Raw genomic sequence first — 115,343 nt, 5'->3', positions numbered from 1 at the left:
AAAAATAAACATTGTTTTCGTCTTTTTGATCTAAATATCTAAGTACAAATCCTGTCCAACCCTATCTTATTAAGGTCTTTTTTTAAGTATAGTCTATCTTAAAAAGTGCATTTAAATTTATTAAATTGTGTTTTTCTCTACTAATTATATGATATAACAGTAATATATTATTAATATAAAATTGGTTTTTTTGTGGATTTTCTTTTATTTTTCATGATGTAGTAGCAATACTAACAAGAAATCCGATAAATAGCTCATTAACTATCATTATTAACTATATGTTATTATATATTTTTATCACTTATCATTTTTGAAATTGAAATCAATAAAAATATTTATTTCAAATATACTTGACAGTACAAGTTAATTTTTATATCTTGACTGCTCATAAAACGATATAAGGTAATTATTTATATATTATTACTCGTTCTTTAACATAAGGAATCGCTCACTAATCAGATAAAAAAAGATTAAAGCGGAAAGTTTTTTTACAAACATAAACAGGAGAAAATATTTTGTTTAAATCCGTTAGTGCGATGTTGTTAATCGCATTAAATCTAGTTTTTCTTTTTAGCGGACGAGAATCTGTTGTCTATGCACAGACCTCTGGCAGTTACTCTGAATTCATGGAAGAAGGTACAGCTTCCTGGTATGGTCCCGGTTTTCACGGCAGAAAAACCGCAAATGGAGAAAGATTCGACACTCAAGAGCTGACTTGCGCTCATAAATCACTGCCTTTCAATACAATATTGAAGGTTACGAATCTGGAAAATGGACGTTATACCATTGTCAGGGTTAATGACAGGGGCCCGTATATAAGAGGTAGAATAATAGACCTCTCAAACGCGGCCAAGAATGAAATCGGTATGGGTGGACTGGCTAAAGTTAGGATTGAAACCTATGAACCAGTTAATTCTACTGATTTAGTCGAAAATGAAGAAATAGATGCTGTCCCTTTAAACCTCTTCGAAGATGCTATCAGCAAAAACTCAAAAGTTTTTGTTGAACTAAAGGATAAAAAACTTAACATCACGAATGAAGATTCTAAAGATGAACTGAGGAGAATCCTCAGCACTTTCAAAAAGGTTAAGGTATTAATTGACAAAGATAACAGTTTACTCGATAATTTAGCTCAAACTGATTACGGTATTAACTTGATGAATTTCATTGATTTAACTGATAAAGTTTCAACTTTTACGGGGTACTCAATAGAAGTGAGTCAGTTTAGTGCTGAAAATGAAGCTAACGCTTTAATTGAAAATCTAGAAACCTTAAAATACAAGGATGTTATATTAGTTGAACTTGTTAATGAGGGTACAATCAGCTTTAAAGTATATTTAGGATATTACGAAACTATTGATGATGCAAGTATTGATTTGAAGGATATAAGAGAAATGAATTCGGAAGCTAAACTCATAAAAATACTAAGTTGATGAATTTAAAAGCTGAAACAGAAATGTTTCGGCTTTTTTTATTTCATCACCTTTTATAATTCTGTTTTCCTTGATTTTTGAACTTCATTATAGTAATAATAATCACTATTTTCGTAAAACTGAAAATATAAAAAGTATAACATGTTAAACACAGAACTATTTGATTCATCTCTTATTGCTCTAAAAGATTATCTGGATCTTAAGAAAAATGAAACTTTACTAATTATAACGGACGAAACGAAAAGAGAAATCGGACAGACACTACTCGAGGCTGGAAAGCAGTTAAGCAGAGAAGCCTTTCTTGTTGAGATGAAACAACGCGAAATAAATGGCGAAGAACCGCCTGCTCAGATTTCAGAATTAATGAAAATGGTAGATGTTGTTGTTTGCCCTACAGCAAAGTCTTTAACACACACTGATGCACGCAGAAATGCAGTAAAAGAAGGTGTCAGAATTGCTACTATGCCTGGTATCGGACTGGAAACAATGGTAAGATGTCTTAGTGCTGATGCCCGGAAAGTTGTTGAACTTTCTTTGAAAGTCAAAGCCCTCCTCGAACCTGCTTCAGAAATAAGGGTTGTTACGGATAAAGGGACAGACATAACTATGCCTATGAAAGGAAGAAAAGTAATTGAAAGTACAGGTGTTATCGTTAATAAAGGCAGCAGTGGTAATCTACCGTCTGGTGAAGTATATCTTGCACCCTGGGAAGATAAATCTTTCGGCGTTGTAGTTATTGACGGTTCTCTGGCAGGTATCGGTATGCTTGACGAACCTGTAACAGTAACTGTAAAGAATGGATATGCCGAAGAAATTACTGGGGGTCATCAGGCTGCAAAATTTAAAGAAATGATAGATAAAGTTGGACGAGAAGCAAGAGCAATAGCAGAATTTGGTATTGGTACGAATTATAAAGCCAAACTTTGCGGATTGATTCTTGAGGATGAAAAAGTTTACGGAACAATTCATATAGCTTTCGGTAACAATGTTTCTATGGGTGGAAATATTAACGTGAAAAGTCATATTGATGGATTGGTGATTTCTCCTGATGTTTTCGTCGATGGCAGGTTAATAATGCAAAAAGGTAAATTAGTATAATAATATTTAGCAATTGCTTAAGTTTGGTCTTGGAGATTATCTTCTTATAGTTCTGTACTTCATTGTTGCTGTATGGATAGGTTTTCGCTCAGGCAGAAACGATAAATCGGAAGTGGATTATCTGGTTATGGGAAGAAAATTGACCCTTCCTGCTTTTGTTGCAACTCTCGTTTCTTCTTTTTATGGTGGTATACTCGGGGTCGGCGAATTCACATACAGGTACGGAATTTCTAGCTGGTTTCTGAATGCATTTCCGTACTATATTTTTATTACTCTCTTTGCAGTCTTTTTGGCAAAAAAAATCAGACGTACAAATTTATTTACAATTGCAGATAAATTGGACTCCGTTTACGGGAAAAATGTAAGCATACTTGGTGCTATTTTGGTTTTTCTTCTAGTAACCCCTGCACCTTATGTATTTATGCTGGGTATTATCACGTCAATGATATTTGGTTTTCCTCTTTGGATTTCTATGTTAGCTACACTTTGCTTTTCTATTGTTTTCCTAATCAGAGGCGGATTAAACGCAGACGTTCGTGTAAATACTTTTGAATTTATCATTATGTTTGTTGGATTTGGAATAATTATACCATTTTGCTTTACACAACTCGGTAACTTTGATTATTTAACTTCTAATCTTCCATCAAATCATCTTAATTTAACAGGTGGTAACTCAGTTTCATATATTTTAGTTTGGTTTTTTATTGGTGCCTGGGCTGTAGTTGATCCTGCTTTTCATCAAAGATGTTATTCAGCTAACTCTGAAAGAACAGCAATCAGAGGTGTTTTTATATCACTATTCTTTTGGTTTGTTTTTGATGCAATGACAACTTTAACAGGACTGTATGCTTTTGCAAGCATAAGAAATATTAAAGACCCTGTTATGGCTTATCCTCTTCTTGCACAGAATATTCTTCCTGACTTTGCTAAAGGTTTCTTTTTTATTGGGTTGATAGCAACAATTATGTCAACACTACACTCTAACCTTTTTATATCTGCGACAACACTTGGAAGAGATATAATTGTAAAACTAACAGGAAGCAAAGACAAAAGTAACTTATACTCTAAAATTGGGATTCTTATATCATCTGCTTTATCGGTTCTAATTGCTCTTTTAGTACCTTCAGTCGTTCAGATTTGGTACCTTATCGGAAGTCTGACAATACCTGCTTTAATAATCGGAATTGTTTCTTCTTATTTCGAAAAATTACAAATAAATAGATACTGGATTTTTAGTGCAATGATTGTTTCATTTCTATTTTCATTTATTTGGATAATCTTTAATATTGGATATATTGAACCAATGTATCCCGGACTTGTTCTCGGATTATTGGTTTACTCAATCGGAAGAATTTTTAAAGATTAAATATTTGCAAAATTATAATAAAATATTTCTGTTTCTTATTGTTAGTTTGTTCTGTGCAAACACTAATACTCCATTATTAGCACAGGAGTATTCTGATACTTTAGTAAGCAGACTTGAACTTTACAAAAATCCCGAAAAACGATTTGATTCATCAAAGTTTAACATATTTCCGATAAAAACAACCAAGAAGAAAATTGCGCTCGTTTTAAGCGGTGGAGGAGCAAGAGGTCTCGCTCAAATTGGAGTTATTGATGTACTCGAAAAATATGGTGTAAAGTTCGATATGATAGTTGGTACGAGTGTAGGTGCAATTACGGGAGGACTTTACTCTTCCGGGTATTCACCTGATGAAATTGTTGAATTTACGAAAAGCGTTGACTGGAAATCTAAACTTGCTTTAACTAATAAATACGAAAGAGAATTCCTTTTTGTTGACCAGAAGAAATCACAAGATAAGGGCTTTATTACAATTTCACTTGACGGATTTGAACCGATGCTTCCGAATTCATTGTCGAGTGGTCAACAACTATCTGAACTTATTAATATTACTTTTCTTAATGCAAGATTTAAACCTAAGAAAAATTTTGCTGATCTAAAAGTCCCGTTTTATGCAGTAGCAACAGACTTAGATAAAGGTCAAAGAGTTGTTCTGGATGACGGAAACATCAGTGAATCTATAAAAGCTTCTTTTACTTATCCTCTTTTATATTCACCTACTCGGGTTAACGGAAGAAATCTTGTTGATGGAGGACTTACGGCAAATATTCCGGTCGATGTTGCTAAAGAAAAGGGAGCCGATCTTACAATTACAGTCAATTCTACAAGTCCTTTGAAAAGCACGGAGGAACTAAAAGATCCAATCAATACTGCAGATCAGATTCTGTCAATCACTTTGGCTCAGCTAAACGATGAACAAATTCAGAAATCAGACATTGTCATTCAACCTGATCTCGGAAATATGAAAGCTACAGATTTCGATCGGATTAATTATGTTGTTGAAAAAGGAAAGCATGCTGCTGAAAAGATGATTAACGGTATATTGCTTAAATTGGATTCCTTAGAAGAGAAGGCATCTTTAAATTACAATAACTTTGTTTTTAATGGAGGTGTTGAGTTTAATTCCGAATTAATACCTGACTCACTCAAGAATATTATTATCCTCGAACAGGAGAATTCTTTTGTAAGATACGTAACAATAGAGAAGAGAATTAGAGATATTTACAAAACAGGATTATTTAGAGATGTCTATGCAAATATTTATAAATCAGGATTAAAAACTGAAATTGAATATGTTTCTATAAGTAATCCTGTGCTTAATAAAATTATTTCATCATTCAATATTAACAGTTCTGATAGTATAAAAATGGATCTAACTGCTGATACTGCGATTATTTCATCAATAAATGATATCTTATTTGATTACGGAAATAGTAATAAAGGGAAAATTATAAGCAGAAATGATATGTACACTCTGTTCGAAAAATTGACCGGTATTATTAGGAGTCGTGATTATTCTTTAATAGATATTGATAAGTTTTATCTTAACTTTGAAACTGGAATCCTTGAAATAAATTTTACTGATGGGATTGTTAGAGATATTGGAATAAATGGAAATAAGAAGACAAGTAATAGCTTAATATTAAGTGAAACATATATACCTAATGACAGACCTGTAATGGGCAAAGATCTTCTAGAATCCCTCGGTGGTGTTGCTGGGACAAATCTTTTTCAACAGGTAAGCATGTATTTTAATTACGAAAATAAACTTGAGTCACCAAACCTAATATTAAATGTTGTTGAAAAAAGTACTAGAAATATTCGTTTTTCATTTAGGGCAGATAATGAAAGAAAACTGCAATTGTATTTTGATTTCAGGAATCTGAATCTTTTTGATACAGGTAATGAACTAGGAATTATTGCCCAAGGAGGGCTTCGTGACAGAAATTACCAGCTTGAATTAAAATCTTACAGGTTCTTTGGTACGATTTTTACTTATAATTGGTCCTTTTACTACAGATACAGAGACATCTTTGATTACACTCAGACTAAATCTAATGATGAGCTGATAATAACAAATAATGGGGAATACAGAGATATTCGTTTTGGTACAGCTTTTCTGCTCGGCACACAGGTGGAGAAATTTGGGACTGTGTTTGGTCAGCTTATTTACGAAAAACTTAACAGAGATATTATTCAGGGTGTAACCCCATCCGAAAATGAATTGAATCTTTTTAGACTTCGAATTGGGGGACGAATTGACACAGAAGATAAATATCCGTTTGCAACTAAAGGAACAAATTTTAATTATATTTATGAAACATCTACAAATCAACTAAACGATGGAATTACCTTTACAAAACTTTCAATGGATATTTCCCACATTATTTCACTCGGTAAGTTGAGTATTCTAAGACCGAAATTTGTTTTTGGGATAACAGATAAAACGACTCCGAATTATGATTTTTTCTCACTGGGAGGCGAAGACTCATTTTACGGAATGCGTGAAGATGAAATGAGGGGAAGGCAGATACTTGTTGCATCCTTGGAGTACAGATATAAACTTCCAATTCAATTATTTTTTGATACTTATTTATCTGTTCGCTATGATCTTGGTAAAACATGGGAAAACACTGAAGACATCAGATTTAAAGACCTGCAGCATGGATTAGGATTTTCAACGCAGTTTGATACTCCAATTGGAAAAGCGAGTTTTTCTGTTGGAAGAATGTTCATAATTAATAAAGGATTTACAAGTGAAAGTCTTGTATTTGGTCCCTATACTTTCTATTTTTCTATTGGATATAATCTATAAAGTAATTCCATGAAGAATTTTTTTGAAGGTTTTATTTATCCGTTTAAGAGCATAGGACTTTTCTTTAAATATCCAAAAACAATAATTCACTCAATAATCCCTGTAACAATAAATATGTTTTTATACGTTTCAACCTTTTTGCTAATCTACACTTGGATTATGGATAAAAGTGCTAAACTTACAGGTGCAGATACGAGCAATGCGGGTTTCTGGTCAGAATTCATTAATGTGTTAATACTTGTTATATCATTCATTCTTGTACTTGTAATTTGCTATTTTATTCTTCTGATTATTGGAGGAATTATCTCCGCTCCTTTTAATGAGAATATATCATTAATAATAGAAGAGAATCTAACTGGGGTGAAAACTAATTACAATCCTGGATTTTGGAAAGATACATGGCTAAATATACTCTCGGAAATCAAAAAACTATCATTTTATCTCATTTTTATTTTTATTTTCTTTTTAATCGGATTTATCCCTTTAATCGGTAGTATTATTTCCGTAGTTTTAAGTTCTTTATTTTCATTTTTCTTTAATGCATTAGACTTTTTTGATTATCCTATGACAAGGCGCTACTATTCACTTAGAAAGAAAATAAGAATTACATCTTCAAAACCTTTTTATTCAATGGGATTTGGATGTGCTGCATTCCTGATTAATTTTTTGCCCGTTGTTAACGTAATATTAAAACCGCTTTGTGTTATAAGCGGAACAGCTTTTTATTTTGAAAAACAATACAGCAACTTACAATATAATTAAACATAAATTGAAATAATGATATCTGAACCAATTGTCGATCTTACCCTTGCCCTTGAACTTGGACTTACAAATGATGAGTATAAAAGAATACTCGAGATATTAAAGAGAGTTCCTACTTACACTGAACTTGGAATATTCTCTGTTATGTGGAGTGAACATTGTTCATATAAAAATTCTATATTACAGATAAAAACTCTGCCTAGAAGCGGTGGAAATCTGCTTGTCTCTGCAGGTGAGGAAAATGCAGGACTAGTTGATATCGGTGATGGGCTCGCAGTTGCTTTCAAAATTGAATCACATAATCATCCCTCAGCTGTGGAACCTTATCAGGGTGCCGCAACAGGAGTTGGAGGAATTCTCAGAGATATATTCACTATGGGGGCTCGTCCGGTGGCTGCTCTTAATTCATTAAGATTCGGTAAAATTGAAGATGAAACAGATGATTCAATTACAACTCGAAGCAAATTCCTCTTCAAGAATGTTGTTAAAGGTATTGGAGATTATGGTAATTGTTTCGGTGTTCCAACTGTAAGCGGAGAAATTTATTTTGAAGAATGCTATCAGGATAATCCTCTTGTAAATGCAATGGCAGTTGGAATAGTTAAGCATAATCAAACAGCTTCAGCAACTGCTGCGGGTATTGGAAATCCTGTATTCATAGTAGGCTCTTCAACAGGAAAAGATGGAATTCACGGTGCAACATTTGCATCAGTAGAAATTTCTGAAGAATCGGAATCAAAAAGACCAAGTGTTCAGGTCGGAGATCCATTCACCGAGAAACTGCTTCTTGAGGCCACTCTTGAAGTGATTCGTTCAGGTGCAGTTGTTGGTATTCAGGATATGGGTGCTGCAGGTTTAACCTGTTCATCAAGTGAAATGAGTGCAAAAGGTTGTTGCGGGATGGAAATTATTCTTGATAAAGTTCCACTCCGTGATGAAAATATGTCCGCTTACGAAATTATGCTTTCTGAATCACAGGAAAGAATGCTTCTCGTTGCACACAAAGGAAAAGAGGAAATTGTTAAAGATGTTTTTAATAAATGGGATTTAAATTGCGTCGAAATCGGGAAAGTTATTTCAGATGATCGAATTAAAATTTTTTACAAAGATAAACTTGAAGCTGACATTCCAGCAAATGTTTTGGTACTGGGTGGTGGTGCGCCTGTATACAATCGAGAAACTAAGAGACCCGAATATTTAGAAGAAACTTCTTCATTTGATCAGAGCAAAATATATGAACCTGATGACTGTAATGATGTTTTACTGAAACTTTTATCATCCCCTAATATAACGAATAAACAATGGGTTTACGAACAGTATGATTCTCAGGTACGTACAAATACTTCTTTAATGCCCGGTGGTGATGCATCTGTGATTAGAATAAAAGGTACTAAAAAAAGTCTTGCAATGAAAACCGACTGCAACGGAAGATACTCATATCTCAATCCATATTTAGGAGGTATGATTGCCGTATGCGAAAGTGCAAGAAATGTCGTATGTACCGGTGCGGTTCCTCTAGCAATTACGAACTGCCTGAATTTCGGTGATCCTTATAATCCTGAAATGTACTACCAGTTTGCTGAATGTGTTAAGGGTATAGGGGATGCATGCAGATTTCTTGGAACTCCTGTAACAGGTGGTAACGTGAGTTTTTATAATCTTTCAAAAGATTATGCGGTCTTTCCTACTCCAACTATTGGTATGGTGGGATTAATAGATGATAATAACAAAATGATGACAAGTTACTTTAAGAACGAAAATGACGATATTTACGTAATTGGAAGAGATTTATACGAAATAGGAGGTACTGAATATCTTAGCAGAATTCACAAAATTGTCAAAGGTGACGCTCCGCAATTATCGTTGATAAACGAAAAAAACCTTCACGAATTTGTTCTTAAGGCTATAAATAAAGGACTCATCAAATCAGCGCACGATGTATCTGATGGAGGCCTTGCTGTAGCTTTAGCTGAATGCTGTATCATGGGTTATCATCAATCCTTCGGTTGTGAGATTTTTATTCCAACCGTTTCAAGAAAAGATTTTGTTCTATTTAGTGAATCTCAATCAAGAATTATTATATCTGCCGAGAAAGAAAACAAGAATAAAATTTTTGACCTTGCGGAGAAGAACAGTGTGTATATTGAATTAATTGGAAAAACAGGTGGTTCTGTTCTTAAAATTAATGATTTTATTGAATTGGAACTTGAAAAGATAAAAGATTCATATTTCAATAGTATTCACAAATTAATGGAGTAAACTTGAGAGCTCTATCGAATTATTTTATTGGTCTTTCAATCGTAATTATAACTGTTATTGTTACCGGATGTACTTCTTCTAATAAAGATTCTGATATTGATAATTCCGATACTGTATCTATTTTAAAAAAAGCAAACGTTGTCGAAAAATATGATATAATTTCAACTGCATTAAACGAAAGAGAAAACAAAATGTACTCACCATTTGAAGATACAACGTATTTGTATTGGCTAAATAATTATCAACTTATTATTAAAAATACTTCTAAATGCAATATTTTTGCTCTTAATACTCTTCATAAAGCGGGGTATAAAACACCAAAAGAAAACGCTCTTTCCCGGGACCTGTTTAATGACGATCTTTTTCAGGACATTATTCCATTAGTTACTATTACAGGTTTAAATGATATTATTACTGGCGATCTCGTCATTTGGAAAACACATGTGATTATATTCGAATCACTCGTCTATGTGAAAAATAAACCCTATGCATTTGGTATCTGGGCTGGTACATCTCAGAAAGATAATGGAAAAACAGTAATAAATAACGTAAATTACAGCAAATATCCCCTAAAAGGTGATTTTAAAGTACGAAGGCCGCAGAAAGATATATGATGAATTTGCGTATCTTCCCAATTGAAAATAACGGTATAAAATATTTTTGCATTTAAAAAATTATACTTTTCGAAACATTTTATACTTTAAAAATATGTAATATATAACTATATTAATCAATTATTTAATAAATTAAAGGAGTAATTTAAAATGACAAAAGCAGAAGTCGAAGCAAAAGTAAAGCAAGCAATCATTGATAAACTTGGTGTTGAAGAATCTAAAATCACCTCCGAAGCACATTTTATAAACGACTTAGGTGCAGATTCTCTTGATACAGTTGAATTAATCATGAAATTTGAGGAAGAATTCGATATTAAAATCCCCGATGAAGATGCAGAAAAAATCGCAAAAGTTGATGATGCCGTTAATTATATTCTTGCAAAAAAAGGTTAATATACAATAAATGAAAAAAAGAGTAGTAGTTACAGGCGTGGGTGCCATTACACCTATTGGGTTAACAGTAGTTGATTTTTGGAATTCACTTGTCGAAGGCAAAAGTGGTATTGGTCCGATTACTTATTTCGATACTACAGAATTCGTTACAAAATTCGCTGCAGAGTTAAAAGGTTTCGATCCATTGAATTACATGGATAGAAAACTCTCACAGAGAATTGATCCATTTACCCAATATGCCATGGTTGCTTCTGATATGGCAATTACTGACAGTGGATTAAATCTCGATACAGTAAATAAAGAAAGAATTGGAGTCGTTTACGGTTCAGGTATTGGAGGTATGTGGACTTACCATAAACAACAAAATATTCTTTACGATCGTGGTGGGAATCCTGACAGAATTAGTCCATTCTTCATTCCTATGTTAATTGCTGATATTGCAGCGGGAAGAATATCTATGAAATATGCACTGAAAGGACCAAATTATGCAACTACATCAGCCTGCGCTACATCATCTAATGCTATCATTGATTCATTCATGCTTATTCAAAGAGGTGATGCTGATGTGATGATTACAGGTGGGTCTGAAGCTGTTATCTGTCCGATGGGTATTGGCGGCTTCAACGCAATGAAAGCACTTTCAACCAGGAACGATACACCCGAAACCGCATCACGTCCATTTGACAAAACTCGCGATGGATTTGTTATGGGAGAGGGTGGAGCTACAATAGTTATTGAAAGTCTTGAACATGCTCTTTCAAGAAGTGCTAATATTTACGGTGAAATTGCCGGTGTTGGTTTAACTGCCGATGCACATCACATAACTGACCCAGCACCAAATGGCGAGGGTGTTGCAAGAGCGATGAAAATAGCTATTGTCGATTCAGGTATGAAACCTGAAGAAATCGATGTCGTTAATGCTCATGGCACTTCGACACCTCCTAATGATAGGAATGAAACTGCTGCAATTAAAACCGTATTTGGCGATCATGCATACAATTTGAATATACATTCGATTAAATCTATGGTTGGACATTTATTAGGTGCTGCAGGAGCAATCGAATCTATTGCTGCTTTGTTAACTATTAAATACGGTATAGTCCCCCCAACAATAAATTATAATGAAAAAGATCCGGATTGTGACTTGAATTACACTCCAAATGTAGCTGTTAAGCGTAATATTAATGCAGTACTATCAGATAATTCAGGATTTGGTGGACATAATACTGCTATTGTATTCAGAAAATTTGAAAATTAATATACGCGTTGATTTTCGTTTTTTATGTTCAAATTATTAAATAAACTTAAAATATTTATACCGTTTTTAAAAAAGGAATCTCCGTCTGGAGATTCTTTTTCTAAAGCAACAAAAAAAATAGACTTTGAAAAATTTCAATCAGCTATACACTATAAGATAATTGATAAAAATTATTTTATAAACGCGCTTACCCACCGTTCCTTCCTGAAAATCAAAAAAGATTCTTCAAAAGTTAATCTTATTTCAAACGAGCGGCTTGAGTTTCTTGGTGATGCTGTTCTTGATTTAATCGTAGCAGAATTTCTTTACAGGAATTTTCCTTTAAACGAGGAAGGTGACCTTACTAAGTTTCGTTCAATTCTGGTTAATAAAAGATTTCTTGCAGAAAGGGCAAAAAATATAAAGATTCAGGAATTCCTCCTCGCTTCTAATACGGCTTTGAAATCAATAGACCAGGGTTACGATGCTATACTGGCAGATGCTTATGAAGCTTTGATAGGAGCAATTTTTCTAGACTCAGGTTATGAAAATGCAAAGAAATTCCTGAACATAGAAATATTCTCTAAACTTGACGTTAAATGGCTAAATCAGTTTGATGAGAACTTTAAAAGTCGTTTCCTTGAATATGCTCAGGCGCATACAGATTTTATTCCGGATTACAGAATTATTAAAGAGGAAGGCCCTGAACATCATAAACTTTTTACTGTTGAAGTTCATCTTGCAAATCACTGTCTCGGTATCGGTAAGGGAAAATCAAAGAAACAGGCTGAACAAGAAGCTGCGAAGAATGCGTTACAGAACCTGGATTCTATTGATAAAATGGGTATAAAGAGAAAAAAGTAAAATTTTATGTTAAGGGCTTGACAATTTTTGAAATCAAGTATATCTTTGTAAAAATAAAAGGAGACAATATACAAGTATTTCGATACTATTTTTAAATTAAAAATTCAATTATTAAAATAACGTACCATTTATTAAAGACTAACAATTCGGCATTAGGATAATCTTTAATGAATGGTTTTTTTATACTATATATTTAATATGTTACTAAAATCAAGTTTATGAATTTTACTAAATTCTTATATTTAATATTTTTCTTTCTTATTGTATCTCCGTTGTTTTCACAACCGGATACAAGAAATGAGGTAATTAAACATTATTCCTCACCGGTGGATTTTACTGTCATCTACTCTGGAAACTCATATGTTGAAATTGAATTCACTCCAAAATATACTTCTAATACTGAATTTATAAATTCAGTTCATAATACAAATCGGGTCGGTCACCCTGATATCGGCAGTAGATTTTTTCCCGTTATTACGCCTGGATATTCTAACAATAGAATTGAAATTTTGGATGTTAAATATGAAGAAATAAATAATATTGAAGTAAAACCTGTTCCTGAACAGAAACGCTCTAAAGATAAATTGGAAGTTATTTTTGATTATAAATATAACGATTCATTATATTCTTTGAATTCCCCATACCCAATATTAAACGCTGAATTTATTCAGGATGGAATTTTCAGAAATAAATATTTTGGAATTGCTCAGATTAATCCTGTTCAGTTTAATCCCCTCTCAAAAAGTATTCGTAGAATTACTAGTTTGCGATTTAGAATTGTCTTCTCAGCTAATCCGATATTCTCTTCAAAACCCAACACAAGAGCTGAGGATGATTTCATGAAAGATATTGCTGTAAATTGGTCAAATTCAAAAATGTGGGTTACTCAAGAATATAACACAATAAAAAAATCTATTGTTCCAAGTGTTCTCGCTTCAGGTGATTACTACAAAATTGAAGTTAAAGAAACAGGGATGTATAAGCTAGACAAGAATTTTCTTAGCCAGGCCGGTATAAATATTTCAGGAATAGACCCAAGAACGATTAAGATCTATGGGAATGGCGGTGCTGAACTTCCCTATTTAAATTCCGCTGCAGTACCTGAAGATCTGGTACAGAATCCCGTTTATGTCTCCGGAGAACAAGACGGTGTATTTGATGATAATGACTTTATTCTTTTTTACGGTCAGTCACCGCACCAATGGTTTCTCCAAGGCCAGTCATTTTTCCATAAATTAAACACATATTCAAATTCTAATTTTTATTTTATAACCTTTGGAGGCGTTAACGGATTAAGGATGTCTGAAACTTCGTCACAAAATATCCCAAATCTAGAACCATTACATTTTTTCAGGGATAAATTTTTCGAAGAACCTGAAGTTAATAATCTTGGTACAACAGGTAACCTCTGGGTTAGTCAGAGAATAGGTTACAATGAATTTTTTGCCTTTAACAAACCTTTACCCGGTTATGTCCCGGGTTCCTTAATTAAATGTAAACTTGTTCTTGGTAACGGTGGTTCACAAGACGCAACATACTTAATCAAAGATGATAATTCTGGATTTTCAACTTACCAGTCTATATATGGTGTTAATGGTGTTTTTTCTCATATTACTTTGTCAACAACATCATTTGAATACATATTAAATAGCGGTAATTCAAATATGAATTTAATCGCTTCATTGCCAAACCAGTTGAATTATCCCTCCGTTTCGGGATATTATGATTATCTTGAAGTCTTTTACAATAGATCAACAGGCTCTGCATCAAATAATTTATTAAAAATAACATCACCCGACACAATCGGAACGATTGAATATCAGGCATCACCATTTAACTCTTCTTCCGTAAAGGTATTTAAAGTCTCCGCATTTAATGAAATTTCTATTATTATTCCAATTTCATACTCAAACAGGGTAGTAAGATTTCAGGATAATACAAATTATGGTTCGATCAAAGATTACTATGTTGTCGGAGATAATGGTTACAAAACTCCGAGTTCTATTTCTTCAAAAATCCCCAATCAGAATATTAGAGGTATTTCTGATGGTGCTGATTTTATCATATTTACCGCAAGCGAGTTTCTTTCTGCCGCAAACAGGCTCAAAGCTCAGCGGGAAGCACCCGGCGAAGGCCACCCGAATTATCTTAAAACACTCGTCCTGGAATTAAATCAAGTTTATAATGAGTTTTCAGGCGGTTTACTTGATCCTGTTGCAATGAGAAACCTGCTTAAGTATGCATACAATAACTGGACTAAAAGACCTGTATATGTCCTTTTCTTAGGAGATGGCAGTTTCGATTATAAGAATATATATAACCTTAACTTCAAGAATTATGTTCCTCCAATCGAAAGATCAGATCCTACTATGAATGAAATATCCAGCTACAATAGCGATGATTTTATTTGTGATATAAATGAGAATTTTACATCTCCTGAAGCTGTTCGGACTGATTTTTCCACCGGACGTTTCTGTGTAAATTCTCTTGCTGAAGCGAATACGGTCGTAGATAAAGTAATCGAATATGAATCAAACTCAAATATTGGAAGCTGGAAGAAAGAAATTATGTACGTCGCAGATGATGGATGGACTACTGAAAATAATCAGGGGCAAGAAGGATCGTTACACACAGATCAGTGTGAAAGGCTTGCTGAATCACATACACCCAAAGATTTTGAGAAGGAAAAAATTTATATCGTCACTTATCCTGCAATTATTACTCCACAAGGTAGAAGAAAACCTGGTGCAAATGTTGATATAATTAAAGGTTGGAACGAAGGTCGGTTGTTGATAAATTATACTGGACACGGAAGCACAGACCTTTGGGCTCATGAACATGTTTTCGTGAGAGAAGAATCCGTTCCTCAATTAGATAATAAAAATAAATATCCTTTGGTTACTATTGCAAGCTGCGACCTTGCTCGCTGGGATGACCCGTTCTTAATAAGTGCTGGCGAGCAACTTGTTTATTTGAGCAATGCAGGTGCAATTGGAGTTATTGCAGCTACCCGACCTGTTTATGCGACATATAATGAGACCTTTAATAATGCATTATGGGATAATTTGATGTTTGTTAAAGATACTTTAAATTTACCCATCAGAGTAGGTAAGGCAATGTTCAATGTTAAGAATCAGCTTCCAACAATACTTGAAAATGACATGAAGTTTTGCCTTATTGGAGACCCATCATTAAGGTTGGGGATTCCGCAATATTTTACAAGAATTGATAGCATTAACGGAAAATCTGTTACTTTTGATACTGTTATCGTTCAAGCACTTCAGAAAATGAAAATTTCAGGAAGTATTCTAAAATCTGACTCAACTTTCTGGGATAATTTTAATGGTGATATTGAACTTAAAGTGCTTGATGTTAATAAAAATGTTTCATTCATTGATTTTGGCAGATACTTCAATTTTCGTTTGGATGGAGGAACAATTTTTAAAGGTAAAGCTAAAGTTATTAATGGTAGATGGAATATAGAGTTTATTGTGCCAAAAGATATTTCCTACAATAATGGAAATGGTCAGATTTTGGGTTACTTTAGTAATTCTTCCTTCGAAGGTTCCGGATATTCTGGAAATTTTGTATTAAACGGTATAGATACTTCAGGAGTGAAAGACACAATCAGCCCCGATATTAGTCTGTTTATGGAAAGCAAAAGCTTTAGGAACGGCGATATTGTAAACCAAAATCCAAAACTCATTGCTGATTTCTTCGATGAGAGCGGTATGAACTTAACCGGTACAATAGGTCATAAAATTGAAGCAACCTTGAATGATGACGAAAATAATAAAATTGACCTTACACAATTTTATAATACAACTAATGGATATCAATATGGCACTGTTGAATATAAGTTTGATAACCTTCCTGATGGAAATTATACTATTAAAATAATTGGTTGGGATACTTATAATAACTTTAAAGAAACATTCGCTAATTTTGTAGTCAAGAGTACTTCGAATCTTGTTGTTTCTAATGTATATAATTTCCCGAATCCAATGAAAGATAATACGCAATTCACATTCCAGCACAATTTTGATGTACCGCTTAATGCTGACTTGTACATATACACAGTTGCAGGAAGGAAGATTCAGAATATTAAAAGAACTAATATAAGTGATAAGAATGTTTCAATAGAGTGGGACGGTAAGGATGCCGACGGTGATTATATAGCTAATGGTACTTACATATACAAACTTATTGTCAAATCGGACGATGGTTCGTACTCTAACGTTCAAACAGGTAAGCTGGTAAAATTAAAATAATATAAATATAATATTTAACGGAGGTAAAATGTTAAGTAATTTGAAAGTTAAGTCATTGATCGGATTAGTATTAGCAATTGTTGCTTTTTTCTATTTTGATACGACTTATGCACAAAACACTATTTCAACTGGTGTCCCTTTTCTATTAATCGGACCAAACTCAAGAATGTCGGGTATGGGTGAAACAGGTACGGCTTTTGCCGATGATGCTACCGCTATGCACTGGAATGCTTCTGGCCTGGCTTTTCAGCAAACAGGTACCGAAATCAACTTCACACATTCACCATGGCTGCCCGGATTAGGACTTTCTGACTTGTTCTATGACTACCTTGCTGCACGCCAGTATGTAAAATCAATCAATGGTACTGTAGGCGCTAGTTTGACGTACCTTAATATCGGTGATGTTATTACGACTGATGAATTCGGAAATCTCACAGGTAAAGATTATAAAGCCTACGAATTTGCATTCGCACTCGGTTATGCTACTAAAATTAGCAAACCTATTGGACTTGGCGTAGTTGCAAGACTTATTTATAGTAGATTGTCACCAAACGATGTTACTGTCGGAAATGAAAAGGGTACAGGTACTGCTTTCACAACGAGTTTTGACCTTTCTATGCTTTACAAAATGGATAGAGGTCCAAAATTCCTCAAAGATAAGTTTTCATTCGGTGTTAATCTTTCTAACATGGGACCGAAAATATCTTACGTTGATGCTTCTCAGGCAGACCCGTTACCTACTCAGTTGAGGTTTGGTGTGGCTTACACACTTCTTAAAAATGAAGGTAACGAGCTGTATATTACTGCCGATTTTGCCAAACTTCTTGTTAACAGAAATGCTGATGGGACAGTTGATCCATTCTATAAAGCTTTTTTTACTTCATGGAAAGGTGGAATAGAAGGGATTGCTTCTTCATTCCAGACATCTGTAGGAGCTGAGTACTGGTATGGAAACCCAAAACTCATCGCTCTTAGAGCTGGTTATTTCTACGAAGATCCTTCAAACGGTAACAGAAGGTTTATGACCCTCGGTGCAGGACTAAGATACTCTCTATATGGATTTGACTTCAGTTATATTACAGGTACTGAAGATAATCATCCGCTTGCAAACACCCTTAGATTCGGATTGATTGTAGCATTTTAATAATGCTTAATCCCTTTTTAAAAGCTTATGAAAGGCATATATTTAAAAGATATATGCCTTTTAAATTTATTAATATTTTATAATTCAAATGAAAAAAATCTCTTTCGCATTAGTATTTACTATAATTTTTACATGCTCATTATATGCACAGAAAAACATTCCTAAAAGCAATTTAAGACTGGCTCATACATTAACCAATAATAATGGATATTCTCCCAAACCCTATATTAAATTCTCTGATTCGCTAAAGATTGTTGCTATTCTTGTTGATTTTCAAACTGATTCCGACCCTTTATCAACAGGAAATGGCAAATTTGATTTATCTAATAAATATTATGATCCTTCATTTCAAAGAGATACTGTTATTGATTCACCTCCTTACGATAGCGCATATTTTGCCGATCATCTCCTTTTTGTTAAGAATTACTTTGCAAAATCTTCAAAAGGAAAATTGAATATTACATATGAAATTTATGGTAACGTAATTACTTTGCCTAAAGTTATGAAAGAATATTCACCTCAAAAGAATGAATCAAATCTGAAACTCGGTGAATTATTCAAGGATGCATGGATAATTGCTGATAATTATATAGACTTTTCTGTTTATGACCCGAATAAAACTGCATTCGTACTCTTTCATGCAGGCGTGGGGAGAGATATTGATTTATCATCAATTTTCGGTTTCGATCCCACACCTTACGACATCCCTTCAGTTTATCTGGGACTTAAAACATTGAAAGATATTTACGGTCAGAGTTATAACGGTTTTGTAACTCAGGAAGGATTTGTCATAAATAATTCAATGATTATTCCTTCTACGGAGCTGAGAATGTTGAATTTAACAAGCGGCGATTTCCTTCTTCAACTCGGTATAAACGGCATTCTCGTCGGTAGTGTCGGTAGCTATCTCGGGCTTCCGGACCTTTTCAATACGAAAACTGGAAAGACTGGTATCGGCCGTTTTGGTCTAATGGACGGTCAGTCACTTTTTAGTTTCAACGGTATTTTCCCTCCCGAACCGTCAGCATGGGAAAAAATATACCTTGGTTGGATACAACCAGTAGTAATATCTTCTGGTGATAATTTTTATAATCTAAAAACATCCTCAATCCCTGTGCAGCAGGACTCTACAATTTTTAAAATTTTAATTAACAGTAAGGAATATTTTCTCCTTGAAAATCGGAATAGAAATCCGTACAACACAGGACAAACAGTTTACACAAGAAATAGAGCGTTTAAAGACTCATTACTTTTCATTAAAGATGTTGATGGTTTCATCAATTATGATATTTATAAAATCAATGGAAACCTGACTGATGTATCTTACCTTGACTGGAGTCTTCCTGGGGATATTTCTGATACTTCCAATTTTAGTGGCGGTATTCTTATCTGGCAAATTGACGAGAGTGTCATTGAATCGAATTTTGCATCAAACACTATAAATAACAATATTGAGCATAAAGGTGTAGACCTCGAAGAAGCTAAAGGATCGCAGGATATCGGTGTTACTTTCAATACACCTTTTGGTGCTGTAACAGGAGATGGCTCGTTTGTTGATTTCTGGTATAATGGTAAACACTACGTTCCTTCAACAATATACAAAAATGAATTTACTCCAACTTCTATACCAAATTCACTAAGTTACACACTTGCTAATAATAACATTTATATTACTGATTTTGACACGATTTCTAACGTTATGAAATTCAAAGTGAAAGTAGGTAGTACTCAGCTTTCACCGGTTCCCGGATTTCCAAAATATATCGGTGGCAGCATTAATAATGAGTTTTCACAGGTCATTCCTATTGACATAAACAATGATGGTAAAGAGGAATTGTTCGTTAATAATGGAATAAATATTTACGCGTATAAAAATAACGGTGATGGACTTGCTAATTCAAGTGGTCTCCTGTTCAATGGTTTTGGATCTTTCCCCGTAACATCAGGCTTTTTTGGTTATACTAATGATTATAGGTTAATTGCTCTTCAAAGTAATACTACTAATTCCGGAATTGGATTTTTTAAAGTCAACTCTTCAGGTATTACTGATACTTCTATCATCAGCTTAAACTACATAGTTTCTGCACCTCCCCTTGTCTTAGATTCATCTAAAGTTGTTCTCGGCTTCAACAATGGTTTCGTTTATGAAAAGCTTCTTAACATTAATCAGCTTATTCCGAAGGATACAGTTATTAGAGAACAGGTTAATAAATTTTCGCGCGATAATTCTATTAACTACAGAACTAGTATAAATCCCCAACTGAACACTATATCGGGCAATTTCATTTCATCAAACTCCTCGGATTATATTACGCTCTACAGTAACAATGAACTCTGGATAAATGGTAATAAAATAAATTTGGAATACAGTTCTGTTATAAAGAATATCATAAGTGCTGATGTTAATAAGGACGGCAAACAGGAAATTTTATTTACAAGTAATAATTTGCTTTATGCAGTAAACTCAAACGGTGTTCTCCTTGATAATTTTCCACTGAAAGTTGAATCTGCAATACTTTCCGGAATATCCGTTGCTGATGTGAATGATGACGGTATTTTTGATGTTCTGCTTTCAACACAGTCTGGTGATTTAAACTGTATCGGAATTAATGGAAAATCAGTTAGTGGTTTTCCTGTAAAAGCTGGTCCTAATAACTACTCTACTCCTGCAATCTTTAATTATAATGATACTCTTGCAATCGGACTCGTAGCAGGAGATGGTTACGTGTATTTATTCCGGACTGATAAGAGATATAAAGCGGAAAATGTACTTTGGAAAAATTACCTGAGAGATAATCATTTCTCAAACAATAATTTCAAGGGAGTTCAATCAGCAGTTACCTATTCCGATAAACTTCCTTCGGATAGAGTTTATAACTGGCCTAATCCGGTTTATGTATCTAAAACGTTTGTAAGATATTATATAAATGGAAATGCTTCTTCTGTTAACATTAAGATTCTGGACCTTGCTGGTGAGCTTGTCACAACTCTGACAGGAACTACTTTTTCGAATAACGATAATGAAGTAATTTGGGATGTTTCAAAAGTACAAAGCGGTATCTATTACGGCGTTGTAGAAGCAGTTATTGATGGTAGTAAAGAGACAAAAGTCATTAAGATTGCTGTCGTAAAATAGTACCGGATGGATATTGCAGTACTCATAATTATTGCTGTATATTTCTCATTACACTTATTATTATATTTCGGTTTAAAGCGGTCTGATGGAATTAAACAAAATTCCTCAGACCGTTTTCCTTTTATTTCAGTAATTGTTGCTGCACGAAACGAAGAAAATAATATTGAAGTCTGTATTAATTCCTTGAAAAATATCGTCTATCCTGAAGATAAATATGAAGTAATACTCGTCAATGATAAATCATCGGATTCCACAAAAAATATTATGCATCAATGTACCGAATATCGTAAAGAATTTATTATACTTGATACTATCGATGCACCCGATTCGATACTCACAGGTAAAGTAAAAGCATTGTCATACGGTATTTCGAAATCCAAAGGCGAAATTTTAATGATGACCGATGCTGACTGTACAGTAAATAAAAACTGGCTCATAGAATCTGCAAGATATTATCACGATAATATAGGTTTGCTCTGCGGATTTACTAAGATTGATTACTCAAAAGGTTTGTTCTCCAAGCTTCAGTCACTCGATTGGATTTACCTTCAATCCCTCGCTTCTGCAAGTTCTGGTATTAGTGCGGAATTAAGCTGCATCGGAAATAATCTTTCTGTATCCGCTGAGGCGTATAATTCTATCGGTGGTTACGAAAAACTTAAATTCTCTGTTACTGAAGACCTTGCCTTGCTAAGAAAGATTATATCAGATAAAAGATTTAAGGTTTTTTACCCGATTAATCCCAACTGTTTGGTCAATACATTGCCCTGCGCTGATTTTAAAGAACTTTATAGACAGAAAAAAAGATGGTTTAGAGGTGGGATTGGTATTAACTCACTCGGTTATTTGCTCGGATTTATGCTTTATGCTTCAAATATTGTTCTTGTTTTTGGTCTTCTGTTTATCTCCCCTCTGACCTATCTTGTGTTTATAGTGATAAAGATGATATCTGAATTGTTAATTATGATTCCTGTTTACAGAAAATTTAATTATGAAAACTTAATTTTATATTTTCCATTATTTCAAATTTACTTTGCAATTTATGGACTGCTGCTTCCTTTTACTTTTCTGTTCGGATATAAAATTATCTGGAAGGAGAGGAAACATTAAAATTTTATCACTGGTATTCTGAATTGTGTTTTCACTGACAATGAAGAGTATTCTTGGGCAAAGTTATACGCTGTTATTATATCGAAAATATAAAGTGTAAAACCTAATCCTGCCGAAAATACCACTTTTGAATCAGTCCACTTTATACCTTCAATTTCTTTTTCAGGTGAAATTATTCTTTTAACGTTATAAAGTTTTACGTCAGCTACAAGAAATGGCATTGTAAAATTTGATTTAAGGTACTTATTAAGAAGCACATAAACTCCCCCTCCAAATGATGTTATCTTTGTTTCTGAGGAGTTTAATAGATTCTCCGTCTTAAATGCATCACTGCCAGGATGGTTCTGAAACTGGAATTGCCCGAATACAACAATAGGATAAATTGACAGTGATGCGAATTCAAGTTTCGCCCCGTATGAGATCGAATACTTTGAATTGCTAGCAAATTCATCAAGTGGAAAATCAAATCCCAATGTAGGAGCTATAAAAATACCCGACGGTTTTGCATTTGACGATACATAAACTTTTTTCTTATTTGTTGTGTCTATCTGCTGCTCTCCTCGTTCATCCTGTGAATAAAGAGCAGAACTCATAAAAAATATTATATATATTAAAATTAACTTTTTCATTCATTAAGTATTTCTGATAACAACTTCTTATTGAAATTTTTGTTTTGCCTCGTTGACACTTCAGCTAATATTTTGCTCGCTGTCCTGTAATATTCCACAAATTTCGGATATTTTCTATGCAATAATTTTAAATGCGCCTTAATCGTAATGACGTCTTCCCTTACTATAGGTCCGGTCAAACTTCCTAATACCCCCTGCTCATGAAGGTTTTGCGCTGTTCGTAAATATAACGGTTTCAATACATTAAAAAATCTTTTCTCGCTAATCCCTAATGCACTCGAAAATTCTTTTAGTATATAAAAATTAGCTATCAAAAAATTTGATGAGATTACGCATCCAAGATGGTACATGGATTTATTGTTTTTCTTCAATATGATATTATTCGAGCCGAGCTTCTTTGTTAAATTTTTTAATATACTTAATGCTCTATCACCTCCTTCTATCCCAAAATATATTCCTTTAAGATAATGATTATTCTTGATGGATACTTTTGGAAATGTTTGAGCAGGATGTAACGATGCGCAATCTCTTTTGTAAGCATTGTATTTTTTAAATAACTCAGATGTTAACACTCCGCTTGAATGTACTAAAACTCTTTTCCTGAAATCAATATGCTTTACTTCTCTGTAGTACGTCAATAAATCGTCATCCTTAATAGCGAGTAGTATTATATCCGAATTCTCCGCTATTTCCTGTGTTAACTCATCTGTAGATGTCTTGCAATAAACAAATTTTGCTAACCTGCTCGCTTTTGCTTTTGACTTATCTATTACCGCTTGTATTTTGTAACCTCTATTAAATAACTCAATCGCGAATGCAGACCCGACTCTCCCCGCACCTATTATTGTTATTTTCATCTTTCCAGAATTATTGTTACAGGACCGTCATTCGTTAATCTTACTTTCATATCAGCACCGAATATACCACCCTTAACCCTTTCTGAATAATATTGCCCGCTTATATATTTTAAGAATTTATCGTACATCGGTTTTGACTTTTCAGGATCCTCCGCCATTGTATAACTCGGTCTGTTTCCGCTTTTATTATTGTCTGCACAAAGTGTAAATTGTGATATTATAAGAAGTTCACCACCGGTATCCTTAATGCTTAAATTCATTACACCTTTCTCATCATCAAATATCCTTAAATCAAGTATTTTCTGTGAAAGCTTTTGTATATTTACATCCGTATCACCTTTTTTGATTCCAAGCAGGACCATCAGACCTTTTCCTATTCTGTTATACTCTTTGCCTTCTATTTCGACTGAAGACTCTATGCATCTTTGTACTACTGCAATCATTCCCGTATTATTAAAACTCTGTTATTATTACTGTAATCCTTTTCAAAATTGTAATAACTAATTCCTTCCTCTGATAATATTTTTTCAAGTTTATCCGTTGCATCAAAAGCAATTTCCAGAAAGTAATTTAACCTTCTTACCTTATACATTTTGAAAAGCTTTCGGTAGAATTTTGTCCCGTCTCCAAAATCTGTCACCGCATAAGCAGGCTCATACTTGTTCACTTCGGACATTAGTTTCTTATAATCATCAATCGGTACATAAGGTGGATTTGACACAACATAATCGTATTCCTCTTTAATTTCATAACCCTCATCTAAAAAATCTTCTATCTCTAATCTGTTATTCTTACAATTATTTATATCAAGATTCTTCTTAGCCATAGATATTCCCTCTTCTGAAATGTCTATTCCATGGTAAATGCACTCTATTCCTCGCTTTCCAAGTTCCGAGATTATTGCAACTGCTATGCAGCCCGATCCAACCCCCAATTCGAATATTTTCACATTTTTCTTGCCCGATGCATATACATCATTAAGTATTTTTTCAACAAGCACTTCTGTCTCCTGCCTCGGAATAAGTACGTGTTCATTTAATAGTATTTCATACCCAAAGAAATTTGTTCTTCCTAATATATATTGTAGCGGTTCTCTGCTCACTCTACGTCTTAAATATCCTTTAAGTTTTTCCTTTTCGTCCGTCGTTAATGGTTTCTCATAATCAAGATATAGTTGCAGCCTTTTGCATTTCATTATATCTGCAATCATCAGTTCCACATTCAGCCTCGGATTTTCTATATTCTTTTCCTTTAAATAACTTGTTGAATAATTAAGTATCTCAAGCAAAGATTTTAGCTTTGGCTCGGACATTTTATTTGTTGAAAACTGTTTTTCCGTTAATAACAGTTCTTAGTACTTGTATGTCTTTTATCTTCTTCGGGTCTATCGTAAATATATCTTCTGAAAGCACTACAAAATCCGCGTATTTTTCCTTCTGTAATGAGCCTTTTGTCTTTTCTTCAAAACCTGCATACGCCGCATAAACAGTGAAAGACTTTATAGCTTCAAGTACGGAAAGTTTCTGATTCATATTTGGAATGCTGCTTAATGTAGTATCAAGTGGTTGCCTGTTCACAAGTAAGTGTATAAGCGCAATCGGGCTTATATAAGCGCTGTAAGGGAAATTCGTGCCCGCTGTTATGTATTTAGAACTTTGCAGTAACGAATTCCACATCCCGAGATTGTATCCATTAGATTCTGGCAGGTATTCTCCTATCGTTACAAGGTTATCAATAGTTACTTCCGGTCTTATTGATGGTATTACATCAAGCGTACCAAACCTGCTTATATCTGACGGCTGTACAAATTCCGTATATTCAAGTATAGTCCTCGTACCTTTTGGCTTTTTCTCATTCAGGACTTTTTCAATAATATTAAGGTTATTGTGAACTGCCTTATCTCCGACAGTCTTGATACAAAACTGAAACTCCTTCTCAATTGCTTTACGGAAATTGCTCTCAACTTCTTCGTCTGTGGCATATTGGAAAGTGCTTCTGATTTGCTCTTTGTAAGAATCTTTCATTGACGCTGCCTGTAGGTTTAGAGCACCGTCATAATCAATAGAAACAGAACGTACAGTTAACATATCCTTATAATCAACGAGTATTCCCCTCTTTAAATATTCCTCAAATGTATCATCTCCTACACTTAATACACCATAAACTTTTACATAAAATTTGTTGCTGTCAATTAGCTGTCTGAATATGTCTATCGAACTGCTGTTTATTGTCCTGTCGTGTATTTCTGTTATCCCGTATTTTGTGACTTCCTTCGTCGCAGTCTGAAGTAAATTGCTCAGGTCATCTTTTGATATTTCCGGAGATTTTTCCTTAACTATATTTACCGCAGAATCAAAAAGTAATCCTGTAATCTCGCCCTTTTCATTCTTCTCTATCTCACCGTCCCTCGGATTTGGTGTTAAATTTGTTATCTGTAGAAATTGCAAAAGTTTGCTGTTCGCCCATACCATATCACCCGTTATATTAACTATGTAAACATGATGATTAGGTGCGGCTTTGTCAAGTATGCTTTTATTAATAGATACTAAATCCTCTTCAGAAAAATTTAATTCGTTCAAACCATATCCTACTATCCAGCTTCCGTCGTTTCTTTTCTTCGCATTTTCTTCTACTATCTTTTGTACTTCTGCTATAGATTTTGCATTAGAAAAGTTTATGAATCCGAGATTCTTCGCAAACTCGACTATTGAACCCTCCATATCAATAAAACCCGGTAAAACCGTCTTACCAGCAAGGTCAATAGCTTCGTCAGATTTATACTTGTCTTTAATATTAGCACTCGTTCCCGTTTCAACTATCTTTCCCTCTCTTACTGCCATTGCTTCAAACTGGGAATTATTGTCATCAAGTGAGTATATTTTCCCGTTATAATAGACAGTTGTTGGTGATTGTGAACAGGAAGTAAACAATACTACTGCTAATAATATTAATATAGATTTTATGTATCTCATAATAATTTGATTTATTTACATTCTTTGTTTATCCTATTAACATAATAAATACTGCTTTCTTTTAAAATGCAATTTAAATCTTTTCTATATTTTACTGTTTATATGGTAAATAGCCCTTATTTCGGAAGTAATACTTAAAGTGGTATTGCTTTATTTATAATTTGTTAATATCTTACATATATGAAGCAAAGTAATCTGTCAATGAAAGATAAGTTCACTATGAAAAAACTTTACTATTCCATCAGTGAAGTTGGAAAAATTACTGACCTGGAACAGTACGTTTTGAGGTATTGGGAAACCGAATTTGAGCTTTTAAAACCGGCAAAGAATCTTGCGGGGAATCGAATTTATACTAATAAAGATATTAAGCTCATTCTTTACATTAAAAGACTCTTAAAAGAAGAAAAATATACTATAGAAGGTGCGAAGAAACTGTTAAAGAACTATAACTTTAAGGAAGAATCAGCCCTTGCAAAGGGTTCTCCTAAACTCTCTGATTCTCATCCGAAAAGTAAACCTCAACCCTTCGTGAATAATCAGTCCAGAGAGTTGAGTCTGTTCAGTAATGAATCCGTTGATAACGATGATTTTGATTCCATTTCAGGTAAAGCACTTAAAAAAGACCTATACGAACTTAGAAACTTCTTGAAAGGACTTTTAGACGATTTAGATTAAGTTCTTTTTCAGTCCGCCTTATTTCTTTAGTTAATATTATTTATATTTCTCTTCTTTGTAATCATTAAGTCTTATTCAAACTTAATACAATATATGTCCGATAATAAAATAATTTTCTCAATGGTGGGAGTTTCAAAAACTTTCCCGCCTCATAAAACTGTCCTTAAGAATATCTATCTTTCTTTTTTCTACGGTGCCAAAATTGGCGTCATTGGTCTTAACGGCTCTGGTAAATCAACCCTCCTTAAAATCATCGCTGGTATCGAACAAAGCTTCGAAGGTGAGGTACATTTCACAAAAGAATACTCTGTCGGTCTTCTTCCTCAGGAGCCCGAACTCGATAATACAAAAACAGTCAAGGAAATCGTTCAGGAAGGTGTTCAGGAAATAGTTGATATTCTGAAAGAATACGAAGAGGTGAATAATAAATTTGCCGAACCAATGTCAGATGATGAGATGACAAAACTCATTGAACGGCAGGGTGAACTAACGGAACTTATCGAACATAAAAACGGATGGGAACTTGATGTAAAACTTGCACGTGCAATGGATGCTCTTCAATGCCCTGATGAAGATGCTCTCGTTGAAAATCTCAGCGGAGGCGAAAGAAGACGGGTTGCCCTGTGCAGACTTCTTCTTATGGAACCCGATATTCTTCTGCTTGATGAGCCGACTAACCACCTTGACGCTGAGTCAGTGCAGTGGCTCGAACTTCATCTCCAGAAATATAAAGGTACCGTTATTGCCGTTACTCACGATAGGTATTTCCTCGATAATGTTGCCGGCTGGATTCTTGAACTCGACCGCGGTGAGGGTATTCCGTGGGAAGGGAATTACTCTTCCTGGCTCGACCAGAAAGCAAAACGGCTCGAGATGGAACAAAAGTCCGAAAGTAAAAGACGTAAAACTCTTGAACGCGAACTTGAATGGGTGCGTATGTCCCCTAAAGCGCGGCATGCAAAGTCAAAAGCTCGTTTGCAGTCTTACGATAAACTCCTGAATGAAGATACTAAACAAAAAGAGGAAAAACTTGAAATATACATTCCAAACGGTCCGCGTCTGAGTAATAAAGTAATTGACGCAGTTAACGTAAAAAAAGCTTATGGCGATAAACTCCTTTACGAAAACCTGAATTTTTCTCTGCCCCCGGCTGGTATTGTCGGCGTTATCGGTCCTAACGGTGCTGGTAAAACCACTCTGTTTAGGATGATTCTCGGTACCGAAAAACCTGATGCAGGTAATTTTGAAGTCGGCGATACTGTTACTGTGGGTTATGTTGACCAAAGCCACGTTAACCTCAACCCCGAAGATACTGTCTGGAAAGCCATTTCCGAAGGTGCGGAAACAATTGAACTTGGAGGTAAACAGTATAACTCACGGGCTTATGTCGGAAGATTTAATTTCAACGGTGCTGATCAGGAAAAGCTTGTTAAAAACCTTTCAGGTGGCGAACGAAACAGACTTCATCTTGCTCTTACTCTTAAATCGCAAGCTAATGTTCTCCTTCTTGACGAGCCCTCTAACGATATAGATGTCAATACCCTCCGTGCTCTCGAAGAAGGTCTTGAAGACTTCGCTGGATGTGCAGTTGTTATCTCGCACGATAGATGGTTCCTCGATAGGATTTCTACTCATATACTCGCATTCGAGGGTGATTCGCAGGTGTATTTCTTTGAAGGCAGTTATTCTGAATATGAAGAAAACAAAAAGAAAAGACTCGGTGAAGTTACTCCTAAGAAATTTAAATATAAAAAACTTGTCGAATAGCATTAAAGATATTCTTTTTAATAAATCCACAACACTATTTAATGATGTTGTGGATTTTTTATATCCGAAAATCTGCATCGTTTCGGATTCAAGAATACCTGATGATAACTCTAACGATTTCGTAATTGACAGCATTCTTCAATCTTTTGAATTAATAAATGAAGATGAATTCTCATTTATGCGTTCCAAAATAAATGCTGATTTTTTCTTCTCAAAATATGCATTCAGACATGAAAGCGGTATCCAGTCATTAATCCATTACCTTAAATACAGAGGATTCACCAAAATTGGCACATTTCTCGGAAATATTATCGGTACGGAATTGAAGCTTCACTACACTGAAAAACTTAAAGAATACACTTACCTTCTGCCCGTACCTTTATATTCCGGCAAACTCCGTGAACGAGGTTTCAATCAAAGCATGTTCATCTGCAAGGGAATCGTTGAAGTTCTCCCGATGGAAATTCTGAATGAAAATATTATCCGCGTAAAAAATACAAAATCCCAGACAGGACTCTCATTCGAGGAAAGAATTGAAAATGTTAAGGATGCATTCGCCTTAAACCCAAAACTAAAAAACTCTGAACTCAATAACGGAATCCTCGTCGTCGATGATGTCATAACAACCGGCTCAACAATAAAAGAAGTAATCCGCCTCCTGAAACAAGAAACATCTGTATCAGTCGGTGCAGTTTCTATAGGTTTAGCTAAATAATCTCTATTTCTATCGCATTAATACATTTTGAAAAACTCTATAAAATCCAATTTAATACTTCTCCAAACTCTCCAACAGTCTATCAATATCATCTTCATTATTAAATAAATGCGGTGAAACTCTGAGATATCCCTCTCTTAGTGCAATATAGACTTTCTTTTCTTCAAGCTCTTTTTGTATCTCTGCATTCCTGCTTCTGTCTTTATGCGAAAAGATAAGTATATTCGACCTGTGCTGTTCTCTCATGTCAGACTCTACATAAAAATTCTTGCAACTGCCAATTCCATCAATGAACCTGTCAAGTATTTTTGTTATTTGCTTGAAAATATTCTCCGTACCAAGACTCAGGAATAAATCCATAGACGACTCCAGACCTATCATTCCAAGCGTATTCGGAGTTGAGTTTTCATAAGCGATTCCATCCTCTTTCAATTTGAATTTGTAATCCAGAAAGTTTGTGAAATCGAAATCAATACTCATTGTGCTTACGTATGTCGGGCTTACATGTTTCTTAATTGTTTTCTTTATGTATGCAAACCCTGTTCCCGCCGGCGACATCATCCACTTCTGCGACCCCGCTGCAAGAAAGTCTATGTCATGCTTCTTCACGTCCATAGGCACTGCACCGATACTCTGTATTGCATCAACAACAAACATTGTATTGTATTTATTCGTTATTTCTCTCAATGCATCAAGGTCATTCTTAAATCCCAGAAACTCTACCGTACTTATTGTAAGTACATCAATCTTATTTTCCGATAAAACTTTTTCAACATCGCTAAGTTTTATCTTTCCGTTTTTCGATGGTATTAAAAAGTTCTTTATTCCCCTTAACTTTTCTTGGTTCATCCACGCATATACAACCGCAGGGAACTCGGAATCAGCATACGCAGTATTTTTGCAGTCTTCTGTATTGATTCCGTTCGCAAATATATTAAGACCATGCGTCGTTGAAGATGTTAATATTATATCTTCAGGACCTGAATTAATCAATCTCGATATCTTCTCTTTTAATCTTATTGATATTTCATTGTGGAAAATGCTTAGATTGTAGTTCGTCTCCGTAAACTTATTTATAAAATCAAGAAGCCTTCTTCGTGTCTCTGTCGAATACGGTGCATAATGCGCCGAATCAAGATATACACAGCTTTTCGCCATCGGGAATAATTCTCTCGCTTCTTCAAAACTGTTTACAATCATTTCTTTTTCCTCTTCCCTTTCTTAACCTTTGGTTCTTCTAAATTGCTCGGATAATAATTTTTGTAGTTCTCATAATAAAATATTATATACTCAACATACTTGTACGGCTCCTGCCAGTTGTTTAGCGTTCCTCCCGGAGGCCTGCCTGTTTTTGGCCATACAAGTCTGTGTATTGAATCCTGATTAGATGCAAGATATGGATAAAAATCTTTTACATCAGACCATTTAGTGTAATCCTTCCCAAAATAATTTGCAATAGTCATCGCATCAACTACCCTACTGAGCCCCGCATTATAAGCCGCAAGAGCAAACTTATACTTGTCTTCTCCCGTAAATTCAAACGACCCGACAAGCGTTGCGTAGTAATACATTCCCGCAGTAAGATTATTAGTCGGAGTTTTTGTATCCTCAAGGTTCAACTCGTTCTGTAATCCCTGACCAGTCCTCGGCATTATTTGCATAAATCCGTATGCACCCGCCCGCGAAACCGCCTCAGGATTGAAGTACGACTCCTGCCTTATCATCGCTAATATCAATCTCCAGTCAAGTTTATAATGATTGCAGTGCTGCTTTATCAAATCACCGTATTGTTCAACAAGCGACGCCACGTTCCCCGGCGAAAAATACATGTTCTTCTTATCTATCGATTTTATTATCTTCTCATACTGATCAAGATTCCATGCCGTATCATTCATGATAAACGATTTGTTGTATGCAACTATATCAAGTATATATGACCAGTTAATCAAATAATTTTCTAGCTTTACTAATATATAACCAGAATTTAGTGAACTGCTTTTCTTCTGTGATGTGTCCTGCGTCGATGGGAAAAATGCATCATTGCTCTCTGTTGTAACCTTCTGCTTCTTCGGCTCAAATACATTCATTAATGCAATTCCAAGAATCGTCAGTAATAGAATTATTCCTAACCAAACTATATAATTTCTCTTTATATATTGATTTACCTTGTTGATATTATATGTACTTATACTTCTCCTTAAAATTAAATTAATTATTTCCCTCTTCATTATCAGTATAAAAACTATTCATAGTTTAAACTATTCCGCCGTTCATATTGTCTTACTCATGAACGATTTAAAACAGTTGATTATTAAATTTATTCTGTTTAATCTTGGATAATTAATAGATGACAATCTGGATAAAAGTGAACTAAATATTCAAAGTAGCGATAAGTTAATTATCGAAGAATTTTTAAACGGTAATTCGAACGCATTCAATCTAATCGTTCTTAAATATCAGAAACGTATTTACTGGACGGTTCGGAGAATGGTCATTGATCATGACGATGCAGACGACATAACGCAGAATGTTTTTATTAAACTGCATTCTGCTTTGAAAGACTTTCGGGGTGAATCGGCTTTGTTCACGTACTTGTACAAAATGGCTGTTAATTTTTCCCTGAATCATATTAAAAAAGTTAAAAACAAACATTTGAAAGAAACAGTGATAAATAACGATATGATTAATAACATCTCCGATGACGGAAATAATCCAACTGATTTCGACTCAGAAAGCAGGTCGAAACTTATTGCTGAAGCCGTTGCGGTTCTCCCTGACAGGCAAAGAGCCGTGTTTAACATGAGATTCTACGATGAACTTTCCTATGAAGAAATTAGCAAGATTCTAAATAAATCTGTCGGTGGTCTTAAAGCAAATTATTTTCATGCTTTTAAAAAGATTCAGTCGTTTCTTAATAATAAAAAAGTGAAAGGAGAAATTGACTAACAATGAGTAATGGTATTTCAAATAATGAAGAGCTTTTGTTTCATCTTCCCGACTATGTTACAGGTAAAATTACTGACGATAATCTTTTGCTCAGAATTCAGTCTGAAATAAACTCTAATCCTGAATTCAAAAAGGAGTATGAATCATTCACCGAAACATACTCAACAATAAAAGATTTGAAATTCAGTAGTCCTCCTGATCATTACTTTACTAACATGGTTCCGAAGATAAATGAAAAGATTGCAAACCAAAAGGAAAGCATGGGCATCTCAGGTTTCTTTAAGCTGTCATACCTTTACAAATACGCTCTTCCGGCAGTCTCGGTCATTCTCTTGATTGTAATCATTACGTTCTCAAACAAAAACAATAAAGATGAATCCATGTTTTCGAGGTACGGCGATACTATTAGCGATATCATGAAATTTGATTCTGAATCATCATATGAATCTATTGATGATGAAAACGATATCGCTCTGGAATCAGCCGAAGACGATGAGTTTTCAGAATCCGGAGACGCTTCTGAATTAATTGCTATCGAAAATGCTAACATCTTGGAATTATACGATGAGAATGGTGATTCGGATGAGGAGTTGTTTTACTATTCGGATTTTGAAACACTTTCACACATTGAACAAATTGAATTAATAAATACACTTTCGGAAACTAAATTCTAAAAACTTAAAATAATCATGGAAAAAACAAAAATCTTAATTCTCACAATCGTCCTGACTCTTTTTGTAGGTTCAAGTTTATTCGCTCAAAAAGATACAACAGGTGCGAGAGAAAAACTCAACAAAGTTCTTAAAGAAAAACTAATCGAAAAAGTCGGTCTTTCAGAATCAACAGCAGATAAGGTAATGGAAATATCCGCTGAACATCGTAAAGAAATAAAAGATTTGAAAAAGCAGATTAAAACCCTTAAAAAGGAAATCTCTGATAATCCTGAAAGCTCTGACGTAAGTTCCAAACTCGATGAACTCTCAGCTCTTCAGGATAAAGTTCATAAGAGCCGTCAGGATATGCAAACTAAAATGAAAGCTCTGCTTACACCTACTCAAATCGCTGAAACTATGGCATTCCAAAAAGAAGTCAAAAAGTTCATGAAGAAAGAAATCAAGAAAACAAAGAAATCTAAAAAAGACAAAGAAAATCGTAAATACGATAATCGTTAAAATCTCAGCATAATTTAATAAAAAATCAGAGCATTGCTGCCCTCCGCAATGCTCTGATTTTATTTTCTGTCTTCCCTGCTGCACCAGTAATCCGGAATCTAAATTCAAAATCTGAAATTCTTCTCTTCAACCTTCTTATAGCAAATCTCTTTTACCTCCTTTTATCTTATCCAAAATTCTTTTAACAAATATTTTATTTACAAGAATTGAAAAATTTATCTTGACATTTATAAAAAATATCACTATATTAAAAATGTAACATATATTAATAATATGGTCTATATTTGGTACAGTAATTAGCCCTAATCCTTATATCAATAGACTTAAATATATGTTAATACAGCATTCCTAATAAATCTCCAATAAAAGTACGATTAAAGTCCGATAATAGTACAATTATAGTACTTATACTTTCCGTATTAGTCTCGTATTAAGCTCGAATTTCAGCCGTATTAGTTTATACCAAACATATTCCACATAACCAATATGTAACTTCAGCCAATCAATGACATTGTTCATTATGTAACTTCAGCCAATCAATGACATTATTCATTTTGAATGAGTTCTTATCCTATTATGAAATATCCTCAGTACTGACGTATTACATAATCTGAGTCGAAGACTCTCCGCTTGTTTGTATATTGCTCATTTTTACATAGAAAGCCCTTTTTGTCCAAACGTAAATTTTGGTTCTCCAAAATCTCCATATCATCATTGAATTTACCTCATTTTTTGAGTATTTTTAATGTTTATTAATTTTTAATGGTATAATGTATAAGAATTTGCCCGATAATTTTTCGTTGCCTGATTTAGCTGATGAAATGCTTAATTTCTGGGCTGAAGATAAGACTTTTGAAAAAAGTGTCAGCTCTAAAAATCCGGAAAAGCATTTTACTTTTTACGAGGGTCCTCCAACAGCAAACGGACTACCTGGTATTCACCATGTTATTGCCAGAACTGTAAAAGACATTATCTGCAGATATAAAACCATGCAGGGTTATCGAGTAAATCGTAAAGCTGGCTGGGATACTCACGGTCTGCCCGTCGAAGTTGAGGTTGAAAAGGAACTTGGTCTTAAGTCTCGTCACGATATTTATGAATTCGGTGCTATTAATTTTAATGCGGAATGTAAAAAGTCTATATTCAAATATCTCTCCCAATGGGAAATCCTAACAAAGCAAATGGCTTACTGGATTAACCTCGACGATGCTTACGTAACGTTTCACAACGAATATATTGAATCCGTCTGGTGGGCTCTTAAAAAATTCTTCGATGCAGGTCTTATGGTTAAGGGTTTTAAGATCCTCCCATTCTGCCCTATTTGCGAATCACCTCTTTCTTCGCATGAAGTCGCACAGGGTTATGTTGACCTGAAAGACCCGTCCGTTTATATTAAGTTTAAAATTAAATCTGAAGAATATAAAGATGCCGAGTTCCTCGTCTGGACGACTACTCCATGGACTCTGCCGTCTAACGTTGCTCTTTGCGTTAACCCTGAATCAGATTATGTATTAATAAAAACTGTTAAGGATGAGAATCTCATTCTTTCCGAATCGCGTTTATCAGCTGTAAAAGACGAATATGAAATAATTAAAAAACTTAAAGGCAAAGAACTCGAACACATCGAATACGAACCCTTGTTCAACTTCTTTAAGCTTGAAAAGAAAGCTTATTATGTTACTCTCGGTGACTTCGTAACACTCGATGATGGTACCGGTATAGTTCATATCGCTCCGGCTTATGGTGAGGACGATTATACTATAGGTCAGAAGTATGACCTTCCTGTCCTTCAGGCAGTTCATCGCGACGGTCTATTTAGGAAAGAAGCAGGTAAATATGCAGGCAGAAACTTCAAAGAGTCCGACCCTGACTTAATACTCGACCTGAAAGCCGATGGAAGACTTTACAAGAAGGAAATGTTCACTCACTCATACCCTCACTGCTGGAGACACAAAGTGCCGCTTATGTATTATGCTACGGATTCTTGGTTTATTCGCACTACTACTTATAAAGATAAAATGATTGAGTTAAACAAGCAGATAAACTGGAATCCGACTGAGTTTGGCACCGGACGTTTCGGTAACTGGCTTGAAGAAAACAAAGATTGGGCAATATCACGAAATAGATTCTGGGGAACTCCCCTGCCCGTCTGGTATTACATAGATGATAATGGCAAAGAAGTTTATGAATGTATAGGCAGCATTAAAGAACTCAAAAAGAAAGCATCGAATTTTGATGAGGTCTATAAAGATATTCCCTTCGACCTCCATAAACCATACATTGACAGTATAAAACTTATTTCAGATACTGGCAAGGAAATGAAACGCGTAACGGAAGTAATAGACTGCTGGTTCGATAGCGGCTCTATGCCTTTTGCTCAGATCCATTATCCTTTTGAAAACAAAGAATGGTTCGAACAAAACTATCCTGCTGATTTTATCGCGGAAGGTGTTGACCAGACTCGCGGTTGGTTTTACTCACTGCATGCAATTGGCACATTCCTTTTCGATAAACCCGCTTACAAGAACCTGATAGTTAACGGTCTCATTCTCGATAAGTTCGGTAAGAAAATGAGTAAGTCTCTTGGCAATGCTGTTAACCCGTTTGACATGATGGAAAAGCACGGTGCTGACGTTCTTCGTTGGTATCTTGTCGGGAATACTCCAATCTGGAAATCAAAGAACTTCAACGAAGATGAAATGACTGATACGAAGAATAAGTTCTTTGATACTCTAACAAACACTTATAAGTTTTTTGTTCTTTATTCAAACATGAGTGGTTTTGATTATGCAAAATCCGAAAAGGTAGAAATAAACAATCGTCAGGAAATTGACAAATGGATTATATCGAAACTCAATTCTCTCAAAAAGAAATATTTCGAGAATCTCGAAGGTTATGAAATTACTAAAGCCGCAAGATATATTTATGATTTCACCATTGATGAGCTTTCGAATTGGTACGTAAGAAGAAACCGCAAAAGGTTTAGATACCCTGAAAATGAAAACGATAAGAACTCAGCTTATCAGACTTTGTTTGAATGTCTTGTTGAAATCATTAAAATGATAGCTCCAATTTCTCCGTTTATTTCTGAGAAGCTTTACACAAATCTAATGCCTGAAGCAGGCTCTGTACATCTAAGCGAATTTACTGACTTTGATGCCAAAGCTATAAATACAGAACTTGAACAGCAGATGTCTCTCGCTCAGAACATAGTATATCTCGTTAGAGCTGTAAGAGTGAAGAATAATCTCAAAGTGCGTCAGCCGTTAAAGCAGCTTCTCGTTCCTGTTCTCAGCACTGATGAAAAGAAAAGACTCAATAACGTTAAAGATATTATCCTCGAGGAAATTAACGTTAAGGAACTTGTTATTCTCGAAGGCGATTCTGATATTATAGTCAAGAAGGCAAAACCGAACTTTAAGTCTATCGGACCTAAATTCGGAAAAGACGTTAAAAAAGTTCAGCAATTAATTTTATCGCTTAATAAGTCGGAAATCTCTGAACTTGAAAAAACAGGTCAGGTTTCAAAGGAAGGTTTTACTTTCACTAATGAAGATATTGACCTGTTCACCCAAAATATTGAAGGTTGGATTGTTGAATCCAGCGGTGGTATAACAATCGCCCTTGATACAAAGCTCGACTCAGCGCTACGCGAAGAAGGTCTCGTTAGAGAATTTATAAGCCGGGTTCAGAACTATAGAAAGAATAATAATTTTGACGTTAACGATAAAATTAGGATTTTTATTAAAGCAGACGATAACTTTTCTTCATTATTTAAAAAGAACATTGAATTTATCTCCAAAGAAGTCGGTTGTATTGATATTACAGATAAAATTATGTCTGAAAAAGAGTATATCAAAACAGATATAAATGATGTATATTGCGACTTTTACATCGAAAAAGTATAATTATAATTTATTTACATAAAGGGGTATTAATATGGCAAAGAAAACTAAGAAAATATCAGCCAAAAAACCTGCAGCAAAGAAGAAGGCTGTAGCTAAAAAACCTGCGGCAAAGAAGAAAGTTGTAGTTAAAAAACCTGCGGCTAAAAAGATAATTGCAGCTAAAAAACCTGTTGCAAAGAAAATTGTAAAGAAAGTAGTATCAAAAGTACCTGCTGCAAAAACAAAGACTAAAAAGGTTGTTTCTAAAAAAGTATCCGGTAAAGTAGATGTTATTAAAACCAAAAGAATTAAAGTTTTTAATAATAAAAACAACAAGAAGAGATACTCGGGAAGAGACCTTTTACACTTTAAAAACATTCTTCTTGAAGAAAAAGCTAAAATTATAGCCAGTGCTCGCGCTAACATGAAAACTCTTGTTGATAGTGAATCGGGTGAATACGTCGGCGACGATTTATCCTATGCATCACACATGGCAGAACAGGGTACAGACGAAATGGAAAGAGAAAAGAACTATATGTTTGTTCAGAGAGACGAAAAATATCTCGGTCACATAGAAGAGGCTCTTACAAGAATTGATCAAGGTACTTACGGTGTTTGTGCTGATTGTATAGATGAGCCAAAAAACTTGTGCAAGACCTGTCCCTTGATACCAAAGGAAAGGCTTGAGATTGTCCCGATTACTCAACACTGTATCGAATGTAAAAATTATAGGAGCTGATTTTTAATTGAGAGTCCTTTACATTTCTCTGATTGTCGTTATTATTGACCAGCTTTCAAAACTGAAAGTTAAAGGTATTAAAATACCCTCACTCGGTATTAATGTTGAAGGTATGACACTCGGTTCAAGCATCAATCTTATTGGAGATTTCTTTAAATTGACTTTCATTGAAAACCCCGGTATGGCTTTCGGGATAGAATTCGGAGGTAAGCTGACTCTGTCAATTTTTACTCTTATTGCCACATTTTTGATAATTTATTTTATTTATAAGAATAAGAATGAAGGTTTCTACTTCAGAGCTTCATTGGCTTTCATTCTCGGTGGAGCTGTCGGTAACCTTATAGACAGACTCTTCTACGGAGTAATTTTCGGTTATGCACCTATATTTTACGGTAAGGTAGTTGATTTTTTCCATTTTAATATCCCTGATTTTAATCTCCTTGGTAAAACTTTCTATTCATGGCCAATATTTAATGTAGCAGATATTTCTGTTACAATCGGATTCTTGATGGTCCTTTTTGGATATTCTAAAATTTTCGATAAAAAAAGTGCCGATGAATCTACCGGCACTCTAAGTTCTGAAGATAATCCTGTTATTAATACAGATAATCAAATCGATTCATCATCAGTGAATCAGCTTACTATCGAATCCGCACACAATAGTGAGAAGCAAATAAACTGATTCTTTTATAAACATCTCTGTCTTTACTCATGATGATTTAAATTTCAAAAGAATAACTATCTTCCTAAACCGTCAAGATATTCCTTCTTCTTAAGTAATTCTTCTTCAGTCTCAATATGATTCGGGTCAGGTACGCAGCAATCAACCGGACATACTGCAGCACACTGCGGTTCATCATGAAATCCTTTGCATTCTGTACATTTATCTGGTACTATGTAGAAGAAATCAGTAGAGAAAAATCCTTTTGCTCCCGATGGTGCATCATGTCCGTCTCCGAATTCTTTTCCTGCTAAAGCCCAGCTCGCACCTCCTTCGTAAATCGCAGTATTAGGGCATTCCGGCTCGCAAGCTCCGCAATTTATGCATTCTGATGTTATTACTATTGCCATTTTAAATCTCCTTAATTATTTAAATTAATTTTAATTTTCACATTAAATCTGCAATTGTAAATTACAGTATTTTTAGTTCATATTCCATTAATAAAATAAAGAACATTTTTGTCCGATTTTACCATATTTCGTTAAAACCACTTAAATCAGCACAAAATCAAAGGAATTGAATCGCTTTATGAATATTATTTGTTCATAGAATATGTTAAATTATTGATTACATTAAAAATAAACGTATTATGTTAAAGATATTATCAAAATTTTTTCCAAGTAAACACGAAAAAGATATTAAATTAGTGATGCCGTTGGTTGATGAAATTAATAGGTATTACGCTGAATATAATTCCCTCTCTGATGATGAACTCCGGGCAAAAACTCAGGAACTTAAAGATAGAATTAAAGCCGAAGTTAAAGAACTTGAAGAAAGAATTAATGAATTAAAGGAAAAACTTAAGACAGACCTCGAGCATGAAGAAAGATATGGGATTTACGATGAACTCGATCAACTGAATAAAGATTATTATGAAACAATTAAGGCAACGCTTGACGAAATACTCCCCGAAGCGTTCGCCGTAGTTAAAGATACATGCCGCAGACTTGTTGACAAAGAATGGGAAGCTGCTGGCACTAAAGTGAAATGGAACATGATTCCATTCGATGTACAGCTTATTGGCGGTATTGTACTTCATCAGGGAAAAATTTCGGAAATGGCAACTGGCGAAGGTAAAACACTAGTGGCTACTCTGCCTCTTTTTCTTAACGCACTCGCAGGCAAAGGTGTTCACCTCGTTACTGTTAACGATTACCTTGCAAAACGAGATAGCGAGTGGATGGGTGAGATTTTCAAGTTTCATGGATTGACAGTAGGTGTTATTCTTAACGACCTTAGTTCCGAAACGAGAAGAAAAATGTACAATTGCGATATCACGTATGGAACAAATAATGAGTTTGGATTCGACTACCTGAGAGATAATATGGTTGTGGATGTAAACCATCTCGTTCAGCGTGAGCATTTCTATGCAATTGTTGACGAAGTTGACTCAGTGCTTATTGATGAAGCAAGAACTCCACTGATTATTTCTGGACCAGTTGATGCTCCTACACATAAGTTTGATGAGATGAATGTTCGAATCAAACGTCTCGTCGATGCACAGAAGAACCTAGTTACCTCACTGACCGGTGAGTGTGAAAGAATTCTATCTGAAGGTAATCCTACCCCGGAACAACTTGAACGTGTTGGACTTTTACTTTTAAGGTCTAACCATGGTTTCCCAAAACACAAGAAACTGCAAAAACTCCTATCAGACCCGAGCAATAAAAAGTTGATGATTGAAACAGATAACTTCTATAACAGGGATAAAGCGCGGGATATGCACCTTGTTGACGATGAACTCTTCTTTGTTATTGAGGAAAAATCCCATGTTACAGACTTAACAGAAAAAGGTCGTGAGTATCTTGCCCCGTCAACTCAGGAGAAAGACTTCTTTACTCTTCCTGACCTCGGCTCTGAGATTGCTCTACTTGAAAATGATGAATCGTTATCCTTAGAAGATAGAGAAGCAAAGCGTGAATTACTTTATAAAGTTTATGCCGAAAGAAGTGACAGGCTGCATACGGTTCAGCAGCTTTTAAAAGCCTACGGTCTTTATGAAAAAGATGTTGAATACGTTATTCAGGACGGAAAGATAATGATTGTTGATGAGTTTACAGGTCGTATTCTATCCGGTAGAAGATATTCAGAAGGATTGCATCAGGCTATTGAGGCTAAAGAAGGCGTTAAAGTTGAAAAGGATACGCAAACTCTCGCTACTGTTACCCTGCAAAACTATTTCAGACTTTACAAAAAACTTGCTGGTATGACGGGTACTGCTGAAACAGAAGCTACTGAGTTCTTTGAAATATATAAGCTTGACGTTGTTGTCGTCCCGACTAATGTTGAATGTATCAGAGACGACCAAAATGATTATATTTATAGAACAAAACGTGAAAAATATAACGCTGTCATTGATGAGATTGATGAAATGAGAAAGAATAAAAGACCTGTGCTCGTTGGTACTACTAGCGTAGAAGTTTCTGAAACAATTTCAAGACTTTTAAAAAGAAGAAGTATTCCCCATGAAGTACTTAATGCAAAACAGCACCAACGTGAAGCACAAATTGTTGCAAATGCTGGCTTACCGGGAGCTGTTACTATAGCCACTAACATGGCAGGTAGAGGTACGGATATTAAACTTGGTCCTGGTGTCGCTGAAGCTGGGGGACTACATATTATGGGTACTGAACGCCATGAATCTCGACGTATTGATAGACAATTGAGAGGACGTGCTGGACGTCAAGGTGACCCCGGTTCATCCAAGTTTTTCCTTTCCCTTGAAGATGACCTAATGAGACTCTTTGGAAGTGAAAGAATTGCTAACGTGATGCAGAGACTCGGTATTGAAGACGGACAGGCAATCGAACATAAAATGATAACTAATTCAGTTGAACGAGCTCAGAAGAAAGTAGAGGAAAACAACTTTGCCATTAGAAAGAGACTACTCGAATACGATAACGTAATGAACCAACAGAGAGAAGTTATCTACGAACGCAGAAGACAGGCTCTTATGGGAGAAAGACTTAAAGACGAGCTTTTTGAAATGGTTGAAAAAAATGTTGACAAGATTGTCGCATCTTATTTCCCTGAATCAGATCTTCAAGGTCTTGTTGATGAAGTGCAAAGAACTTTCCTTGTAAGACTTGACCTTACTCCGGAAAAATTCCAGCAGCTCGGTGAGAAAGGAGTCCATGATTTAATAATTAGCGAATCTAAAGCATTCTATAAGAGAAAAGAAGATAGATACGGTACTGAACTTATGGGTAAAATCGAAAGATTTGCCATGCTCACGATTATCGATGATAAATGGAAAGAACACCTTCGCGAAATGGACGACCTTAAAGAAGGTATTAATTTCCGTGCTTATGGTCAGAAAGACCCACTCGTTGAATATAAGATGGATGGATTCAAACTGTTTGAGGAAATGCTAAACTCTATTGCTATTGATACGATTAACTTCATATTTAAGTTTACTATTCAGACTCAGGAAGAATCACAAATACCGGGACCAAAATCAGTTAATACTTCAAGACTTCAGACACGTCATGATACATCAGACGGAATGGGATACTCTGCAAATCTTGACCCCGTAGAAAATGAAGCAGCCAGAACAGGTAAACATCAACCTGTTCATGTAGGTGAAAAAATAGGCAGAAATGATCCTTGTCCTTGCGGAAGTGGTAAGAAATACAAGAACTGCCATGGTAAGGCATGATGAAATTCTCTGAAACAACTATAGATCTTATTCTTGATATTAAGGAGTATTCAGGCGGAATACTTAAAAACGAATTTGAACTTTCCGCTCTGATTGAACAAACATTCTCTAAACATGGTGATAAATCATTTCACGATATAATATTTAAAGCAAAATTTCTTAAAGGTCTTTCAAAGGTTATGTCTGTGAGCATTGAGCAAAAAGAAAATTACGATAGATTAATTTCTGAATATTCGTCCGAACTTAAAAACCTTACAGAACTAATTCTCAATGGATTAAACAATTCCAATCCAATTATTATAAATTCTTTTAAGAGTAAGTTTTTCGACTTAACACCTGATTGTCTTCTGAATTTGAATCTACTGATTGAAGATTTGTCTGTATGTAAAGACTACTTTAACGACATTAAAAATAATCAGTGAAACTTATGTTTCACTAACTTCATTTCTTCGTGAAGATTATTTGCCTGCATCATAAATATCTCAATTTTCGACTGAGTTATCTGAGGAAAAGCACTCCCGTCAGTCTCAATGTGAAGATATGGTAAATTCTGAACAGATTCTGGATAGCCATTTCTTTGCAGCTTCCCAAACCTGTATTTACCCTCTAAAGTCATTTCTTTACTAAGTATTCCTTCTGCAAGTCTACTTGGGATACAATTGAATGGACCTATGGTGATTATACCGCATGATTGATCTAATATTTCCCTTAATGACAATCCCACAGTTAGAATTGTTTCTCCAATAAGTCTCTCTGAAATAAGTTCGTTTCCGTAATCGATTGTTCTCTCGACATCTATCATTTCTGGTGAACTTAGATTTGATTTTGATAGTATCTTCTTTACCCTTTTTTCTATCCTTTTCTGTATTTTTTCCTTTATGAATAGTGCTATTTTTTCCTTTGGAGTAAAGGCTTTAACTATGTTATTTCTTTGAAGATAGTTGGTGTAATATACATATTCGGTTATTGGTGCAGTTCTTACAAGGAAACCGTTCTCATTAAGTACTTTTATCAAATCAAGTCTTGAATATTCTTCTCTCCTCACATAGATTTCGCCTACAAGGGAGACGATTTTAGTATCATTGTAATTTGTCTTTAGTTTAAGCTCTGATAATGTGACCGCCAACTCCTCTAAACGATTATAAATTACCCCATTTTTACCAGATTCCAGTGCATTAAGAACCAGTTTCCAATTTTCTTTAATTATTCTCAATCCTTCTTCTTTATTAACAGCAATAACATTTATTGCATTTTCAATATCATGAACTATATCTGCAATCATAAGACCGGTCCACTGTCTTATAAAGAAATCATTTCCAAAATCGCTGAATGATGATTCGTCGTCCATCGAAATTACACCCGAATTTTTTATATCTGAAGTCTGAAGTATATCTTTTAATCGTGTATGATACTGTCCTTGCCGGCAGGGACCATATCCGTGTGGCATAAAGAATAATGTCTTTAAGTTTGAATCTTTCTTATTATTTAAATATTCCAGCAAAGAACCTGTTGTAAGTAAAAATGGAAGACATTCCTTGCATGTCGCAACACCCCTACCGTGTTTTAGTGTCTCAAAAGTCGGTACTGGAAGGGGCTTGCTTTTTATACCCATAGAACGGAAAACAGCTGCAAAAGCTTCTGTACTGTACCTCCCCATCGATGGGATTAATACCTCCACGTCATCAGATTGTATAGGGAACTTATTTCCCTTAAAATCTTCTACAAAAATCTCTTTACTCTTGCTTATAACTTTTAGTGATTCATAACCATATTCTTCATCTGATTTTGTATCTTTATTCAGAATAATGTAATTCCTTATAATATCTAGTGCCGCTTCAATTCTTGTTTCAACACCTACATCCGCAGTATGACTATCAAGCTCGAGTGTAAGTGATGGTTTCGACCCCATTATTTTTCTGAAATAAGGAATAATAAATGAATCAGGTCCGCAAGAGAAATTTGTTATAAAAACACCGAAGAGTTGTTTATGATCTTTTACAAATCTTGCAGCAGAGAGAATTTCATTACCGCTAAACCAGTACATGTTCTCATATGATGACTTCTCCTCATAAGGCAGGAAATCATAAGGAATAATCTTGTAGCCGTGCGACGCTATCTTATGGGGTATGTTTAGATTCACTTCCTTCGCAAATGCATTATATGGTCTTCCAAACAGTACCAGGGCTATTTCTTCAGGATTGCTTTCAATTTCCTTTAATACTTCTTTTCCAATCGACTTGAAATCCCTTTTCATGCTTTCAAAACTCTCCGCGGCAAAATCGAAACTAACATCAAAACTTTTCATATCTGCACCAAGATCAATAAACATACTTGCGAACGTTCCCCTGGTCTTTTCAATTCCTTTCGAGAAATCAAGTACAGGTGACAGTATAACTGCACCGTTATCTCTCTCAATCTCATCCCTGAATGTGGATTTTAGGAAATAAGCCTCCCCCTGTACAAACACACACATTCTGTTGTATTCAAACTTATCACGTCCCTCCATTTGACTGATGTGCGGCAGGAATATATAATCAACATTCTTAGAAATAAGATTCTGAAAAAATCCATGGGATAACTCAACAGGAAAACAATAAGAACTTCTAATCTTATCCGAACCGTCTTTATCTACATTATCCGATAAAACCACATTATACCCAAGCATAGTAAATAAATTATAGTAAAAAGGAAACAATGTATTTGTAAGTAGACTTTTTGAAATACCTATTCTTTTACCGGTATAATTTTCTTCAACAAGATATTTGCTAAAAACAGCATCCTGCCTACTTTTTACTACGTTATTCTTTTCGGTATCAGATGTAATATTCCTTCTCTCATTATAATATTTACTGCATGCACCCCCAAACGGATATTTTCTGCCGTTTATTTCTACAATATTAATCGAACATTTTAAATCACACTTTTCCTTACCTCCTGCACATGTAAATCTGTTTGAATAATTGAACTCTCTATTGATTAATTCGTCTAACTTGAAATTCTGTTCATTATAAAGTCCTAGTTTTATTCGGCTCTTTATTTCAAGAGCGACTCCAAAGGCTCCCATGAGTCCGGGCTCAGGAGGCACAATTATTTCCTTACCGGTTAAAAGAGACATTGCATAAGGAACTGCTTTGTTATAACACACCCCACCCTGCATAAACACTTTATTACCAACTGGTCTGTTGCCTTTTACCCTGTTAACATAATTTAGACAAATTGAGTAGACAAGCCCTGCTACAATATCTTCACTGTTAGCACCTTCATGTCCAGCATTTTTAATATCACTCGATATAAATGCAGCGCATTGATCGTTGAAATTCAATGGATTCTTTGCTTTGAATGCTATATCAGCAATTTCAGTATAGTTAATATTCAGAGATTCTTTTGCTGCTTCTTCGAGGAACGAACCGGTTCCGGCAGAGCATGCTTCGTTCATAGCATAATCACTCGCTACTCCGTTAGTCAAATGTGTGTATTTTGCATCCTGTCCACCTATCTCAAAAATTGTATCCACTTCTTTGTCAAAGTGTGCAGCGGCTACAGCATGAGCAATAATCTCATTTACGTCTCCGTCTGTAGTTGCATGCAACGCAGCAATATGCCTACCTGAACCGGTAACACCCAATCCAATAATCTTAACTTTTGCATCATACTGTTTACAGATTTCCTTGTAACATTCTATTGATGCTTTCACTGGATTACCGTTAGTCCTAAGATATATTGAAGCGAGTAAAGCATTGCTATTTCTGTTTATTAATACAGCTTTCGTCGTTGTCGAACCAACATCAAGACCAAGAATACACTCATCACCGTCCTTTGCGGTTGACCTCTCAAGAGATTTGAATTCCACTGAAGCTTCTGGACTTTTCAGTGGCTTATGGAAAGAGAATTGGTGTTGATAATCTTTGAATACTTTACTCGAATCAAAAGGTCGATGTACTTCAAGTCCTTCAATAGCAGCACCGAGAGCCTCAATGTAAGAGGACTGCTCTATGATGAATGTATCTGGATACTCTTTCTTAATAAAATCATATACAGATTTATTTTTTGAAACCCCTCCTATTAGCAAAACTTTTTTGTACTTTTGCTTCGCTAAAAGCTCAACTGTCTTGTCTGCAATCATTTTACCGAGTCCTGAAACAACATTAGGCATCGGGACACCTTTATTTAGAGCATGTGTGCAGTCACTCTTACAGAATACACTGCATCGTCCGGAAACGCTGTATGGATTCTTGTTGTCGGATATACTGACCGCTTCATCTACTGATATATTCATTCGGCTTATCTGCTGAAGAAAGAATTCGCCTGTCCCTGATGCACATTTATTGCCTGTCATCACATTCTCCAACGTACCTCTTTCATTGACGCAATATACCATAAAATTCTCTGCACCAAGACTTGCAATCGCCATCTTTTCGCCTGTATGGCCTAAATACTTCAAAGAATTCTCTATTGCTTTAGGTTCAGGTATTACATAGGCATTTATAAGATTTTTAAATTTCCTTCCTGTAACAACAACAGAGTACCTGTCATAATTATTTTCTTCAAAGAACTTCTTCAATAATGCTTTTGGATTTCCTTCGTGTGAATATTGTTTTAGGGATATAATCTTTCCGCAGATATCTCTTGCCATTTTAACGAAAGATATTGTTGATGCACCAATGCAAATCCCTAATGACAATATTTCCTTTTCAATTTTCATTTATAATTTTATAATTGCCTCCATGCATTTCTTGCCACTTAATACAGCACTCTCAATAGTCGATGGCAAACCTGTGTTAGTCCAGTCCCCTGAAATAAATAAATTTTTTATATTACAGACAGTATTTAATCTGCTTTTCATAGAATTTGTTTCTGGAAGAAAAGTAGCTCTTTTCTCTCTGTAATATTTTATTCTCTTAAAATGGATATCTCTGAATTCAGGGAAATAATCTCTGATTTCTCGTTCAACCCTAATACAAACATCATCTTTGCTTAATTGCCCAAAACCCCTTACTGTATACTCAGGTGCACTTATTGTTACTGAGATGTAATTCTCCTTGAAGAATACCCAGTGCATCAATCCACCAAGGATACCAACCATACCGAAATAGTATTTATGTTTTATATTTACAGGCATTTTATCAGGAACTAAAAATATTGATAATATCGACGCAGGTTTCATTACTACATAACTGTTAAAGTATTCATCAAATACACCCTTACTGAATATTTGTCTGAAACTATGAAAAGGTACTGCCGATACATACAGATCTGATTTAATAATCTCGCCGTTATCAAGAATACATTCAGTAATTCTGCCATCTATTACCCTAATCTCTTTTACTGTTGAATTGTAGCTTATATTAATTTTATTCTTTGAATATTCTATAAACGGATTTGCTATCATGTTGTCAAGATAATCATTTGGAATAATTAATGTATTTGCAGCAGGATCATCAAAAGCAGTTGCAAGCACATTATAAAATAATTCTGCATCAACGTATTCAGGCGAAGTATTAAAAACTGCAAAAACGAATGGTTCCCAAAAGTACTTAATTAGATTGTCAGTTTGTTTAAGATAATCAAGAAGCCAGCCAAGTTTCTTATCTTTTATTTTTTTCGGGAAATCTATTTCAATCAGTTCACGCAACCGCAGAAGACTCAGCTTATCCTTAAAGTTTAAGGGTTGATAATTCATAAATCCTTTAGCCGCTGCAACGAATGGATTATCACCTTTCGCTATAAACTCAAAATCATTTCCTTCTCTATCCCTGAAATAAACATGAAGATTCTGATGAAGTGATAGGTCGGGAATATGATTTAACTTATCAAATAAGTTGAATGTATTCTTATACCATCCTGCAAGTATATGCTGACCATTATCGAATCTCATTCCGGTCTCTGCATCATCGAAGCTGAAGGTTCTTCCTCCAAGCTTTGATTTTGATTCGTAAAGACTTACTTCATAACCTGCATCGTGAAGAAAAACAGCTGATGAAATACCCGCTAAACCGCCTCCTAATATTGTTACACTTTTTGACATCTATATTTTATTGTAGCCCTATTTTATATAACAATTTGTATTTTATAAAAATCATAAACGCTGATACAAATTTATTAATTTTTGATATCCTGATATCGTTGTCGAATATATTATAATTTACAGATTTTATCTTTTTGTGTAGTTTATAATAAATGTTCTTCATTATTATCGCGGCAATCATATTCGATTTATCTGCCCTTTTTAAAAATGTATCAGCTTTTAAATAACACTCATTTGCTCTATTGTGTTGAAATTCCATCAGTTTAATAAATTTCTCATTATAAACATAATTCAATAATTCTTGATCAGTATAATCATATTTCCTCATATCTTCCAAAGGAAGATAAATCCTGTTATTAACAGCATCCTTTTTTATATCTCTGATAATATTAGTTAGCTGTAATGCAACACCGAGATATTCGGCATACTTTTTAATATCCTGATTCTTGTATCCAAAAATCTCAATACTCATCAAACCTACACTTGAAGCTACACAATAGCAGTATTTGTACAATTCATCGAACGATTCATATCTGTTCTTTTTAATATCCATTTCCATTCCTTCAATAAGATCAAAGAAGGGCTTATGAGGAATCATAAAGGTATTAATTTGCTTCCTGAGATGGTTAAAGAATTCATCATTTGAATTGTTATTCAGTGAATTATTAAGCCGATCTTTCCATTTTTTAATACTTGCTGATTTTTCTTCGCGTGTCATACTTTCATTATCAACAATATCATCCGTCATTCGGCAAAATGCATAAATTACTCTCAGTCCTTCCTGCTTAGTCTTATTCAGAAAAAAAGAAGAATAAAAGAAGTTTGTCTTACTCTTCTTCATTATGGTCTGAACATCGGTATGTGATGTATTTTCTTTCACAAATGAAATAAACAATTTCAGAGTATAGATTTAAGCAAAAGTATTAGTTTATTTCCTTTACTTAGTTTTACTCTATGTGATAATACTTTATAATTGTTTTTCCTTATAAGCTCAAGAATTTTCATTCCCCCTTTTATTGTTGCATTTATTTCATACTTAAGAGTTCTAGTAAGATGCTTAGGTAACTCTTTACCCTCATAAAACATATTTTCAGTTTCATCTACAAGTTCTTTCATTATTCTTTTAAATTTATCATTCTCAACTTTGGCAAACAAGTCATCCTCTGAATAATTATGTTCCTGCATATTCTTTGAAGGAACATAAATTCTGTTTATAAGAAGATCAATGGAAACATCCTGCCAGAAATTCGTAAATTGAAGTGCAGAACATATCTTATTTGAATAGTTGAAAAGTTCGCTATCAGTTTTCTTGTCAAATCCAAATAACTGTAGGATAAGACTTCCGACCGGATCCGCAGAAAACTTAGAATACTCAAGTAGATCCTCAAAGTTATAATATCTGTTTTTATTTACATCCTGTTTGAAAGCAAGTAGAAGTGATTTAAGGTCTTCTTTATCAATTTTTGTTTTTTCGAGCGTATCATGCAAAGCAGTAAAGATGCTTTTAAAATGTACATCCAGTTTATCATATTGAGGGTCACTATAAAGCAGATTCTGCATCATATTTAATTTTTCCATTTTATCATCCGGAGGTAAATATTTGGAATCAGCTATATTATCAGCTGTACGTGCAAATGCATATATGCTGTATATGGAATTACGTTTACTTTTGGGAATAAAGATTGATGCAACCGGGAAATTCTCGTAGTTGTTCTTAGTTAAATTTTCACAATAATAATATGCTGCCTCTGTAAAGCTAATAATGTCAAAAATTATGTTAGAAAAATAGATGTTTTAATATCATAAATAAATATTAAATTGTCTATGTATAAAACTGAACTATGAAAAAATAATTTATGGTAGATAGAGTAGTCATATTCGGGGGTTCAGGCTTTCTTGGAAAAAGATTGATAAAAAACCTTAAGGGTCATTATAGAATTGTTGTTGCTTCAAGAAATCCTGACAAAATCAGTAAGAATAATGAGGTCGAATATACGGCTTTTAATTATGATACTGAATCATTAAAAAATATAATCAATGGAGCTAGTATTGTTGTCAACTTTTCAGGAGCTCCTATAGCCGGACAAAGATGGAACGAGAAATATAAAAAGATTATGTACGACAGCAGGATTGAAACAACACGCATGATATCCGATGCAATATCATTATGTTCGGAAAAACCGCATACATTCGTAAGCACTTCCGCAACAGGTATTTACGGAAACAGAGGTAATGAAGCATTAAATGAGCTTTCATCACTCGGTAATGATTATTTAGCTAATTTGTGTATCGACTGGGAGAAATCAGCACAAAAAACCGAAAAATTTAACGTTAGAACTGTGTGCATTAGGGTAGGTGTTGTACTTGATAAAACGGAAGGTGGATTTCCGAGAATGATACAGCTGTTTAAGTATTTTGTAGGAGGCAGACTTGGGAACGGTAATCAGTTTCTTCCTTGGGTTCATGTTGACGATATTATAAAGATTTATGAAGAAGCAATAAAAAACACAAATATTACAGGTATCTTAAACGGTACAGCTCCTAAACCTGTTACAAACATCGAATTTAGTTCTGTGGTGGCAAAAGCGTTAAAACGTCCTAATCTGTTTATGGTACCGGAATTTATGCTTAAAATTATTGTCGGTGAATTTGCAGAGTTTTTAACTGGGAGCCAGAGAGCTGTTCCGCAAAAGCTGCTAAGAAGTGGCTTTTACTTTAAATATAATGATATTGAATCAGCAATTAATAACCTTATAGGGTAAGTTTTGGATCATTTAGAGAAAATATTAAAACTCTTCAAGACTGTATTCCCGTATGAAGTGACAAGTTACAGTAAACTTAGAGGCGGGGTATCTGATAAGCTAATAATCAGAATTAGTACAAATAACATCAGTATTATTGGGATTTATAACGAATGCATAAAAGAGAATGAAGCTTTTATTGGTTTTACACAGGTGTTTAATAATCTAAAACTAAACACATCAAGAGTATTACATGTTTCTGAAGATAGGAAAATTTATTATGTTACAGATCTTGGTAAACATACATTGTTCGATATCATAAAGCAATATTCAATAAGAGAAGAGTTGTTTCAGGTTTACAAAAAAGTTATAGAACATCTCGTTAAGTTTCAGGTTTTTGGAGCTAGAGCGATAAATTTTGATCTTTGCTATGAGACGAGACATTTTGACCAAGATCAAATTTATCTTGATACAGTTAAGTTCAATAAGTATTTCTTAATTAGATACTTAGATAATAATACTGAAGTATTAAACAATAAGATTCTTAATATTATTCTTGAATTAACTGTTAATTCAACTAAGAATTATTTTATGTATAGAGATTTCCAGCCGAGAAATATTATAATTAATAACAATGAACCTTACTTTGTTGATTATCAGTCTGGAAGGCTAGGTCCACCTCAGTATGATTTAATTTCATTTCTTTATTCCGGCAGTATTGATATTACTAATGAAGAAAGGATTAAACTTAAAAAGCATTATTTTAATGAATTTAACAGGTTTGAAAAAATGGATAAGGATGTATTCTTTAATTCTCTTGATTACTTTGCATTATTAAGAATTATACAGATCCTTGGAAGTTACTCACATTCATATTTTGAGAAAAAGAATATAAACGTTTTAGAGAAAATTCCGGTGGCTATTAATAACTTACAAACTTTAAATCTGGATAATAATCTTGATAAATTAAGAGTACAAATTGCTGAAATGTATACTACTCATACCTCAAAGCATCAATCGGATTCAATTTAGCAGCCTTATAAGCAGGATAAACACCGAATATAAGACCCACAAGCGTACAGATTACCAATCCGATAATAATCCAGTCAACCGGTATTACAACAGGTGAACTGAGATATATTGCAAGAAGGTTTCCTGAAAGAATCCCGAGGATTATTCCGGCAACACCACCCATTAAGGAAAGTATAACTGCTTCGAAAAGAAACTGATACAGTATGTTCTTATGTTTTGCACCAATTGACTTCCTTATTCCAATTTCTTTCGTTCTTTCTGTAACAGAAACAAGCATTATATTCATTATACCAATACCGGCAGCGAGCAAAGCAATGAAAGAAATAAATCCTGCACCATACTTGAAGTAATTGGTAAATGCACTAACCTGTGCAATTAGAGACTCATTTGAATATATTTCAAAATTATTATCTTCACCGGGCTTTACTTTTCTAATTATTCTCATTATTCCTGATATATGCTCAACGGTTTCATCATATTGCTCTCTGCTTGGAGCCTGTACAGCAATATTAATAGATTGATTTTGGTCTCCTCTGTATATCTGTAATGCTCTTGTAATCGGTACAAGGGCAATGTTATCACGGCTCTGTCCAAAACTTTCACCCTTTGGTTCAAGAATCCCAATAACCATAAATTCATTCTTATCAAGAATAATCTTCTTCCCTATAGGTGTTTCTTTGGGAAATAATTTATCTACTACTTCCATTCCGATCACAACGACTGAACTGGCACTGTTTAATTCAGGTTGAGTAAAAAACCTTCCCTCTTTAATAGCGTAATCATTGCATGGAAGGAAATCCATATTTACTCCCCCAAGGTACATATTAGGATTAGTAGAATTCTGTCCATACTTAAAAGTTTTAGAACCTTTCCAGTATTCAAGCGAGATATATTTATATAAAGTGGCTTTTTCAATTAATCGTTCACCCTGATCGTAAACAATATCGGGTCTGTTTCTCATTTTTCTGCTTGGAGGTCCTCCCATTACTACAGGAAATTTTTGTATTTGAAATGTATTTGTTCCCAACTGGCTTAAACCTGAATCAATTCCCGTTTGCAATGCATCAAGAAGCGTCATAATTGCAATAATTGAGAATACGCCGATTGCAATTCCTGCAAGAGTCAAAGAAGTTCTTAGTTTATTACTTCTTATTGTATCAACTGATAATCTAACTATTTCACCTACTATCATAATTATTCATACCTTAATGAATCAACTGGATCAAGTTTAGCTGCATTGTATGCGGGGAAGAAACCTGACAATACTCCAAAAAACAATGATATTAAAAGACCTAAAACGACCACCCACAATGGCATAGCAGTCGGCAGTACAAAAGCATCTATAATGAGACTAATTGGGAAGGAAATCATCATGCCTACCATTCCGCCTCCAAGACATATAACGCTCGATTCGATTAAAAACTGAATTAGGATTGTCCTTCGTCTGGCTCCTATAGCCTTTCTAATGCCAATTTCTCTCGTTCTTTCCTTAACTGAAACAAACATAATATTAGCAATACCAACAGAACCTACAATTAGTGATAATCCAGTAATTAACAAACCAATAACTTTAATTAATGCTGTAAGTTGATTATATGTGTCTTTAAATGCAGCTTGCTCATTAATACCAAAATCATCTCTTGCACCGGGAGGAACTTTTCTTGCTTTTCGCATTATTGATCTAACTTCTTCTTTCGTTTCCTCTAAATTATTTAAATCTGCAGCTTTAATGTTGATAGATAAACTTCTTCGAGTACCGAAATATTTATAAAAAGTAGTAATTGGTATTATTACTCTGCTATCAAGGCTAAATAACCCAAGCATACTTCCCTGCTTCTCTATTATTCCGATTATGCGAAAAGAATAACTTCCTACTTTAATAATTTTTCCAATAGGATTAATGTTTGAGAAAAGTCCATTCTTAACATCCATACCAATCATACAAACAGGGTATGCATTTTCAACTTCTTTTGCTGTCATAAACCTACCGTCGTCAATGTTCAGACTTACAGTTTTTTGATACTCATCAGTTGTACCGATTACAAATACACCTTCAAGGTTAAGGCTGCCATACTGAACCATTCTTCCTGTACCTGCTGATGGGCTGATAGATGATGATGTCTGTGAAAATCTTTTTAAGAATTCATAATGCTTAAGTGTAAGGTCTTTTCTATTTCGGTATACTTCGTAATCTTCATTTCCAAACCATTCGAATTTCTGTACATACAGAACATCTGCACCAACCGAAGCAATACTTGATTCAAAAGCCCTGTTAATACCCTCTATTGCGGTCTGCATTAGAGTAACAGCGGTTATCCCGATTACTATTCCAAGAGCAGCGAGAAACGAACGCATTTTATTGCCCCTGATAGCATTTATCGCAATAATTAGACTTTCTTTAATTTCAACAAAAATGTTCATCGTTTATAATTATGCGCTCGATTCTTTAATATTATCTGATTCTATGAGCCCGTCACGGATTTTGATTATCCGATTAGCATGTCTTGCAATTTCCTCTTCGTGTGTAACAAGAATGATTGTATTTCCCTTTTTATTAAGGTCAGTGAACAAAGACATAATTTCTTCACCGGTTTTTGTATCAAGATTACCTGTTGGTTCATCAGCAAGTATAATGGATGGATTGTTAACTAATGCTCTGGCGACAGCAACGCGCTGTCTCTGGCCTCCCGACAATTCATTTGGTTTATGCATCATTCTGTCAGCAAGCCCGACGTTTGCAAGCGAATCCTGTGCTTGTTTTATTCTATCCGCTTTTGACAAACCTGAATATATTAAGGGTAATTCTACATTGTGAAGAGCATTGTTTCTCGGCAATAGATTAAACGTTTGAAACACAAATCCAATTTCTTTGTTACGTATTTCTGCAAGTTCATCATCATCCATTTCATGGACATCTTTACCATTTAAAATATACTTGCCAGACGTCGGCGTATCAAGACAACCGATTATATTCATCAAAGTTGATTTTCCCGAACCTGATGGACCCATAATAGCAACATACTCATTTCTTTCAATAACCACATCGACACCGTCTAGAGCAAAGAGCTTTTCTTCACCCATTTCATAAACCTTTTTTATATTACTTATATCGATTATAATACTCATTATTATTCACCATCTTTCTTAGGGAGTTTCTTATCATTATTAACTTTTACCTTTACGTTATTATCTAATTCTTTATTAATTGCCTTAAAACTTCCCTTAATTACTTCGACACCATCGGATATACCTTCTATTATTTCAATATAAGCATCATCGCTAATACCCGTCTTAACTTCCTTCTTTATTGATGCACCATTCTCCACCACAAAAACCACTTCTTTAGGTTTTGCCTTTTTCATTAGTTTTTCATCTCTCTGGCTGGATAAGTTCTCTGGTACCGACTTATCTTTTTCACCACCTAATGTCATTTGTCCTTGTAATTCATCATCCCTTGTTGTCACAGACTGAATCGGTACTGCTATCACATTTTCCTTTCGGTCAACTTCTATATCAACGGTACAACTCATTCCTGGTCTTAAATCATAATCTTCCTTATTTACTCTAATCTTAACGATAAAGTTTACAACTTCTTCCTGAGTCCCGGTATTCTTTGCCTTTGCAGTATTAGCAATTTCATAAACATAACCGGTAAAAGTTTTACCGGGGAAAGCATCAATTTCGATTCTTGCAGTATCACCAAGCTTAACAAGGGTAACGTCTGTCTCTCCGACTTCGACCTGTGCTTCCATAGAGTTAAGGTCGGATATCGTCATGATCTGTGAGCCGATATTAAATGATGTACCAAGTACTTTTTCACCCTCTTCATTATTGAGTTGTGTGACTGTCCCTGACATTGGGGCGTTAATAGTTGTTTTGGAGATGTCATACTCCACGGAGGATAAGGAAGCCCTTTGCTGCTGTATCTGAGCTCTGATAGTATTCATTTGTGCATTAGTAGCGTCATAATTAGTTAAGGCATTATCATAATCCTGCTGAGAAGCTAGACCTTTGTCAAATAGTGTTTTAATCCTATCAAGTTCAAGTTTATACTTTCGAAGGTTAACTTCCTGTGCCTCAAGATTACTCTCTGCAACCTTTATACCTGCATTTTCTTGCTTAACTTTAGGATAGTAGGCATCAGGTCTGATTTTTACCACTAAATCACCTTTATTAACTACATCCCCTTCCTGAAAGGGTAAGGATACTATTTCACCGCTGACTTCTGCACTGATATTAACTTTAGTTTCGGCTTGAATCTTACCTGTTGCGGTAACAATCTGTGTAATATCATGTTTAGTTACCTTTTCAGTCTGTACTTCGACAAGTCTCTCCTTCTTACCAGACAATACGACAGCGACCACAATAAGCAGTAAAAGCAGAATAACCCCAATCCAAATGATTCTTTTCTTTCTTTTCTTGCTTTTCTTCTTTGAATTATTTGTTGCGGTAATTTTATTTTCTTCCATTGTTATTTGAATAATATTCTTTAATATTTTAAAATACCCGATAAATACTCTAAATATTTTTGTGTAAGGACAAAATTATAAATGTAGTTAATTCTGTTTATAAGCAGATTATTTAAGTTAGTTGTTGCTACTTGTACGTCAAGTAAAGTACCATAACCTATCCTGAAATTTTCCTCGGATAGCAGTTTGTCCTGTTCTGATGCGACAATATTCTTTTCGAGAATTTCTATTTGCTTATAAGCAGTTTCGAGGTCAAACATCGATTTCTTTATTTCAGCCCTAATATTCTTTTCGAGTTTTATAAGGTCTTCCTGTTTCTGTTTTATATTAACTTCAGATATCTGCCTGTTAATATCTGTTTTGAATCCCTGAAATATGGGATAACTTAGAGTTAATCCGTAAGTAAAAACTTTGTTATTATCTATATTATAGACTTCATTTCCGCTAATGCTTGCATTAGCGAATGCTGAAAGAGTTGGAAAATATAGATTCTTTTTTGCAATACTCAGTTTTATTTCATTAAGTTTAATGTCTTCCTCAGCATATTTGTAATCATATCTACTGTTAACAGCACTTTTTACTAAAGCATCAAAATCAGAGTATTTGTCCATCACAGATTGAAGTTCAGTAAGAGTTGATGGGATGTAAATTTCATCGTATTCAAGACTAATAGATTTATTAACGTCATCATTAAGAGTGTTAAGAAATTCGACTTTTGACTTCTCAAAATCATTTTCTGAAGATAGAACACTTAATTCGTTCTGAGCAACCTGTACATCCTGCTTATAGATATCAGATACGGTTTTCTTTCCGACTTCTACGTATTCCTTTATTTGATTAAGTTGATTAATAGATACCTGAAGATTTTCCATGTTTACGTCAACAATCCTGTCCTTTTTAATAACATCAAAGAACTTCTGATAGACCTGCATAACAATACCGTACTTTTCATTTTCCAGATTCAAATAAAGATTTGATAAATTCTTCTTCTGAAGGTCAATGTTTTCGTAATTTGCCAATCCGTTAAAAATAGTAACAGATGAATTCATACCGAGCTGCCAATTGTTTATTGCCTGCTTTGTATCACCGAGGTTGATTGGTAAACCATTCTGATAAACTGTGCCACCGGTAGAATAAGTGTTGTTCCTGCTAAACTGACCGTTTAAGTTGAGTGTTGGAATCAAATCACCCCAGGAAGATTTAACATTAAACTCCTGTATGTTAATGTTGTTCTGAAGCTGTGATATCACAAGACTGTTTGCAAAAGCAGTATTGACCGATTTTCTAAGGTCGAAGATTTCCTGAGCACTTGCGAGATTGAAAGTAAAAAGTGAAAACAGAGTAAGTGCTAATATTTTTCTCATTGTCTAATAATTTATACTTATAAAACGGATAAGATTGAAAAATGTTTCAAAATGCTGGATTATTTGATATTTATTATCCTTATTTTTACGATTCATTTATGCTAAATTATAAAAATTAATTGATTTAAATTTAATATGCTATACATAACACGCAGAGAACATTTTTCAGCATCTCATACACTAAAAAACGATTCCCTTACAGAAAGCGAGAATGAGAATTTATTCGGAAAATGCAATTCATTTCACGGACACAATTATTACCTTGAAATAACGATAAAAGGAGAAGCAGATCCTGTAAGCGGATATGTTATGGACCTGAAAAAACTGAAGGTAATACTTAATGAGAAGATTATTGAGAAGGTTGATCATAAATATCTTAACGAAGTGGATTTATTTAAAAATGTTATTCCGACTACAGAGAACATGGCAGTAATCTTTTGGAACGAGTTAAAGGACATATTGAGAGGTGATTTGTATGAACTTTATTCGGTAAAACTTTTTGAAACTGAGAAGAATTCGGTAATCTACAAAGGGAATGAATAGAGTACTCACAAATAACGAACTCAAGTTTATAGCTAGTTTAAAGTTTAAAAAATACAGGGATTTGCATGGGATGTATTTAATCGAGGGAGAGCATTTGCTATCAGAATTCATCAAGTCAGGAAAAAAGGGATTGAAGTATGTAATTAGGAGACATGATTTTGATAATGAATTCATAATTAATAAACTTCCTGCCATCTATACTTATAAAGTTAACAATGTACAGTTCGATAAGCTATCGGACACAAAATCACCACAAGGCATATTAGCTGTTGTAAAAAAGTCAGAGGAAAAGAAGCTTTTATGTGGAAAAATAGTAGTAGCACTTGATAGTATTAACGATCCGGGGAACCTGGGTACTATTCTAAGAACTTGCTATTGGTATGGAATAGAATCTATAATAATAGGAAAGAATTCAGCTGACGTTTACAATACCAAAACCATTCGTGCATCTCAGGGTGCATTATTCTACGTTAATTTCAATACAGAGGCAGATTTAAACCTTGAATTTAAAAGTCTTAAGAACAACGGATACAACATCTATCTGACGACATTAACCGGTAATGTGATATCGGACAAAACAATTTCCAAAGGAAAAGCTGTGATTGTTTTCGGAAATGAAGCAAATGGTATATCAAAGGAATTGATTGAGAATAAAGAATACAAAGAGATAAAGATAAAATCTTTCACAGGCTGCGAATCGCTAAATGTTTCGGTAACAGTCGGAATTGTAATAAACGAGTTTAAAAGATTATTTGAGAATTAGTAATTCTTTCCTCAACATTTCGAGAGCTGCCTGAGCTGCTCTAATCCTGTTCCGGTGACGATTGTCACCGAGAAATAATTCTTTAGAATATGTTTTATCACCTATAGAGATTGCTATGTAAACAAGTCCAACCGGCTTAGACTCAGTTCCACCTGTTGGTCCTGCAATTCCTGTCGCAGAAATACCGATATCTGTCTTAAGGAGTTTCCTTACTCCTACTGCCATCTCAACTGCGACTTCACTACTTACAGCACCATTTTTATTTATCAAATCCGGGTTTATTTTAAGAATGTTTTCTTTTACTTCATTGGCATAAGAAATAATACTACCTTTGAAATACTTCGAGCTTCCGGAAACATTAGTAATTCTTCCCGATATTATTCCACCTGTGCATGATTCAGCGACAGCAATGGTAAGATTCTTTTCAACAAGAAGATTACCAACAAGTTCTTCAAGCAAGTCGTCATTCTGTCCGTAGATGTAATCCCCTATTTTTTCAAAGAGCGAATTTTCAATTCTTTTAAGCTCCAAATCAGCATCTGATTCAGTCTTACATTTTACTTCAATTCGCAATCTAACTCCAAGAGGAGACGGCAGGAAAGCCATCTTATGACCCTGCAACAGCTTTTCTATATTTCCAATTTGTTCAGACAGAAGTGACTCACCAATACCTGCAGTTAAGAGCGTTTTACTTCTATGAAAATACTCAGGATTTCTAAGATACTTTTCTTTAATCAATGGCAGCACTGAATTTTCAATCATCGCTTTCATTTCAAAAGGAACACCGGGCATCGCAATGAAGATCTTATCGTCCTTTTCCATCAATATTCCCGGAGCTGTTCCAAACTCATTCCATATTACTTTTGACTTTGATGGAATCATTGCCTGTCCGATATTTGTTTCAGGCATTTTTACATTTCGTTTTGTAAATATACTTTCCACTTTCTCAAGAACCTTTTCATCGAGAATCAGCTCATCATCAAAAAACTCAAGAAGTATTGGTTTAGTTATATCATCATGAGTAGGACCAAGACCTCCTGTTATTAAATTAATCTTATAATCGTTCATAACAGAATCCTGAAGTTCATCGAGAAGGTCTTGCCGGTTATCACCAATTGTAACAACTTTTTTTACCTTAATTCCCAAACAGTTAAGCTTTTCGTTAATGAATGCGGAATTCGTGTTTACAATCTGTCCGATTAAGATTTCATCTCCTATTGAAATTACTTTAGTATTTATCATAAATAAGATAATGCTTTAATTAATATAACACTTAAAAATCCACTGTAGATACCTGCAACAACATCATCCAGCATTACTCCTCTTCCGCTGTCCATTTTATCAAAATAATTTCCCGGAAATACTTTTAGTATATCAAAGACTCGAAATGTAAGGAATGAAGTTACAGCTACAATCCAAATATTATTCAATCCAAAGACCGAAATGATGAACAAACTCAACCACATACCCACGACTTCATCTATAACAACAACAGACGGATCCTTTCCGTACCTTTGCATCATTCTGTCCGAGACAATAATCCCGACAAAGAAAAAGATAAGAGATAATGTCATTAAAACAACAGGATTATAGAAACCGGGAATGAAAATTAACAAAACAGCGAACAAACTTCCAACCGTACCGCTTGCGAACGGGAAATAGCCCGTGAATAATGCTGATGCAATAAACATCGTAAAGAAATCAATCCTGACATCTTCATTTTCAATAATCTTCTTTTTAATCAATCTCATTTCGTTTGATATGTTGTGCTCTGATAATATAATCCAGACCTGTATAAAACGTAAGAAGTGTCACGAAAAGCATAAGGAAGTAATTAAGATCCGATTCATAAACAAAGTAACGTATATCCTCTTTTAGTTTACCATTTATATCAGTTGTCATAAATATTAAAAGAAACAAGATGAAAAAGATATACGACATCTGGAAGAAAGTTTTTGCTTTAGCGATGAAAGATGTTTTTAAAGTAATGCCTTTGTATTCATCATAAGAACGGATTAAAGTAACCACTATATCTCTTAATGCAATGATGATAAGCATCCATAAAGGCATAAAACCAAGCAAGAAAAAAAGATAGAATGCAAATGAGGTCAGTACTTTATCAGCAAGCGGATCAATAAAAATTCCAAAGTTCGTAATGGAATCATATTTTCTTGCATGCCAACCGTCATACCAGTCAGTCAGGACTGCTGCGAAGAATACAACGAGCGAAAGACGCTGTAAAGAAACATTGCCGCTCAGGAACATAATCAGAAAAACCGGAGAAAGAAGTATTCTTATAACAGAAAGTATATTCGGTACATTTCTCATCCGGATAATGCCAATTAAAACGGTAAGTCGTCTTTATTTTCTTCAGACTGAGAACTTTTTACTTGTTCTCCATCTCCCGTTGATTTCTTATTATCAAGCATTATCATCTCAGTCATATCTATACCGGTATATTTCTTAGTTTCATCCTTTGGGTCAACATAGCTTCTAATGCTTCCCTCAAGATAAATTTTACTTCCTTTCTTCAGATATTGACCACAAATCTCAGCAAGTTTTCTCCATACTGTTATATAGTGCCATTCTGTCTTTTCAACATCACTTCCATCCTTACTTTTGTATGTATCTGAAGTAGCAATACTGAACTTAGTATATGCTGTTCCATCGGCAGTGTATTTTACTTCCGGGTCTTTTCCAAGACGACCGATAAGCATTACTTTATTTAATGATTTTGACATAAGTAATAAATTTAATTATTTAAGGTTGAATTCTATCACTTTAGTCTTTTCGAGCAAAAAGAATTTTGCTGAAGAAAAAACAATAAAATCTTTTAATTTCTCGCTTAGTATTGGTTCTGCGAATAAGTATCGGCCTGAATATGCATTTTTTTTAGCATCGTAAACAAGAATTTCGGAATCAGTAAGAATGTAAAGCTGATAATTAAAAGCGGATATTGATTTTATGTATTTAGACTCCAATGAATTCAGATAATTTCCAAAATTATCATATTTAAAAACCGTATTAAGTATAGAATCGAATATATAAATATTATTGAGACCATCTTTTACAATCTTGACAGGTTTTGACATAGGTTTCTGAGCTGACTGAAAACCACCAAAAGAAAAAGCGGGCTGATACATGCTTTGGTTCTGGTATTGATAAGTAACAATACGATTATTCTCTCCGTCAATTGAATAAATGTAAGGATTAATGAAAACAGTTGATACGGGAGTCTGAAATTTCAGGTTTTCAGGAAAGGATTCATAATTAGTGTAGATTGAATTTATGTAACTAAGATTCAGATCGAGTTTTTGAATCCTAAAGTTCATAGGGTCCGATACATGAATTTCAAGACCTGAAGAACCTTCAATACAAGTCGGAGAATCGAATTCGCCGTTTGCCCACCCCTTTTTCCCTGAACGTTTTATTTCTTTCAACGATTCATCAAACTTAACAATTTCATTGCTCATAGCATCAAGGATGTATATTTTCCCTTTCCCGTCAGATGTTATAGAAACAGCATTAAGAAATCCGCTCAATTCGTTCGACTTTACGAGGATACTATCCCCATTAAACAGAAGAATATTTAATATTAAAAGCAGAAACATTATTTAATAATCAACTTAAAGAAATTAAAGAATAATTCCGGATAAATGCCAAATAAAAGAGTACCTGTGACTGAGATTCCAATTGCAAGCTTTGACATTGTGTTACCTTTATTCCTGTCCTCTGACAGCGCACCTTCCGGTTCCTTAAACCACATATATATTATTACTTTCAAATAGTAGTAAACTGATACAACACTTAATAAAATTGCTATTACAGAAAGCCAGACAAGATTAGCTTTTATTGCTGCATAGAATATATAGTACTTACCCCAGAATCCTGCGAACGGCGGAATACCCGCTAAGGAGAATAGAAAAGCTGTCAGTACTAATGCAAGAAACGGACTTCTTTTAGCGAGCCCTTTGTAATCATCGAATGTAACGTTACCAAAATCCTTACCATCTGAAGCTGAATTTTCGAATACAGAAACGACGATGAAAGCACCGAGCTGCATAAAAACATAAGCAAGCATGTAGAATGCTATTCCCTTGTTCGCAACGTCATCCATAGCAGTAATGCCAACAAGAATGTAACCTGCACTTGCTATTGAAGAATAAGCAAGAAGTCTTTTTAAGTTATTCTGTGTTAGTGCCACAATGTTTCCATACAGCATAGTAAGTGTAGCGAGAATTGAGAATAATATTTTATAATGAGCAAGGTCAAGGGACAGAATAATGGGTGCAAGGGTTCCGACTGCTGCAATCTTTCCGGCGGTTGACATCATACCGGATACGATTGTAGGTGCACCTTCGTAAACATCAGGAATCCACATCTGGAATGGAAATATACCTATCTTAAACATAAAGCCGATCATGAATAATGCGACACCAATCAGGAACATGGGAGACTTAAAAGCTGTATATGTAGTAATTATTTTTGAGATACTCGTGTATCCGGTAGCCCCGTAAATTAAAGACATACCGTACAGAAGAAAACCTGTAATGAATGCGCCAAGCAGCAGATACTTCATTGCGCTTTCGTTTGATTTAGGTCTCTGCCTCATCAAACCTGCAAGTATATAGAAACAGACTGACATGGTTTCAAGACCTATAAAGATAAGTATTATATCATTGGCATAAATCATTATCTGCATTCCAAACAGAGCAATAAGCAGCAGAGAATAATACTCGCCGTAATTAACATTAAATTTCTCAAGATATTCTTTTGATGCAGAAATTGTAAGTAAAACCGAAAGGAGTGCAATAAAGTGAAAAGCATTTGCTACGGAATTAATTCTCATCATTTCGGAAATAATAAACACATCCTTACCGATATTTAAACCTGCAAAAATCATTGCAGAAAGGACAGCAATTAAAGAAAATACGTAAACCGGATATTTAGATTTACCAGAGAATACAGCAATCATTAAAGAAATGAGTGCAGAAGCTGCAACGATTAAAATCGGTATAATTTCTTTCAGGTCGTTAAGATTAATCATCTATATAGTTTAAATATTATAACTTTTTAAAATTTCATTTTTAGCAGCAGGTATAGTATCAATCAGGTCGCCGGCAATTGTTCCGCTGCAGCCGTACGACTTGTAAAGCTTATCTCCGCAATATCCGTGAAGATATACTCCCGAAGAGGCAACATTAATCAAAGGAACATCTTTCATCTGAGAAACGAGTGAGGATATTATTCCCGATAAAACGTCTCCGCTTCCGATGGTTGCAAGATTTTCGCGCCCTGTTGAATTAATAAATACGATATTGCCGTCAGTTATAATAGTCGGAGAATTCTTCAGAACTAAAACAACATTATAATCGGAAGCAAACTTTTTAGCAATATTTATAAAATCGGGTTTAAGCTCATCTACAGTAATACCGAGTAAATTTGCGAACTCACCGAAATGGGGAGTCAGCACGATTGAACACTTTCCCTTTTTCAAAAAATCAAGATTGTCTTTAAAAGCAAAAATACCGTCTGCATCAATAACAAAGTTTTTGCTGAATCTCTTCACAACACTTCTTACAAAAGACATTGTAGCACTTTCCCTTCCGATACCGGGACCGAGCAATACAGCGTCGCTCCATTCTATCTTTTTTGTTACGATGTCGATTGAATCGTTTGTAAAGTATTTTTCAGATTTCAAAGGAAGAGTTATAACTTCAGTAGTTTTAGCTTCCATAGAAGGATTAAGAGATTCGGGGATACCAAGAACGACAGCACCATTTCCAGTTCTGAGAGCGGACTGAGCTGAAAGATAGGCAGCACCGCTGAAACCCTCTGAACCCGCAAGAATAAAGAGTTTTCCGTTGTTATATTTATGAGAATTCCTGTCTCTAATTGCTTCCTCAAAACAAGTATCTTCCTTTTCAAAAAGATGAATATTTTTAAGATTAAACTCATCGAATTTTTCGCAAGGGAGACCGATATCGACTACTTTCAATTCGCCCGAGACATTTCTTCCTTCATAGAACATAGTGTTCATTTTCCTGACTCCCATTGATATAGTTACATCGGCTTTAAGGCAATCATTTGAATCAGACCAATTGTTTAAACCGGACGGAGTATCGAGAGCAACTACGAATTTTTCGTTTGAATATTGAGTAATATCGGAGAATATATTCTTTATGTATTCGTCGAGTTCACCAATAAAACCGATACCAAAAATTGCGTCTACAAACAGTATCTTTTCGTTCTCAGCATCAAGAATGTCATTTAGTCTTTCTATATCGGAGGTAACTTCGTAATAGTCGCTTTTAAAAAGTTCTTTTACAATATTGAAATTAGTTAAAGCATCACCTTTTAAGGATTCGGGCGGATAGCAAAGAAACAGGTTAATGGGTACGAATACTTCCTGGCTGAGACAATAATTATAAAGGGAACGTGCTAAAACGAATCCATCGCCTGCATTATTACCCTTTCCGGCGAGTATAACAATACGGTTACATTTCTCGCGTAAAAGAATTTCCCAAATTATCTTTGCAGAATTAACACCTGCATTTTCCATAAGAAGAACCGAAGGGATATTGTACTTTTCCATGAGTTTCTTCTCAGCTTCAAGAACATCTGCATTGTAAAAAACATTTTTCATTTAAGAAACAAGCCTTTTCATTTCTTTAATAACACCAAACCTGTCAATTGCCTTAAAAACAGAAGCTCCGCAGACGAACATATTGACACCTGCGTCGGAAACGAGCTTAATGTTATCCAGACCAATACCACCGTCAATTTCAATAAGACATTCGGGATTGTACTTATTCACCATTTGTTTCAGTTCAATAATTTTATCTATGGAATTCGGGATAAACTTTTGCCCGCCGAAACCCGGATTAACACTCATCAAAAGGACGAAATCAGAGTACTCGAGAATATTCTTAAGCATATCAACCGGGGTAGCGGGATTGAGCACCACACCTGCTTTAACACCGAGTGACTTAATTTTGTTCAGAAGTCTGTTCAAATGATAGTTGTTTTCAAAATGAACAGAAATAAAATCAGCTCCGGCTTCTGCAAAAGCCGGTACATATTTATCAGCGTTTTCAATCATAAGATGAACATCGAGGGGGAGACCTGTTATTGAATTCACTTTTGCAACAACGTCCGGACCGAATGTAATATTCGGAACAAAATGTCCATCCATAATATCGCAATGAATAACATCAGCACCGCCCAGCTCAACTTCTTTTATTTCCTCAGCCAGTTTAGCAAAATCTGCAGACAATATTGAAGGGCAAATCATTTTCATCAGTTATTCTCCTTCTTTTCTTTGGATTTATCCGTTGTAGTTGATTTTTCTTTAGATTTATCTGTGTTCGTAGGTTTACCGTTCAATTTCTCAGTCGGAGATTTCTCTTTAGATTTATCCATGCCGTTATCCTGCTTTTCTTTTACCTTATCTTCTGCGGGTACAGTCTTATTTTTCTTAGGTTCAATCTTATTTGTATTATTATCCAGCGGCTCCATATTCCCGTTATCTCCCACTTCATCAGGTTCTTTAATAACTTCGGATTTCTTTTTAGCAACAAAAAGGTCAACAGATGTATTTTCCTTCGCAGATTTATCCTTCTTGGGATACTGGTCCATAATTTGACCGACCGGCAGGTCGCTTGACTGATAAGTAACTTTACCTACTTTTAATTTCTTCTCGAGTAAAATCTTCTGTGCATCTGCGAGTTTTTTTCCGATAAGGTCAGGAATAATAATATCACCAATAACAGGACCATTGCTTATTATCAGGTCAACCTTAGTTCCCTTTTTAACTTTACTGCCGGGTTGAATAATCTGTGAAATAACGAAATCCTCAGGTTGCTCTGCGGTAAACTTTCTTACAATCTCACCCGGTGTAAGATTTCTTTGTACAAGAGTGAAACGAGCGTCGCGTTCTGATTTACCAATAAGGCGAGGAACATCAATAAGCTGTTCGCCACCGCATACAGTTAAATAAACGCGTCTTCCCTTTTTTACTGTTTCATCGACACCGGGAGCCTGATCGAGAACAAGTCCGATAGGTTTATTTTCATCATAGCGAATATCACCCTGCTTTACGTCAAGCCCTGATTCTTCGAGAACTTTTTTAGCGTCGAGAAAATTCAGACCGGTAACGTTTGGAACCTTAGTAAGTTCAGCATGCTTAACGTACCACGGCATGAGTAAACTGTTGAAAAACAGTCCAAATCCGACGATAATAATGAGTATTATACCGAGTTTTTTAAACATTATAAAATTTACGTATATCTATTGAAAAATAAAACTTAAATGCACACAATTAATACTCTCGTTTAAAATAATCGACGAGATTGATTTCGAAATAATTTGTATTAGAGTAATAAATTATATTATCATTTTCCGGATTTACTTTTACGGCAGCAAAATAACCACGCATTACTCTGTACAATTTAATCAATTCTTTCTGTTTATCCGTAAATTCAAACTTTACCGTATTAATTCCGTTGGAATTTTCGTTATCGACTAAAACCTGTACTTCTACGGTGAACCACTCGAATCGTTCAGCTTTTCCGTCAGAGAAAAAGACGAAGAAAACAGCAACACATGTATAAGGAACTAACATTAAGTCTTTATTATCGGAAAATTCGTAATCGAAATATATTGAATCCTTCTGAAAATCATGGTTGAAGGATTCGGTAAAAACCAAATCTGAATTCCTTAAGCCTTGAAAAGCGGGGGTTATAATATTATTGGGGGTTGTTATATCATTTTTTATACGTGTTGAATTATAACTTAGTGCTTTATGATAACCGCTGATTGATTTCAAATTGCATTTTTTCCAGCATTTTGTGAGCAAATCACTTTCACGAATAGCTCGAGCAAACTGGACTTTAAGATTAAATTCCTTTCTTGTTTTTATTAAGTCTTCAGAAACCGTGACATAATGTTCCGGGCGGATAGATACAACATCTTTGTTAAACCTACGTTGAGTTACAATATCACCTGCTTTTCCGTAAACCCTGCCTAATTTAGGTCTTTTTAAAATTGCCATAATTAAAAATTCTGAATTTTATTAAAAATAAGCAAAAATTGACAAAGAAACAGTAAATTTTACGATAAACTTATTAATATTTGCATATTTTTTGCATATTTACCTAATTTATGAATTGATAGAATTAAAGGCTGTGAGATTAGCCGGATTCATGCAGGAAGCGTGAAAAAAGCTTGAAAGAAGCGGGAGAAAAGCACTCTAGAATTGCATTCAAGATGGATTGAGGTTGTATTGAGATTGTATTGAGATTGTATTGAAGAAGGATTATTATCTGAAAAGACAGGATTTTATATTTATTAGCAACTTTTGCAAACCTGTTAATTTTGCATATATATTGAATATAAATTAGTATTTTTAAATTACAATGTCAAGAGAAAAATGTATAATTTTCATTAATTTTTTTTACACCTTAATAAATTGAACACGAGTTATGAAACAATATGGTCGTTGTTTATAGGAAATTTTCTTTTGTTAGAAGATTGAAATAGATACTTCGAAAAAGAAGTGTGAATTGAGGACACAATTAATGATTCAGGAGTGTGGATTTGCAACTATAAATCGATTTAAATACAACAAGAATCTGAGGATGATTTCGCGGATTCTTGTTTTGTAGATGTGTAGTCAATAACAGTGAACGTCTAATTATTTGATTAGCACCATACGCTTTACACTTGTAAAATCGCCTGCTTGAATTCTGCAAAAATAAACACCGCTTGAAAGATTGCTTCCGTCAAACGCTGTTTCGTATGTTCCCGCCTGCATCCTTTCGTTCACAAGCGTCTGCACTTCGCGTCCCTGCACATCATAGACCTTAAGAGATACATCGCTTGCAACGGGCAGCTGAAAACGGATAACTGTTTTCGGATTGAATGGGTTGGGGTAGTTTTGAAAAAGTTTATACTCATTTGGTATTTCCGTTGAAATGTTGATTATTCCAACTCCTCCGTTTGTCGTTTTATAAATCTCATTTGCTACTGTCAAATATCCTGTTGTATGATTGGAAAAGAAAATTGAGTTTATTCCACTCGACGTTTGTATTATTTGATTAGTCCAGGAAAGACCCTCGTACATTTCCAGATATGATTACCTTCATTAAGGTCAGAAAATCAAGTATTAGAATTGGCAAGTGTTGTAAAATGACCTTTTATATTACTCTGTTACCATGTCAATCAGATATTTGTTGAATAATAAATATGAATATTTATAAAATCACCGGTAAATTCAGAAGTTATTCTTCTTTTTAGTTTTCCAATAGTTCTTCAACATCTTCCCGAAACGTTTTTCTTTGATTCGTCTTTCTGAAACTGTAGATTCAAAATATTCTTTTTCCTTAACCATTTTCAGATAGTTTTGGTATGAATCTATATCCAGTTCTCCATTTTCAACAGCTTCAAGAACAGCGCAGCCCTTCTCCTGCTTATGAGTACAATCTTTGAACCTGCAGTTTTCCGAGAGCTTATAGATTTTATCGAATGTTATTTCCAGCCCGCATTCAGCGTCTGCGATCCCCACCTCCCTCATACCGGGATTATCAATCAGTATTCCACCATTCTCAAGAATAATTAATTCCCTATGCGATGTAACGTGCTTACCTCTGTTTGTGCTCTCGCTGATCGCATCGGTTTTCATAACAGATTTTCCCGCAAGGTTATTCAGCAAAGTAGATTTACCTACTCCAGAAGAACCAAGCAGACAATAAGTTTTCCCCTTTTCAATAAATTTATTTAATGCATCATATCCACTTTTCGTTTCATTGCTTAATGCAATCAAGGGAACATCTTTAATGCGTGCGTTTACACTTTCCAGAATTTCATTCAAGCCTTTTTCATCAGTTAAATCAATTTTGCTTAGAATTATAACCGGCTTTACATTTGATGTGTTGCAGATTGTCAGGTATCTTTCCAGTCTGTTAAGGTTAAAATCCCTATCAACTGCCAGAACCAAGAATGCAAAATCAATATTCGCTGCAATAATCTGAATTCCCCCAAACTGCCCAACTGCCTTTCTTTTAATTATAGAAAATCTCGGAAGGATTTTATGAATAACAGCAAAATCCGAATCATAAGTTGTCACGGCGACCCAATCACCAACGGCGGGATAATCTTCTCTGTCGTTAGCATTAAAACGCATGTTGCCCGTAATCTCAGCGTCAACCACACCCTTATCATTCATAACCACATACCTCTCCTTATGCTCTGCTATTACTCTCCCGATTTCAAAGCCTGAAACATTTTCTTCAGCTCTGATTCTTTTAAGATTCTCATTAAATCCCAAATCCTCTAATCCCAAATTTTTCAAAATAATTTTTTAACTTATTTCATATTTATAATACAAAAATGTTTACAATGAAAATTTTAAACAACGCAAAACTTTCCCCTGTTTTTAAAATGCCAAAGGTTTGTAATCTGCATATTTGAATGGATTGAATATTTCTTGACTGACTTAGCAAACTTACAGTAAAACTTATTTCGCATAGTATGAGATAATTTTGTAATTAGCCGAAAACCATCTACATAAAGCTCACTCTCTTACCCTCTTTGCTATGCTTAATCGCTTTTTCAAGTCTTGCCATTCTTGTTTCCTCTTTCTTAGCAGACATAATCCAGTGCACAACTATTTTCCTGTAAGAAGGTGCTTGTTTAAGGAAGAACTCATAAGAAGATTTCCTTGTTTTAAACCTCTTTTCAAGTTCAGGGCTGAGAAGATTTGTATTATTCTCAAAACTATATACTTTCGACTTTTCTACTTTACGATTCTTAAAAGCTTCAATTCCTGCCGGCATCATCTTTCCAGCTTTCGTCAATGCTTCCACCTTAGCAATATTAATCGCACTCCAATTACTCGTCTTCTTTCTCGGTGTGAAGCGGGTAGAATAAGAAATGGAATCAACAGACCTGCGAGTACTATCAATCCAGCCGAAACAAAGAGCTTCATCCACAGCATCCGACCAAGACATATTATACTTGCCGCTGTCCTTTTTATAAAAGCCGACAATCAGTTCCGTTTCTTTCTTATGGTTTGCTTTCAGCCACTTCCTGAAATCCCCCGTATTTTTAAAGAATGCAGGTGTCATTATCATTGCATTGGTTCAAAGAAAATTTGACTATTTAAAAAATGTAGTGTGATATTTAACTAACATGTACCGCACATATCAAAGTTCATTTGAACTTTTAAGCTTCCCTTCTCTTTCTTTTAGCTATTGTTCTTATCATCCTATAACATAGTATTAAGGCGTTAAATAATTCAATGCACTATTTAATCTTTTTGCGTTTTAAGAATCTACATATTTTGATAATTGATTTCCGGCAGCCTGAAATTCTATCATTGAATGCTTTCTCAGTTGAGTAATCGGCAACTTTTGATGTTAAAATGAGTTTTAGAAAGAATATATAAAGTTCATATAGAAATTATATAGAGTTCATATTAAAATCATATAGAGTTCATATAGAAATCATATAGAGTTCATATAGAAATCATATAGAAATCATATAGAGTTCATATTAAAAGTGTATAGAAATCGTATAGCTCTCAGGGTGCTTGCTAATACTAATATATAGCAACCCAAAAATATAATGGATAATATCCGCACTTTCACAGGACAGCAAAAAAGAGATATTTTCTAAATTGAATAAGTGTCATAATTTGCTTATATTTATAGACATTAAATAAAACAAAAAATTTATTCGGAGCAAAATTTTTATGAAATCATTAAAAGTTTTAATAGTATCTTTTATACTACTTGGAGCAATGTCATTTTATTTAGGAGGATGTTCTCCGGCTGAAACAACAACGGGCAAGCTTGCTTACCAGCAAAAGAACTGGGAAAAAGCAGCAGCTGAATTAACAAAGGGTCTTGCAATTGATAAAACAGATGCCGAAGCATGGTATATGCTTGGTTATGCACAAACAGAACTTGGTAATTTTAAAGAAGGAGCGGATGCTTTCAAGCAAGCAACTTCGCTATCTGCGGATTACAACAACCTGATTAAAAATTACTGGATTGACAAGTATAATGCGGGTATTAATTCTTTTAACAGCGGTACTAAGGAACTCGGCAAGAAAAATACTGAGATAGCAAATAATCATTTCAAGGAAGCGATTAAATCATTAACTGCAGCAACCGGTATTATTCCTGACAGTATATCTGCATTCCAGTTAATGGCAGATTCATATAATTACATGGGTGAAACCGATAAAGCACTCAATATATATCAAAGCATACTTGACAAATCAAAAAGTAAAGAAGATGCGATACAGATTGGAAAACTTATGTATCAGAACGGCTTAAAGCTGAGACAAGCGGAAGATTACGAGAAAGCTTTGTCAGTATTTCAGAAAGTTATCACCATACCTTATCTTCCAAAGGACAACGTATATTACGAAAGTTCACTATTCAACTGTGGGTTTGCCAACTATCAGATGGCAGTAAAAAAAGCTACAGATAACAAACCTAAATCAGAATATGAGCCGCAGCTTAAAGAATGTGTTAAGTATATGGAACAGGTGACCGCAACGTCAAAGAACAAAGATTTACTCAAGGACACTTACGAGATATTAGTGAATGCATACGATGCATTAGGTGACGAGGCTAAATCGGATGAGGCTCAACAAAAGAAAAACGCACTGCAATAATCCATAATGAGTAACGGCAACAGTAAAAGCGGAGCGCGTTGGTTCTGGGGAATATTCATAAGCATTTTAGTAATTGCTTTGATATTCACGGGAACATCGATAATAATATTTTCGATGGCACTCGTAAAGACAAGCGACAAGAATTTTGAATACGAAGAAATCCGTTCAGGAAGAGAAAAGATTGCTGTCGTTGAGCTTGACTTTACGATAATTGACTCAGCGCCTATTGTCCGGCAGTTCAAGAAATACCGCGAAGATAAGAGCATTAAGGCGATTGTACTTCACGTAAATTCACCCGGAGGCGGAGTAGCTGCCTCACAGGAAATGTACGAAGAAGTAAAGAAGACAAGAGAATCGGGAAAGCCGGTTATTGTTTCATTCGGATCAATAGCAGCAAGCGGCGGATATTATGTCGCATGCGGCGGGAGCTTAATTGTTTCAAATCCCGGGTCTTTAACCGGCAGCATAGGAGTAATTATCTCTATTGCTAACTTTAAAGAACTTGCGGATAAGATTGGTATTAAGGATGTTACGTATAAGAGCGGCGATTTGAAAGATTCCGGCAATCCATTAAGAGATGTAAATGAAAAAGACAGAGAGTATTTTCAGGAAATAGTTGACGACAGCTATGAACAATTTCTTGATGTAGTCTCAAAAGAAAGAAAGATTGATAAAGAAGAACTTCGCAGTATAGCAAGCGGAAGAGTCTATACGGGAAGACAGGCAAAAGATTTAAGGCTTGTAGATTCGATTGGTACGTATGAAGATGCCATCAGAATAGCCGGAGAGATTGCAAAGATAGAAGGAGAGCCGGCAATAGTGAAAGAAAAGCGCCGCATGAATATTTTCGATTATATAATTGAAAACACTACAAACAATCAGATTAAAATATTAAAGGAAGAAGTTTATAACGAATTCCTTAATAAACCTGTTTTGCAATATAAATTCGAAAGGTAACCGAATATGACAAGAGCTCAGATAGCTTCAAAGATTTCGGATGCAACCGGTATCAGCAAGAAAGAAGCAGAAATAGTTATTGAAGGATTCATTAGTGTTGTGATTGACAGTCTTAGTAAGAATGAGAGCGTTGAGATCCGCGGATTTGGTACTTTTAAAAATGTTGTTCGCGAACCAATGAAGGCAAGGAATCCTAAGACCGGTGAAACGATTCAACTTGGAAAAAGGTTTATACCAAAGTTTAAGGTATCTAAAGAGTTTAAAACAATCGTACAAGAAAGTTTAACAAAATAATAAAATGAAAGGAGCAAAATTTAATGCCTTGCGGTAAAAAGAGGAAAAGGGCAAAAATGTCTACTCATAAGAGGAAGAAAAGATTAAGAAAGAACAGACACAAAAAGAGAATAAGATAAATTAGTATTTTAATCTAAATTAAATATAAAACCCTGAGTCAACCGGCTCAGGGTTTGAGTATTTAAAATTAAATAATTACTTACCTACCTTTGACCAGGAATCTTTTAATGGAACAGTTCTATTGAAAACGAGTCTTTCAATTGTAGACAAAGGATCAACACAAAAATATCCCAATCGAGTAAACTGATACTTATCCCCTGCTTTAGCTTTTGCGAGTTCAGGTTCAATATAACAATTACTTATAACATCCAAAGAATGAGGATTAAGGAATTCTCTGAAATCCTTTTCTTCATCGCCTGCGGGGTCTTCAACAGTAAACAACCTGTCATATAGTCTGACTTCTGCGTTAATTGCGTGCTTAATAGACACCCAGTGAATAGTACCTTTAACGCTTCTTGGGCTGCCTGAACCGCTTTTCGTTTCCGGGTCATAAGTGCAATGCAGTTCGATAATATCTCCTTTATCATTCTTAATTACATTATTGCATTTTATAATGTAAGCTGATTTCAATCTTACTTCATTACCCGGATAAAGCCTGTGAAATTTCTTATGAGGGAACTCCTGAAAGTCTTCCTGCTCAATATAGATTTCTTTTGAGAACGGAATAATCCTTGTGCCCATTGATTCATCTTCAGGATTATTTATTGTAGTCATCTCTTCTGTTTGTCCATCCGGATAGTTAGTAATTACAACTTTTAAAGGATTCAGTACTGCCATGACACGCGGAGCATGTTTGTTAAGGTCTTCCCGTACACTGTGTTCAAGGAGTGCAACATCTGTTAAAGCGTCACGCTTCGCAACTCCGATTTTATCCGCAAAATTCCTGATTGATACAGGTGTATATCCTCTTCTTCGTAAGCCGCATATAGTCGGCATTCTTGGGTCGTCCCAGCCCGATACACGATTTTCCTGAACGAGTTCAAGAAGTTTGCGTTTGCTCATTACAGTGTAAGAGAGGTTTAATCTTGCAAATTCAATCTGACGCGGAAGATTCTCAAGTTTAAGAACCTGCAAGAACCAATCATATAAAGGTCGATGCACTTCAAACTCAAGGGTACATAGTGAGTGAGTAATACCTTCAATCCAATCGGAAATAGGATGTGCATAATCGTACATAGGATAAATGCACCACTTATCACCAGTATTATGATGAGTTGCTTTTTTAATTCTGTATATAACCGGGTCGCGCATGTGCATGTTAGGAGAAGCCATATCGATTTTAGCTCTGAGAATATGTTCACCGTCCTCATATTTCCCTGCTTTCATATCTTCAAACATTCTAAGGTTTTCCTCAACGGAACGGTTTCTGAAAGGAGAATTAATTCCGGGTTCGGTTGGTGTACCTTTCTGATTTTTAATCTCGCCGGGAGTGGAGGAATCAACATAAGCATTGCCGTCATTTATCATTTGCACGGCAAATTCATACATCTTATTAAAATAATCCGAGGCATAGTACATTCTGTCATCCCAATCAAAACCAAGCCACTTAACATCCTCTATTATGGAATCAACATACTCTATATCTTCTTTTACCGGGTTTGTATCGTCAAAACGCAGGTTACAAAGCCCTGTGTAATCGCGTGCAATACCAAAGTTAAGGCAGATTGATTTCGCATGACCGATGTGCAGATAACCGTTGGGTTCCGGCGGAAATCGTGTATGTACTTTACCGTTATTTTTATTTTCCTTTAGGTCTTCGTTAATAATCTCACGAATAAAATTTGAAGGAGTATTTGTGTTTTCTTCCATTATTATTTTATTGATTAAAAAATACTATAAAATTAAGTTTTACAACTTAACAATAAAAATTAATTAATTGTATCCAGAATCCTTTCAATTCGTTTTAAAGTTTTTTCCTTCCCAATAATATCGAGTATATCAAATATTCCGGGACCACCGCCTGTTCCCGAAACTGCAAGCCTCAGAGGATGAATTACATTCCCATTACCGGTATTCATTTCTGCTGCTGTTTCCTTTAATGCAATCTCGTAATTTTCTTTAACGGGGTTTTCGTACAGACTAATCTTTTCAGAATATTTTCTCAAAATATCAGGCGATTCGGGTTTCCATCTTTTCTTCAAAGCAGCTTCTTCATATTCGGAAGGTTCTTCAAAGAAATAATATCCTTTTTCATAGAATTCCTTTATGAACGACACCCTTTCCTTCATAGCATGGATTACCTTAACAAGATACTCGTCTAAATAATCCATATCTGAATACTTTGATGTTTTCAAATCTTCTCTTAGCATCGCAATAAGTTCCTCATCAGATTTTTTTCTCAGATGCTCTGCGTTGAGCCAGTTTAGTTTTTCAATATCAAAAACAGCTCCCGATTTGTTTACCCTATCAAGTGAAAAACTTTTTATTAATTCATCAATATAGTAGAACTCCTTATCATCGCCGGCAGTCCATCCAAGAAGTGCAATAAAATTTATTAAAGCGTCTTTGAGATATCCCTTCTGCCTATAATCTTCAACTGCAACATCACCCTGACGTTTGCTTAGTTTTGACCTATCCGGATTTAACAGCAAGGGCAAATGAGCAAAAACAGGAGTCTCCCAGCCGAATGCTTCGTATAAAAGAACATGTTTTGGGGTTGAAGGCAGCCACTCTTCACCGCGTATTACATGAGTAACCTTCATTAAATGATCGTCAATAACGTTAGCGAGATGATAAGTAGGAAAACCATCAGATTTAAGCAAAATCTGGTCATCAATAATATCACTTACAAACTCCACATTTTCACGAATGTAATCATAGAATTTTATTGTTGTGCCCGGTTCAACATTCAACCTTATCACATAAGGAATACCTTTCGCCAACTTGCTACTGATTTCATTATCTGACAAACTCAGACAGTGTTTATCATACTTCGTTTGATTTAGTTTTTGCTTTTGTTGTTCTTCTCGAAGAGCTGTTAATCTTTCCGCCGAGCAGAAGCAGTAGTATGCTTTTTTCTTTTCAAGAAGCTGCTTAATGTGTTCATTGTAAATACTAAGTCTTTGCGATTGATAATAAGGACCATGTCCACCCTCTTTAAACGGACCTTCATCATAATCCAAGCCTGCCCATTTAATAGTACTAATAAGATTGTCGACTGCACCTTCGACTTTACGAGACTGATCCGTATCTTCAATTCTAAGAATGAACTTACCGCCGGTATTCCTTGCAAACAGGTAGTTATACAACGCTGTCCTAAGGTTGCCGATGTGTATATATCCTGTTGGCGACGGAGCATACCTTACTCTTACTTCTTTACTAATCATATACTATTAACATTTATGAATTATCAATTACTATTACAAACTCACCTTTTTCCTTGATGCGTGATAAATCCTTTACCATCAAGTCAAGGCGATTCCTATAAGTTGTTTCATGAATTTTAGTCATTTCTCTTGAGATCGAAACGTTCTTTCCCTGAAAATAATTTTTAAGTTCAGAAAGAGTTTTTTTTATTCTGTACTTTGACTCGTATATAATAACCGGCATTTTAATCTCTGCGAGAGATTTCAAAATATTTTCCCTACCTTTTACCGGAAGGAATCCTTGAAAATAGAATTTCCTGTTATCAAATCCTGATAATACAAGTGCATGAATAAATGCAGATGCTCCGGGTATTGAAATAACATTAATGTCAGCAGCAATACATTTAGAAATAATAGAACTACCCGGGTCTGAAATAGCGGGTGTTCCCGAATCGCTGACAAGAGCAACAGATTTACCGGATTTTAGTTCATTCATTAGATAATCCGTTTTCTTATCCTCTACCTGTGAGTAATAACTAAGTAATCTGTTTGATATATTATATTTTTTGAGTAAAACAGAAACAACCCGAGTATCCTCGCATGCGATAAAATCAACATTATTGAGAACATAAACAGCTCTCAATGAAATATCGTCCAGATTTCCGATTGGTGTTGATACTACGTACAAAGTATTTTTATCAATCTTATAATCAGGGAAATAATTTCTAAAAGAACAGTCAGTATCTTCGATTGTTTCCATTTTATAATTTAAGCATACTTCAATTTATTAAAAATGTATTTAGAGAGCGTATATTTTTGTCGTCATTATATAGATTTTATTTTGTTAATAATAGCTTTATATTTGTATCGGACTCTTTAGTCTTTTATATTTATGAGTAAATTAAAAACCACAATAAATAGAATATCACCCCCTGATAACTGGAAAGTTCCGGTAATAATAGCACTCGGTTTATTAACAGGGCTTGGATTTCTTACATTCCACATAGCAAACGGGACATCTTATTTGTCTGATAAACCCGAAACATGTATAAACTGCCATGTAATGTATCCTCAGTATTCCTCGTGGCGGCACAGTTCACATTCAAGAGTTGCAACTTGCAACGATTGCCACGTACCTCAGGATAATTTCATTCGAAAATACATGTTTAAAGCAAAGGACGGATTACGCCACACGACGATGTTTACATTCAGGCTTGAACCTCAGGTAATAAAGATAAAGGACGCAGGAAGAGATGTTGTTCAAGAAAATTGTGAACGTTGTCATCAAGGATTACTCGGGTATATGCATTCCGCTCAAAGAAACAAGACTTATATAGTTGCGGAAGATAAAGATGTCTGCTGGAGCTGCCATCAGGAAGTACCGCATGGGACAGTAAGCAGTTTGTCTTCATTCCCGTATGCACGCGTACCGGGATTATCACCTATAGTTCCTGAATGGCTTAGTAAAGCATTAATAAACGAAACAGATAATTCAAAATAATAAAAATACATATAAGATTATGAAACTTGCAGAAAAAATAAAAGAAAAGCCATGGCTCGGATGGATATTATACGGAGCCACTATATTGGTTGTGTTTCTTGTAGGGTTACTGGGGAGCTCAATTATAGAGAGAAGAACAGAATCGAACCTGATTATTCAAAACGTAAAACCAATAAAAGATTGGGAACCGAGGAACGAAATCTGGGGTGAGAACTATCCTCGTGAATACGAGACGTACGTACAAACATTAGATACTTCCTTTGCGAGCAAACACGGGGGTTCTGCAAAAGTTGACATGCTCGAAAGATATCCTGATTTAGTAATACTTTGGGCAGGATATGCATTTTCAAGAGATTATAATCAAGGCCGAGGACACTATCTTGCAGTTAAGGATATAAGAAATACATTGCGGACAGATGTACCTCAACCTGCAACATGCTGGACTTGTAAAAGCACGGATGTACCTCGTTTAATGAATCAGCTTGGAATATCAGAGTACTACAAGAAACCATGGAAAGAGCTTGGTTCTGAGGTTGTTAATGCAATTGGCTGTCAGGACTGTCATGATAATAAGACATTGAACTTAAAAATTTCAAGACCGGCTCTGGTTGAAGCATTTCAAAGACAAGGCAAAGATATAAACAATGCAACTCATCAGGAAATGCGATCATTAGTTTGTGCACAATGCCACGTTGAATATTATTTTAAAGGAAAAGAAGAAAAGTATTTAACATTCCCTTGGGATAATGGTTTTACAGTAGAGGACATGGAAAAATATTATGATAATGTTGAGCATGTTGACTGGGTACACCAGATTAGCAAAACCCCGATGTTAAAAGCGCAGCATCCTGATTTTGAAGTCTTTAAAATGGGTATTCATTCACAAAGAGGGCTTTCTTGTGCTGACTGCCACATGCCTTATAAAAGTGAAGGTGGAGTAAAGTTTACAGATCATCATATACAGAGTCCTTTAAATAACATTGCCAACTCATGTCAAGTGTGTCACAGGGAGAGCGAAACGACCCTAATGAATAACGTATATGAAAGGCAGGATAAGGTTCTTGAACTTGGAGAAACAGCAACGAATATAATTGCAAAAGCTCACATTGAGGCAAAGTATGCATGGGATGCAGGAGCGACTGAAGAGCAAATGAAACCGATATTGAAGTTAATCAGACAAGCACAATGGAGATGGGATTACATTGCAGCATCGCATGGAGCAGGATTCCACGCTCCGCTTGAATCAGCAAGGGTACTTGGAAATTCAATATCAAAAGGACAGGAAGCCAGAACACAAATAGCGATATTGCTAACAAAGCTTAATGTGGGATTACCAATAGCATATCCCGACATATCAACGAAGCTAAAAGCACAAACATACATCGGTTTAAATTTGGACAGTTTAAATAAAGCGAAATCTATATTTTTAAATGAAACAATTCCCCAATGGGACAAGATAGCCATTGAAAAAGGCAATAAAATTGCCTGGTATTAAAAACAAATAATTAAACTTGTAATCCCCTTTCAAACGAGAGGGGATTTTTATTAATAAGGAGTAATAATTGAAAAGATTTTTTCTAATAGTTTTTCTCGTCATAGGAGTAAGTGTATACGCTCAAGATAAGCCAAAAGGAAAATTTAACGGAGTACTTTTTGGGGATTATTTTTATAAGATTGAAGGAGATTCTTCAGGCTCTTCAAACCAATATTCATCATATAATTCTAAAACTACAGGAGTAACCGTACGCAGAGCAAGACTTCACTATGAGCATTCGTTTAATGAAAACTTTACGGGCAACTTTGGTATTGAATTAAATGATGTAACAAAGATAGATAACAAAGTCAGCTTCATGGTATATGATGCACAATTTGAGTGGAAGGATGTAGTACCAAATTCGAGTATTATTTTCGGATTAATGCCTGCACCGACATTTGTATGGGGTATGTCTGAAAACATGTACGGATACAGGAGTCTTGATAAGACAATAGCCGATAAGAACCGTATAGGAACTGCCCTTGAAATAGGTGCTATGCTTAAAGGAAAATTTGACAAAGAAGGAAAGTATGGATATACTGTAATGTTTGGTAATGGAAAAGGTTCGAGTGCTGAAGTCTCAAAATTCCCTAAGTTTTACGGCTCCATATTTGCAAAATTCTTAGGAGATTTTGTTGCCGAGGTGTATTTTGATTATCAGAATAATTACAGTGAACAATACAGGATTACTGCAAAGAGTGTATTGGCTTTTAAGAATAAAGACTACACTTTTGTTTTTGAACCATTTTTTCAGAACAGAAATAAATCGGTAAATTTATCAGCACCACAGAATCCTATCGGATTCACACTCAGTGCCAAAGTCAACTTATTGAAGAAGAATAATGTTGAAAAAACCGAAGCTCTCAATATATTTGCAAGATACGATTATTTCGATCCTGACAGTAACAACGGCACACTTGGGTTTAAAGAAAACTTTTTCATAGCGGGATTAGACTTCCTGCCATTCAATTCATTTCATGTGATGCCTAATGTATGGATAAACACTTACAAAGATAAAAGCAGTGTAAACATTTCAAGGCCTAATGATATAGTAGGAAGAGTTACACTCTGGTATCAATATTAATCAAACAATGATATGATAATAATTGGTAAAAATCCGATACTCGAAATGCTGAGGTCGAATCCAAAGGATTTGACTAAGATAATTTTCATGAAGAACATGAAACCAGAGCCCAGGATGAAGGAAATACTGATGCTGGCGAAGGATAACGGAGTAAGCATAGTATCGCTGCACAAGTTTGACTTTGAGAAATACTTTCAACGGAAGGACAAAAAGGAAGGTATTTCACAGGGTATGATTGGGTTCATGAAGGATTATGAATACACACCATTGAAAGAGCTTCTTCGTAGGATAGAAAAAGTTGTAAATCCCCTATTAATAATTCTTGATGAGATTACCGATCCGCATAATTTCGGAGCGATCATACGTTCAGCAGTTTGTCTGGGAGCGGACGGAATAATTATACCGCGCCACAATTCAGCAGAAGTAAACCACACAGTTATAAAAACTTCATCAGGTGCGGTGAATTACATACCGATTGCAATGGAAACAAACCTGAACAACGTGATAAAAATACTGAAGCAGAATGCATTTACAATTGTAGGAACTGACATACATGCCGAAATGACGACTTTTGAGGCGAAGCTGAACAAGGCTGTGTGCCTGATAGTCGGAAGCGAAGGCAAGGGAATACGTGTATCTTTAAAAAACAACTGCGACGTTCAAATAAGGATACCCATGGCAGGAGGGTTTAACTCTCTTAATGCGTCAGTTTCTACAGCCATTTTCATGTATGAGATATTCAGGCAGAAGAATATCAAGTGATTTTATCTCATTGCTTTTAGACGTTCTATTCTTTGTTCGATAGAAGGATGAGTACTGAATATTGAAATACGTTTTCTTGATTCTATTTTTGCTATCGAGTATGAATTCTTTTTATCAAGCTGCCCTGAATAACTTCCAAGAACCGTTAGAGCATTTGCCATAGCTAAAGCTGAAGTGATTTTTGCCGAACCTTCGTCTGCTTTATATTCTCTATGCCTTGAAAATGCGGATATTGGAATGTAGGCAAGAAGCATTAATACTGTTTCAAGAACAGATACAATCAGAAAATAAGCTAAGAAACCAAGTCCTCCACCGTCTTCATCTCTCAGAGCCTGATCGATAGCACTTGCAATAATTCTTGCCATAAAAATAACAAAAGCGTTAGCAATACCCGTGAGTAATGTCAGAGTGACCATATCACCGTTGCTGATATGAGCAATTTCGTGTCCAGCAACTGCTTCTAACTCGCTTTCATTCATCATTTTGATGAGCCCGGTTGAGAAAGCCACCATCGAAGATTTTTTAGTTGCTCCCGTTGCAAATGCGTTTGGCTCGGATGAATCATAAATTCCAACTTCAGGAACATTAATGCTTTCTCTTTCAGCGAGCCTGCGTACCATTTCATAGATTCTAATCTCAGTACCTGAAACATTCCGAGGGTCAATAATCTTTATACCATAAGCTCTTTTTGCGAGCCATTTACTCATAAACAATGATATAAAGGAACCCCCCATTCCCCATAAGAATGACAATAACATTAGACCGATTGTTCCTTCACCACTTATCCCAAGTAGGCTAAGTATGAAACCAATAGTAATTACAACTATTAAGTTAGTAACTAAAAACAAGAAAAGTCTTTTGATAGTTGAGTTCATATTAAAAGGATATTAATTTTCAGATATAATAATATAACTGTTTATCAATATTATGTTTTATCTTTCTTTTCTTCATCTTTTTCGTCTTCCATTCTCTCGATTGGTTTTTCAACAAATTTCTTATGAAATACGGTAACTGATGTAAGAAAAGTTATGAATAAAACAACCACTGACATTATTATAACCATTGTCCAGATTCCAGAGTCATCCATGGCTAAAGTGTTTTACTTAACCAGTTAATAATAAGTTCATTTATTTGCGGGAATTCTTCAATCAAAAATTTGCCGTGCTTTTCGGATTCAAAAACCTGAAGTTCTTTAGGTTCATCCAGATAATTCTCATAAATACTCCTTTCCTCATCTGCAACGTTATTGTCTTTGTTTCCACAGATGAACATCACATTTTTGATTCTTGGTATCGGACGAGCCATTGACATTCTTCTTTCATCGTATCCCGTAAATGCTTCAAAGGTACTTTTCCCGCTTGAAACAGAAACAACGGATTTAACACCGCTGTTTATACATGCATAAATACCGAGTGAACCGCCGATTGAGGTACCAACAACCGCTATTCTGTTTGAATCAATTGACATCTGAAACTTTGCCCACTTTATAACTGCATCAATATCTTTGGGAGCCTGTTCAGGATTCGAGAGCAGATCTGAAATATCAACGTCGGCTTTTCCTGACTCGCCATGACTTCTGATGTCATAAGCCAGTACTTTGTAACCTTTATTTAAAAGGGAATCAAGAAAGTTTTGCGACCATTGCTTTTTATCGGAGCGGTATTGATGAATAAGGATTACCAGAGGCTGCTTAATTTTGTCTGATTTGTATAAATAATTAGCAGAAATCATTATTCCGTCTGATGTAGAAACATCAATGTTCTCTTTCTTTATTGAAGTGTCTATAACCGTACCTGATTTCTTTTCAACTTCACTAATATCCTTACTGCAGCCAGCGAATGAGAATAAAAGTAATAATAATAATAGTTTTTTCATGATGAATGATAAATAAAAAACCCGTGGATATGCCACGGGTTAAAAATAAACATAATATATTTATACTTCTACTTAAAAATCAACGTGTTTAATCCAGTTGCGCGTATCTTCAATCTCACCGTACTGAATACCGGTAATTGTATCATAGAATTTTTGAGCAACGGGTCCAATCTTCATGTCATTAAATACCATGTCTTTTCCTTTGTAATGCAATAAACCAACAGGTGAAATAACAGCTGCGGTACCTGTTCCGAAGACTTCCTGAACTTTACCTTTTGCATGAGCGTCTGAAACTTCGTCAATAGAAATGTTTCTTTCACTTACCTTCATACCCCATTCCCTTGCAAGGGTTAGAACGGAGTCTCGTGTTACTCCAGCGAGAACAGTATTTTTTTGCAACGATGGTGTAATAAGTTCGTCATCAATAACAAACATAATGTTCATTGCCCCGACTTCATCTATATCTTTTCTGTTGACACCGTCGAGCCAAAGCACCTGAGAATAACCTTTTCTATGCGCATCCATGCCTGCATACAATGAAGCGGCGTAATTCGCAGCAGTCTTAGCCGCACCGACACCACCCTGAACCGCTCTAACATAGTCAGTACTAACCATTATTTTAACGGGATTTAATCCTGCGGCATAATAAGAAGCAACGGGCGAGGTCATTACGATTAAATGATATTCTCCCGATGCAGTTACTCCGAGGAAATGTCCGCTTCCAAAGACAACAGGCCTGATGTACAAAGATTGACCTTTTTCTTTTGGAATAAACTTAGAATCAATCTTAACCAATTCTTGAATACCTGCCAATAGCTTTTCTTCGTCATAAGGAGGAATACAAACTATCCCAGCAGAACGATTCAATCTTTTAACATTCATATCAGGTCTGAAGATATTAGCACCGTCTTTAACAGATTTGAATGCTTTTAAACCTTCAAATATTGTCTGTCCGTAATGCAGAGTGCAAAGCCCGGGTTCAAAAGGCAACAGTCCATATGGCTCAATAGCTCCATCGTCCCACTTCCCGTTTTTATAAACAGAAATAAAAACGTGGTCTGAGAAATATACTCCAAATCTCAGATTATTCCAGTCAATATTTTTAATCCGTGTTTCCGGATTCTTTTTAACTTTAAAATTCATCCGTATCTCCTTTAAGTTTATTTTGAAGATTACATTTTGCTCATTATTTCTGCTCCTACTTCAAGAGCTTTTCTATTAACCGGAAGCAGGTTATGATACCTTTCCGGTAATACTTTTTTGAGAGCTTCCATAATACCATCGATAGACACAATTGGTTTCTTCTGCAGAAAAGCTCCGAGAAGAATCATGTTAGCTATTCTAACGTTATTGAGTTTATTAGCCTCGTCAGCTGCTGCAATAGCATAGACACCGATATCTTTACGTTCGGATGCATGGAGAATATTAGTAGATTCATAGACAATAATACCATTCGGTTTAATTTTGCTTTCGAATTTATCCATTGAGGGTTGGTTCAAAAGAATACCCGTATCGAATCTTGAGACTATTGGCGAGCTGATAGTTGTATCGGAAACGATTGTGATACAATTAGCGGTACCGCCTCTCATTTCTGGACCGTATGAAGGCATCCAAGAAACATTTTTCCCTTCGACCATGGCAGCATAACAGAGAGTTTGACCCATAGAGAGAACTCCCTGCCCTCCAAAACCTGCGATTATAATTTCTTCGTTTAACATATAATTTTATTCCTTCTTAGTCTTTTAAGTTAGCAAGATCTTCTTTAGACGGTAATTTAATATCGCCAAGAGGATAGTATTTTAGCATGTGAGTATCAACATACTCGTTCGACTGAAGCGGAGTCAATTTCCAGTTTGACGGACAGTTAGAGACTATTTCAATAAAACTGACACCTTTATTCAGTTTCTGGTATTTGAATCCGTTCATGATAGCTTTTTTTGCTTTCCTAACAGCACCCGGATGATTAACAGCTTGTCTTGTGACGTAGAAAGCACCGGGAAGCGGAGCGATGAGTTCTGACATTTTAATAGGAGAACCCATTGTACGCACATCTCTGCCGTATGGTGATGTGGTTGTTTTCATACCTTCAAGAGAAGTAGGCGCCATTTGCCCGCTGGTCATTCCGTAAACGCCATTGTTAATGAATATAATCATTATGTTTTCGCCGCGGTTTATTGAATGAATAGTTTCACCAGTACCAATAGCTGCGAGATCTCCATCGCCCTGGTAAGTGAAAACATATTTATCCGGATGGCATCTTTTAATGCCTGTAGCGGCAGCTGAAGCTCTACCGTGAGCAGCTTCCTGCCAATCTATATCCACGTAGTTGTAAGCGAAGACCGAGCATCCTACAGGTGCAACACCGATAACGTTTTCTGTAATTCCGAGCTCTTCGATAACTTCTGCAAGGATCTTATGCGTTGTACTGTGACCGCAACCAGGGCAGTAGTGAAGACGGGTATCTGTCATAACTACCGTTTTATCATAGATGAGGTCGTAAACATCGTCTCCATCAACTATGCACTGCGGATGAATGATTTCGTAATTTTCCATATTATAAACCTTAATTTTCTTTTAAATTCTTAAAGAGTTTTAATAAATTCCTCAAATTTTTCCAGAACTTCTTCCGGGCTTGGAATAATACCGCCCATTCTGCCGTAGTGACTAACCTTTACTTTACCATTTACAGCGAGGCGTACATCATCAACCATCTGTCCGGCATTGAGTTCGAGTGTCATCATACCTTTAACCTGATCGGCGAGTTTTGCAATCGGCAGAGCCGGGAACGGCCAAAGGGTAATGGGCCTTAAAAGACCGAGTTTCAGACCTTTTTCCCTTGCGAGAATAACGACTTTATGACTTATTCTTGCAGATAGACCGTAGGCAACGATAAGGTATTCGGCATCATCAGTCATAATTTCTTCATAACGGACTTCATTCTTCTCCACTTCAGCATATTTTGCCATGAGAGTAAGATTCACCTGTTCCATTTTTTCCGGCTGAATAAAAAGAGATGTAATAATATTTCTTTCCCTGTCTTTTGTTTTACCTGTTGCAGCCCAGGGTTTATCAATTTGTTTTAATTCACGTTTTTTAAACACTACTCTTTCCATCATCTGTCCAATAGCGCCGTCTGAGAGCATTAGTACAGGATTACGGTATTTATCAGCAAGTTCAAAACCGAGAAACACAAAGTCCGCCATTTCCTGAACTGAATTCGGAGCTAGGACTATTAGGTGATAATCACCATGTCCCCCGCCTTTGGTTGCCTGGAAATAATCCCCCTGTGACGGCTGAATAGTTCCGAGACCCGGACCACCCCGGTTGACGTTTACGAGAAGGCACGGAAGCTGAGCCGAAGCGATGTAGGAAACACCTTCCTGCATGAGCGACCAGCCGGGTGAGGACGATGAAGTCCAGACTCTTTTACCAGCGCCTGCAGCACCGTAGACCATATTAATAGCAGCAACTTCACTTTCAGCCTGAAGTGCAATACCATGTTCCCTGTTAGGTAGTTCACGGGTAAGGTACTCAAGAACTTCAGACTGTGGTGTAATAGGATAACCGAAGTACGCATCCATCCTTGCTTGAATAGCAGCTTCAGCCATAGCTTCGTTTCCCTTCATTAATCTAATATCTTCTTTTTGTTCCATAGAATTATTTTATTCCTCTGTTAAAAATCAATTTAGAAAATTATTCAATTAAAGATAATCCATCTTTTTAAGGTCATCCATTGAAGGATTATCCAAAACAATTCTGGTATCTTCTTTAATGTTTGTTAAAGTAGCAACTTTTTCCTTTTTCTTTCCTGAAGTTCTGTAAATGGTGATAGCACCATCCGGACAGACGACAGCACAGTTTGTACAACCGGTACAAAGGTCATCAACGATAACGGCGTACCTGTAACCGAAATTGTTAATATTCTTTGACATTTCAATACCGCCTTCATTACAGGCCACAGTACATAGTTCACAACCTTTACATTTCTGGATGTCAACTATAGTCTTGCCTTTAACTTTGCGGGGTTTTTTCGCTTGTGTTTTCGTATTCTCAGTCATATCAAGTTATTTAAATTTATTGTATTTAGGGAAAAGATATAGTACTACAAAACTATTCAAAATAAACATAAAATTAAAGTTATAATTAAATATCTTCTTATAAAATATTTTATATAACAGAATTACAAAAAACGAGTTGATACATATGAAAATTTTTGTAAAATCATACTAACCGGAAGCAACGCTTTTGATTATATGCCAATAAATAGTATTTAATACCCCTTTTGTTACCTGTTAACTACCGGCTTGTAACCAAAGAGAATGGGATGTTTATGGAAAGTTAATGGGATGTTAAAATAAAGTATTGTTATTATAGTAAGTTACGGCTTGTTTGCTTTTCATAAAGCCCTTCATAAAAACCTTTTTTTACACAAATATGTCATAAGAATAACAGATATAACTTATAAATAATCTATTCAATATGAAACGAAAAAATTGTGTATATTCACATTGTTTTCATATTTTTTTGAATCTACGATTTAAAATTGGAATAGAATTTATATTTCAAACTGACTTGAAACCACTTTAAAAAAACATAATCTTTACACATTTCACTCATCTGATGAAGAAAATAAATACAGCGCCTGCATTTAAACTGGCAGTAGTATTTTCGGTTGGAATACTCGCAGGAAAATACTTCTCGCCGGGTTATTTTATCACGATTCCTATACTTCTGATTTTTATAACTGCTTATTTATACTTAAATAATAAATACCCGATAATAAAAATTTGTGTTCTTTCATCAATAATAATACTTTCCGGATTAATAAAATCGAATATCGATTTTAAAATTTCGTCGGATAAATCAATAAATTACTTCAGGAATAGTATTTCAGGAATTTATCTGGTAGGTACGATAGATAATTTGCCTGAATATTCGGAAAAGAGGGTGAGGTTTACGATTGATGCATCAGAATTAATCTCAGGAAATGATACACTGAAAGTTGAAGGCAGAGTCCTGGTACTAATTAGACAAACAAAGATATTAAGTCACACGGATACAATACCGGTTGTTGCTGCGGGCGATAGAGTAATACTGTTCGGTTCATTACGGGATGCACCTGATGAGATTAATCCCGGTGAGTTTAATTATAGGGAATATCTTGCACTCAACGACATTCAAAAGACCTTCAAGGTAAGTTACTGGAGCGATTCAGAAGTTCTTTCGAAAAACAACTTAAACTTCTTTGAACAAAATATTATTTATCCTTCGAGAAAATATGCTATTGAAAACATTAACAAAAGTATCGGTGGTGAGGAAGCTGCATTTCTGAACGGACTCGTAACGGGTTACAGATCGGATTTTTCAAAAGAACTGAAAGAGGATTTCGTAAAAGCAGGTGTAATGCATTTGATAGCGGTCTCGGGGCTAAACGTTGCTTATATAATTATTTTTCTAACAGTTGTTTTTTCACTATTGAGGGTGCCATTCAACATAAAGATTTATTTAATGATAGCAGCTTTGGTTTTTTATATGTTTTTTACGGGAGCCGCTGCGTCAATAGTACGTGCGGTTATAATGGGTTCAGTGATGTTGATTAATTTAAAAGTGCAACGGAAAATAAATTTTTATAATGTAATAGGTATCTCAGCGTTAATAATTCTTCTGTTTGATTCAAAGCAGCTATTTGATTCGGGTTTCATATTATCCTACAGCGCAGTTCTTTCAATAGTTATTATATTTGATAGAATTAATCTGGTTGTTGGCAAGAGGATTAATCATTGGAACAGAGACTGGCGCAAAGTATTCTATTATGTTTACATTACTTTCTTAACAACAATAGCCGCTCAGATAGGGGTATTACCAATAACCCTGAAGTATTTCGGGAAAATTTCTATTGCGGGTATTTTTACTAATCTAATTGCGATTCCATTATCAAACCTATCTCTTGCTTTAGGATTCTTACAAATAATTTTCAGTGTGTTTTCGAATTTCCTCGGCGGACTTATAGCTGAAGTTAATTATTTGCTTTTGCACTACGAGATTGCATTTATAAAATGGGCAGCTAACCTCCCCTTTTCAAGCTATGATTTCTACGGAATAACACTTTCCATGCTTGTCACGTTTTATATGATATTTCTACTCATTCTATTAATGAATAAATCAAATTTTAAATATATCGTCGTATCGATAGTTTTTGTTATTACTGCTTTTTTTATTATATCAGGGATGAAAGAAAACGGACTCGAAATAACTTATTTAGCATTAGGAAATTCCGACTGCACGCATCTTGAAACACCTGACGGCAGTAATATATTAATTGATATAGGTATAGAGAATCAATATAATGCCTCCACGACGGGAAGAATAATTCCTTACTTGAAGAGAAAATCTGTACATTATTTAGATCTTGTAATATTAACATCACGTTTAGGAAGAAATTACAAATCATTGAACAAAATAATTGAAAACTTTAATGTTAACAAAATACTGTTGACAGATAAAAATGAAATAAGCGGTAATACGGAAAAACTTATAATTGATAACAAGATACAGGTCGATGAGCTTAAGAGTATTGACGAAATAAACGGTTATGGCGGGTTAAAGATTAAATGTCTAAAGATTGATACGATTTCCGGCAACACAATGATAAAAATATACTTCGGGAAAAAGAGCTTTTTGTTTCCGGGAAAAGCTGAAAAGCTTGATGAATTAAACGCTGTTAAAGTGTCAGGCAGCGAACTCAAATCAGATGTTTTAAAAGTCGCAAAATACGGAAGCATAAAATCTACTTCTGAAGAGTTTTTACAATCAGTACTACCTTCCGTTTCAGTAATTTCTACATCGGGTACTGAAGGCAGAAACCTGCCAGCTTATGAAGTACTAAAGCGATTAAAAAGATATAAATCAGAGGTGTACAGAACAGATGAGCAAGGTGCAATAATTTTATTTACTGACGGTTATAGTATAAAAGTGGAGTAATAGCAAAGACTGATGAATGAAAATCAAAACAACAAATCAAAAACAGAACCGATTTTAACTATTAAATTTATTATAAGAATTAATTATATTGTTTTAATTATAAACACTAATCAGGAGATTTAAAAGATGCGCAATAATTTAGTTGCATGGACAGTTTCGGAAGATCATTTTCCATCATTTGGAAGTATCAAGGAAAAATTCAAATTCTTTATAAGGTATGCAATACTTGCACCTTCAGGACATAACACACAACCCTGGTTATTTGAAGTTCATGAGGAATCGCTGAATCTATACGCTGACAGAACGAGAGCATTACCTGTTATCGATCCTGACGATAAGGAATTAATAATAAGTTGCGGCGCTGCTTTAACAAATCTTATTTATGCAATGAAGTATTTCGGCTTTGAGCCAGAAATAAAACTTTTTCCGGTTGAACATGACAATGACCTGCTTGCATCGATAACAATAAAAACCAGAGATTATGAACCGACTGATGACGAAAAAACTCTATTTAAATCAATCAGAAAGAGAAGAACAAACAGACTACCTTTTGCGGATGATGTTATTGACGGTATAACAAGGCAAAGATTAATGACAATTACAAAAGAAGATCCCGACGTAAGGTTTTCAATAGTTGAAGAAAATAATCAGCGAGAAGAAATAATTAAATTAATAGAACAAGGCGATAGGATTCAATCTCAGAATAAAAGTTTCTGCAGAGAACTTGCTCAGTGGGTTCATCCAAACCGTTCAAACAGCAAAGACGGGATACCCGGGTATGCATTCGGCATGGGAGACCTGATATCATACGGAAGCCCATTCTTTATAGGGAACTTGAACTGGGGAGATATACAGGCAGGCCGTGACAGAAATCTCGTTAAAGGTTCGCCGGTTCTTGGATTTTTGGAAACAAAAAATGATAAGCCATTCGATTGGCTTAGAGCAGGAATGGCTCTTGAAAGAATCCTTCTTAAAGCAGCTTCTATTGGAATAGCGGCATCATATTTAAATCAGCCTCTTGAGGTACCAGAGCTTTTTGTCAAACTGAAAGAAACAGTTAATACACCCAATTACCCGCAGTTGCTATTGAGGATGGGGTACGGGAAAGAAGTGCAGTCGACTCCGAGACGAGATGTAGAGGATGTTATCAGATTGAATTGATGAAGTTTGTTCCTGCTTCATTCAAATCAGCTGTATTTGTTTTCGTTCAGTTTGCTTGCCTAATTGCAATATATTATGACATACATTTATATCCGCGTAATATATTCATTGGTATAGGAATTTTATTTTTTCTGTTTATCGGTATATGGGCTATATTCACGATGAAGTTCAACATTAACATCGCTCCGGATATTCCACCGAATTCAAATCTTATTATAACAGGTCCGTATAAACACGTGAGACATCCAATGTACACATCAGTACTTGGAATTACAATATGTTTTATAATCGATGATTTTTCACTTTTCAAAACTGCAGTATATGTTATTTTGCTAATCAATTTTATTATGAAACTTGAATATGAGGAGAAAATGCTTCATGCTAAATTTCCTGAATACTCAGATTATGTTAATACCACAAAACGGCTCATACCGTTTATTTATTGATTAAATCTTAATGTACAGGAATTTTCATTAATTTTATTCTGTTTTAAAATTAACTAAATAATAATTGAATATGCCAAACGCAGCTCATTTACATTTAATACTAAATCATTTCCCAATAATTGGTGCAGCTATTGTTGTACTGGTTCTTGGTTATGGAATAGTGATAAATAATGACAAAATAAAACGACTTGGAATGGCTCTAATTGTTATGATCGGACTGATAACAATATTTGTATATACTTCAGGAAACAAAGCTGAAGGTTTCATAAAAGGGAATGATGGAGTTATTGAAGAAAACATAGAACCTCATGAGGAGTTTGCGAAAATAAGTATGATTGCAATGCAAATTACGGCGGTAGTGTCATTATTAGGATTGATTTTTTTCAGGAGTAAACCTGTACAGATTTGGTACGGAATAGTATTACTTGTATTTCTTATTACAGTAAACTTTATGATGATTTACACAGGGCATCTCGGAGGAAAAATATCACATAGTCACATAATGACTAACTTCTGATGTTCAGCTGATTCAGAATATTCATCATATCATCGGGAAGTTCTGATTCAAAATGCAGTATTTCCTTCGTTCTTGGATGTTTAAACCCTAGCACTCTTGCATGTAAAGCCTGTCTTGGCATTTCATCGAGCAGATTTTTTATTTGTGCTCTAATATTTGCAGTCAGGTTAACGGAATGAGGTACTCTCCCGCCGTATGTTTCATCTCCAAACACAGGATGACCATGGTTTGCCAGATGCACTCTTATCTGATGAGTTCTCCCCGTTTTTAAATTCAGTTTTAGAAGTGAAAGGAATTCATATTCTTTTAATACTTCATACATTGTAATAGCAACTTTGCCTCCTTCCTCATCATCTTTAAGTACAGTTACTTTTTTTCTGTCGCGTTTGTCTCTGGCAAGTCTTGATTCAATAATCCCTCTCTTTTTCTTAAGGTTACCCCAGATAATAGCCTGATATTCCCTTTCAATATCATGCTTCATAAATAAGTCTGAAAGCTTGCTATGAGTCACTTCATCTTTAGCAATAACGAGAAGTCCTGAGGTATCTTTATCAAGACGATGAACAATCCCTGCTCTCTCAAATCCATTCATACTTGAAAGATTTTCTTTTTTGCTGTCAGCATAATACATTATTGCGTTTACCAGTGTTCCAGAATAATTTTTGTATGCCGGGTGAGTGACCATACCTGCGGGTTTATTAACTATCATTAGATACTGGTCTTCAAAAACGATATCGAGCGGTATATATTCCGGAAGAATATCCTGTTTTTCGGGTACAGGAAGCTCAATTTCGATTTCGTCAAATGGTTTGAGTATATAATTAGATTTAACAAAATTCCCATTAACTAAAACATTCCCCCGATTGATAGCTTTTTGAACCTTTGTACGGGTTGCATTCTCAACAAAAACAGTTATATATTTATCTAATCTTTGCTTTTCTTTAATGTTAGGGACGGATAATTTGTAGTTTTTTTCCAATGTATGTTAATAAATTGTAAAATACTAAGTCAAACGAAAATAGTTTGAAACTTTTGTGATAGAAAATACGAATATTAATCAAGTAGTTCAATTTGAAAACAACAAAACAAGGAGAAAAACAATGAGAACACTAAAAAAATATCTATTCGTATCAACAATAATTGCTTTATTCTTTTCAGCAAATTTACTGAAAGCTGAAATAATCAGTGCCGCAAACACATCCGATTTGAGAATTCATATTTACAAGGAATTAGTTGACATTCTCAAATCGCCAGTATGGCTGAATTTTCAAGATAAAAATCTTAAAGGCGAAACAGAAGTTACAATTTGTGTATGCCGTACGGGTAAAATCATGCTGAAATCAATTGAAGGTGAGAATCAGGTTTTAAACAACATGGTTTCACATAAATTCAACTCATTAAACCTTTGGACAGCAACAAATTTTGCCGACAACAACTTCAGTTTTAAAGTTGTTTCTAAATAGTGTTTAATTTTCCATTAATTCCCTTCGAATAAGAGAAACACCGGCAAAAATAAGTTTGGCCGGTGTTTTTTATAGATTTATTTGTAATATTTAACTTAATTCATATAATTGAACCCACCTCGCTTTCTCTTTATCTTACTTATTTCTAACATAGTTATGACGTTTAGTTAAATTTTAACTTGAATTTATTATAATTTTGTTCTATATTTCATACAAATAAATTATTGAATATGGAAAAAACTTTTTTTAATAAGACGGGCAAGAAGTTTTTTTATTATTTGTCTTTTGCTATATATTTTACGGGGTTTTTGTATATCTCCGGCTGTACGGGTTCTGATGTGGAAGACGCAGCGGTTTTAAGGGCAAGGGATTCTGTAAATGTTTATTCCCATATTGCTTTAGCATTTACAGACTATAAAACCTCACTGGATTACAATAAGGAAGAAAATAGTAAAAAAGCAAAAGAGTCGTTTGAAGAAGCTTTAAGTACACTTCAGGAAATAAACTCTAAATTGATTGAAGACTCAACACGAACAGAATGGAAAAGCGATTATAACAATCTAATGGTCAGTATTATTCAGGACTATTTGTACACACAAAAAGATATACCAGATAAAAGTTTGGTGTTTAAACTAGCAAAGAAATACGGGGTTAAATACGATAAGATTTCATTTCAATCAGAATTAAGCGGCGATATAGAGCCATTACCTGACGGAAGCGATGTTCCGCTTGTTAGTAACAGTGCGGTCGACGAGTATATCGATTTCTTTTCAAAAACGGACAGGGGTAAAAATTTTATTGATAAGACAACATACCGATCCGGGAAATTTTTTCCATTAATAAGAAAAATACTAAGATACCATAATACACCGGAGGAAATGATTTATCTATCAATTCAGGAATCCGGACTTAATCCAACAATAGTGTCAAAAGCAGGAGCAGTAGGTCTCTGGCAGTTTATGCCGGCAACCGGCAGGGCTTACGGACTGTATCAGGACGGTTACAGAGATGACAGACGAGATTTTGAAAAATCAACCGATGCTGCAGCCAGACATTTAAAAGATTTATACAGAACATTCGATGACTGGTATCTTGCCTGGGCGGCTTACAATGCAGGACCAGGAAGAGTTAACAGTGCTATTAATAAAAGCGGATCAAGGGATTACTGGACTTTAAGGAGCTATCTTCCGGGTGAAACAAAGAATTATGTTCCATCTATTCTTGCACTTTCATTTATTTACAGGAATCCTGAAGAATATGGATTTAAAGACCTTGAATACGGCAAACCGATTTCTTTTGACAGAATAAACTTTGACGGAAGTATTACTCTGGATAAGATTGCAGAATACTCAGGAACAGACATAGAGACGATAAGGGAGCTTAATTCAGAACTTACAAGCGACGTAGTTCCCGATTATGAGATTCCATATCAATTAAGGATTCCTCATGATTCGTATAAAACATTCGTGACAAACTATAAGAAATCATCTGACTACAACAGCAGTCAACCCGAGCCCGAATTTGCAGGGAATGAACAATCATCATACTATTCATCTGAGATTTCAATAGTTACATACGATGTAGAAAATTATAATCCGGGTGATCAAATAAATCTCGGAAGCATAACGGATAAAACCCGATTAATTTACATTTATAAAGGTAATGAGGGATTAAAATTCGTAGCAGACTCATTTAAGGTAAGGGAATCGGATATCAGACGATGGAATTATCTGTCTTATCCTTTAATGCCAAAACCGAATCAGACTCTTTCAATATATCTAACAAAAAAACAATACAACACTTTGTATAAAATCGAGGATGAACTTGAAACTGGAAGTATCGAGAATAAAGAAAATAATAATGAGAATACATATTCACAAAACAATAATAATGTAAACTACGGAAAGAAAATAAACACGAATAATAACGGAAATACCGGTATTTCGGATAAAAAGGAAAACGTTTCCGAGAAGAAAGAGAAGAAAGTCCCAACAGAGAAACTTCAGACATATACCGTTAAAGAAGGAGAGTATTTGGGAGAAATTGCAGAGAAATACGGTGTTAAAGTATCAGATATACGTGAATGGAACGACCTGCAAGGTGATAAAATTCTTGTAGGACAAAAATTAAAGATTTATTCCGATAAGGTTGTTAAAACGAAATCTGAGAACACATCTTCAAAAAGCACATATCACATCGTTGCAGATGGAGAATATCTATCTGAAATCGCGAATGAATATGGTGTGACTGTCAGTGAATTAAAAGAATGGAATGACCTTGAAGACGATAAAATACTGGTAGGGCAAAAGATTATCGTATCTGAACCAAAATCTACTGATAAGAAAACATCAGGAAGAACAAAAACTCATATAGTAAAAGAAGGAGAAAACTTATCCGGAATAGCCGAGAAGTATAACGTAAGCGTAAAAAATATAAAGGACTGGAACGATATTGAGGATGATATAATAATCCCCGGACAAGAACTTAAATTATCAAAACCATCAGAAAAGAGCAATAAGGAAACTACCAAGTCCAAAATATACAAAGTTAAAAAAGGTGATACTCTCGCTTCAATCTCTGAGGAATTCAATGTATCAATTGTAAACTTGAAAAAATGGAACGACTTAAACAGTGATGGAACGATATACGTAGGTCAGGAATTAAAACTTACCGGTAATGGTCAATCAAATGACAGCAAAACAAAAGATAACACAACAACAAAGAAAAACAAAATAAGAAAGAAGAAAAACAATTAGGGAATTATATTCATATTGAAAGAAATTATTAAAATTATTAGATTGCATATTAATTGAAAACGCTGGCATAGCTCAGCTGGTAGAGCAGCTGATTTGTAATCAGCAGGTCGGGGGTTCAAGTCCCTCTGCCAGCTCCATTTAAGCCTCAGGATTATTAATTCTGAGGCTTTTTATTTAAAGAAATGTAACAGTCCCGACACGTCGGGAGGGGTTCAAGTCCATCTGCCAGCTCCATTTAAGCCTCAGGATTATTTATTCTGAGGCTTTTTATTTAAAGAAATGTAACAGTCCCGACACGTCGGGAGGGGTTCAAGTCCATCTGCCAGCTCCATTTAGTCTTTAAGATTTTAAATTTGGTGGTTTTTGCGGATTTGTGTAGATGCGATTTAGATTGCTACTACGAAATATTCCAATCAAATATTGATTCAAAAATTTAATACAATTATTAACGGAACAGTATAAGATCAATTTTCGCTTAATCCAATTTCGAATGTCTTGGACATAAATCAAACCATAAAATCTGATGTTTCAAATGCTCAATTATTATTAAATCAAAACCATAAAAAGAAAAAGCCCTCAAATAAGGGCTTCTGTTATTTTTATTATATTGTTCTCCTTAACTCTCTATAATTTCAATTTTTTTATCCATTCTCTTCATATAGTTTGAATCCATGTCTTTCATGTTTTTCTTAAGTTCTTCCATGCTTTCATTGAATTTTTTCATCGAATCTTTGAATTCCTTCATATCAAAATCAAATTCTTTCATGTTTTCTTCAAACTCTTTCATGGATTCTTTTACAGATTCTTTAATATCATCAACATCAACATCGATATCAACATCAATATCATCTTCATCAATTTCCGGTATATTTTTCATAAAATTCTCGCTTTTTAGCTGTTCATTTAGTTTAGTCAATGATTCATTCAACTTCATCATTGATTTATCAATGAAAACATTTAGCGAATCCATATTCTCAATCTTTACTTTTATTTTAATTCTTCCGGAATCTAAAGGTACCATATCAGGCAAATAATTAACATATTGCATGAAATCCGTTGGTAATACATCAATATTCCCTAATTCATCAAGTTTTTCAAGGTCTGTTAAGTGTTTGTTCGAAAGAAATGCTACATCTCCCTCGCTTCTCAATCTCATTAGCAGAGATAAATCGGGTAGTTGTGCATATTCAGCCTCTTCAAATATTGCAGAAAATTGTTCATTATTATAAGTATTCTCATTTTCTTCTTTCACAACCATAGTCAAGTTCTTATTATTATCTAAAGTTAAGTCGGAATTGGCTTTTTCCGGTGATATTACACTCTTAACCGTTTCATAGGCAAGTTGTGGTATTCTTCTTATTACTTCTGATTCCCCAAATGCATAGTAGATAAACCCTGCTACAAGTGCAATAATTACTGATGATACAATTCTGTCTTTCTGTTTCATTACCAAATTATTTAAATTTGTAAATTCTCCCTTTTATTAGATTACGCATCATATACCTCATTGTTACAATGATGTTAGAAAATTATATCCAAAATATTTCCTATGATACCTTACTTATTTTTTACCTGATAACACAATAATAATAATTTATCAAATTGTAATAAATCCTCTTCCCGAAACAAGATTAAATAAAAATACAAAACTTATTGCACTGGACGACAGTAAACACATATCTGAGATGCGAAAACTCATATCCGAACTGAAATTACTGTTTAATAAGCTGCCATCTCTTCGCAAGCCTTAAGAATCCAGATATCCTGGGGTAAAGCTTCTTTTTCAAGAACCGGGTGAAATGGTACATGAACGTCAAGTCCGGCTACCCTTTTAACAGGAGCATCAAGAAACTCAAAACAATTTTCAGAAATCAAAGATACAATTTCGGCTCCAAAACCCATAAACTTAGAATCTTCATGAAATACAATAACTTTACCTGTCTTTTTCACTGAGTTTATAATTGTTTCCGTGTCGAGCGGGACGATTGTCCTTAAATCAATAACCTCAACACTTACATATTTCTTTTCCATTTCTTTTGATGCACGTATTGCTTTCTCAACCATAGCACCGTAGGTTATAATGGAAATGTCATTCCCTTCCCTTTTAATGGATGCTTTCCCAAAGGGTAAACAAAACTCTGCGTCAGGCTCAGGTGATTTAGCAAATCCCTGCCGGTATAAATATTTGTGTTCAAGAAAAAGTACCGGGTCATTAAGGCGGCAAGCAGTTTTAAGAAGTCCTTTTGCATCTTCCGAATTTGATGGATAAGCAATATACATCCCGTGGGATTTTGCAAACAGAGCTTCAATATTCTGGGAATGGTAGTGCCCACCTCCGATATATCCTCCGCAAGCTGCACGAATCACTAAAGGACAAGAGAAAGAATTGTTTGACCTGTATCTGTACATCACGAGTTCTTCCCTGATTTGCATCATAGCAGGAAAAATGTAATCAGCAAACTGGATTTCTACAACCGGTTTAATTCCTGTAATAGAGGCACCGATAGCAGTACCGATTATCGATGCTTCAGCAAGAGGAGAATTAAATACTCTATCATCACCGAACTTTGTTGACAATCCTTTAGTAGCTGTAAAAACACCTCCTTTACCGTCTGCAACATCCTCACCGTAGATTACCATATTCGGATTCCTTTCCATCTCTTCATGAAGTGCATGATTCACCGCGTCCACCATGACGACAGGCTCACCAGGATTTACATTTTTCCCGTATTCAATAACTGCCTGCTCTTCTGGCGGACAGTATAGATAATCCATAACAGTATTTGCTTCAGGAATAGGCTGCTTTATTACATCATCGGCAATAGCCATAACATCATCATGTATCTGCTTTTTCATTTCTACTATCTTCTCCTTATTAAGTATGCTCTTTTCAAGAAGAAGTTTTTCAAGTTTCAATAATGGATCCTGTTTAATATCCTCTGCAAGGGATTCTTTACTTCTGTATTTTTCCTGAGCATCTGAGGCAGAATGGGAGCGTAACCTTACTACATCAGCATATATCAATGAAGGACCATATCCTTCTCTTGCGAGTCTCACAGCTTCTTTAGCAGTGCCGTAGCTTTCAAGGAAATCCGTTCCGTCAATATGAAATTTATTCAGACCTTCAAAACCAGAACAAGCTTTAAAGATTGAACCTCCGGCAGCCTGATCTTCTACGGGGACAGAAATTGCAAATTTATTGTTTTGTATAAGAAATATAACGGGCAGCTTCTTTCTTGTCGCCCAGTTCACTGCTTCAAAGTATTCACCCTGCGAAGTTGATCCTTCACCACCAGATACATAAACCACTTCATCGGAATTTCTGAGAAATGAACTAAGTGCCGTACCTACAGCCTGAAGATATTGAGAACCTGTCGGTGACGATGCCGTAGGCATTCGGAGTTTTTTACTGCCCAAATGAGTTGGCATTTGTCTGCCGCCCGTAAATGAGTCAGTTGCCCTTCCAAGTCTGTGCTGAAGGATCTCTTCAACAGTAAGCCCCAAAGTCAAACCTAGTGCATCATCCCTGTAGTACGTATAAAACCAGTCTTTACCGGGTTTCATAGCCATAGCAGCAGCTACCTGTACTGCTTCATGACCCGATCCCGAAATAAGGAATGCAGCTTTACCCTGTTTAATCAGATTTTCAGTCCTGTCATCCATCAGCCTGGTCATAAGAATTAATTTATATGCATCGACCATCTGCGTTTCAGAAAGACCAAAGAAATTATCTTTATCTTTCATAAATTTCCTGTTCTGCTTTTTTGCCATAACAAATTATGTTTTAACGTTTAACTTCATGCGACTTTATTAATTTTTTACTGTGATTCTTACGAAGTACATATAATTACTTTGAAAATATCATTTTAACAATCACAGTTAATTGTATAGAATAAATCAGGTATTAATAATATTTTAACATATAAAAATCAGAAATAATTTCTTTGAATACAATTGCAAATAAAATACTGCTTATCGCTTTAGCTATTCTTTCTTTTCAGTTTACAAGTTGCAGAAAAGCTGAGATTAATTCTCCGACATTATTCAGGCTTAATTTCCCTCTCGGGCTCGAAACGCTTGAACCTGTTATGTCTAACTCCCCCCAGACTATCTGGGTACTTATGAATGTCATGGAAGGACTTGTATCATACAACCAACAAAATCAGATTGTTCCTCAGATAGCCAAAGAATGGAAAGTATCAGATGACGGACTATTGTACACATTTGTACTTAATACTGATGTAAGGTTTCATAACGATCCCTGCTTTCCGGACAGTAAGGGAAGAAAGGTTACTTCAATGGATTTTAAATACTGTCTGGAACGAGTAAATGACCCCGCGACAAAAACACGCGGACTCTGGGTATTCAGAGATAAAATAAAAGGAGCAAAGGAGTACTATGAATACAAAGCAAAAAAGTCAAATGTAGATATGGATGAAATTTCAGGAATAAAGGCACCTAATGATTCGACGCTGACAATTGAGCTGATTGATCCCTTTGCACCATTTCTTTCTTTGCTAACAATGTCTTATGCTCTTGTTTATCCGAAAGAAGCAGTTGAATTTTACGAAGATAATTTTTCGGTTCATCCTGTCGGAACCGGACCTTTTATGTTTAAAGAATGGCAGCTCGATAAGCAGCTTACATTAACAAAAAACCCGGAATATCATGAAAAGGATTCAGCCGGGAATAATCTACCGTATTTAAACGATGTTGAAATAACATTTACAAAATCTCAGGAGACAGAATTTCTGGACTTTCTGAACGGAAAGTACGACTACCATGAACCATCATCAGAGATTATTGATGCTATAACGGACGAAAATGGTAATATGATTGATAAAAACAAAAATGATTATGTGCTTGTAAAACAGCCGTGGCTTAATACCGTTTATTTAATAATGATACAGAACGATAATTTACCTGCGGGTATATCTTCTCCTTTTTTAAACAATAAGAAACTCAGACAGGCGTTAAACTACGCAATCGATAAGGAACGAATTGTGAGATTTGTACTTAAGAACCGGGGACATGCTGCGTATAACGGACCTCTACCAGTAGGAATGCCGGGTTACGATTCTTCAATAATCGGATATAAGTATAATCTAAACAAAGCAAAGGAATTACTTGCCGAAGCAGGATATCCGAACGGTAAAGGACTGACACTGACTTTATACATTTCCAATGACGAATTACAGAAGAATATTGCAATTTCTATTCAGGAACAAATGAAAGATATCGGAATTGATTTTAAGCTTGAACAGATGCTTCAGGCAACTTTAAACACGCAGCAGCAACAGGGTGAACTCGCTTTTACTCGCGGTAACTGGGGTGCTGATTATTTTGACCCTGAAAATTTCATGTCACTTTTCTATTCAAAAAACGTAGTTCCGTTTGGACCGAATAAAACCGGTTATTCTAATCCTGAAATTGACAGATTGTATGAGAAATCAATCAGAATAACCGATTTCGAAGAACGTAAAAAGATATACAACGAAATGGAAAGGATAGTTGTAGAGGATGCTGCATGGATTTATTTGTACTATAATCAGAAACACTACCTTCTAAGGAACAACGTTATCGGATTTTTTCTTGACGGCTTAAACAACCTTGTACTTAAATATACAAAGAAGATATAACAAAACGCCTTTCTTCAATAAAAAGGCTTTTGCAGTAATATTTTCTTAGTTTAATTGATTAACATTATGAATTCAATAATTATTTTAAGTTATCTTTTTTAATAATACTTGACCTTTGGTAATATATTTATAGAAATGTTTATTGGTGATGCTATGTATAACATTTATAATATATTGCTACTGTGATTTCTACATATCTAATATTCAACTACCTTGCATAATAATAATTCATAAAATTGCGCATTAACCTCTCACTAATGACATAATTTCAAGCTAAGGCGACCCTTAGGTAATGCTTTGGCAATGTTGAAGCGTGCAATGTTTTTGTTACGACATCATAAAACCTATTCTGATATAAGTCATTTAACAACAAATTAGAAAACAGATGTTTAAAATTATCTGATTTACATTCTATTTGGATTAAAGTCATATTTAACGTGTGAAAAAGAAATTAGTTGAAATAAATACAATAGTTCGTTAAATTAATACAATTAAGATTATTATTTTATTATGATTGACGATTCATTTTATAAAGATATTTTTGACAACAGCTCTGAAGCGATACTATTCACTGCACCTGACGGGAGGATTTTCTCTGTTAATCATGCTGCCTGCATGATGTTCGGTATGTCTGAAGAAGAGATTATCGAAGGGGGCAGAGAGAAAATAGTTGACTACACTGACCCAAGATTGCTACCTTTAATTGAGAAAAGAAAACGCGAAGGTTTCGTTAATGGAGATCTTACTTTTATCAGGAAAGACGGGACAAAATTTCAAGGCTTTTTATCTTCAAAAATATTCAGGACAAAAAGCGGTGAAGAAAGAACCAGTATGTTGATAAAGGATATGACTAAATATAAAGATGTTCTAAATAGACTGAAAGAGAGCGAAGAGAAGTACAGGAATCTTTTTAATAGGTCTCAGGTTGCAATGGCTCGTACAACAATTGATGGTTCTGCAATATTGGATGTGAATGAAAAATACTGTGATTTTACGGGTTATTCCAAAGAAGATTTAATTGGTAAACCAGCAGCATATGTTTGGGCACATCCTGAGAAAAGAAACGAAATAACGGCCATTTTAAGTGAAAAAGGAGTGGTAACAGATCATGAAGCAGAAATTGTTTTCAAAAATGGAAGAGTTGTAACAATACTCGTTTCATTAGTTGTTTTTCCGGAGGAATATTCAATTGTTAGCTGCATAGTCGATATCACAAAGCGGAAGAAAATGGAGAATGCATTGAGAAAAAGCGAACAAGAATTATTAATATCAAATACCGAAAAGGAGAAATATTTTTCAATACTGGCTCACGACCTAAGAAGTCCAATCAGTTCTTTTATTGGACTTACGGAATTAATGAAAGCAGATGTCGGGCAGTTTACGATAATAGAGCTTGAATCTATTGCTGACAAGATGAACCAATCTGCAAAAAACCTGATGTCTCTTTTGTCTAATTTACTTGAATGGTCGATGGTGAAAGGAGGCATGGTAAATTTTGAACCGAAAAATATTGATCTTTGGGAATTAGTGGATTCTATCGCTCAAGAGGATGTTGATTTATTCAAAAACAAGAAGATTGATTTTCATAATCATATACCAAAGAACACATTCGTATTTGCTGATGAAGATATGCTTAGAATAATAATACGAAATTTAATTACGAATTCTGTAAAATTCTCGAATGAAAAAAGCAGTGTCCAAATTAGAGGAAAAGAACTAAATGATAATTCTGTTGAGATATGTGTTTGTGATAATGGAATCGGTATGAGTGATAATATCCTCAATAATCTTTTCAAACTTGACGCTAACGTTAAAAGAGAGGGGACTGCAAATGAGAAAAGTACAGGATTAGGATTGATGATTTGCAAGGAATTTGTGGAAAAACACAACGGCAAAATATGGGCTGAAAGCGAAGTGGGTAAAGGAAGTAAATTTTATTTCACGCTTAACAAAAAACGCTCATAGCGTATTATCAGATTTCTCATCCTTCATAACTTTAGAATACATAACGATTTGATAATATTCTCAAATTGCTGAGAATAATAATCAATATGCTTCAATATACTGTAATTATGTGTTGATAACTACAAGCAACTAATAGAGCGGTGTTACATTCATATTATAAAACATGAACGCCCACTTATCAGTAACAGCCTCGATTATCATCTTAGTCGGTCTTCCTGAGCCATGTCCCGCGTTGACTTCAACTCTTATAATAACGGGATTGTCACCTTTATAAACCTCCTGCAATCTTGCAGCATATTTAAAAGAATGAGCCGGCACGACTCTGTCATCGTGGTCCGATGTTGTTACCATCGTGGCGGGATAATTTAGTCCTTCTTTCAGATTATGGTAAGGTGAATATCCGAGAAGATATTTGAATTGTGTTGAATCGTCACTTGAGCCATAATCCGTTACCCATGCCCAGCCAATAGTAAACTTTTGATACTTAAGCATATCCATAACGCCTACTGCGGGAAATGCGACCTTAAACAATTCGGGTCTTTGATTTATGACTGCTCCCACAAGCAAACCACCGTTTGAACCACCTTCAACAGCAAGGAAATTTGAAGAAGTATAACCATTCTTAATAAGATACTCGGCCGCAGAGATAAAATCATCAAATACATTTTGTTTATTAAGTATCGTTCCTGCCATGTGCCACTCTTTACCGTATTCACCGCCGCCTCTTATGTTTGCAAGTGCATATACACCGCCGTTTTCCATAAGAATTATGTTAGCAGTACTGAAAGAAGGTTTCATACTAGCATTAAAGCCGCCATATCCATAAAGTAGAGTTGGATTATTCCCGTCGAGTTTTAGTCCTTTTTTATGAACAATAAACATCGGGACTTTTGTACCGTCTTTACTTTCATAAAATATCTGATTAGTCTCATACTTTTCTGCATCAAATTTAATTTCAGACTTTCTGAATGTTGTAAGTTTGTTGTGCAATATATCATATTTCATAATTACGGCAGGGTATAAGAAAGAAGCAAAGGTAAAATAGACTTCATTATCTTTCTTTTCGGCTTTGAACCCTGTTACTGTTCCGAAAGTCGGGAGTTTGAGCTCCTCTATCATATTGCCATTCAAGTCATAAATATAAATTCTGTCCGATGCGTCTTTCATGTATTGAATCAGAAATTTCCCGTTCGAGATAGAGGCACCGTTTAGAACATCGCTGTTTTCTCCAATAACTTCATAAAAAGTGAAATCCTTTGTATCATATTTTACAATCTTATTCTTCGGTGCATCTTTGTTTGTGTTAATGTAAATAATATCATCAAGATTGTTTATAATTGAATATGAATCTCCGAAACCAGTGGCGATGGGTTTGAATTCAGTATCGCCCCTGATTAAATCCTTAAAGTATAGTTCATTTCCCCTGACTCCTCTTTTACCTTTAGACATATATAAAAACCTCTGGTCTTCAGACAAATATATAGAAGCAGTGTATTCCGGATGTTCTTTATCTTCCCAAATCAACACATCCTGGCTCTGGTCAGTACCTATCTTATGAAAATATATTTTCTGGCTTTGATTTTTGGATGAGAGTTCTTTCCCCTCTTCAGGCGCATCGTATCTATTGTAATAGAAGCCGTCTCCGTGCCATGCAGCCCCGGAAAATTTAATCCATTTAAGATTATCGTTTTGCATTGTTTTCGTTGCAACGTCGATAACAAAAAACTCATTCCAGTCAGAACCTGCTTTTGAAATACCATAAGCAAAATACTTACCATCTTTAGACGGCGAAATCATTGATATTGAGACAGTACCGTCTGTAGAGAAAGTATTAGGATCAATAAATACTTCAGGAGCTCCATCTATTCCTTTTTGAATGTAAAGAACACTTTGATTCTGCATACCATCATTTTTGTAAAAGTAGAAATTATCACCCGATTTGAAAGGTGCTCCGTATTTTGGATAATTCCAAATTTCGTTTAGTCGGGCTCTAATTTTTTCTCGAAATGGTATTTTATCAAGATAAGAAAAGGTTAGTTCATTTTCCTTCATTACCCATTCTTTAACTTCCTCAGAATTCATATCTTCCATCCATCTATAAGGATCCGGGACAGTTACACCAAAATATTCATCAGCGTGTCTTTCTTTTCTTGCCTCGGGATAGCTTAACCTTTGTGCGAACAAACCGGTCGTAAAAGCAAGAAGAAATATTATAAGAAATACTCTTTTCATAATAATAGTATTTGAAAGTTTAATATTCTGTAAAGTAAATATTATCAATTTGTATATATAAATAAGGAAACGAAAAAATCATTTATCGTTTATAATAACGGACTTTCATTAGGTGAAAGCTTTTTCAATTAACATCCTTTGCGTTTCATTGTAAACTTTAAAAGAGCCCGGTGCAGGGCTTGCACTTTCTTTCCTCGATACAAATTCCAGCGATTTACGATTAAAGTTCCTTCCGTTTAGTCTCACCTTGAGGAAATTTTGTGCACCCATATTTTCTGGTTCTTCCTGAACCCAAACAACAGATTTTGCATTCTTGAAGCTGTTGACAACTTCATACAAATTGCTTTCCGGCAAGGGATAGTACTGCTCAAGTCTGACGATTGCCGTGTCTTTTATCTTATTTTCAGTTCTATGTTTCAATAAGTCATAATAAACTTTTCCGCTTGTGACTATTACCTTACGTGCCTTGCTTTTATCGGTTACTGTATCATCGAGGACTTCCATAAATCTGCCCGACGTAAATTCTTCAATATGAGATTTCACGTCAGGATGACGCAATAAACTTTTTGGAGTAAAAATCACAAGAGGTTTTCGTATTTTAGATTTTGCTTGATTCCGAAGCAGATGAAAATACTGAGCAGATGTTGTCAGGTTGCATACACGCATATTCTCTTCAGCGCATAATGTCAGAAATCTCTCAATCCTTGCGCTTGAATGTTCAGAACCCTGTCCTTCCTGTCCGTGTGGAAGCAGCATAACAAGATGGTTTGGGAGTTTCCATTTGGTATAAGAAGCAACTATAAAATTATCGAGTAAAACCTGAGCCGCATTTGCGAAATCACCAAATTGCGCTTCCCAGATTACGAGTGAAATCGGGTCGGAAGTTGTATATCCATATTCAAAACCAAGTACCGCTGCTTCGGATAATAAGCTATCGTATGTTTCTACCTTTGCCTGGTTAATACTAATGTGATTAAGCGGAATATATTCAGAATCGTCAAGTATATCCGTCAGCAATGTGTGCCTATGTGAAAACGTGCCCCGAGAAACATCCTGTCCGCTGAATCGCACAGGTATTCCATCAAGAAGCAGCGACCCTAATGCAAGTGCTTCACCCAATGCCCAATCTGCACCTGTATTCTTTGTAATAAATTCTTTTCTTCCTTCGATAAATTTTTTCAGTTTCGGATGAAGATTAAACGTAACGGGTAGTTCTGTTAATCCATTGACTATCGTCTCAATTGCTTCTTTCGATATTGAAGTCTCACCGTCATTCCTGAACTTATCAATTTCTTCCTGACTTGCAGAAAGCGGAATATCCGTGAATGGTTTTATGTACGTATCCTTCCCTATTTTTATGTGTTCGTAATTAGCATCCATCTTTTCGAATATCTGCTTTTCCATTTCTTTAATATCATCGTCTGTTATTACTCTATCTTCGATTAGTTTTGTCTGATATATATTCCGAACGGAAGGATGCTGCTTTATAGTGTTGTAAAGTAATGGTTGTGTGAAACCTGGTTCATCTGTTTCATTGTGTCCCAATCTTCTGTAAGAAAATACATCGATTACAACATCCTTTTTGTATTTCATTCTGTACTCATAAGATAGTTTTGTAACCCACATACATGCCTCAGGATCGTCGCCGTTTACGTGAAATATCGGTACTTGAATCATCTTCGCTACGTCTGACGCATAGACTGATGAGCGTGCGTCGGAAGGAGTTGTTGTAAATCCAATCTGATTATTGATAATTATATGTATAGTACCACCAGTCCTGTATCCATGCAGCTGCGAAAGATTAAGTGTTTCTGACACAATCCCCTCCCCTGCAAACGCAGCGTCTCCATGCAAGAGCACAGGTATAATTTTATTCTTATCAGAGTCATTTAATTTTGTTTGCTTAGCTCGAACAATTCCTTCAACGACAGGATTCACAAATTCAAGATGTGAAGGATTCGATGCAATAGATATCTTAACCTTTTTGCCTTCAACAGTTTCATATGTCCCGGATGCTCCGAGATGGTATTTTACATCTCCGGATCCCTGCGTCGATTTCAAATCAATAATATCTTCAAACTCCGAAAAGATTGCATGAAGAGGTTTACCTATAATATTAGCAAGTATATTCAGTCTTCCTCTGTGAGCCATTCCTAAAACAATTTCTTTTGCATCATCATTAGCAGCGTCATTAATCAGGTAGTCAAGTATTGGTATAATTGTCTCAGACCCTTCAAGGGAAAATCTCTTATGTCCTAAATATTTTTTATCAATGTATTTTTCGAAATCTTCGGCTTGTATCAACTTGTAAAGAATATTCTTTTTAAAATCATTATTATATATAGGTGTATTCCTTACAGTTTCCATATTGTTCTGAAGCCACTGCTTTTCATCAGGGTCTTGTATGTGCCTGTATTCCACGCCGATGTTTTCGCAATAAGTCTGATGAAGCATATCAAGAATAGCACGAAGAGATGCTGTCTTATATCCTCCGAGTCCGTCGCAGAAAAATTTCCTGTCAAAATCCCATACGGTAAATCCATAGTTTAGGGGATCTAGTTCAGCATGATACTGTGCCTTTGGATGCAGTGGGTCAAGGTTTGAAAGTAGATGACCTCTGACTCTATACATGTTCATAAGTTGTGTAACACGGGTATATTTCTCAATCTCTTTTATATTAAAAGAAGAATCAAAATCCTCCGGGTTGTTGTCAGGCTTCCAAATAAGTGGCTTCACGAGCAACCCAAGGTCTTCAAATATCTCTTCATAAAAATTATCTTCACCTGAAATGAGTTCGCTTATCTTTTTAAGGAATAATCCTGACTCTGCTCCCTGAATTATTCTGTGATCATAAGTACTCGTGATGTTCATTACTTTACTTATTCCGAGAGTTGAAAATATCTGTCCGCTTGCTGCTTCAAACCCCGGCGGATAGTCAATACTACCGGTCGCAATAATTGCACCCTGACCAACCATTAATCTGGGATTAGATGAAGAAGTTCCTATTGTTCCAGGATTTGTGAGTGAAATAGTTGTACCCATAAAATCGGATACTTCTATCTTGTTGCTTCTTGCCCTGTTTATAATATCATTGTATGAATCGAAAAATTGTCTGAAGTTCATAAGATTTGCCTTTTTAATATTAGGTACTATCAAAGAACGTGATCCATCCTTTTTTATAAGGTCAATAGCAAGCCCTATGTTTACATCGTTTCGCTTAATTACCATCGGACTTCCGTCAATTATCGTATAAGCATTATTCAGAACAGGTATAGTCTTAAGCGCCTTTACAATTGCCCAGCCGATAATGTGCGTGAATGATATTTTTCCCTGCTTGGTTTTTCTGAAATGATTATTAATAAACTTTCTGTTTTCTTCAAGAACTTTGACAGGGATAGTGCGGAGCGAAGTCGCAACCGGAATCGTAAGGCTGCTGTCCATGTTTTCAATAATCTTTACTCCTGCACCGCGTATCGGTATTACATCCTCGCCTGCAACAGGAGTCGGAAGTTTTGCATTGCTTTGCTTTACTCCGGAAGCATCTGTTTTATTGACTTCTGTATTTCTCTTTTCTTTAATGTACTCTCCGGTTTTTCTTAAATCAATATCAATTGACCTAAAAAACTCTCTCCAATAATCGCTTACTGCCTCAGGGGTCTTTTCAAACTGATTCAGCATTTCCATCACATACCATGTATTAACGCCGAACTCTGAAATCTTTTCTCTTTGTTTCTGATTTAAATCATCAATGTTCAATTTCTATAATCCTTATTATTTGTATAATAAAATTTATTCTTTATTACTTATTTATTTATTGAATTTTTATTTTAAGAGAAATCTCTTTTGTCCCATTTTATGCATAGAAACGTCACATCTCCTCTCTTTTTCACATAGAAAATAAAACAAAAATAACCTATAAAAATTCTTTTAAATTACCTATTTTGCAGGACTTTATCTAAACTTTAAATACTACGACTATGAAACAATTATTTGAAAAAATCATATTACTTGGAAGACCGGCTTCAGGAAAATCAGAAGTAATTAATTATATTAAAAATACAAGCGAAACTGAAAGAAGAGAAAGATTTCACATAGGAAAACTCGTTGAAATTGACGATTTCCCGATGCTCTGGACATGGTTTGAAGAAGACGATATTCTTGAAAAGAAATTCCGGAAACCAAGACTCCATTCGGATTCAGAAGGATATTTTAAAGAAGAATACTTATGGCATTTATTAATTGAGAGGATTTCTTTTGACTATGCAAAAAGCGTACGAGACCTTGAGGATAGAGCTAAGGATGTAACTCATTTAATTGAATTCTCAAGGGGTACGGAGCACGGCGGGTATAAGACTGCATTCAAGCATCTTTCAAAAGAGTTACTTGAAAATGCAGCTTTACTATACATAAATGTTCCGTTCGAGGAATCACTTCGCAAGAACCGCAAACGTTTCAATCCTAATAAACCCGATTCAATTCTTGAACATGGGCTGCCGGATGCTAAACTCACTAAAATGTATAAAGAAGTTGACTTTCATGATGTTATTTCCGGAACTACAGACTATCTTGATATTAATGGAGTGACAGTTCCTTATGTTATATTTGAGAATATGCCGTCAAAAACGGATGATCCCGCAATACTTGGTCCCGCACTCGATGAAGTTATTTCAAAACTCTGGAATCTTTACAATAAATAGATTGATATATATTAAGCCCGTGCTTGCACGGGCTTTCTTATTCAATAAATAGATTCTTTACTTTTGCTCTTCCTTCTTCTCGTCTTTCCTCTTCATAGGAAGTACACCCGCCATATCTCCTATTACATTCACAAGCTCTGAACCTGCGGGTACTATTATCTTAGCGTTTGACTTCAATGATGCTTCTAACGTTTCCAGCTTTTTCAATAGCTGTGCATTTCCTGTAAAAAACTTATCCGCTGCTTCATTAACAAGTTTGATAGCCTCCGCTTCGCCTTCTGCTTGAAGTATTTTTGACTGCTTAAATCCCTCTGCCTCTTTTATCTTTGCACGCTTTTGCCCGTCAGCCACTGTTTCAGCAGCCGTTGCATAGTCAATCGCAGATATTTTTTCATTCTCCGCTTTAACCACTTTATTCATCGTCTCCTGAACATCATGCGGTGGGTCAATTTGTTTCAACTCTGTCCTAACAATTTCAATTCCCCAGTTTTTAGTCTCCTCGGCTAAAGTTTTGTGTAATTCTGAATTAATCTTTCCTCTCTCGCTGTTAGCAGATTTCAACGTAAGAGTTCCGATTATATTCCTTAGTGTTGTTCTTGCAAGGTTCACAATCTGCCATTGATAATTATTTACATTATACTGAGAATTTTTCACGTATTCCTCTGAGTCAAGTACTTTAAAATAAACCTGTGCGTCAACTGTTGCGTTCAGATTATCGTTTGTGATTATCTCCTGAGGCTGGGCGTCTATCATTTGCTCCGTAATATTTACCGGGTACATTTTATCAATCACGGGTATTATCCAGTGAAACCCCGGATTCGCAAACTTTTTGTACTTTCCGAGACGCTCTATTAACCCTCTGTGTGTAGGTCTAATTATCCTTATACCCGAAAGGAACAAAAAGAAAATAATTGCTATTATTATGACTAATCCAAAATCTGATGGTGTTTCCATCTCTAACTCCTTTTAAATTGTTTGATGTGATTAAATAATAATAATCTATTTTATGAGGAAATAAAATGCATACTGTAATAATAGTATGCATCTTTTCTAATTTCTTAAATAATTATTTATATGAGTTATCCCTTCTGCCCTGCTAAGACCGTAAAAATCAGTAATCTATTATTTTCCTCTTTCCGAATAAACTCTTACAATAATATTTATTTCCTGTAAAGTACTCTTTTGTTATTATCTTAAATCAGTTCTTATCATTAACAACTGGTCATTTTCTGTGTGTTATTTCCTTAATTAATAACTATTTCAATAGCACCATCCGCTTTGTCTGAACAAACTTCTCTGTCTGTATAGCGTAAAAGTATATTCCGCTCGCAAGTCCCTCGCCGCTGAACCTTGTCTGATGTGTACCCGCATCCAGCTTCTCATTGTTTATCAGAGTTTTAACTTTCTGACCAAGCATGTTGTAAACCTTTATCGTCACGTATGATTTTTCAGGCAGCATGAACCGTATGTTTGTAACAGGATTAAACGGATTCGGGTAGTTCTGCATTAAATCATACTTCTCAGGTAATTCCGTCGAGATATTTATAACGGGTACTACAGGTGCCGTTGTTGAGAATTCATAAATCAAAGGGGCTGTGCCGTTATAATACGGTCTTGTTGCATTGTAAGGATAAATATAAAATTCCTCTCCCGGCTGTCCTGCTCCGCCAGTGTTCACAAGCCTCGGTGCCCAAATGAACATAATATCATATTGCGGTTGTTGTATAACTAAATTCCTGTTCTTATATGGTGTAGTAATGCTCGTATCATAACTCGAACCAAACGTATATAGCAGAAGTTTTCCACCGAGCGAGTCTGTTGTCGGATTCCAGCTGTTCGTAAAAGGATATATATCCGATGACTCAACAAACGCACAGTTCACTTGTCTTTTCTCATACCTGTATGTTGGTATTGATGGATTATCAATTACAAGTGTATCAGCAAATACTTTGAACGGTACTTGTTTCATTCCCCTGTATATGTAATAATTGTCATTGATTTTTGAAGAATCCTGATACCAATACGCATACTGTCCTTCACCCTGTGCAGTCCATTGTATAGTTACTTTCCTCAGTTTATCTGCTGTTAGTGCAGACCTCAAATTCGAAAACGTACCCGCCATCGGATATGAAATTGACTGAGAAATTGACTGCCACGGTCTTGTTAGATCTTTTATATACTTGCTCCCCGTAAGAAACTGATTTCCCTGATTTGACCACGCCCAGCCCTTATGCCTCGTCTGTATTGAATCTGCCG

The 115,343-nt window shown here is 35.1% G+C and carries 93 protein-coding genes and 1 tRNA gene; 46 read left to right on the top strand and 48 right to left on the bottom strand.

Annotated elements, in window-relative coordinates:
- The first annotated feature begins 515 nt into the window (after positions 1–515).
- The 14 genes from WC644_03675 to WC644_03610 all read left to right on the top strand — a co-directional run bounded on the left by WC644_03675 (position 516) and on the right by WC644_03610 (position 22,499).
- A complete protein-coding gene (locus tag WC644_03675) occupies positions 516–1,433 on the top strand; it encodes a septal ring lytic transglycosylase RlpA family protein (protein ID MFA5011034.1) in 918 nt (305 codons plus the stop codon).
- A 141-nt stretch (positions 1,434–1,574) separates the two neighbouring features.
- The gene (locus WC644_03670; GenBank protein ID MFA5011033.1) at positions 1,575–2,531 is read left to right on the top strand and encodes an aminopeptidase; all 957 of its coding nucleotides are present in this window, start codon (positions 1,575–1,577) and stop codon (positions 2,529–2,531) included.
- A gap of 13 nt (positions 2,532–2,544) precedes the next feature.
- Complete coding sequence (locus WC644_03665) at positions 2,545–3,897, top strand: sodium:solute symporter family protein (GenBank protein ID MFA5011032.1); 1,353 nt, start codon at positions 2,545–2,547, stop codon at positions 3,895–3,897.
- A 4-nt stretch (positions 3,898–3,901) separates the two neighbouring features.
- Positions 3,902–6,709 carry a patatin-like phospholipase family protein gene (locus tag WC644_03660; GenBank protein MFA5011031.1) on the top strand — a complete coding sequence of 936 codons (2,808 nt, stop codon included), beginning with the start codon at positions 3,902–3,904 and terminating at the stop codon, positions 6,707–6,709.
- Positions 6,710–6,718: 9 nt separating this feature from the next.
- On the top strand, positions 6,719–7,471 hold the full coding sequence (locus WC644_03655) for an EI24 domain-containing protein (GenBank protein MFA5011030.1): 753 nt from the start codon (positions 6,719–6,721) through the stop codon (positions 7,469–7,471).
- Between the two features lie 15 nt (positions 7,472–7,486).
- Entirely contained in the window at positions 7,487–9,730 is a 2,244-nt protein-coding gene (gene purL, locus WC644_03650; GenBank protein MFA5011029.1) for a phosphoribosylformylglycinamidine synthase subunit PurL, read from the top strand.
- Positions 9,731–9,732: 2 nt separating this feature from the next.
- On the top strand, positions 9,733–10,344 hold the full coding sequence (locus WC644_03645) for a hypothetical protein (GenBank protein ID MFA5011028.1): 612 nt from the start codon (positions 9,733–9,735) through the stop codon (positions 10,342–10,344).
- Between the two features lie 150 nt (positions 10,345–10,494).
- Positions 10,495–10,737, top strand: a complete 243-nt coding sequence (locus tag WC644_03640) for an acyl carrier protein (protein MFA5011027.1) — start codon at positions 10,495–10,497, stop codon at positions 10,735–10,737.
- A 10-nt stretch (positions 10,738–10,747) separates the two neighbouring features.
- Positions 10,748–11,995: a beta-ketoacyl-ACP synthase II gene (gene fabF / locus WC644_03635; protein MFA5011026.1), complete on the top strand. Its 1,248-nt coding sequence runs from the start codon at positions 10,748–10,750 to the stop codon at positions 11,993–11,995.
- A 24-nt stretch (positions 11,996–12,019) separates the two neighbouring features.
- Positions 12,020–12,838, top strand: coding sequence for a ribonuclease III (rnc, locus tag WC644_03630; GenBank protein MFA5011025.1), 819 nt, complete (start codon positions 12,020–12,022; stop codon positions 12,836–12,838).
- Positions 12,839–13,056: 218 nt separating this feature from the next.
- Positions 13,057–17,109 (top strand): type IX secretion system sortase PorU, encoded by a 4,053-nt coding sequence (gene porU, locus WC644_03625; protein MFA5011024.1) that lies wholly within the window; start codon positions 13,057–13,059, stop codon positions 17,107–17,109.
- A gap of 40 nt (positions 17,110–17,149) precedes the next feature.
- Positions 17,150–18,253: a type IX secretion system outer membrane channel protein PorV gene (gene porV, locus WC644_03620; protein MFA5011023.1), complete on the top strand. Its 1,104-nt coding sequence runs from the start codon at positions 17,150–17,152 to the stop codon at positions 18,251–18,253.
- 88 nt (positions 18,254–18,341) lie between these two features.
- Entirely contained in the window at positions 18,342–21,389 is a 3,048-nt protein-coding gene (locus tag WC644_03615; protein MFA5011022.1) for a T9SS type A sorting domain-containing protein, read from the top strand.
- Positions 21,390–21,395: 6 nt separating this feature from the next.
- Entirely contained in the window at positions 21,396–22,499 is a 1,104-nt protein-coding gene (locus tag WC644_03610) for a glycosyltransferase (GenBank protein ID MFA5011021.1), read from the top strand.
- Here the strand turns inward: WC644_03610 and WC644_03605 are convergent.
- From WC644_03605 to WC644_03585, 5 genes are read right to left on the bottom strand one after another with little or no spacing between them, the layout of a single operon-like run.
- On the bottom strand, positions 22,496–23,128 hold the full coding sequence (locus WC644_03605) for a hypothetical protein (protein ID MFA5011020.1): 633 nt from the start codon (positions 23,126–23,128) through the stop codon (positions 22,496–22,498). The genes WC644_03610 and WC644_03605 overlap by 4 nt on opposite strands.
- Positions 23,125–23,985: a DUF2520 domain-containing protein gene (locus WC644_03600; GenBank protein MFA5011019.1), complete on the bottom strand. Its 861-nt coding sequence runs from the start codon at positions 23,983–23,985 to the stop codon at positions 23,125–23,127. The genes WC644_03605 and WC644_03600 overlap by 4 nt, the downstream gene beginning before the upstream one ends.
- Positions 23,982–24,428, bottom strand: a complete 447-nt coding sequence (gene dtd / locus WC644_03595) for a D-aminoacyl-tRNA deacylase (GenBank protein ID MFA5011018.1) — start codon at positions 24,426–24,428, stop codon at positions 23,982–23,984. Before dtd ends, WC644_03600 begins: the two co-directional genes overlap by 4 nt.
- Positions 24,425–25,297 (bottom strand): peptide chain release factor N(5)-glutamine methyltransferase, encoded by an 873-nt coding sequence (gene prmC, locus WC644_03590; protein ID MFA5011017.1) that lies wholly within the window; start codon positions 25,295–25,297, stop codon positions 24,425–24,427. The genes dtd and prmC overlap by 4 nt, the downstream gene beginning before the upstream one ends.
- Position 25,298: 1 nt before the next feature.
- Complete coding sequence (locus WC644_03585) at positions 25,299–26,957, bottom strand: amidohydrolase (protein MFA5011016.1); 1,659 nt, start codon at positions 26,955–26,957, stop codon at positions 25,299–25,301.
- Between the two features lie 219 nt (positions 26,958–27,176).
- On the opposite strand from WC644_03585, the gene WC644_03580 reads away from it, so the two are divergent.
- The 3 genes from WC644_03580 to WC644_03570 all read left to right on the top strand — a co-directional run bounded on the left by WC644_03580 (position 27,177) and on the right by WC644_03570 (position 30,114).
- Positions 27,177–27,632, top strand: coding sequence for a MerR family transcriptional regulator (locus WC644_03580; GenBank protein MFA5011015.1), 456 nt, complete (start codon positions 27,177–27,179; stop codon positions 27,630–27,632).
- Between the two features lie 93 nt (positions 27,633–27,725).
- A complete protein-coding gene (gene ettA, locus WC644_03575) occupies positions 27,726–29,399 on the top strand; it encodes an energy-dependent translational throttle protein EttA (GenBank protein ID MFA5011014.1) in 1,674 nt (557 codons plus the stop codon).
- Positions 29,389–30,114: a phosphoribosyltransferase family protein gene (locus WC644_03570; GenBank protein ID MFA5011013.1), complete on the top strand. Its 726-nt coding sequence runs from the start codon at positions 29,389–29,391 to the stop codon at positions 30,112–30,114. The genes ettA and WC644_03570 overlap by 11 nt, the downstream gene beginning before the upstream one ends.
- A gap of 51 nt (positions 30,115–30,165) precedes the next feature.
- On the opposite strand, the gene WC644_03565 is transcribed toward WC644_03570, so the two are convergent.
- Positions 30,166–31,314, bottom strand: coding sequence for an aminotransferase class V-fold PLP-dependent enzyme (locus tag WC644_03565; protein MFA5011012.1), 1,149 nt, complete (start codon positions 31,312–31,314; stop codon positions 30,166–30,168).
- On the bottom strand, positions 31,311–32,342 hold the full coding sequence (locus WC644_03560) for a transglycosylase SLT domain-containing protein (protein ID MFA5011011.1): 1,032 nt from the start codon (positions 32,340–32,342) through the stop codon (positions 31,311–31,313). The genes WC644_03565 and WC644_03560 overlap by 4 nt, the downstream gene beginning before the upstream one ends.
- Before the next feature lie 115 nt (positions 32,343–32,457).
- On the opposite strand from WC644_03560, the gene WC644_03555 reads away from it, so the two are divergent.
- The 6 genes from WC644_03555 (at position 32,458) to WC644_03530 (ending at position 39,540) form a co-directional block, all read left to right on the top strand.
- Entirely contained in the window at positions 32,458–33,060 is a 603-nt protein-coding gene (locus WC644_03555; GenBank protein MFA5011010.1) for a sigma-70 family RNA polymerase sigma factor, read from the top strand.
- A gap of 2 nt (positions 33,061–33,062) precedes the next feature.
- Complete coding sequence (locus WC644_03550; protein ID MFA5011009.1) at positions 33,063–33,734, top strand: hypothetical protein; 672 nt, start codon at positions 33,063–33,065, stop codon at positions 33,732–33,734.
- 15 nt (positions 33,735–33,749) lie between these two features.
- Entirely contained in the window at positions 33,750–34,232 is a 483-nt protein-coding gene (locus WC644_03545) for a hypothetical protein (protein MFA5011008.1), read from the top strand.
- A gap of 770 nt (positions 34,233–35,002) precedes the next feature.
- Positions 35,003–38,140: an isoleucine--tRNA ligase gene (gene ileS, locus WC644_03540; protein ID MFA5011007.1), complete on the top strand. Its 3,138-nt coding sequence runs from the start codon at positions 35,003–35,005 to the stop codon at positions 38,138–38,140.
- A 31-nt stretch (positions 38,141–38,171) separates the two neighbouring features.
- A complete protein-coding gene (locus WC644_03535; protein MFA5011006.1) occupies positions 38,172–38,858 on the top strand; it encodes a conjugal transfer protein TraR in 687 nt (228 codons plus the stop codon).
- 7 nt (positions 38,859–38,865) lie between these two features.
- Positions 38,866–39,540, top strand: a complete 675-nt coding sequence (locus WC644_03530; GenBank protein MFA5011005.1) for a signal peptidase II — start codon at positions 38,866–38,868, stop codon at positions 39,538–39,540.
- 56 nt (positions 39,541–39,596) lie between these two features.
- Here WC644_03530 and WC644_03525 read toward each other — a convergent pair whose 3' ends face one another.
- Positions 39,597–39,929, bottom strand: a complete 333-nt coding sequence (locus WC644_03525) for a 4Fe-4S dicluster domain-containing protein (GenBank protein MFA5011004.1) — start codon at positions 39,927–39,929, stop codon at positions 39,597–39,599.
- 239 nt (positions 39,930–40,168) lie between these two features.
- Between WC644_03525 and secA the strand changes: the two genes are divergently transcribed.
- Positions 40,169–43,237, top strand: a complete 3,069-nt coding sequence (gene secA, locus WC644_03520; GenBank protein MFA5011003.1) for a preprotein translocase subunit SecA — start codon at positions 40,169–40,171, stop codon at positions 43,235–43,237.
- Complete coding sequence (locus WC644_03515) at positions 43,234–43,659, top strand: hypothetical protein (GenBank protein ID MFA5011002.1); 426 nt, start codon at positions 43,234–43,236, stop codon at positions 43,657–43,659. The genes secA and WC644_03515 overlap by 4 nt, the downstream gene beginning before the upstream one ends.
- Here the strand turns inward: WC644_03515 and WC644_03510 are convergent.
- From WC644_03510 to hpnC, 4 genes are read right to left on the bottom strand one after another with little or no spacing between them, the layout of a single operon-like run.
- A complete protein-coding gene (locus WC644_03510) occupies positions 43,653–47,939 on the bottom strand; it encodes an acyl-CoA dehydratase activase (protein MFA5011001.1) in 4,287 nt (1,428 codons plus the stop codon). The genes WC644_03515 and WC644_03510 overlap by 7 nt on opposite strands.
- Complete coding sequence (locus tag WC644_03505) at positions 47,940–49,262, bottom strand: FAD-dependent oxidoreductase (GenBank protein ID MFA5011000.1); 1,323 nt, start codon at positions 49,260–49,262, stop codon at positions 47,940–47,942.
- 7 nt (positions 49,263–49,269) lie between these two features.
- Positions 49,270–50,142 (bottom strand): phytoene/squalene synthase family protein, encoded by an 873-nt coding sequence (locus WC644_03500; GenBank protein MFA5010999.1) that lies wholly within the window; start codon positions 50,140–50,142, stop codon positions 49,270–49,272.
- Positions 50,143–50,159: 17 nt separating this feature from the next.
- Positions 50,160–51,023 carry a squalene synthase HpnC gene (gene hpnC / locus WC644_03495; protein ID MFA5010998.1) on the bottom strand — a complete coding sequence of 288 codons (864 nt, stop codon included), beginning with the start codon at positions 51,021–51,023 and terminating at the stop codon, positions 50,160–50,162.
- Positions 51,024–51,118: 95 nt separating this feature from the next.
- Here hpnC and WC644_03490 point away from each other — a divergent pair, with 95 nt between their 5' ends.
- Together WC644_03490 and WC644_03485 are read left to right on the top strand one after the other, a co-directional pair.
- Complete coding sequence (locus WC644_03490) at positions 51,119–52,024, top strand: TIGR01777 family oxidoreductase (GenBank protein ID MFA5010997.1); 906 nt, start codon at positions 51,119–51,121, stop codon at positions 52,022–52,024.
- A gap of 3 nt (positions 52,025–52,027) precedes the next feature.
- Complete coding sequence (locus WC644_03485; GenBank protein ID MFA5010996.1) at positions 52,028–53,035, top strand: phosphotransferase; 1,008 nt, start codon at positions 52,028–52,030, stop codon at positions 53,033–53,035.
- Here WC644_03485 and WC644_03480 read toward each other — a convergent pair.
- Genes WC644_03480 through WC644_03460 form a run of 5 tightly spaced genes read right to left on the bottom strand, consistent with a single transcriptional unit; the run spans position 52,998 to position 58,868 of the window.
- Entirely contained in the window at positions 52,998–54,227 is a 1,230-nt protein-coding gene (locus tag WC644_03480; protein ID MFA5010995.1) for an ABC transporter permease, read from the bottom strand. The genes WC644_03485 and WC644_03480 overlap by 38 nt on opposite strands.
- Before the next feature lie 2 nt (positions 54,228–54,229).
- Entirely contained in the window at positions 54,230–55,456 is a 1,227-nt protein-coding gene (locus WC644_03475) for an ABC transporter permease (protein MFA5010994.1), read from the bottom strand.
- 9 nt (positions 55,457–55,465) lie between these two features.
- Positions 55,466–56,161 (bottom strand): ABC transporter ATP-binding protein, encoded by a 696-nt coding sequence (locus tag WC644_03470; protein ID MFA5010993.1) that lies wholly within the window; start codon positions 56,159–56,161, stop codon positions 55,466–55,468.
- 2 nt (positions 56,162–56,163) lie between these two features.
- Positions 56,164–57,504: an efflux RND transporter periplasmic adaptor subunit gene (locus WC644_03465; protein ID MFA5010992.1), complete on the bottom strand. Its 1,341-nt coding sequence runs from the start codon at positions 57,502–57,504 to the stop codon at positions 56,164–56,166.
- Between the two features lie 20 nt (positions 57,505–57,524).
- On the bottom strand, positions 57,525–58,868 hold the full coding sequence (locus WC644_03460) for a TolC family protein (GenBank protein ID MFA5010991.1): 1,344 nt from the start codon (positions 58,866–58,868) through the stop codon (positions 57,525–57,527).
- A gap of 135 nt (positions 58,869–59,003) precedes the next feature.
- Between WC644_03460 and WC644_03455 the strand changes: the two genes are divergently transcribed.
- Positions 59,004–59,411, top strand: a complete 408-nt coding sequence (locus WC644_03455) for a 6-carboxytetrahydropterin synthase (protein ID MFA5010990.1) — start codon at positions 59,004–59,006, stop codon at positions 59,409–59,411.
- Entirely contained in the window at positions 59,404–60,174 is a 771-nt protein-coding gene (locus tag WC644_03450) for an RNA methyltransferase (protein ID MFA5010989.1), read from the top strand. Before WC644_03455 ends, WC644_03450 begins: the two co-directional genes overlap by 8 nt.
- Here the strand turns inward: WC644_03450 and WC644_03445 are convergent.
- From WC644_03445 to WC644_03385, 13 genes are all read right to left on the bottom strand, one after another.
- Complete coding sequence (locus WC644_03445; protein MFA5010988.1) at positions 60,160–61,416, bottom strand: competence/damage-inducible protein A; 1,257 nt, start codon at positions 61,414–61,416, stop codon at positions 60,160–60,162. The two genes, WC644_03450 and WC644_03445, sit on opposite strands and share 15 nt — an antisense overlap.
- Positions 61,413–61,925 carry a phosphatidylglycerophosphatase A gene (locus WC644_03440; protein ID MFA5010987.1) on the bottom strand — a complete coding sequence of 171 codons (513 nt, stop codon included), beginning with the start codon at positions 61,923–61,925 and terminating at the stop codon, positions 61,413–61,415. The genes WC644_03445 and WC644_03440 overlap by 4 nt, the downstream gene beginning before the upstream one ends.
- Positions 61,912–62,502, bottom strand: coding sequence for a CDP-diacylglycerol--glycerol-3-phosphate 3-phosphatidyltransferase (pgsA, locus tag WC644_03435; protein MFA5010986.1), 591 nt, complete (start codon positions 62,500–62,502; stop codon positions 61,912–61,914). The genes WC644_03440 and pgsA overlap by 14 nt, the downstream gene beginning before the upstream one ends.
- A gap of 14 nt (positions 62,503–62,516) precedes the next feature.
- A complete protein-coding gene (ssb, locus tag WC644_03430; GenBank protein ID MFA5010985.1) occupies positions 62,517–62,915 on the bottom strand; it encodes a single-stranded DNA-binding protein in 399 nt (132 codons plus the stop codon).
- 15 nt (positions 62,916–62,930) lie between these two features.
- A complete protein-coding gene (locus WC644_03425; protein ID MFA5010984.1) occupies positions 62,931–63,785 on the bottom strand; it encodes a hypothetical protein in 855 nt (284 codons plus the stop codon).
- Positions 63,785–65,221, bottom strand: coding sequence for an NADH-quinone oxidoreductase subunit N (locus tag WC644_03420; protein MFA5010983.1), 1,437 nt, complete (start codon positions 65,219–65,221; stop codon positions 63,785–63,787). The genes WC644_03425 and WC644_03420 overlap by 1 nt, the downstream gene beginning before the upstream one ends.
- Before the next feature lie 9 nt (positions 65,222–65,230).
- A complete protein-coding gene (locus WC644_03415) occupies positions 65,231–66,820 on the bottom strand; it encodes an NAD(P)H-hydrate dehydratase (GenBank protein MFA5010982.1) in 1,590 nt (529 codons plus the stop codon).
- On the bottom strand, positions 66,821–67,474 hold the full coding sequence (gene rpe, locus WC644_03410; GenBank protein MFA5010981.1) for a ribulose-phosphate 3-epimerase: 654 nt from the start codon (positions 67,472–67,474) through the stop codon (positions 66,821–66,823). It abuts the gene before it with no gap.
- Positions 67,474–68,445, bottom strand: coding sequence for a PASTA domain-containing protein (locus tag WC644_03405; GenBank protein ID MFA5010980.1), 972 nt, complete (start codon positions 68,443–68,445; stop codon positions 67,474–67,476). Before WC644_03405 ends, rpe begins: the two co-directional genes overlap by 1 nt.
- Before the next feature lie 49 nt (positions 68,446–68,494).
- A complete protein-coding gene (locus WC644_03400) occupies positions 68,495–69,226 on the bottom strand; it encodes a hypothetical protein (GenBank protein ID MFA5010979.1) in 732 nt (243 codons plus the stop codon).
- A gap of 642 nt (positions 69,227–69,868) precedes the next feature.
- Positions 69,869–70,297 (bottom strand): T9SS type A sorting domain-containing protein, encoded by a 429-nt coding sequence (locus WC644_03395; protein MFA5010978.1) that lies wholly within the window; start codon positions 70,295–70,297, stop codon positions 69,869–69,871.
- Between the two features lie 150 nt (positions 70,298–70,447).
- A complete protein-coding gene (rsgA, locus tag WC644_03390) occupies positions 70,448–71,515 on the bottom strand; it encodes a ribosome small subunit-dependent GTPase A (protein ID MFA5010977.1) in 1,068 nt (355 codons plus the stop codon).
- Positions 71,516–71,735: 220 nt separating this feature from the next.
- Entirely contained in the window at positions 71,736–72,299 is a 564-nt protein-coding gene (locus WC644_03385) for a YdeI/OmpD-associated family protein (protein ID MFA5010976.1), read from the bottom strand.
- 626 nt (positions 72,300–72,925) lie between these two features.
- Here WC644_03385 and WC644_03380 point away from each other — a divergent pair.
- From WC644_03380 to WC644_03370, 3 genes are read left to right on the top strand one after another with little or no spacing between them, the layout of a single operon-like run.
- Complete coding sequence (locus WC644_03380; GenBank protein MFA5010975.1) at positions 72,926–73,858, top strand: tetratricopeptide repeat protein; 933 nt, start codon at positions 72,926–72,928, stop codon at positions 73,856–73,858.
- Positions 73,859–73,864: 6 nt separating this feature from the next.
- Positions 73,865–74,815: a signal peptide peptidase SppA gene (sppA, locus tag WC644_03375; protein MFA5010974.1), complete on the top strand. Its 951-nt coding sequence runs from the start codon at positions 73,865–73,867 to the stop codon at positions 74,813–74,815.
- A gap of 6 nt (positions 74,816–74,821) precedes the next feature.
- On the top strand, positions 74,822–75,109 hold the full coding sequence (locus tag WC644_03370; GenBank protein MFA5010973.1) for an HU family DNA-binding protein: 288 nt from the start codon (positions 74,822–74,824) through the stop codon (positions 75,107–75,109).
- Positions 75,110–75,304: 195 nt separating this feature from the next.
- On the opposite strand, the gene WC644_03365 is transcribed toward WC644_03370, so the two are convergent.
- Genes WC644_03365 through rsmI form a run of 3 tightly spaced genes read right to left on the bottom strand, consistent with a single transcriptional unit; the run spans position 75,305 to position 79,234 of the window.
- Positions 75,305–76,978, bottom strand: coding sequence for a glutamine--tRNA ligase/YqeY domain fusion protein (locus tag WC644_03365; GenBank protein ID MFA5010972.1), 1,674 nt, complete (start codon positions 76,976–76,978; stop codon positions 75,305–75,307).
- Positions 76,979–77,037: 59 nt separating this feature from the next.
- Entirely contained in the window at positions 77,038–78,495 is a 1,458-nt protein-coding gene (gene gltX, locus WC644_03360; protein MFA5010971.1) for a glutamate--tRNA ligase, read from the bottom strand.
- A gap of 13 nt (positions 78,496–78,508) precedes the next feature.
- Positions 78,509–79,234 (bottom strand): 16S rRNA (cytidine(1402)-2'-O)-methyltransferase, encoded by a 726-nt coding sequence (rsmI, locus tag WC644_03355; protein MFA5010970.1) that lies wholly within the window; start codon positions 79,232–79,234, stop codon positions 78,509–78,511.
- A 132-nt stretch (positions 79,235–79,366) separates the two neighbouring features.
- On the opposite strand from rsmI, the gene nrfH reads away from it, so the two are divergent.
- From nrfH to rlmB, 4 genes are all read left to right on the top strand, one after another.
- Entirely contained in the window at positions 79,367–79,975 is a 609-nt protein-coding gene (gene nrfH, locus WC644_03350) for a cytochrome c nitrite reductase small subunit (GenBank protein ID MFA5010969.1), read from the top strand.
- Between the two features lie 19 nt (positions 79,976–79,994).
- Entirely contained in the window at positions 79,995–81,470 is a 1,476-nt protein-coding gene (nrfA, locus tag WC644_03345) for an ammonia-forming cytochrome c nitrite reductase (GenBank protein MFA5010968.1), read from the top strand.
- Positions 81,471–81,537: 67 nt separating this feature from the next.
- A complete protein-coding gene (locus WC644_03340) occupies positions 81,538–82,593 on the top strand; it encodes a hypothetical protein (protein ID MFA5010967.1) in 1,056 nt (351 codons plus the stop codon).
- A gap of 12 nt (positions 82,594–82,605) precedes the next feature.
- On the top strand, positions 82,606–83,355 hold the full coding sequence (gene rlmB / locus WC644_03335) for a 23S rRNA (guanosine(2251)-2'-O)-methyltransferase RlmB (protein MFA5010966.1): 750 nt from the start codon (positions 82,606–82,608) through the stop codon (positions 83,353–83,355).
- 2 nt (positions 83,356–83,357) lie between these two features.
- On the opposite strand, the gene htpX is transcribed toward rlmB, so the two are convergent.
- From htpX to WC644_03295, 8 genes are all read right to left on the bottom strand, one after another.
- Positions 83,358–84,230 (bottom strand): protease HtpX, encoded by an 873-nt coding sequence (gene htpX, locus WC644_03330; GenBank protein ID MFA5010965.1) that lies wholly within the window; start codon positions 84,228–84,230, stop codon positions 83,358–83,360.
- A gap of 50 nt (positions 84,231–84,280) precedes the next feature.
- Entirely contained in the window at positions 84,281–84,442 is a 162-nt protein-coding gene (locus tag WC644_03325; protein ID MFA5010964.1) for a hypothetical protein, read from the bottom strand.
- 2 nt (positions 84,443–84,444) lie between these two features.
- A complete protein-coding gene (locus WC644_03320; protein ID MFA5010963.1) occupies positions 84,445–85,230 on the bottom strand; it encodes an alpha/beta fold hydrolase in 786 nt (261 codons plus the stop codon).
- A 72-nt stretch (positions 85,231–85,302) separates the two neighbouring features.
- Entirely contained in the window at positions 85,303–86,373 is a 1,071-nt protein-coding gene (locus tag WC644_03315) for a branched-chain amino acid aminotransferase (GenBank protein ID MFA5010962.1), read from the bottom strand.
- Between the two features lie 29 nt (positions 86,374–86,402).
- A complete protein-coding gene (locus WC644_03310) occupies positions 86,403–86,948 on the bottom strand; it encodes a 2-oxoacid:acceptor oxidoreductase family protein (protein ID MFA5010961.1) in 546 nt (181 codons plus the stop codon).
- Positions 86,949–86,964: 16 nt separating this feature from the next.
- Entirely contained in the window at positions 86,965–87,783 is an 819-nt protein-coding gene (locus tag WC644_03305; protein ID MFA5010960.1) for a thiamine pyrophosphate-dependent enzyme, read from the bottom strand.
- Positions 87,784–87,812: 29 nt separating this feature from the next.
- The gene (locus tag WC644_03300) at positions 87,813–88,883 is read right to left on the bottom strand and encodes a 3-methyl-2-oxobutanoate dehydrogenase subunit VorB (GenBank protein MFA5010959.1); all 1,071 of its coding nucleotides are present in this window, start codon (positions 88,881–88,883) and stop codon (positions 87,813–87,815) included.
- A 48-nt stretch (positions 88,884–88,931) separates the two neighbouring features.
- Complete coding sequence (locus WC644_03295; GenBank protein ID MFA5010958.1) at positions 88,932–89,288, bottom strand: 4Fe-4S dicluster domain-containing protein; 357 nt, start codon at positions 89,286–89,288, stop codon at positions 88,932–88,934.
- A 562-nt stretch (positions 89,289–89,850) separates the two neighbouring features.
- Between WC644_03295 and WC644_03290 the strand changes: the two genes are divergently transcribed.
- The 4 genes from WC644_03290 to WC644_03275 all read left to right on the top strand — a co-directional run bounded on the left by WC644_03290 (position 89,851) and on the right by WC644_03275 (position 94,335).
- A complete protein-coding gene (locus WC644_03290; GenBank protein ID MFA5010957.1) occupies positions 89,851–92,211 on the top strand; it encodes a DNA internalization-related competence protein ComEC/Rec2 in 2,361 nt (786 codons plus the stop codon).
- 126 nt (positions 92,212–92,337) lie between these two features.
- Positions 92,338–93,372 (top strand): nitroreductase family protein, encoded by a 1,035-nt coding sequence (locus WC644_03285; GenBank protein ID MFA5010956.1) that lies wholly within the window; start codon positions 92,338–92,340, stop codon positions 93,370–93,372.
- Positions 93,372–93,818, top strand: coding sequence for an isoprenylcysteine carboxylmethyltransferase family protein (locus WC644_03280; protein MFA5010955.1), 447 nt, complete (start codon positions 93,372–93,374; stop codon positions 93,816–93,818). Before WC644_03285 ends, WC644_03280 begins: the two co-directional genes overlap by 1 nt.
- A 70-nt stretch (positions 93,819–93,888) precedes the next feature.
- A complete protein-coding gene (locus tag WC644_03275) occupies positions 93,889–94,335 on the top strand; it encodes a hypothetical protein (GenBank protein MFA5010954.1) in 447 nt (148 codons plus the stop codon).
- Here the strand turns inward: WC644_03275 and WC644_03270 are convergent.
- Complete coding sequence (locus WC644_03270) at positions 94,325–95,314, bottom strand: RluA family pseudouridine synthase (protein MFA5010953.1); 990 nt, start codon at positions 95,312–95,314, stop codon at positions 94,325–94,327. The two genes, WC644_03275 and WC644_03270, sit on opposite strands and share 11 nt — an antisense overlap.
- A gap of 121 nt (positions 95,315–95,435) precedes the next feature.
- Here WC644_03270 and WC644_03265 point away from each other — a divergent pair, with 121 nt between their 5' ends.
- From WC644_03265 to WC644_03255, 3 genes are all read left to right on the top strand, one after another.
- Positions 95,436–95,798, top strand: a complete 363-nt coding sequence (locus tag WC644_03265) for a hypothetical protein (GenBank protein ID MFA5010952.1) — start codon at positions 95,436–95,438, stop codon at positions 95,796–95,798.
- Positions 95,799–96,028: 230 nt separating this feature from the next.
- Entirely contained in the window at positions 96,029–98,554 is a 2,526-nt protein-coding gene (locus WC644_03260; GenBank protein MFA5010951.1) for a LysM peptidoglycan-binding domain-containing protein, read from the top strand.
- A gap of 61 nt (positions 98,555–98,615) precedes the next feature.
- A tRNA-Thr gene (locus WC644_03255) sits at positions 98,616–98,691 on the top strand.
- Between the two features lie 479 nt (positions 98,692–99,170).
- On the opposite strand, the gene WC644_03250 is transcribed toward WC644_03255, so the two are convergent.
- Both WC644_03250 and WC644_03245 read right to left on the bottom strand, forming a co-directional pair.
- Entirely contained in the window at positions 99,171–100,001 is an 831-nt protein-coding gene (locus tag WC644_03250; protein ID MFA5010950.1) for a hypothetical protein, read from the bottom strand.
- A 272-nt stretch (positions 100,002–100,273) separates the two neighbouring features.
- Positions 100,274–102,325 carry a dehydrogenase E1 component subunit alpha/beta gene (locus tag WC644_03245; protein MFA5010949.1) on the bottom strand — a complete coding sequence of 684 codons (2,052 nt, stop codon included), beginning with the start codon at positions 102,323–102,325 and terminating at the stop codon, positions 100,274–100,276.
- A gap of 173 nt (positions 102,326–102,498) precedes the next feature.
- Here WC644_03245 and WC644_03240 point away from each other — a divergent pair, with 173 nt between their 5' ends.
- Positions 102,499–104,193, top strand: coding sequence for an ABC transporter substrate-binding protein (locus tag WC644_03240; GenBank protein ID MFA5010948.1), 1,695 nt, complete (start codon positions 102,499–102,501; stop codon positions 104,191–104,193).
- 510 nt (positions 104,194–104,703) lie between these two features.
- Positions 104,704–106,158 (top strand): PAS domain-containing sensor histidine kinase, encoded by a 1,455-nt coding sequence (locus tag WC644_03235; protein MFA5010947.1) that lies wholly within the window; start codon positions 104,704–104,706, stop codon positions 106,156–106,158.
- 129 nt (positions 106,159–106,287) lie between these two features.
- On the opposite strand, the gene WC644_03230 is transcribed toward WC644_03235, so the two are convergent.
- Together WC644_03230 and WC644_03225 are read right to left on the bottom strand one after the other, a co-directional pair.
- The gene (locus WC644_03230) at positions 106,288–108,390 is read right to left on the bottom strand and encodes a prolyl oligopeptidase family serine peptidase (GenBank protein ID MFA5010946.1); all 2,103 of its coding nucleotides are present in this window, start codon (positions 108,388–108,390) and stop codon (positions 106,288–106,290) included.
- A gap of 108 nt (positions 108,391–108,498) precedes the next feature.
- On the bottom strand, positions 108,499–112,146 hold the full coding sequence (locus WC644_03225; GenBank protein MFA5010945.1) for a multifunctional oxoglutarate decarboxylase/oxoglutarate dehydrogenase thiamine pyrophosphate-binding subunit/dihydrolipoyllysine-residue succinyltransferase subunit: 3,648 nt from the start codon (positions 112,144–112,146) through the stop codon (positions 108,499–108,501).
- Positions 112,147–112,367: 221 nt separating this feature from the next.
- Between WC644_03225 and WC644_03220 the strand changes: the two genes are divergently transcribed.
- Positions 112,368–113,087: a hypothetical protein gene (locus WC644_03220; GenBank protein ID MFA5010944.1), complete on the top strand. Its 720-nt coding sequence runs from the start codon at positions 112,368–112,370 to the stop codon at positions 113,085–113,087.
- A 57-nt stretch (positions 113,088–113,144) separates the two neighbouring features.
- Here WC644_03220 and WC644_03215 read toward each other — a convergent pair whose 3' ends face one another.
- Both WC644_03215 and WC644_03210 read right to left on the bottom strand, forming a co-directional pair.
- The gene (locus WC644_03215) at positions 113,145–114,041 is read right to left on the bottom strand and encodes an SPFH domain-containing protein (GenBank protein MFA5010943.1); all 897 of its coding nucleotides are present in this window, start codon (positions 114,039–114,041) and stop codon (positions 113,145–113,147) included.
- Between the two features lie 301 nt (positions 114,042–114,342).
- The coding region (locus tag WC644_03210) for a T9SS type A sorting domain-containing protein (protein ID MFA5010942.1) at positions 114,343–115,343 on the bottom strand (1,001 nt) is incomplete at its 5' end.

This window comes from Ignavibacteria bacterium, assembly GCA_041649015.1.
In the GTDB taxonomy this organism is placed as follows: Bacteria; Bacteroidota; Ignavibacteria; order Tepidaquicellales; family Tepidaquicellaceae; genus CAIKZJ01.
This window is presented reverse-complemented; position numbering and strand designations above follow the sequence as displayed.

Coding starts and splice junctions, on each gene's coding strand:
- porU (MFA5011024.1), top strand. CDS start 13,057: ATGAATTTTACTAAATTCTTATATTTAATATTTTTCTTTCTTATTGTA.
- WC644_03310 (MFA5010961.1), bottom strand. CDS start 86,948: ATGTTAAACGAAGAAATTATAATCGCAGGTTTTGGAGGGCAGGGAGTT.
- WC644_03565 (MFA5011012.1), bottom strand. CDS start 31,314: ATGATTGTAAACAGTTTTGAAGAAGCGAGAGAATTATTCCCGATGGCG.
- sppA (MFA5010974.1), top strand. CDS start 73,865: ATGAGTAACGGCAACAGTAAAAGCGGAGCGCGTTGGTTCTGGGGAATA.
- WC644_03260 (MFA5010951.1), top strand. CDS start 96,029: ATGGAAAAAACTTTTTTTAATAAGACGGGCAAGAAGTTTTTTTATTAT.
- nrfH (MFA5010969.1), top strand. CDS start 79,367: ATGAGTAAATTAAAAACCACAATAAATAGAATATCACCCCCTGATAAC.
- ileS (MFA5011007.1), top strand. CDS start 35,003: ATGTATAAGAATTTGCCCGATAATTTTTCGTTGCCTGATTTAGCTGAT.
- WC644_03580 (MFA5011015.1), top strand. CDS start 27,177: ATGAAAAAACTTTACTATTCCATCAGTGAAGTTGGAAAAATTACTGAC.
- WC644_03405 (MFA5010980.1), bottom strand. CDS start 68,445: ATGTTTAAAAAACTCGGTATAATACTCATTATTATCGTCGGATTTGGA.
- WC644_03230 (MFA5010946.1), bottom strand. CDS start 108,390: ATGAAAAGAGTATTTCTTATAATATTTCTTCTTGCTTTTACGACCGGT.
- rsmI (MFA5010970.1), bottom strand. CDS start 79,234: ATGGAAACAATCGAAGATACTGACTGTTCTTTTAGAAATTATTTCCCT.
- secA (MFA5011003.1), top strand. CDS start 40,169: ATGTTAAAGATATTATCAAAATTTTTTCCAAGTAAACACGAAAAAGAT.
- WC644_03610 (MFA5011021.1), top strand. CDS start 21,396: ATGGATATTGCAGTACTCATAATTATTGCTGTATATTTCTCATTACAC.
- WC644_03235 (MFA5010947.1), top strand. CDS start 104,704: ATGATTGACGATTCATTTTATAAAGATATTTTTGACAACAGCTCTGAA.
- WC644_03415 (MFA5010982.1), bottom strand. CDS start 66,820: ATGAAAAATGTTTTTTACAATGCAGATGTTCTTGAAGCTGAGAAGAAA.
- WC644_03370 (MFA5010973.1), top strand. CDS start 74,822: ATGACAAGAGCTCAGATAGCTTCAAAGATTTCGGATGCAACCGGTATC.
- WC644_03280 (MFA5010955.1), top strand. CDS start 93,372: ATGAAGTTTGTTCCTGCTTCATTCAAATCAGCTGTATTTGTTTTCGTT.
- WC644_03315 (MFA5010962.1), bottom strand. CDS start 86,373: ATGAATTTTAAAGTTAAAAAGAATCCGGAAACACGGATTAAAAATATT.
- WC644_03480 (MFA5010995.1), bottom strand. CDS start 54,227: ATGATAGTAGGTGAAATAGTTAGATTATCAGTTGATACAATAAGAAGT.
- purL (MFA5011029.1), top strand. CDS start 7,487: ATGATATCTGAACCAATTGTCGATCTTACCCTTGCCCTTGAACTTGGA.
- WC644_03380 (MFA5010975.1), top strand. CDS start 72,926: ATGAAATCATTAAAAGTTTTAATAGTATCTTTTATACTACTTGGAGCA.
- WC644_03395 (MFA5010978.1), bottom strand. CDS start 70,297: ATGTACGAGGGTCTTTCCTGGACTAATCAAATAATACAAACGTCGAGT.
- WC644_03560 (MFA5011011.1), bottom strand. CDS start 32,342: ATGAAGAGGGAAATAATTAATTTAATTTTAAGGAGAAGTATAAGTACA.
- WC644_03265 (MFA5010952.1), top strand. CDS start 95,436: ATGAGAACACTAAAAAAATATCTATTCGTATCAACAATAATTGCTTTA.
- WC644_03450 (MFA5010989.1), top strand. CDS start 59,404: ATGAATAGAGTACTCACAAATAACGAACTCAAGTTTATAGCTAGTTTA.
- WC644_03425 (MFA5010984.1), bottom strand. CDS start 63,785: ATGTTTCTGCTTTTAATATTAAATATTCTTCTGTTTAATGGGGATAGT.
- WC644_03285 (MFA5010956.1), top strand. CDS start 92,338: ATGCGCAATAATTTAGTTGCATGGACAGTTTCGGAAGATCATTTTCCA.
- rpe (MFA5010981.1), bottom strand. CDS start 67,474: ATGAAAATGATTTGCCCTTCAATATTGTCTGCAGATTTTGCTAAACTG.
- WC644_03295 (MFA5010958.1), bottom strand. CDS start 89,288: ATGACTGAGAATACGAAAACACAAGCGAAAAAACCCCGCAAAGTTAAA.
- WC644_03655 (MFA5011030.1), top strand. CDS start 6,719: ATGAAGAATTTTTTTGAAGGTTTTATTTATCCGTTTAAGAGCATAGGA.
- WC644_03445 (MFA5010988.1), bottom strand. CDS start 61,416: ATGATAAATACTAAAGTAATTTCAATAGGAGATGAAATCTTAATCGGA.
- WC644_03510 (MFA5011001.1), bottom strand. CDS start 47,939: ATGAAAATTGAAAAGGAAATATTGTCATTAGGGATTTGCATTGGTGCA.
- WC644_03320 (MFA5010963.1), bottom strand. CDS start 85,230: ATGAAAAAACTATTATTATTATTACTTTTATTCTCATTCGCTGGCTGC.
- WC644_03670 (MFA5011033.1), top strand. CDS start 1,575: ATGTTAAACACAGAACTATTTGATTCATCTCTTATTGCTCTAAAAGAT.
- dtd (MFA5011018.1), bottom strand. CDS start 24,428: ATGATTGCAGTAGTACAAAGATGCATAGAGTCTTCAGTCGAAATAGAA.
- nrfA (MFA5010968.1), top strand. CDS start 79,995: ATGAAACTTGCAGAAAAAATAAAAGAAAAGCCATGGCTCGGATGGATA.
- WC644_03385 (MFA5010976.1), bottom strand. CDS start 72,299: ATGACACCTGCATTCTTTAAAAATACGGGGGATTTCAGGAAGTGGCTG.
- WC644_03250 (MFA5010950.1), bottom strand. CDS start 100,001: ATGAAACAGAAAGACAGAATTGTATCATCAGTAATTATTGCACTTGTA.
- WC644_03305 (MFA5010960.1), bottom strand. CDS start 87,783: ATGGAAAATTACGAAATCATTCATCCGCAGTGCATAGTTGATGGAGAC.
- pgsA (MFA5010986.1), bottom strand. CDS start 62,502: ATGAGAAATGTACCGAATATACTTTCTGTTATAAGAATACTTCTTTCT.
- WC644_03585 (MFA5011016.1), bottom strand. CDS start 26,957: ATGAGATACATAAAATCTATATTAATATTATTAGCAGTAGTATTGTTT.
- WC644_03245 (MFA5010949.1), bottom strand. CDS start 102,325: ATGGCAAAAAAGCAGAACAGGAAATTTATGAAAGATAAAGATAATTTC.
- WC644_03215 (MFA5010943.1), bottom strand. CDS start 114,041: ATGGAAACACCATCAGATTTTGGATTAGTCATAATAATAGCAATTATT.
- WC644_03605 (MFA5011020.1), bottom strand. CDS start 23,128: ATGAAAAAGTTAATTTTAATATATATAATATTTTTTATGAGTTCTGCT.
- gltX (MFA5010971.1), bottom strand. CDS start 78,495: ATGATTAGTAAAGAAGTAAGAGTAAGGTATGCTCCGTCGCCAACAGGA.
- WC644_03525 (MFA5011004.1), bottom strand. CDS start 39,929: ATGGCAATAGTAATAACATCAGAATGCATAAATTGCGGAGCTTGCGAG.
- WC644_03615 (MFA5011022.1), top strand. CDS start 18,342: ATGAAAAAAATCTCTTTCGCATTAGTATTTACTATAATTTTTACATGC.
- htpX (MFA5010965.1), bottom strand. CDS start 84,230: ATGAACTCAACTATCAAAAGACTTTTCTTGTTTTTAGTTACTAACTTA.
- WC644_03535 (MFA5011006.1), top strand. CDS start 38,172: ATGGCAAAGAAAACTAAGAAAATATCAGCCAAAAAACCTGCAGCAAAG.
- WC644_03550 (MFA5011009.1), top strand. CDS start 33,063: ATGAGTAATGGTATTTCAAATAATGAAGAGCTTTTGTTTCATCTTCCC.
- ettA (MFA5011014.1), top strand. CDS start 27,726: ATGTCCGATAATAAAATAATTTTCTCAATGGTGGGAGTTTCAAAAACT.
- WC644_03420 (MFA5010983.1), bottom strand. CDS start 65,221: ATGATTAATCTTAACGACCTGAAAGAAATTATACCGATTTTAATCGTT.
- WC644_03545 (MFA5011008.1), top strand. CDS start 33,750: ATGGAAAAAACAAAAATCTTAATTCTCACAATCGTCCTGACTCTTTTT.
- WC644_03290 (MFA5010957.1), top strand. CDS start 89,851: ATGAAGAAAATAAATACAGCGCCTGCATTTAAACTGGCAGTAGTATTT.
- prmC (MFA5011017.1), bottom strand. CDS start 25,297: ATGTCCGAGCCAAAGCTAAAATCTTTGCTTGAGATACTTAATTATTCA.
- WC644_03465 (MFA5010992.1), bottom strand. CDS start 57,504: ATGGAAGAAAATAAAATTACCGCAACAAATAATTCAAAGAAGAAAAGC.
- rnc (MFA5011025.1), top strand. CDS start 12,020: ATGTTCAAATTATTAAATAAACTTAAAATATTTATACCGTTTTTAAAA.
- WC644_03455 (MFA5010990.1), top strand. CDS start 59,004: ATGCTATACATAACACGCAGAGAACATTTTTCAGCATCTCATACACTA.
- WC644_03490 (MFA5010997.1), top strand. CDS start 51,119: ATGGTAGATAGAGTAGTCATATTCGGGGGTTCAGGCTTTCTTGGAAAA.
- WC644_03440 (MFA5010987.1), bottom strand. CDS start 61,925: ATGAGATTGATTAAAAAGAAGATTATTGAAAATGAAGATGTCAGGATT.
- WC644_03220 (MFA5010944.1), top strand. CDS start 112,368: ATGAAACAATTATTTGAAAAAATCATATTACTTGGAAGACCGGCTTCA.
- WC644_03275 (MFA5010954.1), top strand. CDS start 93,889: ATGCCAAACGCAGCTCATTTACATTTAATACTAAATCATTTCCCAATA.
- WC644_03470 (MFA5010993.1), bottom strand. CDS start 56,161: ATGAGTATTATAATCGATATAAGTAATATAAAAAAGGTTTATGAAATG.
- WC644_03325 (MFA5010964.1), bottom strand. CDS start 84,442: ATGGATGACTCTGGAATCTGGACAATGGTTATAATAATGTCAGTGGTT.
- WC644_03365 (MFA5010972.1), bottom strand. CDS start 76,978: ATGGAAGAAAACACAAATACTCCTTCAAATTTTATTCGTGAGATTATT.
- WC644_03600 (MFA5011019.1), bottom strand. CDS start 23,985: ATGAAAATAACAATAATAGGTGCGGGGAGAGTCGGGTCTGCATTCGCG.
- WC644_03505 (MFA5011000.1), bottom strand. CDS start 49,262: ATGTCAAAAAGTGTAACAATATTAGGAGGCGGTTTAGCGGGTATTTCA.
- WC644_03640 (MFA5011027.1), top strand. CDS start 10,495: ATGACAAAAGCAGAAGTCGAAGCAAAAGTAAAGCAAGCAATCATTGAT.
- WC644_03460 (MFA5010991.1), bottom strand. CDS start 58,868: ATGAGAAAAATATTAGCACTTACTCTGTTTTCACTTTTTACTTTCAAT.
- WC644_03475 (MFA5010994.1), bottom strand. CDS start 55,456: ATGAACATTTTTGTTGAAATTAAAGAAAGTCTAATTATTGCGATAAAT.
- rlmB (MFA5010966.1), top strand. CDS start 82,606: ATGATAATAATTGGTAAAAATCCGATACTCGAAATGCTGAGGTCGAAT.
- WC644_03515 (MFA5011002.1), top strand. CDS start 43,234: ATGATGAAATTCTCTGAAACAACTATAGATCTTATTCTTGATATTAAG.
- WC644_03300 (MFA5010959.1), bottom strand. CDS start 88,883: ATGGAACAAAAAGAAGATATTAGATTAATGAAGGGAAACGAAGCTATG.
- fabF (MFA5011026.1), top strand. CDS start 10,748: ATGAAAAAAAGAGTAGTAGTTACAGGCGTGGGTGCCATTACACCTATT.
- ssb (MFA5010985.1), bottom strand. CDS start 62,915: ATGTCAAAATCATTAAATAAAGTAATGCTTATCGGTCGTCTTGGAAAA.
- WC644_03400 (MFA5010979.1), bottom strand. CDS start 69,226: ATGGCAATTTTAAAAAGACCTAAATTAGGCAGGGTTTACGGAAAAGCA.